At 65.3% G+C, this 115,343-nt stretch carries 93 protein-coding genes and 1 pseudogene (1 of these 94 running past the window's edge); 43 read left to right on the top strand and 51 right to left on the bottom strand.

Annotated elements, in window-relative coordinates:
- Positions 1–644: the 3' portion of an amidohydrolase family protein gene (locus tag XI08_RS04940; RefSeq protein ID WP_271573583.1), read on the top strand. The gene continues 319 nt to the left of window position 1, outside the view; the window shows 644 of its 963 coding nt (coding positions 320–963); its start codon lies beyond the left edge, outside the window; it ends in the stop codon at positions 642–644.
- Positions 645–664: 20 nt separating this feature from the next.
- Here XI08_RS04940 and XI08_RS04935 read toward each other — a convergent pair whose 3' ends face one another.
- The 3 genes from XI08_RS04935 to XI08_RS04925 form a co-directional block, all read right to left on the bottom strand.
- Positions 665–3,781, bottom strand: a complete 3,117-nt coding sequence (locus XI08_RS04935; protein ID WP_027544126.1) for an efflux RND transporter permease subunit — start codon at positions 3,779–3,781, stop codon at positions 665–667.
- A 38-nt stretch (positions 3,782–3,819) separates the two neighbouring features.
- Complete coding sequence (locus XI08_RS04930; protein WP_271573582.1) at positions 3,820–5,064, bottom strand: efflux RND transporter periplasmic adaptor subunit; 1,245 nt, start codon at positions 5,062–5,064, stop codon at positions 3,820–3,822.
- Between the two features lie 167 nt (positions 5,065–5,231).
- Entirely contained in the window at positions 5,232–6,632 is a 1,401-nt protein-coding gene (locus XI08_RS04925; RefSeq protein WP_271573581.1) for a CoA transferase, read from the bottom strand.
- A 121-nt stretch (positions 6,633–6,753) separates the two neighbouring features.
- Here XI08_RS04925 and XI08_RS04920 point away from each other — a divergent pair, with 121 nt between their 5' ends.
- Both XI08_RS04920 and XI08_RS04915 read left to right on the top strand, forming a co-directional pair.
- A complete protein-coding gene (locus XI08_RS04920) occupies positions 6,754–7,041 on the top strand; it encodes a hypothetical protein (RefSeq protein WP_028172312.1) in 288 nt (95 codons plus the stop codon).
- Positions 7,042–7,328: 287 nt separating this feature from the next.
- Positions 7,329–8,099, top strand: coding sequence for an SDR family NAD(P)-dependent oxidoreductase (locus tag XI08_RS04915; RefSeq protein WP_271573580.1), 771 nt, complete (start codon positions 7,329–7,331; stop codon positions 8,097–8,099).
- Positions 8,100–8,420: 321 nt separating this feature from the next.
- On the opposite strand, the gene XI08_RS04910 is transcribed toward XI08_RS04915, so the two are convergent.
- Genes XI08_RS04910 through XI08_RS04900 form a run of 3 tightly spaced genes read right to left on the bottom strand, consistent with a single transcriptional unit; the run spans position 8,421 to position 14,153 of the window.
- Positions 8,421–11,879 (bottom strand): error-prone DNA polymerase, encoded by a 3,459-nt coding sequence (locus XI08_RS04910; RefSeq protein ID WP_271573579.1) that lies wholly within the window; start codon positions 11,877–11,879, stop codon positions 8,421–8,423.
- Positions 11,876–13,468 carry a Y-family DNA polymerase gene (locus tag XI08_RS04905; protein ID WP_271573578.1) on the bottom strand — a complete coding sequence of 531 codons (1,593 nt, stop codon included), beginning with the start codon at positions 13,466–13,468 and terminating at the stop codon, positions 11,876–11,878. The genes XI08_RS04910 and XI08_RS04905 overlap by 4 nt, the downstream gene beginning before the upstream one ends.
- Positions 13,365–14,153: an ImuA family protein gene (locus tag XI08_RS04900; RefSeq protein ID WP_271573577.1), complete on the bottom strand. Its 789-nt coding sequence runs from the start codon at positions 14,151–14,153 to the stop codon at positions 13,365–13,367. Before XI08_RS04900 ends, XI08_RS04905 begins: the two co-directional genes overlap by 104 nt.
- Positions 14,154–14,316: 163 nt before the next feature.
- Between XI08_RS04900 and XI08_RS04895 the strand changes: the two genes are divergently transcribed.
- Together XI08_RS04895 and XI08_RS04890 are read left to right on the top strand one after the other, a co-directional pair.
- Positions 14,317–15,726, top strand: a complete 1,410-nt coding sequence (locus tag XI08_RS04895; protein ID WP_271573576.1) for a UdgX family uracil-DNA binding protein — start codon at positions 14,317–14,319, stop codon at positions 15,724–15,726.
- 98 nt (positions 15,727–15,824) lie between these two features.
- Positions 15,825–17,453 (top strand): inorganic phosphate transporter, encoded by a 1,629-nt coding sequence (locus XI08_RS04890; RefSeq protein WP_271573575.1) that lies wholly within the window; start codon positions 15,825–15,827, stop codon positions 17,451–17,453.
- A 72-nt stretch (positions 17,454–17,525) separates the two neighbouring features.
- Here XI08_RS04890 and XI08_RS04885 read toward each other — a convergent pair whose 3' ends face one another.
- Complete coding sequence (locus XI08_RS04885; protein ID WP_271573574.1) at positions 17,526–18,698, bottom strand: M20 aminoacylase family protein; 1,173 nt, start codon at positions 18,696–18,698, stop codon at positions 17,526–17,528.
- A gap of 201 nt (positions 18,699–18,899) precedes the next feature.
- Here XI08_RS04885 and XI08_RS04880 point away from each other — a divergent pair, with 201 nt between their 5' ends.
- The 6 genes from XI08_RS04880 (at position 18,900) to XI08_RS04855 (ending at position 24,322) form a co-directional block, all read left to right on the top strand.
- On the top strand, positions 18,900–20,519 hold the full coding sequence (locus tag XI08_RS04880) for a GMC family oxidoreductase (protein ID WP_271573573.1): 1,620 nt from the start codon (positions 18,900–18,902) through the stop codon (positions 20,517–20,519).
- 12 nt (positions 20,520–20,531) lie between these two features.
- On the top strand, positions 20,532–21,422 hold the full coding sequence (locus XI08_RS04875) for an alpha/beta fold hydrolase (protein WP_271573572.1): 891 nt from the start codon (positions 20,532–20,534) through the stop codon (positions 21,420–21,422).
- A gap of 178 nt (positions 21,423–21,600) precedes the next feature.
- A complete protein-coding gene (locus tag XI08_RS04870; RefSeq protein WP_271573571.1) occupies positions 21,601–22,545 on the top strand; it encodes a metallophosphoesterase family protein in 945 nt (314 codons plus the stop codon).
- 13 nt (positions 22,546–22,558) lie between these two features.
- Positions 22,559–22,882, top strand: a complete 324-nt coding sequence (locus XI08_RS04865; RefSeq protein ID WP_271573570.1) for a cupredoxin domain-containing protein — start codon at positions 22,559–22,561, stop codon at positions 22,880–22,882.
- Between the two features lie 127 nt (positions 22,883–23,009).
- Positions 23,010–23,558 carry a sigma-70 family RNA polymerase sigma factor gene (locus XI08_RS04860; RefSeq protein WP_271573569.1) on the top strand — a complete coding sequence of 183 codons (549 nt, stop codon included), beginning with the start codon at positions 23,010–23,012 and terminating at the stop codon, positions 23,556–23,558.
- Positions 23,555–24,322 carry an anti-sigma factor family protein gene (locus XI08_RS04855; RefSeq protein ID WP_271573568.1) on the top strand — a complete coding sequence of 256 codons (768 nt, stop codon included), beginning with the start codon at positions 23,555–23,557 and terminating at the stop codon, positions 24,320–24,322. Before XI08_RS04860 ends, XI08_RS04855 begins: the two co-directional genes overlap by 4 nt.
- Positions 24,323–24,431: 109 nt before the next feature.
- Here the strand turns inward: XI08_RS04855 and hpnO are convergent, their stop codons facing one another.
- Positions 24,432–25,823, bottom strand: a complete 1,392-nt coding sequence (hpnO, locus tag XI08_RS04850) for an aminobacteriohopanetriol synthase HpnO (RefSeq protein ID WP_271573567.1) — start codon at positions 25,821–25,823, stop codon at positions 24,432–24,434.
- A gap of 141 nt (positions 25,824–25,964) precedes the next feature.
- Here hpnO and XI08_RS04845 point away from each other — a divergent pair, with 141 nt between their 5' ends.
- Entirely contained in the window at positions 25,965–26,660 is a 696-nt protein-coding gene (locus tag XI08_RS04845; protein ID WP_271573566.1) for a DUF2147 domain-containing protein, read from the top strand.
- Here XI08_RS04845 and XI08_RS04840 read toward each other — a convergent pair.
- Complete coding sequence (locus XI08_RS04840) at positions 26,628–29,216, bottom strand: MMPL family transporter (RefSeq protein ID WP_271573565.1); 2,589 nt, start codon at positions 29,214–29,216, stop codon at positions 26,628–26,630. The genes XI08_RS04845 and XI08_RS04840 overlap by 33 nt on opposite strands.
- Before the next feature lie 461 nt (positions 29,217–29,677).
- Here XI08_RS04840 and ispH point away from each other — a divergent pair, with 461 nt between their 5' ends.
- The 3 genes from ispH to XI08_RS04825 all read left to right on the top strand — a co-directional run bounded on the left by ispH (position 29,678) and on the right by XI08_RS04825 (position 32,466).
- On the top strand, positions 29,678–30,604 hold the full coding sequence (gene ispH / locus XI08_RS04835) for a 4-hydroxy-3-methylbut-2-enyl diphosphate reductase (protein WP_271573564.1): 927 nt from the start codon (positions 29,678–29,680) through the stop codon (positions 30,602–30,604).
- 35 nt (positions 30,605–30,639) lie between these two features.
- Positions 30,640–31,800, top strand: a complete 1,161-nt coding sequence (gene hpnH, locus XI08_RS04830) for an adenosyl-hopene transferase HpnH (RefSeq protein WP_027544102.1) — start codon at positions 30,640–30,642, stop codon at positions 31,798–31,800.
- A gap of 210 nt (positions 31,801–32,010) precedes the next feature.
- Positions 32,011–32,466, top strand: coding sequence for a HAMP domain-containing protein (locus XI08_RS04825; protein WP_271573563.1), 456 nt, complete (start codon positions 32,011–32,013; stop codon positions 32,464–32,466).
- Positions 32,467–32,524: 58 nt separating this feature from the next.
- On the opposite strand, the gene XI08_RS04820 is transcribed toward XI08_RS04825, so the two are convergent.
- Positions 32,525–32,668, bottom strand: coding sequence for a hypothetical protein (locus tag XI08_RS04820; protein WP_271573562.1), 144 nt, complete (start codon positions 32,666–32,668; stop codon positions 32,525–32,527).
- Positions 32,669–33,179: 511 nt separating this feature from the next.
- On the opposite strand from XI08_RS04820, the gene XI08_RS04815 reads away from it, so the two are divergent.
- From XI08_RS04815 to pbfA, 6 genes are all read left to right on the top strand, one after another.
- Positions 33,180–34,217 carry a putative 2-aminoethylphosphonate ABC transporter substrate-binding protein gene (locus XI08_RS04815; RefSeq protein WP_271573561.1) on the top strand — a complete coding sequence of 346 codons (1,038 nt, stop codon included), beginning with the start codon at positions 33,180–33,182 and terminating at the stop codon, positions 34,215–34,217.
- Between the two features lie 128 nt (positions 34,218–34,345).
- Positions 34,346–35,449, top strand: a complete 1,104-nt coding sequence (locus tag XI08_RS04810) for a putative 2-aminoethylphosphonate ABC transporter ATP-binding protein (RefSeq protein WP_271573560.1) — start codon at positions 34,346–34,348, stop codon at positions 35,447–35,449.
- A 15-nt stretch (positions 35,450–35,464) separates the two neighbouring features.
- Complete coding sequence (locus XI08_RS04805; RefSeq protein WP_271573559.1) at positions 35,465–37,183, top strand: putative 2-aminoethylphosphonate ABC transporter permease subunit; 1,719 nt, start codon at positions 35,465–35,467, stop codon at positions 37,181–37,183.
- A gap of 2 nt (positions 37,184–37,185) precedes the next feature.
- Positions 37,186–38,331 carry a TIGR03364 family FAD-dependent oxidoreductase gene (locus tag XI08_RS04800; RefSeq protein ID WP_271573614.1) on the top strand — a complete coding sequence of 382 codons (1,146 nt, stop codon included), beginning with the start codon at positions 37,186–37,188 and terminating at the stop codon, positions 38,329–38,331.
- Positions 38,328–39,143 (top strand): phosphonoacetaldehyde hydrolase, encoded by an 816-nt coding sequence (gene phnX, locus XI08_RS04795; protein WP_271573558.1) that lies wholly within the window; start codon positions 38,328–38,330, stop codon positions 39,141–39,143. The genes XI08_RS04800 and phnX overlap by 4 nt, the downstream gene beginning before the upstream one ends.
- On the top strand, positions 39,140–40,468 hold the full coding sequence (gene pbfA, locus XI08_RS04790; protein ID WP_271573557.1) for a (R)-1-hydroxy-2-aminoethylphosphonate ammonia-lyase: 1,329 nt from the start codon (positions 39,140–39,142) through the stop codon (positions 40,466–40,468). Before phnX ends, pbfA begins: the two co-directional genes overlap by 4 nt.
- Before the next feature lie 117 nt (positions 40,469–40,585).
- On the opposite strand, the gene XI08_RS04785 is transcribed toward pbfA, so the two are convergent.
- On the bottom strand, positions 40,586–41,335 hold the full coding sequence (locus XI08_RS04785) for a phosphorylase (RefSeq protein ID WP_027544094.1): 750 nt from the start codon (positions 41,333–41,335) through the stop codon (positions 40,586–40,588).
- Entirely contained in the window at positions 41,332–43,266 is a 1,935-nt protein-coding gene (shc, locus tag XI08_RS04780; RefSeq protein WP_271573613.1) for a squalene--hopene cyclase, read from the bottom strand. Before shc ends, XI08_RS04785 begins: the two co-directional genes overlap by 4 nt.
- Here shc and XI08_RS04775 point away from each other — a divergent pair.
- Entirely contained in the window at positions 43,226–43,354 is a 129-nt protein-coding gene (locus tag XI08_RS04775; RefSeq protein ID WP_271573617.1) for a hypothetical protein, read from the top strand. The genes shc and XI08_RS04775 overlap by 41 nt on opposite strands.
- Before the next feature lie 26 nt (positions 43,355–43,380).
- Here XI08_RS04775 and hpnE read toward each other — a convergent pair whose 3' ends face one another.
- The 4 genes from hpnE to XI08_RS04755 all read right to left on the bottom strand — a co-directional run bounded on the left by hpnE (position 43,381) and on the right by XI08_RS04755 (position 46,776).
- Positions 43,381–44,637: a hydroxysqualene dehydroxylase HpnE gene (gene hpnE, locus XI08_RS04770; RefSeq protein WP_271573556.1), complete on the bottom strand. Its 1,257-nt coding sequence runs from the start codon at positions 44,635–44,637 to the stop codon at positions 43,381–43,383.
- Positions 44,637–45,476, bottom strand: a complete 840-nt coding sequence (gene hpnD / locus XI08_RS04765; RefSeq protein WP_027544091.1) for a presqualene diphosphate synthase HpnD — start codon at positions 45,474–45,476, stop codon at positions 44,637–44,639. The genes hpnE and hpnD overlap by 1 nt, the downstream gene beginning before the upstream one ends.
- Positions 45,466–46,350, bottom strand: a complete 885-nt coding sequence (hpnC, locus tag XI08_RS04760; RefSeq protein WP_271573555.1) for a squalene synthase HpnC — start codon at positions 46,348–46,350, stop codon at positions 45,466–45,468. The genes hpnD and hpnC overlap by 11 nt, the downstream gene beginning before the upstream one ends.
- Before the next feature lie 192 nt (positions 46,351–46,542).
- Entirely contained in the window at positions 46,543–46,776 is a 234-nt protein-coding gene (locus XI08_RS04755) for a hypothetical protein (RefSeq protein WP_008144014.1), read from the bottom strand.
- Between the two features lie 459 nt (positions 46,777–47,235).
- Between XI08_RS04755 and XI08_RS04750 the strand changes: the two genes are divergently transcribed.
- Together XI08_RS04750 and XI08_RS04745 are read left to right on the top strand one after the other, a co-directional pair.
- Positions 47,236–47,733, top strand: coding sequence for a hypothetical protein (locus tag XI08_RS04750; RefSeq protein WP_027544089.1), 498 nt, complete (start codon positions 47,236–47,238; stop codon positions 47,731–47,733).
- Between the two features lie 63 nt (positions 47,734–47,796).
- Entirely contained in the window at positions 47,797–48,642 is an 846-nt protein-coding gene (locus tag XI08_RS04745) for a hypothetical protein (RefSeq protein WP_271573554.1), read from the top strand.
- Positions 48,643–48,670: 28 nt separating this feature from the next.
- Here XI08_RS04745 and XI08_RS04740 read toward each other — a convergent pair whose 3' ends face one another.
- From XI08_RS04740 to XI08_RS04725, 4 genes are all read right to left on the bottom strand, one after another.
- Positions 48,671–51,037 carry an efflux RND transporter permease subunit gene (locus XI08_RS04740; protein ID WP_271573553.1) on the bottom strand — a complete coding sequence of 789 codons (2,367 nt, stop codon included), beginning with the start codon at positions 51,035–51,037 and terminating at the stop codon, positions 48,671–48,673.
- A gap of 205 nt (positions 51,038–51,242) precedes the next feature.
- Positions 51,243–52,028: an ethanolamine ammonia-lyase subunit EutC gene (eutC, locus tag XI08_RS04735; RefSeq protein ID WP_271573552.1), complete on the bottom strand. Its 786-nt coding sequence runs from the start codon at positions 52,026–52,028 to the stop codon at positions 51,243–51,245.
- Between the two features lie 6 nt (positions 52,029–52,034).
- Positions 52,035–53,621 carry a B12-binding domain-containing radical SAM protein gene (locus tag XI08_RS04730; protein WP_271573551.1) on the bottom strand — a complete coding sequence of 529 codons (1,587 nt, stop codon included), beginning with the start codon at positions 53,619–53,621 and terminating at the stop codon, positions 52,035–52,037.
- Positions 53,622–53,773: 152 nt separating this feature from the next.
- Entirely contained in the window at positions 53,774–55,156 is a 1,383-nt protein-coding gene (locus tag XI08_RS04725; RefSeq protein ID WP_271573550.1) for an ethanolamine ammonia-lyase subunit EutB, read from the bottom strand.
- A 314-nt stretch (positions 55,157–55,470) separates the two neighbouring features.
- On the opposite strand from XI08_RS04725, the gene XI08_RS04720 reads away from it, so the two are divergent.
- On the top strand, positions 55,471–57,201 hold the full coding sequence (locus XI08_RS04720; protein ID WP_271573549.1) for a methyl-accepting chemotaxis protein: 1,731 nt from the start codon (positions 55,471–55,473) through the stop codon (positions 57,199–57,201).
- Between the two features lie 270 nt (positions 57,202–57,471).
- Here the strand turns inward: XI08_RS04720 and XI08_RS04715 are convergent, their stop codons facing one another.
- Positions 57,472–57,933 carry a cupin domain-containing protein gene (locus XI08_RS04715; protein WP_271573548.1) on the bottom strand — a complete coding sequence of 154 codons (462 nt, stop codon included), beginning with the start codon at positions 57,931–57,933 and terminating at the stop codon, positions 57,472–57,474.
- Between the two features lie 108 nt (positions 57,934–58,041).
- On the opposite strand from XI08_RS04715, the gene XI08_RS04710 reads away from it, so the two are divergent.
- Positions 58,042–59,601, top strand: a complete 1,560-nt coding sequence (locus XI08_RS04710; protein WP_271573547.1) for a winged helix-turn-helix domain-containing tetratricopeptide repeat protein — start codon at positions 58,042–58,044, stop codon at positions 59,599–59,601.
- A gap of 105 nt (positions 59,602–59,706) precedes the next feature.
- Here XI08_RS04710 and XI08_RS04705 read toward each other — a convergent pair whose 3' ends face one another.
- Both XI08_RS04705 and XI08_RS04700 read right to left on the bottom strand, forming a co-directional pair.
- On the bottom strand, positions 59,707–60,933 hold the full coding sequence (locus XI08_RS04705) for an MFS transporter (protein WP_271573546.1): 1,227 nt from the start codon (positions 60,931–60,933) through the stop codon (positions 59,707–59,709).
- A 24-nt stretch (positions 60,934–60,957) separates the two neighbouring features.
- Positions 60,958–62,349, bottom strand: a complete 1,392-nt coding sequence (locus XI08_RS04700; RefSeq protein WP_271573545.1) for an FAD-binding oxidoreductase — start codon at positions 62,347–62,349, stop codon at positions 60,958–60,960.
- Positions 62,350–62,464: 115 nt separating this feature from the next.
- Here XI08_RS04700 and XI08_RS04695 point away from each other — a divergent pair, with 115 nt between their 5' ends.
- The gene (locus XI08_RS04695; RefSeq protein WP_271573544.1) at positions 62,465–64,063 is read left to right on the top strand and encodes a winged helix-turn-helix domain-containing tetratricopeptide repeat protein; all 1,599 of its coding nucleotides are present in this window, start codon (positions 62,465–62,467) and stop codon (positions 64,061–64,063) included.
- Here XI08_RS04695 and XI08_RS04690 read toward each other — a convergent pair.
- The 15 genes and pseudogenes from XI08_RS04690 to hpaR all read right to left on the bottom strand — a co-directional run bounded on the left by XI08_RS04690 (position 64,035) and on the right by hpaR (position 84,018).
- On the bottom strand, positions 64,035–65,252 hold the full coding sequence (locus XI08_RS04690; RefSeq protein WP_271573543.1) for an acyl-CoA dehydrogenase family protein: 1,218 nt from the start codon (positions 65,250–65,252) through the stop codon (positions 64,035–64,037). The genes XI08_RS04695 and XI08_RS04690 overlap by 29 nt on opposite strands.
- Before the next feature lie 229 nt (positions 65,253–65,481).
- On the bottom strand, positions 65,482–66,693 hold the full coding sequence (locus XI08_RS04685) for an ABC transporter substrate-binding protein (protein WP_271573542.1): 1,212 nt from the start codon (positions 66,691–66,693) through the stop codon (positions 65,482–65,484).
- Positions 66,694–66,889: 196 nt separating this feature from the next.
- Positions 66,890–67,465 carry an HdeD family acid-resistance protein gene (locus XI08_RS04680; protein ID WP_271573541.1) on the bottom strand — a complete coding sequence of 192 codons (576 nt, stop codon included), beginning with the start codon at positions 67,463–67,465 and terminating at the stop codon, positions 66,890–66,892.
- Between the two features lie 309 nt (positions 67,466–67,774).
- Positions 67,775–69,298: an FAD-dependent oxidoreductase gene (locus XI08_RS04675; protein WP_271573540.1), complete on the bottom strand. Its 1,524-nt coding sequence runs from the start codon at positions 69,296–69,298 to the stop codon at positions 67,775–67,777.
- Positions 69,299–69,376: 78 nt separating this feature from the next.
- The gene (locus XI08_RS04670; RefSeq protein WP_271573539.1) at positions 69,377–70,273 is read right to left on the bottom strand and encodes an alpha/beta fold hydrolase; all 897 of its coding nucleotides are present in this window, start codon (positions 70,271–70,273) and stop codon (positions 69,377–69,379) included.
- Between the two features lie 110 nt (positions 70,274–70,383).
- The gene (locus XI08_RS04665; protein ID WP_027544076.1) at positions 70,384–71,211 is read right to left on the bottom strand and encodes an HD domain-containing protein; all 828 of its coding nucleotides are present in this window, start codon (positions 71,209–71,211) and stop codon (positions 70,384–70,386) included.
- A gap of 328 nt (positions 71,212–71,539) precedes the next feature.
- Positions 71,540–72,418: a transglutaminase family protein gene (locus XI08_RS04660; RefSeq protein WP_271573538.1), complete on the bottom strand. Its 879-nt coding sequence runs from the start codon at positions 72,416–72,418 to the stop codon at positions 71,540–71,542.
- Complete coding sequence (locus tag XI08_RS04655) at positions 72,415–74,928, bottom strand: circularly permuted type 2 ATP-grasp protein (protein WP_271573537.1); 2,514 nt, start codon at positions 74,926–74,928, stop codon at positions 72,415–72,417. The genes XI08_RS04660 and XI08_RS04655 overlap by 4 nt, the downstream gene beginning before the upstream one ends.
- Positions 74,929–74,955: 27 nt before the next feature.
- Positions 74,956–78,225: a transglutaminase family protein gene (locus tag XI08_RS04650; RefSeq protein ID WP_271573536.1), complete on the bottom strand. Its 3,270-nt coding sequence runs from the start codon at positions 78,223–78,225 to the stop codon at positions 74,956–74,958.
- Between the two features lie 257 nt (positions 78,226–78,482).
- Entirely contained in the window at positions 78,483–79,787 is a 1,305-nt protein-coding gene (locus XI08_RS04645; protein ID WP_271573535.1) for a methyl-accepting chemotaxis protein, read from the bottom strand.
- Positions 79,765–80,286 (bottom strand): PAS domain-containing protein, encoded by a 522-nt coding sequence (locus XI08_RS04640; RefSeq protein WP_027544071.1) that lies wholly within the window; start codon positions 80,284–80,286, stop codon positions 79,765–79,767. The genes XI08_RS04645 and XI08_RS04640 overlap by 23 nt, the downstream gene beginning before the upstream one ends.
- Positions 80,287–80,470: 184 nt before the next feature.
- Positions 80,471–81,994: a UxaA family hydrolase gene (locus XI08_RS04635; protein ID WP_271573534.1), complete on the bottom strand. Its 1,524-nt coding sequence runs from the start codon at positions 81,992–81,994 to the stop codon at positions 80,471–80,473.
- A gap of 201 nt (positions 81,995–82,195) precedes the next feature.
- On the bottom strand, positions 82,196–82,972 hold the full coding sequence (locus tag XI08_RS04630; protein WP_027544069.1) for an HpcH/HpaI aldolase family protein: 777 nt from the start codon (positions 82,970–82,972) through the stop codon (positions 82,196–82,198).
- Positions 82,973–83,087: 115 nt separating this feature from the next.
- A pseudogene (locus XI08_RS04625) lies at positions 83,088–83,408 on the bottom strand (Ldh family oxidoreductase); the annotation flags it as partial.
- Positions 83,409–83,499: 91 nt separating this feature from the next.
- Complete coding sequence (gene hpaR, locus XI08_RS04620) at positions 83,500–84,018, bottom strand: homoprotocatechuate degradation operon regulator HpaR (RefSeq protein WP_027544067.1); 519 nt, start codon at positions 84,016–84,018, stop codon at positions 83,500–83,502.
- A 111-nt stretch (positions 84,019–84,129) separates the two neighbouring features.
- Between hpaR and hpaH the strand changes: the two genes are divergently transcribed.
- From hpaH to XI08_RS04590, 6 genes are all read left to right on the top strand, one after another.
- A complete protein-coding gene (gene hpaH / locus XI08_RS04615; RefSeq protein ID WP_271573533.1) occupies positions 84,130–84,936 on the top strand; it encodes a 2-oxo-hept-4-ene-1,7-dioate hydratase in 807 nt (268 codons plus the stop codon).
- Positions 84,937–84,968: 32 nt separating this feature from the next.
- Positions 84,969–85,367 carry a 5-carboxymethyl-2-hydroxymuconate Delta-isomerase gene (locus XI08_RS04610; protein ID WP_271573532.1) on the top strand — a complete coding sequence of 133 codons (399 nt, stop codon included), beginning with the start codon at positions 84,969–84,971 and terminating at the stop codon, positions 85,365–85,367.
- On the top strand, positions 85,360–86,898 hold the full coding sequence (hpaE, locus tag XI08_RS04605; RefSeq protein ID WP_271573531.1) for a 5-carboxymethyl-2-hydroxymuconate semialdehyde dehydrogenase: 1,539 nt from the start codon (positions 85,360–85,362) through the stop codon (positions 86,896–86,898). The genes XI08_RS04610 and hpaE overlap by 8 nt, the downstream gene beginning before the upstream one ends.
- Before the next feature lie 126 nt (positions 86,899–87,024).
- Positions 87,025–88,008 carry a 3,4-dihydroxyphenylacetate 2,3-dioxygenase gene (gene hpaD, locus XI08_RS04600; RefSeq protein ID WP_271573530.1) on the top strand — a complete coding sequence of 328 codons (984 nt, stop codon included), beginning with the start codon at positions 87,025–87,027 and terminating at the stop codon, positions 88,006–88,008.
- Between the two features lie 175 nt (positions 88,009–88,183).
- Complete coding sequence (locus tag XI08_RS04595; RefSeq protein ID WP_271573529.1) at positions 88,184–89,053, top strand: fumarylacetoacetate hydrolase family protein; 870 nt, start codon at positions 88,184–88,186, stop codon at positions 89,051–89,053.
- Between the two features lie 25 nt (positions 89,054–89,078).
- Positions 89,079–90,704, top strand: coding sequence for a thiamine pyrophosphate-dependent enzyme (locus tag XI08_RS04590; protein WP_271573528.1), 1,626 nt, complete (start codon positions 89,079–89,081; stop codon positions 90,702–90,704).
- 86 nt (positions 90,705–90,790) lie between these two features.
- Here XI08_RS04590 and alkB read toward each other — a convergent pair whose 3' ends face one another.
- The 4 genes from alkB to XI08_RS04570 form a co-directional block, all read right to left on the bottom strand.
- A complete protein-coding gene (gene alkB, locus XI08_RS04585) occupies positions 90,791–91,444 on the bottom strand; it encodes a DNA oxidative demethylase AlkB (RefSeq protein WP_271573527.1) in 654 nt (217 codons plus the stop codon).
- 9 nt (positions 91,445–91,453) lie between these two features.
- Positions 91,454–92,200, bottom strand: a complete 747-nt coding sequence (locus XI08_RS04580) for a 2OG-Fe(II) oxygenase (protein WP_271573526.1) — start codon at positions 92,198–92,200, stop codon at positions 91,454–91,456.
- Between the two features lie 307 nt (positions 92,201–92,507).
- A complete protein-coding gene (locus XI08_RS04575) occupies positions 92,508–93,194 on the bottom strand; it encodes a DUF2848 domain-containing protein (protein ID WP_271573525.1) in 687 nt (228 codons plus the stop codon).
- Positions 93,187–94,536, bottom strand: coding sequence for an amidase (locus tag XI08_RS04570; RefSeq protein ID WP_271573524.1), 1,350 nt, complete (start codon positions 94,534–94,536; stop codon positions 93,187–93,189). Before XI08_RS04570 ends, XI08_RS04575 begins: the two co-directional genes overlap by 8 nt.
- 179 nt (positions 94,537–94,715) lie before the next feature.
- Between XI08_RS04570 and XI08_RS04565 the strand changes: the two genes are divergently transcribed.
- The 4 genes from XI08_RS04565 to XI08_RS04550 all read left to right on the top strand — a co-directional run bounded on the left by XI08_RS04565 (position 94,716) and on the right by XI08_RS04550 (position 98,576).
- A complete protein-coding gene (locus tag XI08_RS04565; RefSeq protein ID WP_028172362.1) occupies positions 94,716–95,129 on the top strand; it encodes a Zn-ribbon domain-containing OB-fold protein in 414 nt (137 codons plus the stop codon).
- Between the two features lie 3 nt (positions 95,130–95,132).
- Positions 95,133–96,272: a thiolase C-terminal domain-containing protein gene (locus XI08_RS04560; protein ID WP_271573523.1), complete on the top strand. Its 1,140-nt coding sequence runs from the start codon at positions 95,133–95,135 to the stop codon at positions 96,270–96,272.
- A 108-nt stretch (positions 96,273–96,380) separates the two neighbouring features.
- Positions 96,381–97,295: an SDR family oxidoreductase gene (locus tag XI08_RS04555; RefSeq protein WP_028172363.1), complete on the top strand. Its 915-nt coding sequence runs from the start codon at positions 96,381–96,383 to the stop codon at positions 97,293–97,295.
- A gap of 114 nt (positions 97,296–97,409) precedes the next feature.
- On the top strand, positions 97,410–98,576 hold the full coding sequence (locus XI08_RS04550) for an SMP-30/gluconolactonase/LRE family protein (protein ID WP_271573612.1): 1,167 nt from the start codon (positions 97,410–97,412) through the stop codon (positions 98,574–98,576).
- Positions 98,577–98,639: 63 nt separating this feature from the next.
- Here XI08_RS04550 and ppc read toward each other — a convergent pair whose 3' ends face one another.
- The 5 genes from ppc to XI08_RS04525 all read right to left on the bottom strand — a co-directional run bounded on the left by ppc (position 98,640) and on the right by XI08_RS04525 (position 105,580).
- Positions 98,640–101,438 (bottom strand): phosphoenolpyruvate carboxylase, encoded by a 2,799-nt coding sequence (gene ppc, locus XI08_RS04545; protein ID WP_271573522.1) that lies wholly within the window; start codon positions 101,436–101,438, stop codon positions 98,640–98,642.
- Positions 101,439–101,616: 178 nt separating this feature from the next.
- Positions 101,617–102,021 carry a YccF domain-containing protein gene (locus XI08_RS04540; RefSeq protein WP_271573521.1) on the bottom strand — a complete coding sequence of 135 codons (405 nt, stop codon included), beginning with the start codon at positions 102,019–102,021 and terminating at the stop codon, positions 101,617–101,619.
- 154 nt (positions 102,022–102,175) lie between these two features.
- Positions 102,176–102,985 carry an enoyl-CoA hydratase/isomerase family protein gene (locus XI08_RS04535; protein WP_271573520.1) on the bottom strand — a complete coding sequence of 270 codons (810 nt, stop codon included), beginning with the start codon at positions 102,983–102,985 and terminating at the stop codon, positions 102,176–102,178.
- 92 nt (positions 102,986–103,077) lie between these two features.
- A complete protein-coding gene (locus XI08_RS04530; protein ID WP_271573519.1) occupies positions 103,078–104,622 on the bottom strand; it encodes an acyl-CoA synthetase in 1,545 nt (514 codons plus the stop codon).
- 148 nt (positions 104,623–104,770) lie between these two features.
- Entirely contained in the window at positions 104,771–105,580 is an 810-nt protein-coding gene (locus XI08_RS04525) for a crotonase/enoyl-CoA hydratase family protein (protein WP_271573518.1), read from the bottom strand.
- A 105-nt stretch (positions 105,581–105,685) separates the two neighbouring features.
- Here XI08_RS04525 and XI08_RS04520 point away from each other — a divergent pair, with 105 nt between their 5' ends.
- Complete coding sequence (locus XI08_RS04520; RefSeq protein WP_271573517.1) at positions 105,686–106,558, top strand: SDR family oxidoreductase; 873 nt, start codon at positions 105,686–105,688, stop codon at positions 106,556–106,558.
- Positions 106,559–106,707: 149 nt separating this feature from the next.
- Entirely contained in the window at positions 106,708–108,285 is a 1,578-nt protein-coding gene (locus XI08_RS04515; RefSeq protein ID WP_271573516.1) for a fatty acid--CoA ligase, read from the top strand.
- 317 nt (positions 108,286–108,602) lie between these two features.
- Here the strand turns inward: XI08_RS04515 and XI08_RS04510 are convergent, their stop codons facing one another.
- Positions 108,603–109,877: an acyl-CoA dehydrogenase family protein gene (locus tag XI08_RS04510; protein ID WP_271573515.1), complete on the bottom strand. Its 1,275-nt coding sequence runs from the start codon at positions 109,875–109,877 to the stop codon at positions 108,603–108,605.
- 211 nt (positions 109,878–110,088) lie between these two features.
- On the opposite strand from XI08_RS04510, the gene XI08_RS04505 reads away from it, so the two are divergent.
- Positions 110,089–110,868, top strand: a complete 780-nt coding sequence (locus XI08_RS04505) for an enoyl-CoA hydratase-related protein (protein ID WP_271573514.1) — start codon at positions 110,089–110,091, stop codon at positions 110,866–110,868.
- 306 nt (positions 110,869–111,174) lie between these two features.
- On the opposite strand, the gene XI08_RS04500 is transcribed toward XI08_RS04505, so the two are convergent.
- The 3 genes from XI08_RS04500 to XI08_RS04490 are packed head-to-tail and all read right to left on the bottom strand — an operon-like array spanning position 111,175 to position 113,327.
- Positions 111,175–111,552, bottom strand: a complete 378-nt coding sequence (locus XI08_RS04500; protein ID WP_271573513.1) for a DUF6285 domain-containing protein — start codon at positions 111,550–111,552, stop codon at positions 111,175–111,177.
- Positions 111,553–111,555: 3 nt separating this feature from the next.
- Positions 111,556–112,542, bottom strand: coding sequence for a phosphotransferase family protein (locus tag XI08_RS04495; protein WP_271573512.1), 987 nt, complete (start codon positions 112,540–112,542; stop codon positions 111,556–111,558).
- Positions 112,539–113,327: an enoyl-CoA hydratase/isomerase gene (locus XI08_RS04490; protein WP_271573511.1), complete on the bottom strand. Its 789-nt coding sequence runs from the start codon at positions 113,325–113,327 to the stop codon at positions 112,539–112,541. The genes XI08_RS04495 and XI08_RS04490 overlap by 4 nt, the downstream gene beginning before the upstream one ends.
- 179 nt (positions 113,328–113,506) lie before the next feature.
- Between XI08_RS04490 and XI08_RS04485 the strand changes: the two genes are divergently transcribed.
- The 3 genes from XI08_RS04485 to XI08_RS04475 all read left to right on the top strand — a co-directional run.
- Positions 113,507–114,286, top strand: coding sequence for an SDR family NAD(P)-dependent oxidoreductase (locus XI08_RS04485; RefSeq protein WP_271573510.1), 780 nt, complete (start codon positions 113,507–113,509; stop codon positions 114,284–114,286).
- A gap of 116 nt (positions 114,287–114,402) precedes the next feature.
- Positions 114,403–114,783 carry a VOC family protein gene (locus XI08_RS04480; RefSeq protein ID WP_271573509.1) on the top strand — a complete coding sequence of 127 codons (381 nt, stop codon included), beginning with the start codon at positions 114,403–114,405 and terminating at the stop codon, positions 114,781–114,783.
- A gap of 257 nt (positions 114,784–115,040) precedes the next feature.
- Positions 115,041–115,343 (top strand): helix-turn-helix domain-containing protein (locus XI08_RS04475; protein WP_271573508.1); only part of this gene is annotated, 303 nt, incomplete at its 3' end.

Raw genomic sequence — 115,343 nt, 5'->3', positions numbered from 1 at the left:
GTGGCGGAACCGCGCGCGGGGTCGCCGTGATCGACGACGAGACGACGGAAGCCCAGCTCGACGCGATGCAGCAGGACGGCTTCCGCGGCATTCGCATCAACCTTGCGACCGGCGGCGTCAGCGATCCCAATGTCGGCCGGGCCCGCTTCACAGCGGCCGTGGAGCGCATGAAGGCGCGCGGCTGGCACGTGCAGCTCTACACCACGCTGCCGATGATCTCGGCAATCAAGGACCTGGTGCTGGCCGCGCCCGTGCCCGCGGTGTTCGATCATTTCGGCGGCCTCGAGGCTTCGCTCGGGCTGGAGCAGCCGGGATTTGCGGACCTGGTCGCGCTCGTCAAATCCGGCAAGGCCTATGTGAAGATCTCCGGCGCCTATCGCTCGTCAAAGCTCGCGCCTGATTATCAGGACATGGCGCCCTATGCGCGCGCGCTGATCGCGGCCAATCCGGATCGCATCGTCTGGGGCACCGACTGGCCGCATCCGGATTCGAGCCGCGTCGAGGGACGGAAAGCCATCGACATCGCGCCGCTCTACCAGATCGACGACGGTCGTTTGCTCAACCAGCTCCCGGTGTGGGCACCGGATGCGGATGTGCGCAAGAAGATCCTGGTCGACAATCCGGCGCGGCTCTACGGATTCTGAGTCGCGACGGCCGCCCGCGATCAGCGCGCGCGGCGGGAGAAGAAGGAGATCAGCACCGGCAGCGTCACCAGGATCACGACCGGTGCCAGCATCATGCCGGTGACGACGACGACCGCGAGCGGCTTCTGCACCTGCGAGCCGATGCCCTCCGACAGCGCAGCTGGCAAGAGGCCGACGCCGGCGACGACGCAGGTCATCAGCACGGGCCGAAGCTGAAGCTCGCCGGTGCGGATCACCGCGCTCACGCGGTCCATGCCTTCCTCGATGAGCTGATTGAACTGCGACAGGATGATGATGCCGTCCATCACCGCGATGCCGAACAGCGCGATGAAGCCGATCGCCGCGGAGACGCTGAACGCGGTGCCGGTGATCAACAGCCCGAGCACGCCGCCGAAGATCGCCATCGGGATCACGCTCATCGCGAGCAGCGTGTCGGTCATCGAGCCGAAATTGAACCAGAGCAGGACGCCGATCAGCGCCAGCGAGATCGGCACCACGATCGACAGGCGCCGGATCGCGTCCTGGAGATTGCCGAATTCGCCGACCCAGTCCATGTGCGAGCCGGGCGGCAGCTGCACCTGGTCGGCAATCTTCTGCTGCGCCTCGCGGATCGCGCTGCCGAGATCGCGCTCGCGCACCGAGAACTTGATCGGCAGGTAGCGCTCCTGCTGCTCGCGATAGATGTAGGCCGCACCGGAGACGAGGCTGATGCTGGCGACCTCGCTCAACGGGATCTGCGTGACGGTGCCGTTGGGGCCGGGCGCCCCGATGCGCAAATTCTGGATCGCCTCCGCGCTCCGGCGGTATTCCGGTGCAAGCCGAACGATGATCGGGAAATGGCGGTCGCTTCCGGGCTCGTAGAGATCGCCCGCGGTGTCGCCGCCGATCGCGACCTTGATGGTGGCGTTGATGTCGCCCGGTGCGAGGCCGTAGCGCGCGGCCTTGGCGCGGTCGATGTCGATCTGGATGGTCGGCTGGCCGAGCGAGGTGAACACCGCAAGGTCGGTGACACCCTGCACGGTCGACAGCACCTGCTTAATCTTGTTGGCGGTGTCGGTGAGCGCCTGCAGATCGCTGCCGAACAGCTTGATCGAGTTCTCGCCCTTCACTCCGGAGACGGCTTCGGAGACGTTGTCCTGGAGGTATTGCGAGAAGTTGAATTCGACGCCGGGGAAGCGGTCGTCGAGCTGCTTCAACAGCTGCGCGGTCAGCTCTTCCTTGTCGCGTGTGCCGGGCCATTGGCTCACGGGCTTGAGCGGCGCGAAGAACTCGGCGTTGAAGAAGCCGGCCGCGTCGGTGCCGTCGTCGGGACGGCCGTGCTGCGACACCACGGATTCCACCTCGGGCCGGGCGCGGATCACCTTGCGCATCTCGTTGACGTAGGTGTTGCCTTCCTGGAGCGAGATGGTCGGCGGCAGCGTGGCGCGGATCCAGAGATTGCCCTCTTCCAGCTTGGGCAGGAATTCGAGGCCGAGCAGCCGGCTGAGCGCCACCGTCATCAGCACGAGACCGACCGCACCGCCGAGCATGATGCCGCGATTGGCGACAGCCCAATGCAGCACCGGCATGTAGATCCGGTGCAGGATCAGCATGACCCTGGTCTCGGTTTCCTCGACATGCGCGGGCAGGATGATCGCGGACAGCGCAGGCGTCACCGTGAAGGTGGCCAGCAGCCCGCCGGCAAGCGCATAGGCGTAGGTGCGCGCCATCGGCCCGAAGATGTTGCCTTCGACGCCGGAGAGCGTGAACAGCGGCAGGAAGGCCGCGATGATGATGGCGGCGGCGAAGAAGATCGAGCGCGACACGTCGGCCGCGGCGCTGAGGATGGCGTGGCTCTTCATGCCGAACAGCGTCTCGGACGACATATGCTCGGATTCGGACACCGGCGTCGTCTGCGTCAGGCGGCGGTAGATCGCTTCCACCATGATGACGGTGGCATCGACGATCAGGCCGAAGTCGATCGCACCGACCGACAGCAGGTTCGCCGATTCGCCGCGCAGCACCAGGATGATCACCGCGAAGAACAGCGCGAACGGAATGGTGGCGCCGACGATCAGCGCGCTGCGCAGGTCACCGAGGAAGATCCACTGCAACAGCACGATCAGGAGGATGCCGACCACCATGTTGTGCAGCACGGTGTGGGTGGTGAGCTCGATCAGGTCGCCGCGGTCGTAGATGCGCTCGATGCGCACGCCGGGCGGCAGGATGCTTGAGTCGTTGATGGTTTGAACGAGCTGGTGGACGCGCTTGATGGTTGGCGAGCTCTGCTCGCCGCGGCGCATCAGGACGATGCCCTGCACGATGTCGTCGGCATCGTCGATGCCGGCAATGCCGAGGCGAGGCTTCTGATCGACGGTGACGGTGGCGACGTCCTTGACCAGCACCGGGTTGCCGTTGGTCTGCGAGACCATGGTATTGGCAAGGTCGTCGATCGAACGTATCAGGCCGACGCCGCGCACCACGGCCGATTGCTGGCCGATATTGACGGTGTTGCCGCCGACATTGACGTTCGCATTGCCGACCGCCTGGAGCAATTGCGGCAGCGTCAGGCCGTTGGCGACGAGCTTGTTGAAGTCGACCTGTAGCTCGTAGGTCTTGCTCTTGCCGCCCCAGCCGGTGACGTCGATGACACCAGGCACGGCGCGGAAGCGGCGCTGGAGGATCCAGTCCTGGATGGTCTTGAGGTCGAGCACGCTGTAGTTCGGCGGGCCGACCAGGCGGTAGCGGAAGATCTCGCCGATCGGGCTGAGCGGCGAGATCTGCGGCTGCACATTGCCCGGCAGCGGCGCGAGCTGCGCCAGGCGGTTCAAGACCTGCTGCAACGCTTCGTCATAGGTGTAGGCGAAGGAGAACTGGAGCTTGATGTCGGAGAGGCCGTAGAGCGAGATGGTGCGGATGGTCGTGAGGTTCTTCAGACCCGCGACCTGGGTCTCGATCGGGATCGTGATGTAACGCTCGATTTCCTCGGCCGACAGGCCCGGGCTCTGCGTCACGATGTCGACCATCGGCGGGGTCGGGTCGGGATAGGCCTCGATGTTGAGCTGGTTGAACGCGATCAGGCCGCCGATCAGCACGGCAACGAACATGCCGACCATCAGGAAGCGCCGGTTGACGGCAAGGGCGACGAGACGATCCATTCAGCTCTTCAGTTTGTTGTCAGTTTTTGGGTCGTCGATCAGCTGCCGGACGCCGCGCGGTCGATGAACAAGCTGCCCTTGGTGACGATCTGCTCGCCGGGCTTCAGGTTGCTCGTGACTTCGACGAGGTTGCCGTTGATGAGGCCGATCTTGATCTGGCGCAGCTCGACCGACTTGTCCTCGCGCGCCACCCAGATGCGAACCTTGTCGGCTTCATAGATCAGCGCCTGTTTCGGCACCGCCGGTGCCGCACGGTCGCCAGCCGAGTAGATCGTGACGTTGGCGAACATTTCCGGCTTGAGCAGGCCGTCCTTGTTGTCGATGGTGGCGCGAACCAGCAGACGGCGGGTGCTGGGATCGATCGCGGCGGCGACGTAGTTGATCTTGGCGGTCAGCGGCCGCCCCGGCAGCGCCATCACGTTGACGGTGATGTCCTGCCCGATGCACACCGCGGCCGCATCGCTCTCGCGCACGAAGGCGGTGAGCCAGACCGTGGAGAGGTCGCCGATCACGAAGACCGGATCGCTGGCGCCGGAATTGACGTACTGGCCCGGGCCGATCTTGCGCTGCACGACCGTGCCGGAGATCGGCGAGTAGATCGTGATCTCCCGATCGATGACGCCCTTGTCCTGGAATACCTTGATGGTCTCGTCGGTGAAGCCGAGAATCCGCAGCTTGTTGCGTGCGGCCTCCAGCGCTGTCGCCGAGGAGCGCATGTCGTTCTGCGCCTGAACCTGGGTGGCTTCCGCCTGCTGATAGTCCTTCAGCGGAATGGCGTGGCCCTCATAGAGATCCTTGGCCCGCTTGAACTGGATGTCGGCAAGATCGATCGCCGACTTCGCCTTGTTCTGCGAGGTCATCGCCGCGATGAAATCGTTCTGGGCCTGCACGGTGTCGGCGGCCTCGATCGTGAACAGCGGTTGACCTTGCTTCAGCATTTCGCCCGGCTTGGCGAGCAGCTTGGTGACCCTGCCCGCATAGGGCGAGAACACCGGCGTCGAGCGATCCTCGTCGACCGCGACCTTGCCTTCGGTGACATATTCGGCGCGGAAGGTCTTGGCCTTGACCGGCTCGATCGTCAGCGTCGCCCATTCGGACGGCGTCGGCGTGAAGTTCTGCGCGTTCCTGCGCGACTGGCTGGAGACCTCGGAATGATTTTTTTCTTTGGTCCCCGCATAGAGGAAGCCATAGGCACCGGCGCCGGCGAGTGCCAGTAAAACTACGGATGTGATCACCCGTTGTTTTGTAAGCACCTGCAATCGCTTGGTATTTTCAACTACCATGGGGCCCGGTCATGTCTGCGACGATCTCGGCAAATGACTGCCTCATCGGTCGCGCTAATAGTGCCGAATTCAGATTTCAAACAACCTAAAAAACGCCCCGCACCTTTCCGTTTGTTAAAATTTTGCGACGCGTCAGCTCCAAGTAAGCTATCCAAGTAAGCTAATTGTCAGCTTCTCAGCGGCCACTGTGCCGGATGACTGCCGAGCGGCATCGCCGGATGGCTCCATTGCGCCGGCGTTCTCGACAGCAGCGCCGAATGGCGCACCGCTTTCAACGTGCCGAAGCCAGATGGCATGCTCTCGATGAACGCTGCATGTACGGCCTCGCCCGTAAGATCCGGGGTGTCCAGTCCGCCGTCGAGCCGGCCGAGATTCCACAGCCAGCGGCCGGTCTGCGCCAGCGACACGCGCACGTGCCAGCTGCCGCCTTCGCGGGCCTGACGCACCCTGGCCATCATCGCGCCGAACGCCATGAGATAGCCGGTAGCGTGATCGAGTATCTGTGCCGGCAGTTCCTTGGGAGCGTCGATGCCGGCGGCCTGCCCCTCGGCATGGTTGAAGCCGGTAGTGGTTTGCACCAGAGAGTCGAAGCCGCGCCGCTCGGCCCAGGGGCCGGCATGGCCGTAGGCTGACAGCGTCACGTAGACGATGCCGGGATTGGTCTTCGCGGCCTCCTCGGGCCCGAAGTCTAGGGCGGCAAGCGCACGCGGGCGATAGCCCTGCGAGACGATGTCGGCGTCCTTTAGCAACTCGCGCAACTGCGCCCTGCCCGCTTCGCTCTTCAGCGCGACGAACGTGGTGAGCTTGCCGCGGCCGGTGTCGATGGTGAGCCAGGGAATGGCGGGTAGCTCCGGCCCCGACACCAGCAGCACATCCGCACCATGCGCGGCGAGCGTGCGGCCGGCGACTGGCCCTGCGATGACGCGGGAGAGATCGAGTACGCGGAGACCGGACAGCGGGTGATCGCCTTCAGGCCACGGCCTTGGCGGGGCCTCGCCGATCTTCTCGATCGAGATCAGCGGCAGTTCGGCGAGCGCACGCGCCTGCGGCAGTGCGGACCACTCGTCGTAGCTGCGCATCAGCGCAACGACGCCGCCGGCGGCATAGGCCGCGGTCTCGAAATCCTCGCCCTTCCACTGCATCAACGCGGCCTGCACCTTCTCGCGCTCCGCCTCGCAGGCGAGCACCTTGCAGACCGCGTCGCGGTGATGCGGAAAGTTGGTGTGACAGCGGACGAAGCGGCCATCGCCGGTCCTGTAGACGCCGGCGATGGCGTCCCAGGCCGGCGGCGGCGGCTTGTCGTCGAGGCGCAAATAGCGCTCCGAACGGCATTCGGCCACGGCATGGCGCATGTCGACATCGACGTCCTGCGCCTCACCGCTGCGCAGTCGCCAGATTTCGGCGGCGGCGAGGCCTGCGGCAGCGATTGTGGTTTGGCCGGCGACAGCGACACGAAACGAGGACGGGATCTGCGGCTCCTCCCCGGTCAGCCGTACACGTTCGAGCGCGCCAGGATCGCCGCCAACGGAGGTCCAGATACCCTTGAGAACATCGGCGGGGCTTTGCATGGCCGCTTCTCTCCCTTTCGGGTTGTTGTTTTAAGTACGATCCTTCCGGATAACCGCTGCGCATTTTTCCGGATCATGCTGTACTTTTCGCGACCATGTCATGATCGCAGAAAGGAATGCAATGGCCGCCATCGATCCCCTTACCGCCGGCGCCGTGTTCATCGCAACGGCGGCCACCGACGCGGTCTATGTCATGTTCACCTCCGCCGTTATCGCGCGCAAGCGCGTGCCGGCGGCGAACTGGAGCGCGGTCTGGTACCTGCTCTCCTCCTACGCGGTGATCAGCTACACCGAAAACGCCTTCTATGTCGCTTTCGCGGCGCTCGGCTCCTGGGCCGGCGCCTACGTCTCGCTGACCTACCTGCACCGCCCGCCCGGTGGCCCGCCGGTGGGGGCGGCGCCGGAGTGAGGTCGTCGCGGTCTTGGCCATCCAGGACGGTGTCATCATCCGCCTTGTGCGCACTTGCGCACTGGGGCGGATGATCCAGTATTCCAGAGACGCCGGAGATAGAACCGAGACGCCGCGGCGTACTGGATACCCCGCTTGCCGCCTACGCTAAAGCTTCGGCGCCCCTGGACCTCAACCCCGGCGAAGCCTTGGCGTAGCCGGGTCGCGGGGTATGACGCGGAGACCGTATTCAACGCCGTAGCGTAAACCGCTAAAGTCGAACGACCAACAACAAGGAAAACAAAACAATGGATCTCGGTCTCAAGGGAAGGAACGCCATCGTCCTCGGCGGCACGCGCGGCATCGGGCGGGCGATTGCGGCGACGTTGGCCGGCGAAGGCGCCAATGTCGCGGTGTGCGCGCGCAACGCGGATCAGGTTGCGGCCACCGTCGCTGAGTTGAAGGCGAGCGGTATCAGCGCCACCGGCAGCCCGGTCGACGTCACCGACGGCGCGGCGCTGAAATCCTGGGTCGAGGGCGCTGCAAAAGAACTCGGCGGCATCGACCTGCTGTTCTCCAATGCCGGCGCGATGGCGCAAGGTCAGGATGCGGCGTCCTGGGAGCAGAATTTCCGGCTCGACGTGCTCGGCGCCGTGCATGCATTCGATGCCGCGCGACCGTTCCTCGAAGCGAGCGGCGAGACAAGCGGTGACGCCGCCTTCGTCATCATCTCCTCGATCTCGGCCGCACAGGCCGATCTCGCCAGCTCCTACGGCCCGATCAAGGCGGCGCTGATCCACATGGCCAAGGGGCTGGCGCGGCAATACGCGAAGAAAAAGATCCGCGTCAACGTGGTCTCGCCCGGCACCGTCTATTTCAAGGGCGGCGTCTGGGAGATGATCGAGCAGAACATGCCCGAGCGCTACAAGGATGCGATGAAGCGCAACCCTACCGGCCGCATGGCAACGCCGCAGGAGATCGCAAGCGCCGCGGTGTTTCTGGCAAGCCCGGTGTCGGGGTTCACGACCGGCTCCAATCTCGTCGTGGACGGGGCGATCTCGAACCGGGTGAATTTTTAGAGGGGGCACTCTGTCATCGCCCGACTTGATCGGGCGATCCAGTATTCCAGAGACAGCGCGGCTAGAACCGAGAAGCCGCAGCGTACTGGATACCCCGCTTGCCGCCTACGCTAAAGCTTCGGCGCCCCTGGACCTCAACCCCAGCGAAGCCTTGGCGTAGCCGGGTCGCGGGGTATGACGACCGAGAATAAGGCGCGCGATCGCTTCAACAATCTCGTCATTGCGAGCGTAGCGAAGCAATCCAGACTGCGTCCGCGGAAAGACTCTGGATTGCTTCGCTACGCTCGCAATGACGGCGTGGCGGCATCCCGCGCGACATCCTCAATGAAAATCCCGCGACGGTGGCAGGATGCGGACGTTGCGGGGGTGGCGCATTTTCTGCGCCGGCGCGTCCGCGTGATCGCGGCGGTCGTCGTTGAGAGGCTCGATCAGCGCGGCGCCTGATGGCACAGGATGCTTGCGGGTCAACGCGTCGTTGGCAAGGCCGATCAGATCGTGCGAGCGGTCGACCATGCGCTGGGCGATGAGATGCGTCACCTTCTCGGGGCTGCTCTGGATATAGCCTTCGACCAGGATGAGGCGCGCGCCCATCACTTCCTTGCGGTACTGCTCCATGATCTTGGGCCACACCACGACATTGGCGATGCCGGTTTCGTCCTCCAGCGTCATGAACACGACGCCACTGGCGCTGCCCGGCCGCTGCCGGACCAGCACCACGCCGGCGCAGCGGACGCGGCGCCGCTCGTTCTGATGATTGACGTCCTTGCAGGCGACGACGCGCTCCCGCGAAAACATCTCGCGCAGGAATTCCATCGGGTGGCCCTTCAGCGACAGCCGGATGGTCTGGTAGTCCGCGACCACCTGCTCGGGGCGCGGCATCACGGGCAATGGCTTTGCGTGCTCGTCGGGCTGCTCACGGGCGGTGGCGGCCTCGAACAGCGGCAACGGCACGCCGTCGGGCAGCCGCCGCACCTGCCACAGCGCCTCACGGCGATCGAGCCCGAGCGAGCGGAACGCGTCGGCATCGGCGAGCAGGATCAGCGCGCGCTTGGGCAGGCCGGTGTCGCGGGCGAAGTCTTCCAGCGAGGTGAAGGGACGGCGGTTGCGGGCGGCGACGATGCGGTCGGCCCAGTCCAACTCTCCGCCGTCATTCCGGGGCGACGCGCCAGCGTCGAGCCCGGCATCCATTCCGCCAGGCGTATGCGGTCCGATGGATTCCGGGTTCGCGCCAAGTGGCGCGCCCCGGAATGACAGCTGGGAGTGTTTCAGGCGCTCCTCATCCTCGTCCAGCCAATGGAAGCCGTCGATCTGGCGGAAGCCCAGGCGTACCGCGCAATATTTGCCGCTCCCCTGCTCGAGCGTGTTCTGCGCAAAGCTGTAGGACACGTCGATGTCACGCACCTCGACGCCGTTCTTGCGGGCATCGCCGACGATCTGCGCCGGCGCGTAGAAACCCATCGGCTGCGAGTTCAAAAGGCCGCAGCAGAACGCATCAGGGTGATAATATTTCAGCCATGACGAAATGTAGACGAGCTGCGCAAAGCTCGCCGCGTGACTCTCAGGAAAGCCGTAACTGCCAAAGCCCTTGATCTGGTCGAAGCAGCTTTTGGCGAAGTTGGGATCGTAGCCGCGCGCGACCATGTTGCCGATCAGCTTGTCCTCGTATGTGCCGATGGTGCCGACATTGCGGAAGGTCGCCATCGAACGGCGCAGGCCGTTGGCCTCCTCGGGGGTGAATTTGGCCGCCTCGATCGCGATGCGCATCGCCTGCTCCTGGAACAGCGGCACGCCCTTCGTCTTGTGCAGCACCCTGTAGAGCTCGTCCGCGGGACCATGCTCGGGCGATGGCGAGGGATAGCACACCTTCTCCTGGCCGTTCCGCCGCCGCAAATACGGATGCACCATGTCGCCCTGGATCGGCCCCGGCCGCACGATCGCGACCTCGATCACGAGGTCGTAGAACGTCCGCGGCTTCAGGCGCGGCAGCATGTTCATCTGGGCGCGGCTCTCGACCTGGAACACGCCGAGCGACTCCCCGTCACACAGCATGTCGTAGACTTTGGGATCGTCCTGCGGAACGCTCGCCAGAACCCAGTGCTCGCCCTTGTGGTCCGCGATCAGATCAAAACATTTGCGGATGCAGGTCAGCATGCCCAGCGCGAGCACGTCGACCTTCATCATGTTGAGCGCGTCGACGTCGTCCTTGTCCCATTCGATGAAGGTGCGGTCGTCCATCGCGGCGTTGCCGATCGGCACATAGGTGTCGAGCCGGTCCTGGGTGAGCACATAGCCGCCAACATGCTGGGAGAGATGACGCGGGAATTCGATCAACTCGGTCGCAAGCTCGACCGCGAGGTTGATCATGGGGTTTTGCGGATCGAGCCCGGCCTGCTTGACCTGCATGTCGTTGAGGCCACTACCCCAGCTCCCCCAGACGGTGTCGGCGAGCGCGGCGGTGACGTCCTCGGTCAGACCCAGCGCCTTGCCGACGTCGCGGATGGCGCTGCGCGGACGATAATGGATGATCGTGGCGATGATCGCGGCGCGGTGACGGCCATAGCGGCGATAGACATATTGCATCACCTCCTCGCGCCGCGAATGCTCGAAATCGACGTCGATGTCGGGCGGCTCCAGCCGCTCCTTGGAGATGAAGCGCTCGAACAAGAGATCGACCTTGGTCGGGTCGACCGAGGTGATGCCGAGCACGTAGCACACGGCCGAATTCGCCGCCGAGCCGCGGCCCTGGCACAGGATGTTCTGGCTGCGCGCATAATGGACGATGTCGTGCACAGTGAGGAAGTAGTGCGCGTATTTCAGCTCGGCGATCAGCGCGAGCTCTTTCTTGAGTGTGGCACGCAGCTTGTCATCGATTTCGCCGGCGAAATATTTATCGACGCCCGCCCAGGTCAGATCCTCCAGATGCCCTTGCGCGGTCTTGCCCGGCGGCACCGGCTCGTCCGGATATTGATATTTGAGCTGGTCGAGCGAGAAGTCGATCTTGTTCGCAAAGCGCATGGTCTCCGCGATCGCCTCGGGGAAGTCACGGAACAGCCGTGACATTTCGCGTGGAGTTTTGAGAAAGCGCTCGGCATTGGCCTCGAGCTTCCGTCCGACCGCCTCGATCGTGGTCTTTTCACGGATGCAAGTCAGCACGTCCTGGAGGGGACTGCGGCCGGGATCGTGATAGAGCACCTCGTTGGTCGCGAGCAGCGGCACCTTTGCTTTTCCCGCGAGATCATCGAGCCGCGCCAGGCGACGCCGGTCGTCGCCGCGATAGACCAGGCTCGCCGCCAGCCACACGCCATCGGCGCGGGTCGCTTTGAGCTTTGCAAGAACATCCAGCGCCCGCGCCGGCTCGAAGCGATGCGGCAGGGTCAGGACCAGAAGCTGGCCTTCCGAAAACGCGAGGAGATCGGGGAAGGTGAGACGACACTCGCCCTTCTCGATCCGCGTGATGTCGTCGCCGCGCTTGCCCCTGGTGAGAAGCTGGCAGAGCCGGCCATAGGCTGCGCGGTCGCGCGGATAGACAAAAATGTCGGGCGTGCCGTCGATGAAGACGATGCGCGCGCCGATCAGCAGCTTTGGCTTGTGCAGCACCTTGTCATTGTCGAGCTCCTTGTAGGCCCGCACCACGCCGGCAAGCGTGTTGTGATCGGCGATGCCGATCGCGGAGATGCCGAGGATACTTGCCTGATGCACATAGGCGCGCGGATCCGAACCGCCGCGCAGGAAGGAGAAATTGGTGGTGATGCCGATCTCGGCATAAGCGGACGCGGTCATGCGAAGAGACCGTGCACATACCAGCCGGGAGGAACCGGCTTGCCGTCGGCGTCGAACACCTCCCCTTCGTAAAGACCGTCGCGAAAAATCCAGAAGCGCAGGCCTTCGGCATCCTCGATGCGGAAATAATCCCGCGTCAGCTGCTTGCCGTCCTGACGCCACCATTCCATCGCAATGCGCTCGGGCCCCTCCACCCGCACCACCGCGTGTTTCGCGCGCCGCCAGGTGAATTGATGCGGCGGACCATCCGGCACGGTCGCGAACGGCACTGTGACCGGCTCCGGCTTGTCGAACAGCCTTAAGGGACGCAGCGGCGGCTCGCCCTCGGCGCGCGCCGGCCATTCGGCCTGCATGGCGGCGGCGAGGTGATGCTGCGCCGGCGCGGCCAGCACCGCACATTCAGGAATATGCGTGTCCTGCGGCAGGTGCACGACGACGCGCTTTCCACCGATCCGCGCGGCGATGCGGTCGATCAGCGCGGCGAGCTCGTCATTGTCGTGGACATGGGCGTCGAGATCGCGCTGCTCCTGCACCACGATCTCGGTGCGGCTCGCCGACAGCCGCACCATGTCGAAGCCGAAGCCGGGATCGAGGGGATCGGCGAGCGCATCGAGCCGCTCGCGGAACAGGCGGTCGATGACCGCGCTTCGCGTCACCGGACGTCCGGTCTCGACCATGATCGCGCGCACCACGCCGTCGGTGCGGAAGAAGGCAGCCTCCAGCCGCCGCGCGCCCTTGCCCTGCTTCTCCATGGACGCGATCAACGTGTCGGCGAGCCGCGACAATGTCATCGCGATCATGGTGTCGGTCGCGATCGGCTCGGCAAAACGTTTCTCCACGATGTAATCAGGCAGCGGCTTTCGCGGATTGATCGGCGCATCGCCCTGCCCTAGCGCGTGCGCGAGCAGCGTGGAGAACCGCGCGCCGAACCGCGCCGTGATCTCGTGGGCGCTGCGCGATGCGACATCGCCGATGGTCTTCAGGCCGGCGCGGCGCAGGCCGGTGGTGATGGCCTCGCCCGCGCCGAGCGCAGACACCGGCAGCCGGCTGATCGCCTCCGCTTCCCCGCCATCGGCGACGATGGTGCCTGTGACTTGCCGCGTCAGAGTCCGCGCGCAGACCGAGGTGCCGGCAATCGCCGCGCTGACGGCAAAGCCTTGTCGGCCGAGCGCGCGAACCAGCGTCTGCAACAGCGCGGCTTCCCCGCCGAACAGATGCGCGCAGCCGGTGATATCAAGAAACAGCCCGTGCGGCGGATCGAGCGCAACCAGCGGCGTGAAACGGTCGCACCAGTCGGCGATGTCGCTCAGCGTCTTCGCATCGGCGACGACATCGGCATCGAACACCCGCAAGTCCGGGCACATCGCCCGCGCATTGGCCAGGGGCTGGCCGATATGCAGGCCGAGGCGCTCGGCGGCCTCATCCAGCGCATGGATCACCAGCGCATTGGTCTCCTTGACGACGACGATGCTGGGTTCAGGATTATTACCCAGTCCGGCGCTGCCAAGGAACCGCTGGATCCGCACGATGGGCAGGTGCGGCAGCCACAGGCTGAGGATACGCCGACGATTCACTGAACTGGCACTCATCACATTTCCATTCCATGATCCACCGGCCGCATGGGCCATGACGATTGCGCAACAGCTCGGCATCGAAGCGCGGCGCGCCCCAGGCGCTCCACATCGAGCCAGGCGGCGAATGCGTCGCACGCAGCATCCATCGTGTCTCCGCGGTCGAGGGCAGCGGCTGCGCGGCCATCCGCAGCAGCAGGCCGGTGACGCCGGAGCCTTGCGCGGCCAGCGTCAGCTTGCGGCTCGCCACGAGATCGAACTGCCGCGTCTCGCCCCAGAGCTCGAGCACGACCGCGCCGAGCGCATCGCAGGCCAGTGCATCGGCCGAAGTGCGCAGCGCACTCTCCACATCGGCCGCGCGCACCATCACCACGCGGCGCGGGTCGAGGCCGAGTTCGGCGAGCCCGCTCATCGACAGCGCGCCGGCTTCCAGTTCCGAAAAATCCTGCCGCACCCACAGCAGCGGCCGGCGCGCGGTCACGCGTCCCGCAACGCCCATGACAAACCCGGTCGCGGCGGCGCCCTGGCGCCCCTCGCAAAACACCTCGTGGATCGCCGCACGCGCAAGTCCGCCCTTCAGCGCGCTGTCGACCTCGCCATGGCCAAGCGCGACGCGATCGCGCTGATGCACGACCTCCGCCGTCTCGATGCGCTCGATCTGGCCGCGCAGGGTCGCAAGCGCGCTCATGCGTGCGCCGCTCATGCTCGCCGCTCCTTTGAGATAGGTGCCGTGGCTCAAAAATAAGAACCCGCGGCTGGCTCATTTGTTCATGATATGTTCTATTATAAAGCTAACGGCGCCCTGGGAGTCAATCGAATTGGCGCGCCTTCGGATTCATGAGCGGAATCAAGAGGATTCGAGTGCCATGTACCTCGTCACCCTGAACAGCGAGACCGATTTCGACGGCTGGCGCAAAGCCGCTCGCGCATTCGCCCTGCATCACGTCGCCCCGGCGGACGTGGTGTGGCACGTGCAAGGCCAGACGGAAGACCAGATGCCGCCCGGCCTGTCCGAAGCGCCGAGCCTTCCGCCGATCGAGACCGAGAGCACGTTCACCGTGCCGGCCAATTTCATCGAGCTTGCCCGCGTCGCGATCCTGCATCGCGAGGGCGAGCGTTTTGCGCTGCTCTATCGCCTGCTCTGGCGGTTGAAGGTCGATCACGACCTGCTCGCAACGATGAGCGATCCCGACGTGGCGCAGGCAATCACGATGGCAGGCACGGTGCAGCGCGATGCGCAGCGGATGCGCGATCTCGTCCGCTTCCGCGAGATCGGGCGCGAGCAGAAGGCGCATTACGCCGCCTGGTTCGAGCCGGAGCATCACATCGTCGCATTCGCCGCGCCGTTCTTCGCACGTCGTTTTGCCGACATGCCCTGGTCGATCCTCACGCCTGACGTTTGTGCCCATTGGAACGGTCACGCGATCTCCTTCACGCCTGGGATCAGCCGGGCGGAGTGGCCGGCCCCAGGGCGCCTGGAGGAAACCTGGCGGCGCCATTTCCAGCCCGACCGGCTGACCACAACCGACGCGCCGGTGAAGCGCCGGAGGAACCTCCAGGACGCATCGGTACTTGGATCGATACTTGGACCCCTGCTCGCCGATGCCGAACGCTGGACCGGCGGACGGATTTCCCCACGTCCGGAAGCCATCATGGGACACAAGGCAACCGCCAACGATCTCGAAGCGCTCCGCGAGGAGGCCGCGCATTGCCGTGCCTGCCCGCTCTACAAGGACGCGACGCAAACCGTGTTCGGCGAAGGCCCGAAAGACGCCACCATCATGCTGGTCGGCGAGCAGCCCGGCGACAAGGAAGACCTCGCCGGCCATCCCTTCGTCGGCCCCGCCGGCCAGATGCTCGACCGCGCGCTGGAGGAAGCCGGCGTCGATCGCAAGAAGGTCTATGTCACCAACGCGGTCAAACACTTCAAATTCGTGCCGCGCGGAAAAATCCGCCTGCATCAGAAGCCGAATACACAGGAGATCCGGGCATGCCGGCAATGGTATGAGCGGGAGCTGGCGGCCGTTCAACCCGATCTCGTCGTGGCGATGGGCGCCACCGCCGCGCAAAGCGTGTTCGGCAAGATCACCCCGATCGGCAAGACCCGCGGCCGGCTGATCGACCTTCCCGACGGCCGCAAGGCGCTGGTGACGGTGCACCCGTCCTATCTGCTGCGGCTGCCCGACCCGGAAGCCAAAGTGCTGGAATATCAGCGCTTCGTCGAAGATCTGAAGATCGCGGCCAACTTGCAGAAGAAATCCGCGCGCGCCGCCTAAATAACGGCGGGAAAACGCCTTTCAACCACCGCTTGTCATCCAGCCTTCAAATCCATCGCGGACAATACCCTTACCTGAAAGTTAAGGGGCGTCCTGACATGACCGATGTAGCATTCGACCGCGCGGTAGCCGATCCCGCGCCGATCCAGCCGGCCTCGCGGCCAAATCTCGACAAGGGCTTCAATCCGCTGACGATGATCCTGTTCTTCGGCATCCTCGCCGCGGGCCTGCTGTTCGTCGCCTACAGCATCTATGCCGACGTCAACGCGACCGGCACACGGGTGACGACCTTCCTGCCCTACATCCTGCTGTTCGTCGCGCTGCTGATCGCGCTCGGCTTCGAATTCGTCAACGGCTTCCACGACACCGCCAACGCGGTGGCGACCGTGATCTACACCCATTCGCTGCCGGCCGAAGTCGCCGTGATGTGGTCGGGCTTCTTCAACTTCCTCGGCGTGCTGCTGTCCTCCGGCGCGGTCGCCTTCGGCATCGTCTCGCTGCTGCCGGTCGAGCTGATCCTCCAGGTCGGCTCCAGCGCCGGCTTCGCGATGGTGTTCGCGCTGCTGATCGCCGCGATCCTCTGGAACCTCGGTACCTGGTATTTCGGCCTGCCCGCCTCCTCCTCGCACACGCTGATCGGCTCGATCATCGGCGTCGGCATCGCCAACGCCGTGATGCGCGGCCGCGACGGCACCTCGGGCGTCGACTGGAGCAAGGCCACCGAGATCGGCTACGCGCTGCTGCTGTCGCCGCTGTTCGGCTTCATCTGCGCCGCAGTGCTGCTGCTGCTGCTCAAGTTCATCGTGCGCAACCCTGCGCTCTATGCCGCGCCCGAAGGCAACAAGGCGCCGCCGCTCTGGATCCGCGGCCTGCTGATCGCGACCTGCACAGGCGTCAGCTTCGCCCACGGCTCGAACGACGGCCAGAAGGGCATGGGCCTGATCATGCTGATCCTGATCGGCACCGTGCCGACCGCCTACGCGCTCAACCGCGCGCTGCCGGAATCCCAGGTCGCCCAGTTCCAGAAGGTCTCGGAGGCCGCCTCCAAGGTGATCGCGGCCAAGGGCGCCGGTCACTCGATCATAGGCGATCCCCGTCCTGCGGTGACGCAGTACATCACCTCGCACCACATCAGCGAAGGCACCTACCCCTCGCTGTCGGTGCTGGTGAAGGATGTCGGCGACCAGGTCGTGAAGTACGGCTCGCTCAACAAGGTACCGGCGGAAGTGGTCGGCAACACCCGTAACGACATGTACCTGACCTCGGAAGCCATCCGCTTCCTGATGAAGGACAAAGAAAACGACCTCAACAAGGAAGAGGTCGCGACCTTGAACGCCTACAAGGGCGGGCTCGATAGCGCCACGAAGTTCATCCCGAACTGGGTGAAGATCGCGGTCGCCATCGCGCTCGGTCTCGGCACCATGATCGGCTGGAAGCGCATCGTGATCACGGTCGGCGAGAAGATCGGCAAGACCCATCTCACCTATGCGCAAGGCGCCTCCGCCGAGCTCGTCGCCGCGGCCACGATCGGCGCCGCCGACGTGTTCGGCCTGCCGGTCTCGACCACCCACGTGCTGTCGTCTGGCGTCGCCGGCACCATGGCCGCGAACGGCTCGGGCCTGCAGATGGCGACCATCCGCAACCTGCTGATGGCCTGGGTGCTGACGCTGCCCTGCGCGATCATGCTGTCGGCCACGCTCTACGTGATCTTCTCGCGGATCTTCTGAGCCGATCAGATCCTCAAAACAAAGGGCCCGTGCGATGCACGAGCCCTTTTCATATGTGCTTCTGGTTAGGCTTTAAGACGCCGCGAGCGATTCCTCGACCAGCTTGACCCAGTAGGACGTGCCGAACACGATCGCCTCGTCGTTGAAATTGTAGGCGGGGTGGTGCAGGCCGGCGCTGTCGCCGTTGCCGCAGAAGATGAAGGCGCCGGGGCGCGCTTCCAGCATATAGGCAAAATCCTCGCCGCCCATCAGCGGGGGCATCTCGTGCACGTTGGCATCGCCCGCGACCTGCCTCGCGATACGCCGCGCCACCTCGGTCTCCGCGGCGTGGTTGTTCACGACGGGATAGTTGCGCTTGTAGTGCAGGTCGATCTTGGCGCCGGTGATCTGCGCCACGCCCGCCACCACTTCGTGCACGCGCTTCTCGACCAGCTTGCGCACGTCCGGCGACAGCGTGCGGATGGTGCCCCTCAGCGTCGCGGTCTGCGGAATGACATTGCGGGCATTGCCGGCGTGGAATTCGCAGATCGAGATCACGGCGGATTCCAGCGGATCGACGCTGCGCGCCACGATCGACTGCAAGGCCGTGATCACCTGCGCGCCGACCAGAACGGAGTCGATGCATTTGTGCGGACGCGCGGCATGGCCGCCGAGGCCCTCGATCATGATGTCGACTTCGTCGGTCGCCGCCATGATCGGACCCGGCCGGATCGCGAACGAGCCGATCGGGATGCCCGGGCCGTTATGCATGCCGTAGACCTGCTCGATGCCGAAGCGCTCCATCAGGCCGTCCTTGACCATGGCCGCGCCGCCGGCGCCGCCCTCCTCGGCCGGCTGGAAGATCACGACAGCATCGCCGGCGAAGTTGCGGGTCTCGGCGAGGTAGCGAGCCGCACCGAGCAGCATCGCGGTGTGGCCGTCATGGCCACAGGCGTGCATCTTGCCCGGAGTCTTGGAGGCGTAAGGCAGGTTGGTCTGCTCATCGACCGGCAGGGCATCCATATCGGCACGCATGCCGATCACCTTGAGCCCGTCGCCGGCCGGCTTGCTGCCCTTGATCACGCCGACCACGCCGGTCTGGCCGAGGCCGGTCACGACCGCATCGCAGCCGAACTCGCGCAGGCGGTCCGCAACGAATGCTGCGGTGCGGTGAACGTCATAAAGCAATTCGGGATGCTGGTGGATGTCCCGGCGCCAGGCCTGAATATCGGGTTGAAGGTCGGCGACACGGTTCACGATGGGCATGGATGGTCTCAAGCTTTGTTGGGAATACAGGACTGTCTACCATGCAAGCCGCAGTCCACCTAACCGCTACGGATCGGGGGGAGCCCTGTCCTCCCGTCATGGCCGGGCTTGTCCCGATCCGCTGCGTCTGCCTATTAGGACAGAAAGCGCGTGGATGTCTGGGACGAGCCCGGGCATGACGCCTGTTTGGGTGGAAGCAGAATGCCAGGGCGGCTTGAAGGTGAGTTTGACTACATTGTCGTCGGAGCGGGCACGGCGGGCTGCATTCTCGCCAACCGCCTGTCGGCCGATCCGAAAAACCGCGTCCTCATTCTCGAAGCCGGCGGTGACGACAACTGGATCTGGTTCCACATTCCGGTCGGCTATCTCTTCGCGATCGGCAATCCGCGCTCGGACTGGATGTTCAAGACCGAGGCGGAGCCGGGCCTGAACGGCCGTGCGCTGGCCTATCCCCGCGGCAAGGTGATCGGCGGCTGCTCGGCGATCAACGCCATGATCTCGATGCGCGGACAGGCCGCCGATTACGACCACTGGCGCCAGCTCGGCATGACCGGCTGGGGCTATGACGACGTGCTGCCGCTGTTCAAGCGGATCGAGGATCACTTCCTGGGCGCGAGCGAGCATCACGGTGTCGGCGGCGGCTGGCGCATCGAGCCGCCGCGGATATCGTGGGACGTTCTCGACGCCGTCGGCGATGCCGCGGAAGAAATGGGGGTCAAGCGCATCCCGGATTTCAACACCGGCGACAACGAAGGCACCAGTTATTTCCACGTCAACCAGAAGCGCGGCCGACGCTGGTCCTCGGCGCGCGGCTTCCTCAAGCCCGCGCTGAACCGGCCCAACCTGCGGCTCGAGAAGCACGTGCTGGTCGACCGCCTCATCATCGAGCAGGGCCGCGCCGTCGGCGTGCGCTTCATCCAGAACGGCGAGGTCATCGAGGCGCGCGCGAAGCGCGAGGTGGTCCTGTCGGCAGGCTCGATCGGCTCGGTGCAGGTGCTGCATCGCTCCGGCATCGGGCCTGCCGACTGGCTGTCGCCGCTCGGCATCGACGTGGTGATGGACAAGCCCGGCGTCGGCCGCAATCTTCAGGATCATCTCCAACAGCGCGCGATCTACAAGGTCGAGGGCGTGCGCACGCTGAACGAGACCTATTACAACCTGTTCCGCCGCGGCCTGATGGGGCTCGACTACGCCTTCCGCCGCCGCGGTCCGCTGACCATGGCGCCGTCGCAGCTCGGCATCTTCACGCGCTCCGATGCAACACGCGCACGCGCCAACATCCAGTTTCACGTGCAGCCGCTGTCGCTCGACAAGTTCGGCGATCCCCTGCACCGCTTCCCCGCCATCACGGTGAGCGCCTGCAATCTCCAGCCGACCTCGCGCGGCACCGTGCGGCTGCGCGCGGCGAGCCCGGACGAGAAGCCGATCATCGCACCGAACTATCTGTCGACCGACGACGACCGCCAGGTCGGCGCCGACGCCATCCGCACCACCCGGCGGCTGATGCAGCAGAAGGCACTCGCAAAATATCGCCCGAGCGAATATCTGCCCGGCCCTTCCGTCGGTGACGACGATGCCTCGCTCGCCAAAGCCGCGGGCGATATCGGCACCACCATCTTCCATCCCGTCGGCACCGCGAAGATGGGCGCGGCGAGCGATCCGATGGCGGTGGTCGACGAACGGCTGCGTTTCTACGGCCTTTCCGGCCTTCGCATCGTCGATGCCTCGATCATGCCGACGATCACGTCGGGCAACACCAACACGCCGACCGCGATGATCGCCGAGAAGGGCGCGAGCATGATCCTGGAGGATGCGAAGTAGCATCCTGTCCCCATGATCAATCCACATCGCTTCTCCATCGGCCCCACTGATGCGCAGATCGCGATGCTGCGATGGGGCGAGAGCGGCAAGCTGCCCGCCCTGCTCGTGCACGGCACCGGTTTCGTCGCCGACGTCTGGGACGAGGTCGCGCGCGAGCTCGCATCGACCTACACCGTCTACGCGCTCGACCGTCGCGGCCACGGCGCGAGCCACAAGCCCGGCACCTATCATTTCCTTGACTATGCCGAGGATGTCTGCCGGGTGATCGATGCGCTCGCGCTGCGCGACATCTACGGTATCGGCCACAGCGCGGGCGCCACCGATCTTCTGCTCGCGGCAAAACTTCGCCCCGGAGGTTTTACGCGCCTGTTCGTGATGGAGCCGACCGTGATGGACCCGCGCGCGACACGCTCCGGAGGATTGAACGAAGAGTCCCTCGCGCGCGTCCAGGGCACGCTGCGCCGGCGGGCCGAGTTCGACAGTGCCGACACCGTGTTCGAGCGCTACCGCACCGCGCCGGCATTTGCCGATTGGACCGAGACCTCGCTCCGGGCCTATGTGAGGCATGGCTTCGTGCCGCTCGACGATGGCAGGGTGCGGCTCTGCTGCACGCCCGAGATCGAGTCCGCGATCCTGCATCCGATCTACGAGGCAATGGAGCAGGTCTACGTTGGCGATACCCGCGGCAATCCGTTTGCAGCGCTCGCCGAGATCGAATGCCCTGTCCGCGTCGCGACCGCCGCGAAGTCGGGACCGATCTACAAGGAGATGGCGCGACGCGCGGTGTCGCTGATTCCGCGTGTCAGCACGATGGTCTTTGAGGGCGCCGGGCACTGTGTGGCGCAGGAAGTGCCGGAACGCGTGGTTGAGGCCGTGCGGGAGTTCGCGAAATCCGGTCCGTAGCCTGGATGGAGCGAAGCGTAATCCGGGGACAGCTACGCACTGGCCCCCGCATTCCGCTGCGCTCCATGCGGGCTACAGATCTCGCCATCTCACGAAATCGTCATCGCATCCGGGAATAAGCCCCGCCCTCCCCCGATCACCTCCCCGAAGCCCAATTCCGGGCGAGAGGAGACGTGCGATGAGCGGACACGATCACGGGGACGACGGCGTCAGCCGACGCAAGGTGCTGGAATGCATGACCTGGGCCGGCACCGGGGTGCTCTGGACCGTCACGGGCGGCGTGCCGCGCTCGCTCGGCATCATCGATTCCGCGCAGGCCGCGACGGCGGCAGCGCCCGGCATGAGCTTCCTTCAGATCAGCGACAGCCATGTCGGCTTCGACAAGCCGGCCAATCCCAATGCACTCGGCACGCTCGAGGAAGCGGTGGGCAAGATCAACGCGATGCCGGCCAAGCCATCGTTCATGATCCACACCGGCGACATCACCCATCTGTCGAAAGCCGCCGAGTTCGACAATGCCGATCGCATCATCTCGCAGGCCAAGCTGGACGTGCACTACGTCCCCGGCGAACATGATTTCCTCGACGAGGAGGTGAAGTTCTATCGCGAGCGCTACGGCCGCGGCACCAAGGGCCAGGGCTGGTATTCGTTCGACGCCGGCGGCGTGCACTTCGTCGGCCTCGTCAACGTCGTCGACCTCAAGGCCGGCGGCCTCGGCAATCTCGGCGCCGAGCAGCTCGCCTGGCTGGAGGACGATCTGCGCGGCAAGTCGAAATCGACGCCGATCGTGCTGTTCGCCCACATCCCGCTCTGGACCGTCTATCCGGAATGGGGCTGGGGCACCGAGGATGGCGGCCGCGCGCTCGAACAGGTCAAGGGTTTCGGCTCGGTCACCGTGCTGAACGGCCACATCCACCAGGTGATGCAGAAGGTCGAGGGCAACGTCACCTTCCACACCGCGCGCTCGACCGCCTTCCCGCAGCCGGCGCCGGGGGCCGCACCGTCGCCCGGTCCGATGAAGGTCGAGGACGCAAGGCTCCGCTCCATGCTTGGCGTTGCCAGCATCAACTTCAAGCAGAACGAGCAGCGGCTCGCGATCATCGACACGCCGCTGCAAGGCTGAACGGAAGCTGACAATGAAGACACTCAATCGCCGCGACTTCGGCGTCGCTTTGGCCGCGGCCGTCCTGTTGCCCGCAACGACTGCCCGAGCCGACGACATGGACGTGCACATCGACAATTTCGTTTTCCAGCCGGCCGAGCTCAAGATCAAGGTTGGCACCACCGTGACCTGGACCAACCGGGACGACATCCCGCACACGATCGTCTCGGCCGGCAAGTTCAGGTCCAAGACCCTGGACACCGACGACAAGTTCTCGTTCACCTTCACCAATCCGGGCGACTACAAGTATTTTTGTTCGCTGCACCCGCACATGACGGGGATGGTCAAGGTTGAGTAACGTCTCCAACCAAGGCATCAACGTCTTGCCCGGCCGGTGGTCCCACGCCGGCCGGGCTCGTGTGCCTCCGGTCGCACACGGGGACGAAACGAAGCCGCAAGCGGAACAAGAGGCAAAGCGAGGAGCGATGCCCGCCACCGACGATCTGCAGAAGGCGCAGCGCTTCCGCGAAGCGGCGCTGCCCCATCTCGACGACGTCTACACGCTCGCGCGCTATCTCTTGCGCGACGCCGCCGATGCCGAGGACGCGGTGCAGGAATGCTATCTGCGCGCGCTGAAGCACTTCGACAGCTATCGCGGGCCGACGATGAAGCCCTGGCTGTTCGCGATCCTGCGCAACGTCTGCAACGCCGAATATGCGCGGCGCGCGCACAGGCCCAGCGCGATCGAGGATACGCCCGGCGCCGCTGAGCAGACGCCGATCTGGCAGGAGACCGAGGCGAGCCCCGAGACCGAAATGCTGCGCAGCCGCGATGCCGGCGCCATTCGCAAGCTGATCGACGCGCTCGCCGAACCGTTCAGGGAAACCTTCGTGCTGCGGGAGATCAACCACCTGTCCTATCGTGAAATCGCCGACGCCGTCGGCGCCCCCGTCGGCACCGTGATGTCCCGCCTCGCCCGCGCCCGCGCGATGCTGCGCGCGGCCTGGACGGCGGAAGAGGAGCAAGCGAGATGACCTGCGACGAAGCGAGGATCCTGCTTCACGCGCTGCTCGACAACGAGCTCGATGCCGGGCACGCGCGCGAGGTCGAAGCTCATATCGCAAGCTGCCCGGCCTGCGCTGCCGAGTTCGCAGCCCAGCGCGAGATGCAGCGCGTGCTGGCCGACACCGATCTGCGCTACGCAGCGCCGGCAAGCCTGCGCACGCGGATCGAAGCCTCGCTGCCTGGGCCGCAGCGCCAGCAACCCACCCGCCGCTCCGTGCTGCGCGGTTTTGCGATGGGCTCGGCGGTCTCCGCGCTCGCCGCAACCGGCGTCGTTGCCGTGGTGCTGCGCCAGGACGACCAGCAGCGCATCCTGTCGGAGGTCGTCTCCGCCCATCTGCGCTCGCTCCAGGCCGGCCATCTCACCGACGTGATCTCGACCGACCAGCACACCGTCAAACCCTGGTTCAACGGCAAGCTCGACGTCGCCCCGCCCGTGATCGACCTCACCGCGCAGGGCTTTACGTTGGTCGGCGGCCGGCTCGACTATATCGACGCCCGCGCCATCGGCGCGGTCGTCTACAAGCGTCGGCAGCACGTGATCAACCTGTTCGTGTCGCAGACTTCGAGCACCGAACACCGGCCGCCGAAGACCCAGACCATGCAGGGCTTCAACTGCCGCCGCTGGGGCAATCGCGGCCTGAACTTCTGGGCGGTCAGCGATCTCGGCGCCGACGAGCTCGCCGAGTTCGTCGACAAGTTCGATGCGGCGATGAAGGCGAATGTGGAGGGGTAGCTGGCACCACCGTCATTGCGAGCGGAGCGAAGCAATCCAGCCCGCATCCGCAGAGGGATACTGGATTGCTTCGCTTCGCTCGCAATGACGATTGCTGAGATAGATCGGCTTACGCCGACCGCCGCACCGCGTTGTCCACCAGCGTCTTGCCGAGCGACCAGATCGCGCCGGGGACCTTGTGACTGCCTGCGATGACGTCGTCGAAGGCGCGCTCGATCCAACCGCAGTCTTCCTCGGTGATGGTGAGCGGCGGCAGTAGCTTGATGGTGTGGCTGCCGTGGCCGGCCACTTGCGTCAGGATCTTGTGGTCCTTGAACAGCGGCACGGTGATGAGCTGGCAGAACAGGCCCTTGTTGGCGGCTTCCAGCACGTTCCAGGACGCCCGCAGGCGCAGCGACTTCGGCGGGCCGAACTCCACGCCGATCATCAGGCCCTTGCCGCGCACTTCCTTCATCAGCTCGTAGCCGGGCACCATGCGCGTCAGCGCAAGGCGCAGCTCGGCGCCGCGCTTGGCGGCGGACTCGATCAGCTTCTCGGACTCCATGACATCGAGCGTGGCGATGCCCGCGGCCATCGCCAGGTCGTTCTTGGAGAAGGTGGAGCCGTGCACCACCGCACGGTCCATCTGGTTGAAGATCTTGTCGAAGATGGCCTTGCGCGTCAGTACCGCGCCGACCGGCACGTGGCCGCCCGACAGCGACTTCGACAGCAGCACCATGTCCGGCTCGACGTTCCAGTGCTCGACCGCGAGGAAGCGGCCGGTGCGGCCCATGCCGGTCTGGATCTCGTCGGCGACGAACAGCGTGCCGTATTTCTTGCAGAGCGCGGCCGCGCCGGGCAGGAACTCGTCCGTGGGCATGTTGACGCCCTTGCCCTGGATCGGCTCGACGACGAAGGCCGCAACCTCGCGCGAGGCCAGCGCCTTTTCGAGCGCGGCGAGATCGTTGAAGGGGACCGGCGTGCAGCCGGGCAGCAGCGGCTCGAAACCGGCGCGGAAGTTCGAATCCCCCGTCAGCGACAGCGCGCCATAGGTCAGGCCGTGATAGCCGTGGGCGCAATAGACGATGCCGGGGCGGCCGGTGGCCCCTCGCGCGAACTTGATCGCGGCCTCGACGCATTCCGCCCCGGAATTAGCGAAGAACACCTTGTCGAGATAGGGAACGTATTTCAGCAGGCGCTCGGCGAGCACGCCGGCGAGCGTCGAGACGTCGAACTGGACGAGGTTGGGCAGGTCGGCATCGAGCACGCTCTTGAGCGCATCGCGCATGACCGGATGATTGCGCCCGATCGCAAACACGCCAAAGCCGGACAACAGGTCGAGATAGCGCGCCCCGTCGCGGTCGTAGAGGTACTGCCCCTGCCCCTTCTGGAAGCCGACATCGTAGCCGATGGTCTTGAGAACCCGAACGAACTGCTCGTTCAGATACCGATTATGCAGGGCACTGCGCTGGGCCTGACGGTCCGCGAACAGTTGAGACATGTCTGGATTTGGGCTGTGCATCCGCTACATACTTCGGTTGAGGGCCGTCTCGTCAACTGAAAACGGACCGTTACTCAAAACGGTCTGTGCGGCCTTTTGCCCTTTTTCGGACCATCTTCGCAAGCACAGCTTTAAACCATGTTGCACTGCCAAGGAACACTCATGCGTTTGGCCCTTTACACCGGAATTATACTGGCTAGCGGTTACACCTGCCTGACTCCTGCTCTCGCCGCCGATCCCACCGGCGACTGGCGGGTCGCCGACGGCGTCGCCAACATTCGTGTTGCCCAATGCAATGGCAGCATGTGGGGCGCGGTTTCCTGGGAAAAGCAGCCCGGCGGCCGCGACGAGAACAATCCGGATGTCTCGAAAAAGAACAGGCCGACGCTGGCCATGGCGACCCTGATCGACATGAAGAAGAAGCCCGGCGTCGATCAGTGGGAAGGACAGGTCTACAACGCTAAGGACGGCCAGCTCTACAGCGCCACCATCACGCCGGCCGGGACCGACCAGCTCGAGATCAAGGGCTGCGTGATGGGCTTCCTCTGCGGTGGCGAGACCTGGACCCGGGTTAGCCCGCCGATCCCCCTGAGCCCCGCCAACGCCATGGCCAAGGGCGCGCCGAAGCCCACCGGCGCTGCGCCGAAAGCCCAAGGGGCATCACAAGGCACGGCACCACAAGGCACGGCACAAGCCGCAGCGCCCCAAGGTACGTCCCAAGGCACGACCGGCGCCACAGCGCCTGCGCCTGCCGCGGCCCCGAAGACCGCCACCACGGCCAAGCCCGGTCAGAAGGGCGCCGCCGACACCGTCGGCGACATCTGCCTACTCCCTGAGATTGCGGGGTTTGCCCATTAGGGCCGGCTGGAACAGCAGCACGGCGGCGAGCGTCGTCACCAGCGAGAGCGCCAGCAGCTTGCCCATGCTGGACGTGCCGGGATGGCTCGACAGCCACAAGCTGCCGAACGCGGTCGCCGTCGTCAGCGCGCTGAAAAAGATCGCGCGTGTCAGGCTGGTCTGAAGCAGGTTTGTTCTGCCCGAGCGCCAGGCCACGACATAATAGATCTTGAAGGCGACGCCGACGCCGAGCAGCAGCGGGAACGCGACGATGTTGGCGAAGTTGAGCGGCAGGCCGATCAGCACGCAGATCTCGAGCGTCACGGCACCTGCAACCAGGAGCGGCACCAGCGTCATCAGCACGTCCACGAACCGGCGGAGCGTGATCCACAGCAGAAGGCCGATCACCAGCAGCGCGTAGATGCCGGCATGGATGAACGCCTTCACCACGGTGTCGCCGGATTTCAGGATCGAGACCGGCCCGCCAATCGCGGTCGGCTCGGCGACGAGCACCGCCGCCGCAAATCTGCGCAGCGTGTCGTTGTCGTTGGGATCGCCCTTGGGCAGCGCCTCGACGCGGATGATGCCATCCTTGCTCTTCCAGGCGCTGACGAGATCGGGCGGCAGCGACTTCAGGGTGACCGGCTCGGCCTGCAGCGCGTTCCTGAGCTGGTCGAACACGATCTTCATCGGCGTGACGAACACGTCCTGCGCCCTGTTCCGCGTGGCCTCGTCGGCATTGGCGAGCTTATCGAGCGCGTCCGCAAGGCGGCGCGAGGCGACCGCGCCCTGCCCCTTCGCATCACCGGCGGTCCGGCGCAGATTGTCGACCGAGGACTTCAGCGCATCGACGTTCTCCTTGTCCGTCGGCGCGGCATCGATCTGGTCGGGATTGAGCGCGGGGTTCAGCACCTTGGCGCCCTGTGCGATCAGCTTCAGCTTCGGCTGCTGGTCTTGCGGCACGAAGCTGTCGAGCGACATCACGCGCAGCACCTCCGGCACCTTCTCCAGCTTCGCCTCGACCTGCCTCGCCTGCTCCTCGGACGTCGTCATCACGTTGATGGCGTTGGCGCCGGTGTTCGGATCCTTGCGCAGGTCGAGGAAGGTCGCGATCGATTCGGCCCTCGGGTTGCGCAGGTTCATCGGATTGAAGTCGAATTTCAGGAAGTAGAGCAGCGGCAGGCCGGCGAGCGCGAGCAGCAGCGTGCCGCCCACGACCAGCACACGGTGCTTCTCCAGGAAGTGATCGAGCGGCGCCAGGAACGCGTAGCCGACCGGCTCCTTCTCGCCGGGCGGGTTCAGCAGCTTGAGCAACGCCGGCAGAATCGTGATGCTGGAGAGAAACGCCACCAGCATGCCGACGCCGGCGATCTGGCCGAGCTCGGAGATGCCCTTGTAGTCGGTCGGCATGAAGCAGAGGAAGCCCGCCGCGGTCGCCATTGCCGCCAGCGACAGCGGCACGGCCGATCGTTTCGCGGCCAGCACCAGCGCCCCCGAAAGATCGTTGTGCTTGTAGCGCTCGGAACGGTAGCGGACGCTGTACTGGATGCCGAAATCGACGCCGAGGCCGACGAACAGCACCGCGAACGCGATCGACAGCAAATTGAGCGAGCCGACCATCATCAGGCCGGCGGCGGTCGTGATCGCGAGCCCGACGAAGAGATTGATGAACACCGCAAAGATGATCTTCGCCGAATGCAGCGCCAGCCACAGGATCAGCAGCACGACGAGGACGGTGCCGACGCCGTTGACGACGGCGCCTTCCTGGACGGTGGCATATTCCTCATTGGCGATCGGCACCGGGCCGGTCAGTCGCACTCGCGCCTGGTATTTGGTCGCGAAATCGAGCTCCACCGCGGCCTTGCGGATCGCGTCGGTGGCGCCCTTGCCGGGCTCCAGCGCGTTGTAGTCGAGGATCGGCTTGAACTCGATGAAGGCGCGCTTGTCGGAAGCCGACAGCGGCTCGTCGCTGACGAGTTCGCGCCACGAGAAGCTCGCATTGCCCTTGTTGAGCACGGTCTCGACCGTCTGCGCGATCAGGTTGAACGGCCGCGCGGTGTTGTCGAGCTTGACCTGGCCGCGCTTGACGCCGGCAAGTCCCGTCTCCAGCGCGCCGGTCAGGCCGCGGATCGAGGGATCGCCTGCCATGATCTCGATCAGGGGCGCCGCAGCTTCGAACTGGCCGGTGGCCTTGGCGACCTCTTCGGTCGGCAGGAACAGCAGGCCGTTCCTCTCGAAGAACTCACCGGTGCCGAGCTGCTGCATCGACTGGAAATTGGTCTTGTCGTCCTTCAGCTTGGCAAAGAGCGCGTCCGACGCCGCGGTCGCCATCTCCGGCGTCCTGGCCTCGACCACTGCCGTGATCGTCGCGTCGCGGTCGAAGGCGCGGTCGAACTGCTGGTCGCGCTGGCGCCAGTCCAGATTCTGGGCAATCAGCGAATTGATGTCGGTGTTGATGGCGAAGTGCCGGGACGTGTAATAGCCGGCCCCCACCGAAAGCAGGAGCCCGAGAACGACGACGAGGGAGGCAAACCGGGTGCAGGCCCTGACGATGGCAACGACGACGCTTTGCAGCACTTCTTTTCTTTCTGCTGTTAACAGCTTGCCGGAAACGCCCGCTCTTTATCGGAGTTCCCGGGCGAAACCTATTGCTGTTTTGAGTGGTTCTCGCCGCCGGAAGGTTCGAGGTAAACGGCGCAGACCATGGCAAAATCATGCGGGACGGTCGGTATAGCCGGGGAGTTGAGGCGGGAAAGTGACGAAGGGGTGAGCACAAATGTCGCCATCTTGCTCACGGCACTTTCTGTACTATATTACCCCTCGATTGGGTCGGCGGGGAACAATAGGCCCATCCGACCTTTCCTTTCTGCCGATTTTTTGACACAAAGTATTGCGCCTCCATGCGCCGGAGCCCCGACGGGGGTGGGTGGCTACCGCGTGCGCGAAACCAATGGTGCGGATATTGCAACTCATTGGTCAGTACGGTGCCCCCGGGGAACTTTGAAGCGGATTGGTGCAACTTGCGTGATGGGCGTCCTATGGAAGTTTATCTAGCGCAGCCGCGCGGTTTCTGCGCGGGCGTGGTGCGTGCGATCGAGATCGTGGAACGGGCCCTGGAGAAGTACGGCCCGCCCGTCTACGTGCGCCACGAGATCGTGCACAACAAATACGTGGTCGAGAGCCTGAAGAACAAAGGCGCCATCTTCGTCGAGGAGCTGTCCGAGGTTCCGCCGAAGGCGGTGACCGTTTTCAGCGCCCATGGCGTCGCCCGCAGCGTCGAGGAAGAGGCCGCCGCGCGCGACCTTCCGGTACTCAACGCCACCTGCCCCCTGGTCACGAAAGTTCACAATCAGGGGAAGCGCTATATCACCAAGGGCCGCACGCTGATCCTGATCGGCCATGCCGGCCACCCCGAGGTCGAGGGCACGATGGGCCAGGTTCCGGGGCCGGTGCTGCTTGTTCAATGCGTTGAAGAGGTTAAGGCCCTTGTCCTGCCGGCAGATACGCCAGTGGCCTACATCACCCAGACCACCCTGTCGGTCGACGACACCCGGGACATCATTTCGGCCCTTCAGGCCCGCTTTACAGATATTCAAGGCCCGGATATCCGGGATATCTGCTATGCGACACAGAACCGCCAATCTGCGGTAAGGGACTTGAGCAAGCTGGTCGACGTGATCTTGGTGGTGGGCGCTGCCAACAGCTCGAACTCGAACCGGCTCCGCGAAATCGGCACTGAGGCCGGCGTCGCGAGTTATTTGATTGCCGACGGCAGCGCGCTCAATCCGGAGTGGTTGAAAGATGCCAAGACCGTCGGCGTCACGGCCGGCGCTTCGGCGCCTGAGGTACTCGTGGATGACGTGATCGAGGCGATGCGGCGGATCGGACCAGTCAAGGTCTCGGTGCTGCCGGGCCGCGAGGAGAACATCGAATTCCGGCTTCCGGCCGAACTGGCTGCGAGCTGACCCACCCGAATTTCAAGCCCAGAAAGAAACGTGTAATGGCTATCCCCTTCTTCAAGGAAATGCGTATCGGCGGTTATTTGCTCAAGCAGAAACTGCTTGGCCGCAAGCGCTATCCGCTCGTGCTGATGCTGGAGCCGCTGTTTCGCTGCAACCTCGCCTGCGTCGGCTGCGGCAAGATCGACTATCCCGACGCGATCCTCAACCGTCGCATGACGGCGCAGGAGTGCTGGGACGCCGCCGACGAGTGCGGCGCGCCGATGGTGGCCATTCCCGGCGGCGAGCCGCTGATCCACAAGGAGATCGGCGAGATCGTGCGCGGCCTTGTCGCGCGCAAGAAGTTCGTCTCGCTCTGCACCAACGCGCTGCTGCTCGAGAAGAAGCTCGATCTGTTCGAGCCCTCGCCGTACCTGTTCTTCTCGGTGCATCTCGACGGCCTGAAGGACCATCACGACAAGGCCGTGTCGCAGAAGGGCGTGTTCGACCGCGCCGTCTCCGCGATCAAGGCGGCGAAGGCGCGCGGCTTCACCGTCAACGTCAACGCCACCATCTTCGACGGCCATCCGGCCGAAGAGATCGCCAAATTCCTCGACCTCACCGTCGAGCTCGGTGTCGGCGTCTCGATGTCGCCGGGCTACGCCTATGAGCGCGCGCCGGACCAGGAGCACTTCCTCAACCGCACCAAGACCAAAAAGCTGTTCCGCGACGTCTTCGCGATGGGCAAGGGCAAGAAGTGGAACTTCATGCATTCCGGCCTGTTCCTCGACTTCCTCGCCGGCAACCAGGAATACGAGTGCACGCCGTGGGGCATGCCCGCGCGCAACATCTTCGGCTGGCAGAAGCCCTGCTATCTGCTCGGTGAAGGCTACGCCAAGACCTTCAAGGAGCTGATGGACACCACCGACTGGGAGACCTACGGCACCGGCAAGTACGAGAAGTGCGCCGACTGTATGGCCCATTGCGGCTACGAGCCGACCGCGGCGACCGCAGCCTTCAACAATCCGCTGAAGGCGATGTGGGTGTCGCTGCGCGGCGTCAAGACCACGGGCCCGATGGCGCCCGAGATCGACATGAGCAAGCAGCGTCCGGCGCAATACATCTTCTCGGAGCAGGTCCAGAAGAAGCTGTCGGAGATCCGCAAGGACGAGGCCGCCGCCGCCGAGCAGAAGGCCGCGCGGAAGGCTTCGACGGCCGCGTAAGCGCGCAAGCGTCCAGAAACGAGAAAGGCCCGGTCGCCATCGCGATCGGGCCTTTTCGTTTGTTTAGTTCAAGTGCAATCAGGCGGTCTTGATCGCTGCCAAAAAGGTTGCGACTTGCGACTGTAGGGCTTTGGACCGAACCGAGAGATCTGACGCCGCCTGCAACACCTGAGCGGAAGCAGTGCCGGATTCGCCGGCAGCACGGGTCACGTGGACCATGGTCGGGCGCGCCTCGGCGTCATTGTCGCCCTGGTCGTCGCGACCTGCATCGCGCTCGCCGCCGGCATGGTTACGGTCCTGACCACGGCATCGCCGATCCGGCGGTTGACCGGCGTGATGGCGCAGTTAAGCGGCAACGATTTGCACGTCACGATTCCGGATGCGGACCGGCGCGACGAGATCGGCGCGATGGCGCGCACCGTCCAGATTTTCAAGAGCGGTCTCGTCGAAGCCGACAGGCTGGCCGCGGTTCAAAAGGCGGACGAAGCGGAAAAGACCCGCAGGGTCGGCATGATCGATGCCCTGGTGTCCGACTTCGACGCACGGTCGTCCGACGCGCTGGCGAGCTTCGGAGCGGCGGCGACGGAGCTCGACTCGACGGCCCAGAGCATGTCGGCACTCGCAAAGGACGCTTGGCCGCCTCGGGCCCCTTCTGCAAACAAATGAAAAACAACCCCATGCACAGTAGAACCGCGGCTGCTGGCCGGCACAGGGGCCCGTGCCGTCAAGCCATTGCCGCGTCAAGCAAATCAGCGGCAAACGGCAAGCAACGCGGCATCTGCGGCCCGGGTTCGTTTTCGCAGCCAGACACGCCGTCGGCCGGGCGCGATTCAAGGCTCGCATGAATTTCGTATTTCACGAACAACATTTGACGCGCCGGACAAAACAGTGGCACTATGCCATCCTGGCCCTTTCGGAAAGCGCGACCGGCCGGTCGCCATACGCGACGCGCGAACTCCCCGCTTTCCGAAATCCAATGGACGCGCGATCCTCATTCCATGTTTGGTTCGTCAAACATCAGCGAAATCGTCCAGCACGCTTGATCGCCTTCAATTTGCAACCCGTCGGAAACTGACGGTTCTTTGCTCGTGCTGCCAGGCTCCACCGGGAGACGGAGCAATGTCCATTCGGCTAAGCCACGACGACCGCAACACAATCAGCGGCAAACGCGCATCATTGCTCACGCCAAGCGGAGACGCTGAAGAAGGCTCGGAGCAGACGCTTGCATTGGCAACATTGCACTCAAGATGTGCAGAAACACCGCGATCGAGGCGCGCCGTGCACAAAATCCGACATGTACGTGACGGAAATGTCATCTAACAATATCGGTTCCCTGCCCGGACGGTGCCAGCCCGTGGCCAACATCGATGGAGCCCGACATGAACCTGTGCACGAAAAGCGGTCTGCGATGCGCTGTTGTGTCGATCACCGCCGCTATGTTCTGCCTCAGCACTGCAGCTCGCGCGGCGGACCTCACCGTTTACACGGCGCTGGAGGCCGACCAGATCAAGCCCTACAAGGCCGCGTTCGAGAAGGCCAATCCGGGCATCAACATCCTCTGGGTCCGCGACTCCACCGGCATCATCACCGCGAAGCTCCTCGCGGAAAAGGCAAACCCCAAGGCCGATGTGGTCATGGGTCTTGCCGCAACTTCGCTGATGCTGCTGCAGAAGGAAGGCATGCTGATGCCTTACGCGCCGGCGGGTCTCGACAAGGTCGACGCCAAGATGCGCGATCCCGCTGCCTCGCCGGAGTGGGTGGGCATGGACGTCTGGGCATCGGCCTTTTGCGTCAACACCGTGGAATCCGGCAAGAAGAACCTGCCTGAGCCCGCCTCCTGGGCCGATCTGACCAAGCCGGTCTATCAGGGACAAATCGCCATGCCGAACCCGGCCTCCTCGGGGACCGGTTTTCTGATGGTCTCCGCCTGGCTCCAGATGTTCGGCTGGGACGAGGGCTGGAAGTACATGGACGAGCTTCACAAGAACATCGCGGCCTATACGCATTCCGGCTCGAAGCCGTGCCGACAGGCCGCCGCCGGCGAGTACACGATAGGCCTCTCGTTCGAATATCGCGCCAACAAGACCAAGAAGGGTGGAGCGCCCATCAGCATTGTCCTGCCCAAGGAAGGCCTCGGCTGGGATATGGAAGCTATCGGGATCTTGAAGACCACCAAGGAGTCCGAGGCGGCGAAGAAGCTTGCCGACTGGGCCGCGACAGCGGAGGCCAACAAGCTCTACGCCGAGAACTTCGCCATCGTCGCGTTGCCCGGCATCGCAAGCTCCATGGAGTTCATCCAGGGTGACATCAACAAGATGCTGATCAAGAACGACTTTGCCTGGGCCGCGGAGAATCGCGACAAGATCCTGGCAGAGTGGAGCAAGCGCTACGACGGCAAGTCCGAGCCCAAGAACTGAAAAACTGAACTGAAGAACTGAACTGAAGAACCTGAACTGAGGGACTTGAACCGGGGATCCTGCCGGGGATCCCAGGAGCGACCAAGCCGGCGGTGCATGGGCGCCGCCGGTCAATGCGGGACAGTACAATGGACAGCACGCCGACGACGGTGCCCTATCTCCGCATCCGCAACCTCTCGAAAAAGTTCGGTGCGTTCACCGCGCTCGACACTATCGACCTCGACATCATGCCCGGGGAGTTCGTCTCGTTCCTCGGGCCATCCGGCTGCGGCAAGACCACGCTGTTGCGCGCCATCTCCGGACTGGACGTGCAGACCGCCGGGTCGATCCATCAAGGCGGGCGGGACATCTCGACGTTGCCGGTCGCCAAGCGCGACTTCGGCATCGTGTTCCAGTCCTATGCGTTGTTCCCGAACCTGACGATCAAGGACAATGTGGCCTACGGCCTGGTGTCGGCCGGCACGCCTCGCATCGAGATCGACAGACGGGTCAAGGAGCTTCTCGAACTTGTCGGCCTGCCCGAGCAAGCCGGCAAATATCCGGCCCAGCTCTCAGGAGGGCAGCAGCAGCGTGTCGCGCTCGCCCGGGCGCTGGCGCTATCGCCCGGCCTTCTACTGCTGGACGAACCGCTATCCGCTCTCGACGCGCGCGTCCGGGCGCGTCTGCGCGGCGAGATCCGCGACCTGCAGCAACGTCTCAAGCTGACCACGATCATGGTGACCCACGACCAGGAGGAGGCTCTCACCATGTCCGACCGGATCGTGGTGATGAGCAATGGCAGGATCGAGCAGGTGGGCACGCCCGACGAGATCTACGGCCGACCCGCGACCGCTTTCGTCGCCGACTTCGTCGGCAAGATGAACTTTCTGGAGGGACGCCTCGTCACCAGCAAGCGCGCGATTGTCAGGGGTGCCGTGCTCGACTTCAGCGAGGAGGTGCCGCTCGGCGAGGGCGCGGCCGTCACGGTCTGCCTTCGGCCGGAGGACGTGGCGGTGCGCGACATCGGCGAGCATTCGGACAATCGCCTGTCGGTCCAGGTCGGCGTCATGGAATTCATCGGCAATCATTTCGCGACGACCCTGCATGCGAGCGGCACGGGACTGAACTTCTCGGCCGACTTTTCGATCAACGCCGTGCGCGACCTCGGCATTTCCTCGGGCGCGACCATCGAGGTCGCGCTGCCGCCGAAGCGGTTACGCGTATTTGCCCAGCCGCGCTCTGCGACTGCCTGACACGGGAAACCAGCGATGGCGACCGAGACGCTGATTCTGCCGGACCGCACCGCCGCAGTGGCGCCCCTGCGGCAGAAGCTGGGGCACGACGACTGGATCATGCGCGGCGCGGTCGTGGCGCTCGGCCTCTGGTTGATCGTCACCGTGTTGCTGCCGCTCTGGGCGCTGCTGTCCAAGAGCTTCCAGGCGGCTGATGGCAGCTTCGTCGGCTTGGCCAATTTCCAGGCCTATTTCGCCAACCCGGCGTTGGCCAATTCGATCTGGCACTCGGTCTGGGTCTCGCTGCTGAGCACGGTCATCTGCGTTCTGCTCGCCTTCGTCTACGCCTACGGACTCACTCGCACCTGCATGCCAGGACGGGGACTGTTCCGCATCATCGCGCAGATCCCGATTCTTGCACCCTCGCTGCTGCCAGCGATCAGCCTCGTCTATCTGTTCGGCAACCAGGGCCTCGTCAAATGGATGCTGTTCGGCGCGTCGATCTACGGTCCGATCGGCATCGTGATGGGCGAGGTGTTCTGGACCTTCCCGCACGCGCTCATCATCATCACCACGGCGCTGGCGATTTCGGACGTGCGTCTGTATGAGGCGGCGGAAGCGCTGCGGGCAAGCCCGCGCCGCACCTTCTGGACCGTGACCATTCCCGGAGCACGTTATGGCCTGATCAGCGCGGTCTTCGTCGTCTTTACCCTGGTGATCACCGATTTCGGCGTGCCGAAGGTCATCGGGGGCAAGTTCAACGTGCTCGCGACCGACATCTACAAACAGGTCGTCGGGCAGCAGAATTTCCAGATGGGCGCGGTGGTCGGCTTGATCCTGCTGTTGCCCGCCGGGGTGGCCTTCGTCGTCGATCAGCTCATGCAGCGACGCCAGTTGGCGCTGCTCTCCGCGCGCGCCGTACCGTATGCGCCCAGGCCCGACGCCACGATCGATCGCGCGATGCTGGCGATCTGCTCGCTGATCGCGTTCGCGATCCTGGTCTTTCTCGGCGTGTCCTTCTTCGCCTCGATCGCGACGTTCTGGCCCTACAATCTGACACCCAGCTTCAAGAACTTTGACTTCGACATGATGGATGGCGGCGGCTGGCGCAGCTATTTCAACTCGCTCGTCATGGCCGGCCTCACCGCGCTGTTCGGGACTGCGGTGATCTTTGCCGGCGCCTATCTCGTCGAGAAGACCCCGCGCTTTCGCACCATTCGCGGTTTCGTGCAGTTTCTCGCGCTGCTTCCCTTGGCCGTTCCCGGACTGGTGCTCGGCCTCGGCTACATCTTCTTCTTCAACAACCCGGCCAATCCGCTGAACTTCATCTACGGCACCATGGCCATCCTCGTCATCTGCACCATCTCGCATTTCTACTCCGTCTCGCACCTGACCGCGGTGACGGCGCTCAAGCAGATCGACCAGGAATTCGAGACCGTTTCGGCATCGCTCAGGGTGCCGTTCTGGCGTACCTTCATGCGAGTGACCTTGCCGGTCTGCCTGCCGGCCGTGCTGGATATCGCCATGTATCTGTTCGTGAACGCGATGACGACAGTCTCCGCGGTGGTCTTCATCTACGCGCCGCATACGACGCTGGCGGCGATCGCCGTGCTCAACATGGATGATGCGGGCGACGTGGCGCCTGCGGCCGCCATGGCGATCGTCATCTTCGCCACCTCAGCCGTGACGCGCGCTATCTACATGGTGCTTACACGGGGGTATCTTGCGCGCGCGCAATTGTGGAGAAAGCGGTGAGCATGTCGACAGGCGAATTCGATCTGGCGGTGATCGGGGGCGGCATCTGCGGCCTCGCCCATGCGCTCGCGGGCGTGCGCCGGGGCTTGCGGGTCGTGGTCATCGAGCGCGATGCGAGGGCGAACGGCGCCTCGATCCGCAATTTCGGCTTCGTCACCGTCACCGGGCAGCAGCGCGGCCAGTGCTGGCAGCGGGCGATGCGGTCGCGGCAGGTCTGGGCCGAAGTGGCCCCGGCCGCGGGCATCAGGATCGAGCATGCCGGACTGGCGGTCGCGGTGCGACGACCGGAAGCCGTGGCCGTGCTCGAGGCGTTCCGCACCACCGAGATGGGCGAGGGTTGCGAGCTTCTGAGCCCGGCTGAGGCGGGCCGTCGTTTCCCGATGCTGCGGACCGACGATCTGCAAGCCGTGCTGGCGAGCCCGCACGATTTGCGGGTGGAGTCGCGCATCGCTGTGCCGGCCCTGGCGCGGTGGCTCGCCGAGGTGCACGGGGTCACCTTCCTCTATCAGACGCTGGCCAAGGAGGTCGCACCGCCGGTCATCGACACCACGCGAGGGCCGGTCAGGGCCCGGCTCTGCGTGGTCTGCCCCGGCGACGATTTCCTGAGCCTCTATCCGGAACGCCTGGCGAGCTACGGCCTCGTCCGATGCAAGCTGCACATGCTGCGGGTCGCATCGGCGAGCGCGATGCCGCGCTTCAACGCGGCCGTGATGTCGGACCTCGGCCTCGTGCGTTATCTCGGCTACGCCGAACTGCCGGAGACCGCCGCACTGAAGCAGCGACTCGAATCCGAGCAGGGCCAGCATCTGGCCAACGGTGTGCATCTGATCGCCGTGCAGAGCGAGGATGGCTCGCTCGTCGTCGGCGATTCCCATCACTACGACGCGACGCCGGACCCGTTCGGTCCTGAAACGGTGGACGAGTTGATCATGGACGAATTCCGGCAGGTTATGGTCTGGCCAACGCCTGTCATCCGCGAGCGCTGGATCGGCACCTACGCCTCGGCGTCCGACCGGCTGATGCTGGTCGATCGTCCACAGGACAACGTGCGCCTCGTCATGATCACCAGCGGCACTGGCGCCAGCACCTCGTTTGCGATCGCCGAGGAAGTGATTGACGAATTGACGTCCGGGAGCCGAACGACATGACCGATAAATTCCAGCACGTCCGGGCCGTCGTGTTCGACTGGGCCGGCACGACGGTGGACCACGGCTCGCTGGCGCCGATGGGCGTGTTCGTGGAGGCATTCGCGCGCTTCGGAGTGACGATCACGGTCGACGAGGCGCGCGGGCCGATGGGCATGGCCAAGCGCCCGCACATCGCCGCCCTCCTGCGCTTGCCCCGGATCGCCGCCGCATGGCGCGACAAGCATGGGCGCGAGCCTACCGAAGCCGACATCGATGCGCTCTACGCCGTGTTCGTGCCGATGAATGTCGAGGTCGCCGCCCGCTATGCCGACGTGATCCCGGGCGTGGCCGAAGCTGTCGCCGGCCTGCGGCGCCGCGGCCTGAAGATCGGCTCGAGCACGGGCTACACGCGCGAGATCATGGCCGAGGTCATTCCGGTCGCGGCCGCGCAAGGCTACGCGCCTGACAGCATCGTTTGCACCGGGGACACGCCCGACGGCCGACCCACGCCCTTCATGCTCTACAAGGCCTTTCTGGAGCTCGCCGTCTGGCCGGCCTGTAGCTGCGTCAAGGTCGACGACACCGAGGTCGGTATCAAGGAAGGTCGCAACGGCGGCTGCTGGACCGTCGGCGTTGCCGTCACCGGCAACGTGTTCGGGTTGTCGCTCGCCGACACGGCGGCGTTGCCGCCGAAAGCCTTCGCCGAGCGGCGCGCGGCAGCGGCCGGCCGGCTGGAGGCCGCGGGCGCCCACTACGTCATCGACGGAGTCGCCGATATCATCCCCGTGATCGCGGCGATCGAGGGCCGGCTGGCCCGCGGAGAGCGGCCATGAGTGCCGCCGAGGGCGACGTCAATCTGTCGGCGGCGCGGCGTTCGTTTGCGGAACGCCACCTCGACGCGGAAACGAAAAAATGGCTCGACGAGGACGAGCGCTGGTTCCTGCGACAGTCGCTGTCAACGCCGTGCCTGAACGTGGCCACCGCCGCCGAAGGCAGCCACATCGTCGATCTCCAAGGGCGGCGCATCCTTGATTTCCACGGCAACAGTGTGCATCAGGTCGGCTACGGTCATCCTCGCGTGGTGGCGGCCATCAAGTCGCAACTCGATACCCTGCCCTTCTGCCCGCGCCGCTACACCAACAAGTCCGCCATCGACCTCGCTCGGCGCCTCGCCGAACTCGCGCCGGCGCCCCTGGAGAAGGTGCTGCTGGCACCCAGCGGGTCAGCCGCAATCGGCATGGCACTGAAACTCGCCCGCTACGCAACGGGGCGACACAAGACGCTGTCCATGTGGGATGCTTTCCACGGCGCCAATCTCGACGCGGTCTCGGTCGGCGGCGAAGCGCTGTTTCGGCGCGGCGCCGGCCCGCTGCTGCCGGGCACGGAGCATGTGCCGCCGCCGGGACTGGCCGCGCGCTTCTTCGGACAGGACGGCCGCGCGCATGAGCGCCTCGCCGACTACATCGATTATGTCCTCGAGGTGCAGGGCGACGTCGCGGCCGTGATCGCCGAACCGATGCGGTGGACCACGGTCGAATTGCCGCCGCCCGGCTTCTGGCCCCGCGTGCGCGCGAGCTGCGATCGGCACGGGGCGCTCCTGATCTTCGACGAGGTGCCGAGCTGCCTCGGCCGCACCGGGACCATGTTCGTCTGCGAGCAGGCCGAAACTGCGCCCGACATTCTCGTGCTGGGCAAGGGACTGGGCGGCGGCATCATGCCGATGGCGGCCATCGTGGCGCGGGCCGATCTCGACGTGGTGCCCGAGGGAGCGCTCGGCCACTACACCCACGAGAAGAGCCCGGTCGGCTGCGCTGCAGCCCTTGCCACGCTCGATGTGATCGCGGAGGAAGGGCTGCTTGCGGCAGCGCGCGTCCTCGGCGCGCACGCCCTCGAACGGCTGCGATCGATGGCAGACCGGTACCCCCTGATCTTCGAGGTGCGCGGCGCAGGTCTCTATCTCGGCGTCGAGATCGGCCGCCGCGACGAGGCCGAAGCCAACGCGCTCGCGGAGCGCCTTTTGTATCGCTGCCTGGAGGCAGGCCTGAGCTTCAAGCTCGGCGGCGGCAACGTGGTCACGCTATGCCCGCCGCTGACGATTTCGCGCGATGAACTCGACCGGGCGCTCGATATCCTCGAAGAGGCGATGTCAGCCTTGTGAGCAGATCGCAATGCGCACGCTTCGCGACGCCACGCCCCCATCCGGGCTACGAACATCAAAACGAAAAAGGCCCGGTCGCGCGACCGGGCCTTTTCTTGATTGGATCGAAGACGCCGCTCAGGCCGCCTTGGAGACCAGGGCCTCGCTGTCGACGAGCTCCGTGCCGATCAGATAGTCGCGGCAGCCGCGCAAGGAGCGTAGCGCGCGGTTGAAGTCGATGCCGGTCGAGACCAGCGCATGCAGCGTCGTCGGGTTGCGCACGATGCCGCGCAGCACGGCGGCCAGATCGATCTGGCCGTTCGGCTTGATGGCGGCGCGGGCGAGCGCCGGCAGCGCGCGATGGGCGGGATCGCTGATGACGCGGACCGCGGCAAAGGGCAGCCCGGCCTCGGCGGCGTAGGCGGCCGCGATGTGGCTCTCCATGTCGACGGCGGAGGCGCCGGTCTCCGAGTGCAGCGCCGCCTTGCAGGACCGCCCGGTGACCACTTCCTCGGCACCGGCAAGGCTGCCGCGCACCACGCGGCGGCGCCCGGACGTCAGGCGGTCGATCAGGTCGTCGCCGAGCGACAGCCCGGCGGCCCAGCGGGTATCGCCTGACAGCACCTCGGTCGCCAGCACGACGTCGCCGGAGCGCAGCGTCGGGTCGAGCCCGCCGGCCACGCCGAACGAGATCACGCCGCGAATCGTTTCAGGGTCCACCACGGTCAGAAGCGCCCGCAACTGGGTCGGGCTGCTGGACGAGCAGATGACCGCCATTCCGGGCCCGGCCGCGATGCGGGCCTCCTGAACCAGACCGGTCACAATGAGTATTGGCCGCGGATCAATGGCATTGCCCGCGGTAAGATAGTCCCCCGTCCCCAAAGTCACATTCCGACCCCTACCACCCTGCTGTTGGTGTTCCGCAAGTTCCGATACCGCGCCAGCGCCCACAGCGGGAAGAACTTTGGGTAACCATGATACCGTAGATAGAATACACGGGGAAAGCCTGTGGCGGTGTACCGCTGCTCATCCCACAGTCCTTTTTCGTTCTGTGTTGCAATCAGGTACTCCACCCCGCGGGCGACGGCCGGGTGATCAACCTCGCCTGCCGCCATCAGGGCAAGCAAGGCCCATGCCGTTTGCGAGGCGGTCGAGGGAGCGGGTTCCCAGCCCTTGTAGTCCAGGCGGTAGCTGACGGCGTCCTCGCCCCAGCCGCCGTCCTTGTTCTGGATCGAGGCCAGCCAGGCGGCGGCCTTCCGGATCATCGGGTCGTCGTGGCTGACACCGGCCATGTTCAGGGCGCAGAGCACGGACCAGGTTCCATAGACAAAGTTCATGCCCCAGCGGCCGTACCAGGACCCTTCCGGGTGCTGGGTCTTCCGGAGGTAGGCAACGCCATCGGCCACATGCTTGCTGGTCTTAGCGGTCTCGCCGAGCTGGGCCAGCATCGAGATGCAGCGCGCGGTGACGTCCTCGGTCGGCGGATCGAGCAGCGCGCCGTGGTCCGAGAACGGGATGTTGTTCAGGTAATATTCGAGATTGTTGACGTCGAAGGCGGCCCAGCCGCCGTCGTCGCTCTGCATGCCCTCGATCCACTCCCGGCCGCGATCGATCGCCGCGTCATAACCGGTGACGCCGTGCTCCCGGCGCATCCGGTCCATCGACATCACCACCACCGCGGTGTCGTCGAGATCAGGGTAATAGGCGTTGTTGTACTGGAAGGCCCAGCCGCCCGGGCGCACGTCGGGCCGCTTCACCGCCCAGTCGCCCTTCACGGCGAGCTCCTGCTTCGGGATCAGCCAGTCGAGGCCCTGTTTGGCCGCAGGCACGGCCTTGTCGCCGCCGGCCTCCAGCAGTGCGTGGGCGGTCAGCGTCGTATCCCACACCGGCGAGACGCAGGGCTGGCAGTACGCCTCGTCGTCGCCAATCACGAGCAGCTTGTCGATGCCCCGGCGCGTCACCGCGCGCGGCGGAAAGCTCTCGTCCTTGCCGAGCGCGTCGTACATCATGACGATGTTGGCCATGGGCGGATAGATCGCGCCCATGCCGTCCTCGCCGTTGAGCCGCTCCTCGGTGAAGGCGAGCGCGGTATCGATGGCGCGCTTGCGCAGGCTCTTCGGAAACAGCGGCTCGATGACGCGCAAGATCGCATCGAGCGAACGAAACAGCAGGAACCAGGCCATGCTCTGGTGCGGCGCCTTCGCGGTCATGCCGATCGAGCGCGGATCCTGGAGAAACAGCTCGTCGATGCCGACGCCCTTCGGATTCCTCGCGCGCGGCTTGAGCGCGGCGATGACCATCAGCGGCACCATGGTGGTGCGCGCCCAGTAGGAGATCTTGTTGATGTGGAACGGCGACCAGAACGGCAGCAGCACGATCTCGATCGGCAGCACCGGCACCGCGCGCCAGGTCACGACACCGAACATCGCGAGCATGAAGCGCGTGAAGACGTTGCTGTGAATGGCGCCGCCGCGGGCGTGGATCGCCTCGCGCGCGCGCACCATGTGCGGCGCGTCGATGGAATCCCCGATCATCTTCAGCGCGAAGTACGCCTTCACGCTGGCGCTCATGTCGAACTCGCCGTCGTGAACCAGCGGCCAGCCGCCATGGGCGCCCTGCACGCGGCGGAGATAGTTGCCGATCTTGGCTTCGAGCACGGTGTCGACCGGCTCGGCGAGATAATGGCGCAAGAGAATGTATTCGGCCGGAATCGTGCAGTCGGCCTCGAGCTCGAACACCCAATGGCCGTCGGATTGCTGCAAGCCGAGGACGCCTTGCGTGGCTGACGCAATGCTCGATTCCAGGATCTTCGATTCCAAGATCCTCGATTCCGAGATCTTCGATTCCTGGGCTTCGCGGGCGGTCGCGTTCACGGAATCCATCTGGCTCGATTACTCCGATAGTTGATTTGAATTGACCGGGACAAATTCCCGTCAGCGCCGCTGCGCGGCCAGCACCAGATCGGCGGCGCGATCACCGGACCGGACCGATCCCTCGATGGTTGCAGGCAATCCCGTAGCAGTCCAGTCACCGGCGAGGAACAGGTTTTTCAGCGCGGTGACCGGCCCCGGACGCAGGGCATTCTGCGCCGGCGTGGCGGCAAAGGTGGCGCGCCGCTCGCGCACGATCTGCCAGGGAGGCAGCTCGCCGGAGACGCCGCCTGCCTCGCAGACGTCGTTCCAGATCGCCTGCGCGAGTTCCTCGCGCGGCATGTCGACGAGACGGTCGCCATTGCTGATGGTCACCGAGAGCCGGTTCGGGAACGCGAACAGCCATTCCACAACGCCGCCGATCACGCCCAGGATCGGCGGCGAGCCCGGCGGCGGCTCAATTCGGAAATGCGCATTCACGATGGCGCGGAATTCGGTCGGCGTCTTCAGGCCCGGCAGCAGGCTCGAGGCGGAACGCGGCGGCACCGCCATCACGACGACATCGCCGTCGGCAAGCTTGATCACGTCCTCGCCGCCGAAATTCAGCGCACCGGCCCTGCCGTCACTGGTCACGAACGAGCGCAGCTCATGGCCGAGTTGAACCGAGTGGCCATGCTCCTGCAGGAACTTCACGGCGGGTTCGATCAGCACGGCGCTGAGGCCGTCGCGCGCGATCAGGGGACGGCAGGCCTGTCCGCCGGCGAGCAGCGTCTCGCGCACGATCGCGCCGGCGAGCCCGGCCGAACCCTCGGGCGGATCGACGTTGAGGGCGGCGAGCAGCAGCGGCTGCACCAGGCGCTGATAGAGCACGCCTTCGGTAGGAATGGACTTGCCGACCAGCGTCGCCTCAGACGCCCAGATCAGCGGCGCCAGCTTGAGATAGTCGGTGAGGCCCGTGTCAGGAACGCGGCGGCTCTCGTCGAGCACCCAGGTCGGCAGCCGGCCGGCGCCGAGATCGATCTGCCAGCGCTGCCCGGTCTTGATGTCGACGAAGGGAAACTGCGCGCTGTCAGGGCCGACCAGGCCCGCCTCGGATCCGATCGCGCGCGCATAGGCGCGCGCATGGCTGTTGCCCGACAGCAGCAGATGATTGCCGTTGTCGATGGTGAGGTTGGTGGCGCCGTCGAAATAGGAACGGCAGCGGCCGCCGGCCTGGTGCGTCGCCTCGTGCACGGCGACCTTGAAGCCGGCATTGGCGAGCCGCACGGCGGCGGAGAGGCCGGAAATTCCAGCGCCGATGATATGAGCTGTGTTTTGCATCAGATGAAAGCGTAACGGAGCAGGATCAGGATGCGTGTGACCTTCGACACACGCACCGGCTCGCGCGGCGCGTTGAAACCGCGCGCGATCAGGAGGTCCAGAATGGAATGATAGTATTTCGACATGATCCGCGGCGCACGCACGGCGCGGCGCTTGTTGCGGTTCATGATCTCGTCCGACTTCTCGAAATGCACCTTCGCACGCTGCGTCAGCGGCAGGCAGACCTTCGGCAGCGCCCGCTCGGCGATGACGCGGTTCGGATCGTCGGAGGTGATGCCGGCATGCAGCAGCGCTTCGCGCGGCAGATAGAGCCGGCCGAGGCCCGCGTCCTCGTCGATGTCACGCAGGATGTTGGTGAGCTGGAGCGCGCGGCCGAGATGATGGGCGAGCAGGATGCCGTCCTCTTCCGGCATGCCGAACACCCGCACCGACAGCCGCCCCACCGCGCTGGCGACCCGATCGCAATACAGATCGAGCGTCGCCATGTCGGGCGCGCGGATGTCCTGCGGCACGTCCATCTCCATGCCGTCGACGATGGCCAGGAAATCCTCGCGCTTGAGCCCGAAGGTCTTCACCGAGGCGACGTAGTCCTTCAGCCGCGGCGGCGGATTGCCCTGATAGAGCGCGTCGATGTCGTTGCGCCACGCCTGAAGCGCGGCGAGCCGCTCCTCGCGCGGACCGTCGGAATCGGCGATGTCGTCGACCTGCCGGCAGAAGCTGTAGATCTGGAACATCGCTTCGCGCTGGTCATGCGGCAGGATGCGCATCGCGGCGTAGAACGAGCTGCCGGATGCGGTCGAGCCATAACTGGCGCCGGGCGAGGTCGCCTCAAGCGTCATGTGCAGTCCCCGGTCTGGAAATGGCCTTGCGACCGATCGCGCGGCGGCCGACTTCGCCGATCATGCCGGCGAGGCTGAAGGTGAGGAGCTCGAACTTGTTGAGATGCACGCGCTCGCGCAGGGGGTCGCGCACCTTGAGCAGGCGCACGATGCGGTCGGCATAGGCCTGGATCACCGAGACGTCGACGCCGAGGCGGAAATCCCGGATCTCCGCGCTCAGCGACCTGCCCTCGTCGAGCAGCGCTTCGTTGCGCACGGCGAGCCCCTGCAGGCAGGCCAGCATCGCCGGCGGCGACTGGGCAAGGCCGAGCTGCTCGACGGAGGCGCCGCTCGCGGCCAGCGCATCGCGCGGCAGGTAGACGCGATTGAGCTCGCGAAAATCCTTGCCGCAATCCTGGAGGTGATTGTTGATCTGGAGCGCTGCGCAAAGCGCGTCCGATGCGGCCCAGGTCGAGGTGCTCTCGCCATGGACGTCGAGCATGAAACGGCCGACCGGCATCGCCGAGTAGCGGCAATAGTGGATCACCTCGTCCCAGTTCTCGTAGCGCAGCTTGGTCACGTCCATGCGGAAGGCGATGAGCACGTCGAGCGCATGGCGCGGCGCCATGCCGCGCTCGGCCAGCGCGCGCCGCAGGCTGACAGCCTCGGCCTGGGTGTCGCCCTTGCCGAGCAGTTCCGCCTCGAGCAGGTCGAGATAGGCGAGCTTCTGGTCGGGTGGCAGCGTCGCGTGGTCGGCGATGTCGTCGGCGGTGCGGACGAAATTGTAATACGCCAGGATCAGCGCGCGATGACGCGGATGAATGATCCAGGACGCGACGGGAAAATTCTCGTCGCGGTCACCCTTGCCGGATCGCAATTCGCTCGCAGAGGTCATCGAGGGCTGGTTTACAATCGTTTGGACAGGAAGGGCTTTTCGCTCGCGCGGGCTCATGCCGGCGATGCCGCCGCGGCCCCCATATAGGGGAATACGGCCGCAAAACCAATCCTGTCTCGCGATGGCTGCCCTTCGCGGATCGGCCCCGAAAAAGCGGCCCCGGGGGCCGCTCTTGTGGGCCAATGGCCGAGCTTACTGGTTGTGGTTCTTCAGGACCTGGTCGCAGGCCTGCGAGATCTTGGCCCGGTTCTCCTTCAGGCAGGCCAGGATGGTGAAATCGCCCTGGTCGATGACCGGACGGCAGAACTTCTGCACATCGCGCGTGCAGGCCTTCTGCTCGCTGTCCGTGCCGCGCCCCGCCTGGGCAAATGCCGCCGTGGAAAGGGATGCCGACAGCAGGGTGAGAGCGACGAGAAGCTTACGCATTGTATTCCTTCATTCTGACGGCAGAATCGCACCGATCCCGGACAGCACAGGGCGGACGACCGGAACGGATTGTTCTGATGGCTAGTCGCCGCGGAACATGCGGCCTCGGAGAAGGCACAAGCACTGGAAAATGCGGCCAAATTGGCGCCACACCTCCAAATCAGGTCTTCCCTGCACCTTCATTGGCAGATGTAAGAGGTTGATACTACGTCATAATTCAGGTAGCCCGCATTTTACTGCACGCCTGTTGCAGAGCTGCATCTCTCTGCCCCTCCGTTTCGGCCAGAAACACGCCGAAACACGGGAAATCGCGGCCGCCGGGCATGGCGCAGGGACTTCGTGAACCACCGTCCCTGGCGGCCAGGCTTTGAACCTGACACAGGCTCGGAACACTAAACCTTCGATGTGGCGAGACGTTCTGATCTTGAGCGGACGTCGTTCCAAAACGGGATATTTGTGATGAAATTCTTCGGGCGATCTGGACTGGCAATCAAGGCGGCCGGCATTGGGGCGGCGCTGCTCTTCTCGGTTTCGGCAAGCCACGCACAGTCGTCCGGACCGTTTGCCGGTTTCGACGGCGCGTGGACCGGAACCGGCACGGTGTCGCTGTCCGACGGCTCCACCGAGCGCATCCGCTGCAAGGCGGACTACAAGGTCGCCGGCAGCGGTCTCAACCTGAAGCAGGCGCTGCACTGCGCGTCCGACAGCTACAAGTTCGACCTCACCAGCGACGTGACGAGCCAGGGCGACCGCATTTCCGGCAACTGGAGCGAGGCCAGCCGCAACATCTTCGGCAATCTCCAGGGCACCGCCGGCGGCGGCCAGATCGAGGTGTTCGTCGAGGCCAACGGCTTCGCCGCCAACCTGTCGCTGCGCACCAACGGCACCAAGCAGACGGTGCAGATCAGCTCCAAGGGCGAGATCCGCGGCGTCAACATCACGATGACGAAGGGCTGACGCCCGTCCTGCGCCGAGAGGAACACGCCCCCGGTTCTCGCGAGCCGGGGGCTTTTTGCTGACATGGACCACATACGCAGAAACCTGCTCAAGGCCGCCGGACTGTTCGCAACCAGTCGCGCATGGGCCAATGATCAACCGTCAATCCAGCGAGGGGCGGGCATGCAGCCTTCGTCGGTCAAACCGCGTCACGTGCTCTGCTTCCTCGGCAAGGACGAAAGCCTGCTGCACCCGCCGGAGGCCGTGGCCAGGACGATCGCGGATTTCGGCTTCGAGATCGATCGCACCTATTCGCAGGCCCGACCCGATCCGCAGATGGAGCGCTCGTTTGGCGTGTGCTGGGACCGCGTCTTCCCGAAAGCCTGGTCCGCCACCGACGAAGCCGCCGTGGCCAACCACAAATCAGTGCTCTATGTGCTGAGCCCGCCGATGGAGCAGCAGAAGGCCGTCGCCTATTCGGCGGCGGCCTTGCGCATCGTCGAGGAGATGATCGAGGCCGGTGCCACCGCCGTGAAGGGCGAAAGCGCAGGCGTTGCCCACGGCCTCGATCGATGGCGGCAACTGGCCGGTCAGGCGCGCAAGGGCGCGAGCACCGGTCAGGGTCTTGCCGTGACTGTCGCTGTAGCCAAAGCATGTCGTCTTGCTTTCGCCAAGCGCCCACTCGGCGGTGATCGCTACAACGAAACCGTCGGCTATCACCTCGTCGGCCTGCCGGAGATCTATGTTGCGAAATCGCGCGGCAACGAATGGGCCGCGGTCATGCTGATGGAGGAGCTCGCCAACGCGATGGCCGAGCGCGGTATCGAAGCGACGCTCCGCGACCGCAAGCTCACGCTAACGCGGGAGCAGGACTACGCCGAGGACGACTTCAAGTTCAATCCGTACGGGATCATTCGCGTCGAAGCGTGAGCGTGGCGTGGCGTTCGCCGCCCCACGCTCAGATCGCGCGCTTGTCCGCGCCCTGAAGCTTGGCGTGCAGGTTGATCAGCCACATCGCCGTCGGCCGCAGGATGAAGAGGTCTGCGACGAGGGCCATGACCATCGAGAAGGCGCTGAGCCAGCCGAACAGCCGCAGCGACGGCAGGTCGGAGAACACGGTGACGACGAGGCCGCAGGCCAGCACCACCGTGGTCAGGATCAGCGCCGGTCCGACCAGAACGGTCGCCCGCTCCACCGCGAGCGCCGAGCCGACGCCCGGCTTGCTCTCCAGCCTGAGGCGGTTGAGGAAGTGGATGGTCGCACTCAGCCCCAGGCCGAACGAGACGGTGAGCGCGACGACGCTGGCGAATTGCAGCCCCTCGCCCATCGCCCACAGCACCGTTCCCGACATCACGACGGGGAAGATGCCCGGCAGGACGCAGGCGAACATCACCACCCAGGAGCGGAAGGCGAGGCCGATGAAGATCGCGACCAGCGCGAATTCCACCGTGAGCCCGCGATTCAGCTTCTCGATCATGCTGGCCGAGTTGCGCGCCGCGATGGCGGCAAGGCCCGTCACCGCGACCTCGTAGCCGGGATGTTTCTTGCGGACGGCGTCGAGCTCGGTGTCGAGCTTGTCAACGATCGGCAGGAGCTGGCTGGAATCCTTGTCCGGCACGCGGCCTGCGACCACGACCGCATCCTGCTCGGCGTCGATGAACCGCCGCACCAGATGCTCGGGAATCACGCTGACATATTCCTTCAGCGTCGCGACGTCGGCGCTGCCGGCCTTTTCCGTGAGCCAGCGGCGCAGGGTCTCGACCGACCAGACGTTGCCGACACCGGCCGCCTTCTCCACGGTCGCATGCACGTCGGCGATCGTCTGCAGCGTCTCCGGCGAATAGAGCGATTCACCCTTGGGGAACTGGATCAGCACGTTGACCGGGTTGGCGCCGGTGAGCTTGGCATCGAGCCGGTCGCTGGCGGCGACCGCCTGGCGCTTGTCCGGCACCTGGTCGGCAAGCCGGTAGCGCGGCTCCAGATTGGCGTAGATGACGCCGAGGCCGCCGACGAACAGCACCGCGATCAGGCTGAACAGGCCGGGCCGGCCCACCATGCGCACCGCGATCCAGTAGCAGAAATTGCGCAGCGCCTGGACGCCGGCATCCGCGCTCTGGAACTTGACCGCAAAGACCTTCTCGTTGCGCACGAACAGCACGCCGAACACCGGCACCAGCGACAGCACCGCGACCAGCGCGATGATGGTGGCGGCGAGCCCTGCCTCTCCGAATTTGCGGATCAGGTCGGAGCTGGAGAACTGGAGCGCGATGAAGGAAATGCCGGCGGTGCCGTGCGTCAGCACGCAGGCCGGCCCCACCACCAGCACCGCGTTCTTGAACGCGGTGAACTTGTCCTGGCCCGCGATCAACCGGTCGCGCGCGGCGAAGGTGAGCTGCATCGAGTCCGAGAAGCTGATGACCATGATGAGCGGCGTCATCACGTTCAGGAACATGTTGAGATTGAAGTTCGCCCAGCCGAGCGCGCCGAGCGCCAGCAGGATCGCGATCATCGGCGGGAACGCGGCCGCGATCATGAACGAGATCTTGCGGAAGAAGATGATGGCGATGACGCAGCCAGCGAGAATGCCGAGAATGTTGTAGGTCAGCCCGTCGCGCTCCACCGCATTGCGGATCTCGAGCTGCATCACCGGCACACCGGAGAGCTGCACGTTGAGCCCGGTGTCGCCGAGATCCTCCTTCATCAGCGCGCGGATGTCGGCGACGGTCTTGGTCAGCTTGCTGGAGGCGACCACCTCCGGATCGAGCGACAGCACGACCAGGGCCAGAGTGCCGTCCTCCGACAACAGCTTGCCGCGGATGATCTCGTTGTTCTTGACGGTCTCGATGAACTTGTCATAGGCCGCGCCCTCGGGCAGCTCGGGCGGGAACAGCGCCGCCGGCAGCTTGCCCGGCGCCGGCGCCTGGCGCGCCGAGAACAGCGAGACCAGCCCGCGCGTGCCTTCGACCAGCTGCATGTCGGTGATGAAGTCGCGCAGCTTCTCGAGGTTTTTCCGGGCCAGCAGGTCCTTGCCTTCGACCACGACGAGGACGTCGAATTCCTCGGCCGGAAACTTCTTTGTCACCTCTTCGTACTGGTGGAATTCGCGGGTGTCGGAGCGGAACAGCTGCGACAGCGAATCGTCGATCTTGATCCGGTGTATGCCGAAAACGGCGCCGACGATCAGGATGAGGAGGACGACGCAGGAGACGATCGGCGCCCGGACGGCGATCAGCCCGATGCGCTCCAGCCCGAAGGCGATGGAGGACGCAGGTCCCTGCTCGACCTTGTCGACATGAACCTCACTCTCGCTGTGCTTTTCGAGCATGCCTTATCCAGTTCCTAAATCGGCTCTAGCTGTGAGCTTATTGCGCTCCGCGAACGGCTTGAAAACGCCATACCAATGGGAGGCTTGCCCTTTGAAAATGCGCGGAAAATCGCCGCGAGGGGTTTAGCAGGTCCATAGCCTCCCTCGCAAGCAGGCGAAGTGTGGCCAAATCGATCAAGATGTGGCGATTTTGCCGGAATGCCCGTTATTCGGGCAAGGCCGTGCCAATTCGACGCGGTGCCCGGTCCGCGCTCTCGTCTTTCAGGGCTACGCCGGTGACCTCCCTTGCCAGCCCCTCGCGGACGAGCCAGGCGATCTTGAAGGCGGCCTCGTCATAGCTCAACCCAGCGTAGTGGATGTTCGACACGCAGTTCCGCTCGGCATCGGTGCGGCCCGGCTTCGGCGCGAAGGTCAGATAGGCACCGAGACTGTCGGGCGCGGACAGGCCGGGCCGCTCGCCGATCAGCGTCACGACCATGCGCGCGCCGAGAATGGCGCCGATCTCGTCGCCGAGCGCGACGCGCGCGCCTGATGCGACGACGACATGGCCGAGCGCGACACCATCGTCGGCTGCGAGCAGCGGCAGCAGGCGCGTCACCAGCGCCACCGCATGGGCGTGGACCGCCGCCGCCGACAGGCCGTCGCCGATCACGACCGCAAGCTGGCATGGCCCTGAGGCGATTCGCGCCAGAGCCCCGACCGAGCCGGCATCAAGCTGCCGTCCCAGATCCGGCCGCCGCAGATAGTCCCTGCGGTCGAGCGCCTGGCTCCTCGCCTCGGTGACGGCGAGTCCGAGCGCGTCGAGATCTGCGACCAGATGCGGCACATCGAGGACCGCGTGCACAGCATCGCGGGCGCGGGCGTGGTCCAGTGTGAAATCGAGCAACGCCCGCGTCGGAACGCTCGCGCCGCTGCGGCCCAGCGCAACGCGCGCGGGCGTGAACGACCGTAGATCGAGGGTCGGACGGCGCGGGACGGCCGGATCAGGCATGTTGCGTCATTCGGCGGGAACGGAAGCCTCGCGCAGCCGGATCGAGTAGTTCGAGGCGTTCTGCTTGCCGCTGGAGGCCGCGCGCGCAAAGGTGATGAGATGGTGCGCGATCAGGGTGCAGCCGATCAGACCCTCGAGGTCGCCGAGCTTGATGCGACCCAGCGCGAACTTCCAGAACACGCGCTTGTAGTCGCCGAGCACGCCGACCTTCCAGAAGATATTGCGCAGCATGACGAGACCGCGCCGGATGTTGGGCCAGGTCTTCATCTCGTCCGGCGTCGGCATCTTGAGGCGGTGCACATAAACGTGGTCGCATTGATACTGGAAGCGCGCGTAGACCTTCTCGGGCTCGTAGGCGACGCCCATCGCGTGCTTCCAGGACGCGACGACGTCGTCATAGGGCAGCAGGAAGTCGACATTGGAATCGCGGCCGTCGTCCTCGATCAGGCGCCCTTCCCGTTCCAGCCGGTCCCACAACGGCGTCTTCGGCAGCGCCTGGAGCAGGTTGATCGTGAGCAGCGGAATCCGGGACTCCTCGACAAAGGCGAGCAGCGCCTCAGAGGTGTTCGGCTTGTCGGTGTCGAGTCCCATGATGATGCCGGACACCACCTCCATGCCGTAGGAGTTGATCGTCTGCACGCCCTCGAGGATCGGGACCATCATGTTGTGGTCCTTGTGCATCGCCTTCAGCGCATCGGGATCGGGCGTCTCGATGCCGCAGAAGATGGTGATGAAGTAAGCCTCGCGCATCTTCTCGAGGATCTCTGGCCGCTTGGCGATGTTGAGCGTCGCCTCGCAGGCGAGCCGCACCACATAGCCGGTCCGCTTCTGCCATTCGATCAGATGCGGCAGCAGGTCCATCGCCGCCTTGCGGTTGCCGATGAAATTGTCGTCGACGAAATAGACCGTGTCGGTCATGCCGCATTCGCGCAGGCGGTCGAGTTCCGCGATGATCTGCTCGGGCGACTTGAGGCGCGGATTGCGACCGTAGAGACCGGGGATATCGCAGAACTCGCACTGATAGGGGCAGCCGCTGGAATATTGGATGCTGCCGAGGAAGTATTTCTTCACGTCGGCGAGCTCGTAGGCCGGGATCGGAAACTCCGTCATCGGCACGCGGTCCTTGGTGGTGAGCACCACCTGCTCCCCGGGACGCGACGTGTCGCGCGCCAAAATCTCGATCAGCTGGTTGGTGGCGTCACCGAGCTCGCCGACATGCAGATAGTCGAACGACGGGTAGTAGTCCGGGCAGGCGCTGACGGAGGGACCGCCGAGCGCGACCGGCAGGTCGAATTCATGGGCGCGGCGGCAGATGTCGTTCATCTGCTGGCGCTGGATGTGCATGCCGCTGACGAAGACCGCCTCTGCCCACGCGAACTCTTCCTTGGTCGCGCGACGGAGATTCTCATCGACGAATTTGACCTGCCACTCCTCGGGCAGATAGGCCGCGAGCAGCAAAAGCCCCTGGGGCGGCATGAAGGCGCGGACGCCGTCTGTTAGCGGGTAGGAGTGTTCGAACGTTCCGAACGACGAGGTGTACCGTGGAAACACGCACAGAATCCGCCGGGCCGTACCGTTACTTTCAGCTCGCATCAAAGCTCCCCCGCCACGCTCGACATAGCTGCGGAAATTGCCAGCCAGACACACACCGTAATGCTGTCGCCGGAATTTCTCAATATTGTGGCATGAGCTTAATTCCGAGAGGGACCAATTGTTTCCTCAAGCCGCCGGGTGCTCCCGCCGCGTCACGCGATCAGCCGCGAGGCAAAATCGGGCAGCAGGCCTGCGTCGCCGGCAAGACGGAAATCGGCGCCAGCGATCCCCGACTGCACCAGCCAATCGTCGAATTCCGGAGCGCGGCGCAGGCCAAAGACGTCGCGGACGTAGAGCGCATCGTGAAAAGACGTCGACTGGTAGTTCAGCATGACGTCGTCGGCCCCGGGGACACCCATGATGAAGGTGACGCCGGCGGCCGCCAGCAGCGTCAGCAGGTTGTCCATGTCGTCCTGGTCCGCCTCGGCGTGGTTGGTGTAGCAGATATCGATCCCGAGCGGCAGGCCGAGCAGCTTGCCGCAAAAGTGATCCTCCAGCCCCGCCCGGATGATTTCCTTGCCGTCGAAGAGATATTCCGGGCCGATGAAGCCGACCACGCTGTTGACCAGGAGCGGGGCATAGGCGCGCGCGACCGCATAGGCGCGCGCCTCGCAGGTCTGCTGGTCGACGCCGTGATGGGCATTGGCGGACAGCGCGGAGCCCTGGCCGGTCTCGAAATACATCACGTTCTGCCCAACCGTGCCGCGCCGCTGCGCCAGCCCGGCCTCCTGCGCTTCCCGGAGCAAGGCGAGGTCGATGCCGAAGCTGCGGTTGGCGGCCTCGGTGCCGGCGACCGACTGAAAGACGAGGTCGACCGGCACGCCCTGCCCGATCAGCGACAGCGTCGTCGTGACATGGGTCAGCACGCAGCCTTGCGTCGGGATCTTCAGCCGCGCGATGATCTCGTCGAGCAGCCGCAGCAATTGTGCGATGACGGCCGGATCGTCGCTCGCCGGATTGATGCCGATGCAGGCATCGCCGGCACCGAGCAGGATGCCGTCGAGGATCGAGGCGGTGATGCCCCTGGCATCGTCGAACGGATGGTTGGGCTGGAGCCGCGTGCTCATCCGCCCCTTCAGCCCGATGGTGTTACGGAAGGCGGTGGTGACCTCGCATTTCCGCGCCGCCAGGATCAAATCCTGGTTGCGCATCAATTTCGAGACCGCGGCCGCCATTTCCGGCGTGATGCCGGGGGCGAGCTTGCGCAGGATCTCGGGCGACGCTGCGTCCGACAGCAGCCAGTCCCGGAAGGCGCCAACCGTGAGCGCAGCCACCGGCGCAAAGGCCCTTGCGTCATGGCTGTCGATGACGAGGCGGGTGACCTCGTCGGTCTCGTAGGGGATGAGGGCTTCCTGCAGGAACTGTCCGAGCGGGACATCCGCGAGCGCCATCCGCGCCGCGATCATCTGCTCGGCGCTGGCAGCGGCAATTCCGGCCAGCCGGTCGCCGGAGCGCGGCGGCGTCGCCTTGGCGAGCAGGTCGCGCAGATCCGGGAAGGCATAGGTCGTGGCGTCGAATGTATGGCGGTAGACCAAGGTCCCCTCCGGGGTTCGTCGGCCAACGGCCGACTCCAGACCGATCTCAAGGGCGGCCCGGCGTCAGGAATACGCGCCTGGCGGCCGGCGCGCACGCCGATGTTTCGGGCATGCCGAGCGATCCCCGGGCCGATCTGCCGGAAACCGACAAGGCCGCTCCAAATCACTGAGATATCTCACATTCCTTCAAGCCGGGGCAAGCGCTCCCGAGCCGGGCGTTAACGCCGCGTCCATCTTCGTTCCGCATAGTTTTGCATAGATTCTACACAACCGCGCTCACCGGCCGCTTCAGGCCATTCGGGCCCCTGAAAACCATGACCATCGACCAATCTGGGAATGCCGCCGGCTTCGCCGGCCGCTTCACGCTTGCGACCAAGCTCTATGCGATCTTCGCGCTGTTCGCGCTGCTCACGGCGGCGATCGCGATTCTGTCCGACTACAACAGCCGCCGCAGCGCCGACCTGACCAGCGCGATCGAGACGGCGAATGCGGCTGCGCTGAACGTCGAGCGCGTCAACTCGCTGGTCTACGCGGTGGTGATGGAATCGCGCGGCGTCTACATGTCGACGGAGCCTGCCGTCGTGAAGAAATACGGCGAGGGCTTGCTCAAGTTCAACGCGCAGATCCTCGACGTCGTGAAGCGCTGGGAAACCATCGTCAGGGACGACGATGCCGAGCAGTTCGCCACCTTCAGGAAGCGCATCGAGCAGTTCGTCGAGTTCCGCAAGGAGCTGGTCCGCCGCGGCATCGAGATCAATGCGGCCGCCGGCCGCGAATGGGGCGACAACGACGCCAACCGCGCCGTGCGTTCGGCGCTGAACAAGGATCTCGAGGCGCTGTCCAAGGTCTATGCCGAGCGCGCCAAGCAGATCGCCCAGCAGACCGAGACCAACCGCACCCTGTCCTTCCTCCTGACCTGCCTTGCCGGCGTGGCGCTGGCGCTCGTCGTGATCGGCATCGTCATCATCGCCCGCTCGATCGCCCGGCCGCTCGCCTCGATCACCGCCACCATCAAGCAGGTCGCCGATGGCGCCGAGAACGTCGTGGTGCCGTACGGCCACCGCGCCGACGAGATCGGCGGGCTGGCCCGCGCAATCCAGATCTTCCAGGACGCGATGGGGCGCAACCGCAAACTCGCATCGCAGGTCTCGCAGGATTCCGCCGCGCGCGAGCAGCGCGCCCGCCATATCGAGCAATCCGTCGAGGAGTTTCGCGACGCCATCGGCGCGATCATGCGCGGCCTCAGCGACAACGCCTCGGTCATGCGCGAGACCGCGCAGACCATCACGCGCGTCACCGCGGATGCAAGCAACCGCGCCGGGATGGCGGCAAACGCCAGCGAGCAGGCCTCGCACAACGTCACGGCGGTCGCAGGCGCCGCCGAGGAGCTGTCGGCCTCCGTCGAAGAGATCGGCCGGCAAGTCCGGCAGAGCGCCGGCGCGGTCGAGCAGACCGGCCAGCGCACCGAGAAATCGATCTCCGAGATCGAGAGCCTTGCGGCCGCCACCCAGCGCATCGACGGCGTGCTCAACCTGATCCAGGCGATCGCCGAGCAGACCAACCTGCTCGCGCTCAACGCCACCATCGAGGCCGCGCGCGCCGGCGATGCCGGCCGCGGCTTTGCCGTCGTCGCGCATGAAGTGAAAGCGCTCGCAGGCCAGACCGCCAAGGCCACCGCCGAGATCGGCGAGAATGTCTCCATGATCCAGGCCTCCACCCGCAACGCGGTCGACGCCGTGCGCGAGATCGGCGGCGCGGTGCGCGAGATCAACGAGGTCACCTCGGCGATTGCCGGCGCCGTCGGCCAGCAGGACCAGGCCACGCGCGAGATCTCCTCCAACGCGCAATCGGCTGCCCAGGGCAACGAGACGCTTGTCGCCAACATCACCTCACTGCGCGACGCCATCGGCGAGACCGACACGGCGGCATCCTCCGTGCTGACCGCGGCGAGCAGCCTGACTGCGACCGCGGAGACGCTGTCCCGCGAGGTGGAGAAGTTCTTCCAGAATTTGCGGTCGGATGCCCGCACCGCCAAGGCGGGATAGCAGCGCGCCTGTCGACGCGAGGCCGGCGACGAGCACGCCCCGACAAGAAACGCGAAAACAACCCCATGCACAGTAGCCGGGGATAGCGATATCAACGGCTTAGCCGCTGGCGCAAAGTCCTGCTGATTTTACGAAATGCATTTGACGCGTCGGGCAAAACGCTGACATGATGTCATCATGGCGATGGCGCGCTGCTCGGGACCCGGTCGTCTTACCGAAGGGGTGTGCGTCTCGACTTTAGCGGCAAACGAACCCTGCCGGGACGAGGGCTTACGCTCGCGTCGTCAAAGTCGTCAGCTGATCCGTGTCGTAGCGATTTCGCAGATCGGCGAGCGCCTTTGGATCCGGCGCACCTTGCGCCGCGAGTTTCGCGAGCTCTTCGAAATAATGCTCGTGGCCAGGCGGAGAAACGGTCATCAGCACGCGAGCCGGCTTCGCACTGACATTCGTGATGTTGTGCGGCACCCCCGGCGGGATGAACAGATAGGTGCCGGGCGTTGCACGGATCGTCCTGTCGCCGACATGCCACTCACACTCGCCCTCGAGCAAGTAGAAGGTCTCCTCCTGCACCCGGTGAACATGCCGCCCGGTGGCGAACCCCGCCGGGATCGTCCAGTCGAACATGCTGGTGTGCCTGGTATTTTCGCCGGTGACGAGGAACACCATGGGATGACCACGCAGAATGACCCCCTTCGTCTTATCGGGCATGCGAATGACGGCATCGGCGCTCATGTGATCCTCCATTGAGCAAATGCTAATTTCTGCAAGCACTTGTGCAACATCGGCCGTCCGTGCCGGGATGTCGTGAATCCGTTCCCAAAAATCTGCTAAAAGCGTCGCATGACAGTCGGGGGCGACCTCTACCAGTTCGGCCCGTTCCGCCTCGACCCCGAGGCGGGCATTCTGTACCGAGGGGCCGAGCCGACCATGCTTGGGCAGCGCGCAGTCGCGCTGCTGCGCCGGCTGCTCGAAAACGCGGGCGTACCGGTGTCCAAGGACGCCCTGGTCGAGGCCGCCTGGGGCGGATTGGCGGTGGCCGATAACAATCTCACGGTTCAGATCGCAGCCTTGCGCCGGGTGCTGGCGGAGGCGGATGCCGAGAGCTGGATCGAAACGCTGCCGCGGCGCGGCTATCGGTATGTGGGACCGGCCGTTGTCACCAATGCTCCCGATGCATCGGCTGCCGCCCGCGCCACATCGGCACCGGCCTTGCCCGACAAACCGTCCGTCGCCGTTCTGCCGTTCTCGAACCTGAGCGGCGACCCGGAGCAGGAGTACTTCGCCGATGGGATGGTCGACGACATCATCACCGGTCTCGCACGCATCAACTGGCTTTTCGTCATCGCGCGAAACTCGACCTTCACCTACAAGGGCCGTGCCGTGGACGTGAAGCAGGTCGGCCGCGAGCTTGGCGTGCGCTATGTGCTCGAAGGCAGCGTGCGCAAGGCCGGCGGTAGCGTGCGCGTGACCGGTCAAATGATCGACGCCTCGACCGGCACCCACGTCTGGGCCGAGCGCTACGACCGCAGCTCCGACAATATTTTCGCAATCCAGGACGAGATCGCGCTGTCGGCGGTGGGCGCGATTGCGCCGAGCGTGCGGAAAGCCGAAATCGAACGTGTCAGGCGGAAGCGACCTGACAGTCTCGATGCCTACGATCTCGTGCTGCGGGCGCAGCCCGACGTCGATTCAGGCATGCCGGAGCAAGTGACGAGAGCGCTTGCGCTTCTCGAGCGTGCGATCGCACTCGAGCCGGCCTATGCGCTGGCGCACGGCAATGCCGCGATGTGTCACCATTGCCTATTCCTTCGCGCAGGCCTGCAGGAGGTCAACCGTGCCGCTTCGATCCGCCACGCCCGATCGGCCATTGTCCATGGACAGGACGATGCGCTCGCTTTGACATGGGCCGGATTTTCCATCGGCATGGATGCGCACGATCGCGCCGCCGCATTTGCCGCATTGGAAGCTGCCCTCGCCATCAGCCCGTCATCGGCGCTGACCTACATTCTCGGCAGCGTTATCCTGGGATGGGGCGGCGAAGCGGAGCGCGCGATCGAATGGAGCGAGCAGGGCATACGGCTGAGCCCGTTTGATTCGTGGGCCTGGGCCGCGTTTGACGCGCAAGCAATGAGCCATTTGCTGCGCGGACGTTACGACGAAGCCTGTCGTGCGGCCTACAAATCCGTCCAAGCCAATCCGGCCCACAGCATCACTTATGTGCAATTGGCCGCCGCGCTGGCCAAACTTGGCCGGCTGGACGAAGCAAGGGCGGCCGCCGCGCGTGTGCTCGAGCTTCAGCCGGCCTTTCGCTACAGCCGTCAGTTTGCCGGCGTAAACTGTGCGCCGGAGCTCGCGGAGGCTCTCGGCGGCGCGCTGCGGGATGCCGGATTGCCGGAATAGCCCGGGGTTCGACCAGCTTGCATCTCTCTGATCGGCGGGCGACCTGCAAAGACCGCGCGAACTGAAGGGACCTGTTTGGTTTTGCCCGGATGCGCCGTTGTCTGCTTAAGAACGACCCGCCTCATTTGTGAGGAGGTCATCTTCCCGTTTTTTGTCGGACATCGGTGAGACGGCCGGCCGATACCTGCGGGGAACGATACGGCGGAACAGCCAGAGGATAACCGGACAAGCCAGGAGAACGACGGCGCCGAAGTCGAGCGCGGCGCGCGCGGAGCCGGCCGACGTGGAGAGCTTTCCTCCGATCGCCGGCCCGGCCAGCATGCCGGCGTAGTAGACGGTGTAGAACAGTCCCATTCCGATCGGCCGCATCTTCTGGTCGAGCACACGCGCAGGCAAGCTCATGATCGCACCGGCGGGCAGGCCACAGACGATTCCAAGAGCGACGACGATGGGAAGCACCGTGACGCTTCGCGACAGGAGAAGTGTCAGGAGGGCGAAAGAGATGCAGCCCGTCACGAGTATGGCATCGCCGCGCTTGGTCCGATCGGCGAGGAAGCCGCCGAGCGGGACCGAAAGGGCAGCGAGCCAGAGCACGATACTGATGGTTGATCCGGCTGCTGCACCCGACCAGCCTTGCTCGAAGAGCATCGACGGGCCGAAACTGAAGATCATCGCAAAACCGATGTTGTAGAGACACCAGATCAGACCGGCGGCAATCACGGCGCAGCTCGTGTCGGCGGTCAGGCTGCCGCGCTCGCCTTCAACGGCGGCGGTCGCATCCGGCGCGCGATAGACCGAAGCGATGAGGCAGAGGTCGATCAGGATCACCCCTGCGACGGCGAGATTGACGGCATGGAGCCCGAACGTGGCTCCGACTGCCGGCAACAGCATGAGAGCGACGGCGATACCAGCCGGCCATGAGTTGATGAAGATGGCCATCGCGGTGGCGATCTCCCGACCGGCAAACCAGTCCGCGACCATCTTGGTCATCAGAACGTTCAGCAGAACGCCGCCGATGCCGGCCGTCAGCCGGCCCGCGATCTGCGTGCTCCATGACGTTGACGCGGTCATCAGGAGTTCGCCTGCCAGCATCAGCAGGAGCCCGGCGAGGACCGTCGCCTTGTCGCCATAGCGGCGGCCGATCGCACCGCCGGGCAGCGCGAGCGCAGCGCCCGGCGCAAAATAGAGCCCGATCAGAACGCCGATATCGGCCAGATTCGCGCCCAGGCTCTGGCTGAGCTGTGGCGCGACCGCCGCAATGCTCTGAAACTGGAAAGCGATGGCGGCACGCGCGATGAACAGGGCGGCAAGAATGGTCCAGCGACTTCGCATTTGGATTTTCCCCGATGCCGCGAACTATGTCGCCGGCCGGATATTCTGATTCAGACGAAAGAGATTGGTCGGATCATATCTGGTTTTGAGCGCGGCCAACCGCGCATAGTTCTCGCCATAGGCGTCCCGGACACGATCCTCGCCCTCCTCGCCGAGATTGTTGGCGTAGACGCCGCCGGTCGAATAGGGCCTGACGGCGCTCCACAGTTCGCGCGCCCAACGCATGTTGGCGTCGTCGTCGGCCGGATCGTCCCAGATCGCGACCGGAAAGCAGTCGAACGCCGCATCGCGGTTTGCGTAAGGCGAGTCGGGCGTTGGAACCCGCGCGATTGCGCCGCCGACGTGCTGGAAAACCAGCAGCGACGAGGTGTTGGGCGCTCTCGCATAGGCGTCGAGCAGCGCGTCGATCGCACCCGCACCGATCTCGCGCAGGAACTGCGCCTTCCAGTAATAGCGCCGTCCGCGCGGAAACAGGGCATCGCCTCCCGACTGAATCTCGAGATAAGGGACGGTTGCGAGGCGGGTCTCGACGGGCGAGCCGAACCTGACGATCGGTGAAAGGGCTCGCTCACCGTCATGATGCGAGCCGACATAGCATCCGGTGATGCTGAAGAAGCGTTCGCCGGACGGCAGCGTGACCAGGGCTGCATCGACGTCCGCCTCGTCAGGAGCGCGGCGGGCGAATTCATCATAGAAGCGCATGGCCTCGCGCGCCCCGTCATATCGATGCAGTGCTGACGCGACGAGCAGCGAGGTGCCGATGGCATGAAGCCGATATTCGAATGCGGTCACGATGCCAAAATTGCCGCCGCCACCCCGAAGGCCCCAGAAGAGATCAGGGTGTTCGGTCGCGCTGGCCCTCAGGATCGTTCCCTCGGCTGTCACCACTTCGGCGGCAATCAGGTTGTCGCAGGTCAGCCCGTATTTGCGTCCGAGCTTGCCAAAGCCGCCGCCAAGCGTGAGCCCGGCGATACCGGTATCGCTGTTGACGCCCATGGTGGTCGCCAGGCCGTGCTCCTGCGTCGCCCTGTCGAACTCGCCGAGATTGAGGCCGGCCTCCGCGCGGGCGATCCGGCGGACCGGATCGACCTCGATCTGCTTCATGTGCGACAGGTCGATGACCATGCCGCCGTCGCAGACCGACAGGCCGGCGACATTGTGGCCGCCGCTGCGGACCGCGATGCAGATGCGATGAGATATTGCGAACACGACAGCGCGGGCGACGTCTTCGGCACCGGCACAATAGGCGATCATGGCCGGCCGCTTGTCGATGGCGCCATTCCAGACCTTGCGCGCCTCGTCGTAACCGGCACTCCCCGCGAGGACCACATTGCCCTTGAGCCGTAGCTGTGGGGCGGACCGCGGTTCAGCGTTCGATTTGCCCGTCGGGTCGTCGTATGGCTGCCGCTGCTCCATCCGATTTGCTCCTCGCCACGAATGCCCCGGGCCATCTTCTCACGGAGCGCCGGATCGCTTCCTGAATCCGATCCGAAAAAGTTGCAAATTTCGCCAAAAATGGTGTCTCTAGGCAATGGCGACGATCTACGAGTTTGGTCCGTTTCGTCTCGAGACAGACGCTGACACGCTGTTTCGCGGAGCCGAGCCGGTCGCTCTCGGAGGGCGGGCGGTCGCCCTGCTTCGGCTGCTTCTGGAAAAGGCGGGCAAGCCGGTTGCCAAGGACGCCTTGATGGAGGCGGCCTGGCCGGGGCTGGCGATCGAGGAAAGCAATCTGACCGTACAGATAGCCGCTCTGCGGCGGACGTTTGCCGCCGTCGAAGGCGGCAGCACCTGGATCGAGACGCTGCCGCGCCGCGGTTACCGCTATGTCGGCCCGCCGGCCGCCACCTTGCCCGATGGCAGCCGGCAAACGTGGCTCCCGTCCGCAAGCTCCGACAAGCCGTCGATCGCCGTGCTGCCGTTTTCCAACTTGAGCGGCGATCCCGCGCAGGACTACTTCTCCGACGGGATCACGGAAGACGTCATTGCGGAATTGTCGCGTTTCCGGTCGCTCTTCGTCGTGGCCCGCCATTCCAGCTTCGCTTACCGGGCCAGCTCGTCCGACATCAGAGAGGTCGGCCGCCAGCTCGGCGTGCGATATGTGGTGGAAGGGAGTGCACGCCGGATTGGGAAACGCGTACGGGTGACCGTCAAGCTTCTGGATGCCGCGAGCGGCTTCACACTCTGGACGGAGCGCTACGACCGCGAGATCGAAGACATCTTCGCCATCCAGGACGAAATCGTAGGCAAGATCGTCGCGGCGCTGCCCGGCCGGCTCGAGGACGCGGGCCGCGAGATCGCGAGAGGCAAGCAGACCTCGAACATCACGGCCTACGATCTCGTCCTGTTGGGAAACGAGAAATGGCGTCAATTGACCGTCAGGAGCATGGACGAGGCGGAAGGCTACTTCAGGAAGGCTGCGGGGCTCGATCCAGCCTATGCGCGCGCCCACGCCAATATAGCCTGGACGGTCGTCTGCGCTGCGTTTCTGGAATCACCCGCCGCCGCTCCACTGGAGGATGGTCGCCGCGAGATCGAGATCGCCCTCGATCTTGACGAGAACGACGCCTGGTCGCACGGCGTCTTCGCACAACTTCTTTTCCTGCAAAACCGCGATCAAGAGGCCGAAACTCAATTCAAACGCGCTCTGGCGCTCAATCCGAACGACGCCGATGTCGCCGCCGCTTTTGCAAATATTCTGGTCTACTGGGGGCGCTGGCAGGACGCGCTTGCCTGGATCAAATCGGCCAAACGGCTAAATCCATTTCCACCCAATATATACCATTGGTACCACGCGCTGGCGCTCTATTCCGCGCGCGAATACGAACAGGCGATCCAAGTTCTCAGGGAAGCGCGATCGAGCGACCGCTGGTCGCACGCGCTGCTTGCGGCGTGCTACGCGCAAACCGATCGACTGACGGAAGCGAATTTCGAGTCGCGCGCATTCATTCGAGAAAGATGTCTCGAATTCAGTGAGAACGGCGAAGCTCCGCCCCGCAACACGCTCGACCTCGCCCGGACGCGCGCCAACAGATACAGAGACCCCGCCGACCGGGATCATTTCCTCGACGGACTTCGCAAAGCTGGCCTCGGGGACAACACCCCTACCCCGCCATCACCCCGCCCCGCCTGATCAGCTCCTTGCCGACCGCCGCCAGATGCACCTGGTCCGGGCCGTCGCCGATGCGGATGAAGCGGGCGTAGACGTAGGCGCGGGCGAGGAAGGTGTCCTGCGAGACGCCGGCGGCGCCGTGGATCTGGATGGCGCGGTCGATGACGCGGGCGGCCATGCTGGGCACTACGATCTTGGCCGCGGCGATCAGGTCGCGCGCGGCCTTGTTGCCTTCGCGGTCCATCCTGTCGGCGGCTTGCAGCGTCAAGAGCCGCGCCTGCGCGATCTCGCAGAAGGAGTTTGCAATGTCATCGCGCACCGAGCCCTGCTCGGCGAGCGGCTTGCCGAAGGCCGTGCGCGACACCGAGCGCTGGCACATCAATTCCAGCGCGCGCTGGGCGCAGCCGATCAGCCGCATGCAATGGTGGATGCGGCCGGGCCCGAGCCGCCCTTGCGCGATCTCGAAGCCGCGGCCCTCGCCGAGCAGGATGTTCTCTGCTGGCACACGGACATTCTCGTAGACGATCTCGGGGTGGCCGACCGGTGCGTCGTCATAGCCGTAAGTGAGCATGTCGCGCACGATGCGCACGCCGGGCGTCGCCTTCGGCACCAGGATCATGGATTGCTGGCGATGGCGGTCGGGATCGTCGGGCGCGGTCTTGCCCATCACGATCAGGATCTCGCAATCCTCATTCATCGCGCCTGACGTGAACCATTTGCGGCCGTTGATGACGTAGCTGTCGCCGTCGCGCTTGATCTCGCACTGGATGTTGGTGGCGTCGCTGGAGGCGACCTGCGGCTCCGTCATCGAGAAGCCGGAGCGGATGCGCCCCTCCAGCAGCGGCTTCAGCCAGCGCTCCTGCTGCGCCGGCGTGCCGTAATTCGCCAGCACCTCCATGTTGCCGACATCGGGCGCCGAGCAGTTGAAGATTTCGGGCGCCCAGAGGATGCGGCCCATGATCTCCTTCACGGGGGCATATTCAAGGTTGGTGAGGCCCGGTCCGTGCTCGCCTGACAGAAACAGGTTCCAGAGCCCCTGCTCGCGCGCCAGCCGCTTCAGGTCCTGGAGGACCTGCGGCGTCTTGTAGCGCACGGCCTCGGGCTTGACCTGGTCGTAATAGAGCTCCTCGACCGGCTCGACATGCGTCCGCATGAACTGGCGGACGCGCTCCTGGAGCTCCAGCGAACGTGCGGAGTGTTGAAAGTCCATTGGTGGTCTCCTGTTCGCTGAGCGTGATCGGCCCTGGCCTTCCGCGATAGGTGGAGCGCACGCCTCGCCCTTCGAGACGACCGCTGTGCGGTCTCCTCAGGGTGAGGCTAAGCGGCATTCGCGCCTGTCGAACCTGCCGCCGCGCACTCCGCCCTCATCCTGAGGAGCCCGCCGCAGGCGGGCGTCTCGAAGGATGCGCCGTCATCAACCGCGATAGCCACCCACTGCCTCACGTCCCGCGCAGCAGCTCGCTCGCAACCACCCAGTCGTTGCCGTCGAACTGGAGCATATAGCCGTCCTTGATGGGGCGGAAATCCTGCGGCGTGGTGTTGAGCGTGATGCCGGGCATCAAGAGCGACAGCGGCACGTTCTTCAAGTTGGCCGCCTGCGCCATGATGTTCTCGCGCGTCAGATTGTCCTTGCACTGCTTGAGCAGGACAACCAGTGCCTCAGCGACGGTGTAGCCGTAGAGACCCGCGACATTGTTGATGTCGGCATTGGGCAGGCGCTTCTTCATGAAGTCGATATAGGCCGTCATCGCCGGATCGTCCTTGGGCTGTTCGACGAACGGCTTGAGCGCACCGAGCGACAGCACGCCCTTGCCGGCATCGAGGCCGGCCGGCACCATCACGGTGGCCTTGTTGGCGCAACCGCTGGCGATGAAGCGCTGCGGCTGCCAGCCGACCTCATGCGCCTTCCGGACCGCCTGCGCGCAGGCGCGCGGCGTCACCGAATAGATCAGGAAGACGTCGGCCTTGGTGTTGGCGAGCGTCAGCACCTGGGAATCGACGGTTGGATCGGCAACCTCGAAGCTCGAGGCCATCGCGATCGCCTTGTCGGCATCGGCGCCGAGCGCTTCCTTGACGCCGCGCAGATATTCCTTGCCGGCGTCGTCGTTCTGATAGAGCACCGCAAAGCGCGCATTGGGGTTCTTGGCGCGGGCATAGGCGACGTCGATCGCGGCCTCGCTGGTGTAGTTCGGCGCCCAGGGCAGCGCCATCGACCACGGCATGTTGACGGGATCGTTCCACTTCGAGGCCGAGCTGATCAAAAAGAGCTGCGGCACCTTGTTGCTGTTGAGATATTTTGCGATCGCCGAGCTCGGCGCGGTGCCCATGGTGGCGAAGATGAAGGCGACGCCGTCGCTCTCGACCAGCCGCCGCGCCGCCTCCATGGTCTTGGGCGGCGAGAACGCATCGTCCAGCGAGATCAGATTGAGCTTGCGGCCGTTGACGCCGCCCTTGTCGTTGACCTCGTCGAAATAGGCCGCGATGACCTTGCCGGTGATGCTGAGCGGCGACGCAGGGCCGCTATAGGGCATCGTGTTGCCGATCTTGATCTCGGTGTCGCTGACACCAGGGCCGTAGGACTTTTGTGCGCAGACGGGCGTGGACAGGCAGGCGGCAGCCAATGCTGCGGCCAGGGCCAAAGCGGCTTTCATGGTTTCTCCCGGATGATTATCGCCGCGTGGCGCCATCAGGCGAACGCGCGGCGCGCTGCTTTTTATCAGCGCGTCAGATCACCGGAGTTCCGCAACACGGTCTTGCGTCGAGTTGCTGATACGCTCACGCATGAGTCCGCGCTTCATCTCTCCCCATCGGGGAGAGGTGGTCCGAGGTCTGCGCGCCCGGTTCGCTTTAGCCCCGCCGCCGCAGGCTGAAGCCCAGGCTGACCCAGCCGGCACCTGCCATGATCAGGTCGATGCCGAGAAACAGGCCCAGGATATAGACGCTGTTCACCGGCCAGCGCGCCAGGATCAACAATCCGAGCAGCAGCGTAATCACGGCCGAGAGCGCGACCCAGACCCACGGGCTTTCACGCTTCATGCTGAAGGCGAGAAACAGCCTGACGGCGCCGGAGGCGAGCAGCGAGGCGCCGAGGAACAGGGTCAGCAACGCTGCAGCAAACAGCGGATTCTCGAAGGTCAGGAAGCCCGCGACGACGTAGAGCACGCCGAGCAGAGCCCAGATCAGGAACTTGCCCCAGCTCTTCATCTGGAACGCCCCGATGATTTCGGTGACCCCGGCGACGATCATCATCGCGCCGACCACGATCACGCTCGCCACCGTCGCCATCACCATGCTGCCGAGCGCGACGAAGCCGGCGATGAGATAGACGACACCGAGCGCGACGATCCATCCCCATTTGGCATGCAGCGCGGCGATGCCCGAGCCGAGGCTGGGATGGTGAGACGTATCCGAAGCACTTGTCATGGCGGTCACTCCTGCATGCGAAGCCCGCGGGCACACGCCAGAATAGCACGCACCGCACCCGGACGACAGCCAGCAAAGCAGCCCTCACCGGCAGCAACATTGACGCAAATCAAGATCGAATGTGACGCTTCAGTCCGGAATGCTGAAATAGAACGCCGCGCCCTTGCCCACCTCGGCACTGGCCCAGATGCGTCCGCCGTGGCGTACGTGCGAAAAATGCGAGGGCCGCCCGGTCGTCCCGGCTCCTCGCCTGCGACAATCCGGCGGGTGAATTGGCTCGCCGGGGTACGGCCAAGCGACGGCAGGGGCTCACGCGCCCCGCCGCTCCATGTCGAGCTCGGCTTTGAGACTGTCGAGATCGCGGTAAATCGAGGCGACCGCAAGCACGCGTCCGCCCTTGCGGTACTTCAGCAGACAGTCCTTGCCTGCAATGCTGCCCTCGATCGCGATGTCGTCAAAACTCTCGGCGTGGCCGACATAGTTGATCGGCACATCGTAATGCTGGCTCCAGAAGAACGGCACGGCATCGAAGCGTTCACGCCGGCCCAGCATGTTGCGCGCCGCGGTCTGGCCCTGCCGCTCCGCCACCACCCAGTGCTCGACGCGGATGGTTTGCCGCGAATGCGGATCGGGCCAGCGCGCGATGTCGCCAGCCGCAAAGATGCCGGCGATGCTGGTTTCGAGATATTCGCTCACGCTGACACCGCGATCCGCCGCAAGCCCCGCCTTCTCGGCCAGCGCAAGGCGCGGCTTGACGCCGATGCCGACCACGACGAGGTCGGCCTCGATGACGCCGCCGCTCTTCAGCGTCGCGCGCGTACCGTCGAGCCTCTCCACAGTGTCCCCGAGGTGGAAGTTGACGCCATTCTCTTCATGGAGCGCGCGAACGAAATCGCCCATCTCCGGTCCGAGCACGCGCTGCATCGGCCGCTCCTCTGGAGCGACCACATGGACCTCCAGCTTGCGTGCCCGCAACGAGGCGGCGACTTCGAGGCCAATGAAGCTGGCGCCGATCACCAGCACGCGCCTCGCGCTGCCCGTGGCCTTGATGATGGCGCGGCTGTCGGCGACAGACCGCAAGGTGTGGACATGGGGCTGGTCGGCACCCGGAATCTGCAATTTGACCGGCTCGGCGCCGGTCGCGAGCAGCAGCCGGTCGAACGGCAGTCTGTCGCCATTGCCCAGCGTGACGCTGCGCGTCTTCGCATCGATCGCGGAGACATTCGTGTTCAGCCTGAGATCGATGCCGGCGTCCTGATAATAGTCCTCGCCCCGCAGCGGCAGCCAATCCTCCGGTGCGTTGCCGGCGAGGTAGTCCTTGGAGAGGTTCGGCCGGTCGACCGGCATGGCGCCATCATTGCTGAGCATGGTGATGGCGCCGGCAAAGCCCTCGCGCCGGAGCATCTCGGCCGCCGCAAAGCCGGCCGCGCCGCCGCCGACGATGACGAATTTCTCGGGCGCCGGCGCGCTACGGTGCGGCGCCGGGCGCTTCGGTGCCTCACGCTTGCGCTGAACGATGATCCTGTCCTGGTCCCGCGTCACCTCCCATACCGCCAGCGCGCTCAAGGCCGGCGGGCGCGTCGCCTCGCCTGATCGCAAGGAGAAGCAGGCGTGATGCCAGGGGCAGCGGATGGTGTCGTCCACCACCAGGCCTTCGGCGAGAGGGCCGTGATAATGGCTGCAGGCGGGCTCGATCGCGAAGACCTCGCCGCCCGCCTGGACCAGCAGCACATCTTCCTCGCCGACATGGCCGAGCAGCTTGCCGTCCTTGAACGCGGTGAGCGCCACGCCTTTGGTCAGATCCGGTCCGCTCGGCTTGCTTTGCTCGCTCATGGTCATCTCCCTCGCGGCTCAACGTGCGGCTCGGGATTGGACGGCGGGACCGGCGAAAAGTTCCTGCGATCGCGAAATTCAGGACCGGGCAGCAGCCTTGCGAACATCGGCTACGGCCTGCGCCCATTCGGCCGGCCGCTCCTGCGGCAGGTTATGACCGGCGCCCGCGAACACGCGCCGCTCGAAGAAGCCCTCGAACTTGCGCGCGTGATGGGCGGTGCCGGAATCGACGCCGTCGCTGTCGCCGTCGATTGCGATCGTCGGGACACGGATCGGCGGCTGTGCCGCAAGCCTTTCCTCGATCCCGGCATAGGCGGGATCGCCCGCGACCAGCGCGTAACGGTGGCGGTAGGAGTGAATCACGACATCGACGAAGTCAGGGTTGTCGAACGAGATCGCGCTCCGCTCGAACGTCGCATCGTCAAAGGCCCATGTCGGCGACCACATCGACCAGAGCTGGCGGGCGAAGCCGCGCCGGTTGCGCTCCAGCGCGCGGCGGCCGCGCTCGTTGTGGAAGAGATATTGATACCAGAGCGCCGCCTCATGCGCCGGGGCGCCCGGCTCCATGGAGCGGGCGATGTCCTGGATGTTGTAGGAATTGCCGGAGACGAGCCCGACAACGCGCGCTGGGTACAGCGCCGCAACCACGCAGGCCGCGCGGCCGCCCCAGTCATAGCCGCCGACGACCGCACGTTCGATGCGAAGCGCGTCCATGAAGGCGAGCAGGTCGGCGCCCAGCGCCGCCTGCTCGCCGGAGCGCAGCGTTTCCGGGAAACGAAACCGCGTCGGCCCGTAGCCGCGCAGCCAGGGCACCAGCACCCGCGCGCCGGCCGCTGCGATGATCGGCGCAGTCTCGGCATAGGCGTTCACGTCGTAGGGGAAGCCGTGGCCCATGATGCAGGGCCAGCCATCAGGCGTGCCGTATTCGAGATAGGCGATGTCGAGGGCATCCGTGGTGATGGTTTTTTGTTGCATGATTTTCTCACGGATTTGCGCGGTCGTAGCCCGGATGAGCGAAGCGACATCCGGGGTTTGGCGACACCGGACCCGGATATCGCTTCGCTCATCCGGGCTACAAGAGTCCCCTACTTCTGCGGGCCCGACAGCGATATCTCGCGCTCGGCGCGGAACACGTTGCTGTAGAGGTTGGCTATCCACTGCCGGCCGATCTCGGTCTTGTTGAGGTAGCCGATCTCGGTCTGAATATGCGGTGCGACGCTGTTCCAGTAGAATTGTGGATAGCGGTTCACGATGTCGGCGGGCGAATCGTAGCCGAGTTGGCGGTTGATGCCGACCTCCTCGAATTCGTAATAGAGCGCATTGGCCTTGCGCAGATAGTTGGGATCGCCGAGCTGGCCGATGAAGTCGGCGGCGCGCAGGATCGAGGCCTCGTCGTCATACTCCTGCCCTTCGCGGGCCGGGAAGCGTGTTCCCTCGATGGCGCGGGCGACGCGCTCGCTGTCGATACCGCGGATCGGCGGCAGCCGCCGCCGCACAAAAAGTTTCGAGCGATCAACGTGATACATCATCAAACTGGCGTCCGAGGCGCCGCGCGGCAGCGATACCTTGGTCCCGGCCTCGTCGATGATGAAACCGTCTTCGTCATCCTCCGGAAACAGGCCGCGAACATAGCCGATGTCGTGCGCAAGGCAGGCGATGAGGATGTGGAGGTAGTCCTCCGCCGCAAGATGCGCATGAAGATTGCGTCCCGTGAGGATGGCCTGGGCGGCGAGCGTCACCAGCATCGTATGCTCGATGTTGTGGTAGAGCGCGTCGCTGTTGCCGATGCATTCCATCGCGGTCCGCGTCGAGCCCTCCAGCACCCTGGCAGAGGGCTCGTCGTACCGGCGACGCATGAATGTCCCCAGCAACTTCTCCAGGGATTCGGCCGCCAGTCTCGGCAACGTCATCATGGATGCAGCCCCGCTTGTCGGTGATGTCCCACGTCAACTCCCGACGTCTCATTCCTGTCCTCGACGCAAGGGCCAGCATAGCCCATCTTGGGCCGGGTGACCAAATCCCGGACCAAAAATACGGAAATTTGCTGCAGTTGCGCGCTGCGACATCGCGGCTGCTGTCGCGGCGCGATGCATCCAGGGCGGGCCATGCAGGACTGCGGCCGCCGGACACACATCAAAATTCGCTTTATCGGACGTCGGCGAGAGGGCACCGGAATGGACCGCCGGCTGGCGGATGCGCCTGCATCGTCCAGGACGACGCCGGGACGGTGGAGGCCCGCGATCATTCCACCAGCAGCACGTCGACGGCGACGCCGAGCTTCTGCTTCGGCGAACCGACGATGATACCATCGACCGGCGAGACGTCGGAGAAGTCGCGCGCGACCGCGAGCACGATATGGTCATTGGCGACCAGAAGATCGTTGGTCGGATCGAAATCGACCCAGCCGAGCTCCGACCCGCACCACAGCGACACCCAGGCGTGGGTGGCGTCGGCGCCTTGCAGCCGCGGCTGGCCCGGCGGCGGAATGGTGCGCAGATAGCCGCTGACATAGGCCGCCGGAAGACCGAGCCCGCGCAGTCCTGCGATCATCACATGGGCAAAGTCCTGGCAGACGCCGTGGCGCTTGTCGAAGACCTCGTTGAGCGGCGTCGAAATCACCGTCGCCTTGGGATCGTAGCGAAACTCGGTGCGGATGCGGTGCATGAGGTCGACCGCGCCGGCGAGGATGCCCGCGCCGGGCGCAAAGCTCAAAGCCGCATAGGCGCTGACCGGACGTAGCACCGGCACCAGCGGGCTCGCAAAGACGTAGCCGACCGGCGAGGACGGCCCGAGGCTGGTCGCCTCGAACGCGATGTCGCGAATGCTCTCCCAGGCCGGGCTGCCAGCATCGCGTGCCGGCGGCTGGCGCGAGACCGAGACGCGCGATCGCGAGTCGATGCGCAAATTGCGATGCGCGGCCTCGATCACGACGCTCTCGGTCAGCGTGCCGAAGAAATCGCGGCGAACATTGCGCTCGGAGGGGCGCGGACGAATCTCGACATGGTGCGAGATCAGCTCCTGCCCGACGCCGCTCCTCGGCTCCAGCCGCAGCGTGCAGCGGGCGAAGCTGACCGGACTCTCGTACTCGTAGGTGGTGACGTGACGGATGTCGTAGATCACGCCAGCCCCGTCAGCTTTTCCGGCCGGCTGGCGTTCGGGCCATGCGGGAAGTAATGCAGCCCGATCGCCTCGGCGAGGCTGAGCAAATCCTGCTCCAGCGAGAACAGAGTCTTGACCTCGAGCTTCTCGGCCTCGGCCGTCGCCAGCATCGCCTGCACCGCGACCGCGAGCCGTTGCGGCTGCTCGATCAGGCCGTGCTCCTTGAGGCTCGGCAGCGCGGCGATGTGCTCGTTCAGCATCGCCACCTGGAACGCCACCGAACGCGGATTGTAGCTGTCGAGCACCGCGAGGTCGCGCACCGGCGCCAGGATGGGCGCCAGCAGATAGCGCGAGCGATAGGTAATCTGGGAATCCACCAGCGTCAGCAGGATGTCGAGATCCTCGTCGCCGGCCTCGTCATAGGCGAACTGGCGGGCGAAGCGCGTGGTGTTGATGGCGCGCTCGGTGCGGCGGCCGATGTCGAGGAAGCGCCAGCCGGCGGCGCGGTTCATGTTCTCCTGCGCAAGGCCGGCAAAGCTCGCCAGCTCCTGCAAGGTCAGCTCGGCCGCGCTCAGCACGCTGTCGTCGTCCTCGACCTCGTAGGCGAGGCGCTCGGCCATCTCGGTGATGACCTGCCAGGCATCGGGCGACAGCCGCTCGCGCAGGGAGGTCGCGGTGCGCTGCGCCGCGCGCACCAGCGACAAGGCCGAGCCGAAACGCTCCGCGCTCTGCAACGCCTCGGCGGCGATGCGCCCCGGCGCTGCGCGCGAGGTCTGCGAGATCGCGCCCCAGGCCACCAGCAGGCGCTGGATGCGTTCGGCCGATTGCAGCGAGGCCGCGGTGCCCTTGTTGGGCCCGCTGGGCGAGCCCAGTGCGCGCACCAGCCGCAGCGTCGCCTCGGCGCGTTCGAGATAGCGGCCGAGCCAGAACAGATTGTCGGCGGCGCGGCTCGGCAGCACGCCGGCGATGCGGCGGATCCGCACCTTGTCGGTCGCGGGCAGCAGCGTCGCGGTCGAGACCTGCTTGCCCGAGACGACCCAGACGTCGGCAGCGCGCGCGCCGTCGCCCATCGAGACCGCGCGCGCATCGGCCTGTTCGGCGATACGGCAGAAGCCGCCGGGCATGATGGCCCAGCCGTCGGGCGTGGCGGCGGCGAACACGCGCAGCACGAACGGGCGCGGCGTGATCTGGCCCTGCTCCCACACCGGCATGGTCGAGAGCCGCACTACCTCCTGGCCGACATAGTCCATGCCGCGCGCGCCGATAGCGTCGATCAGGCGCTGGCGCCCGCCGGCGTCGAGCTCGCTCGCGAGCACCGGACCGTTGCTGTCGAAACCGGGAACGCCGCGCCGGTAGGCGCCCTCGATCGCGACCTCGTCGAGCCGCGACAACACCTCGTCGCGCGCGATGCGCTGGCCGCACCACCAGGTCGCGATGTGCGGCATCTTCAGCTCTTCGCCGAGCAGGCGGCGGCTCAGCGCCGGCAGGAAGCCGAGCATCGCCCGCGCCTCCAGCACGCCGGAGCCCGGCATGTTGGCAACGACGACGCCGTCCTTGCGCAGCACGTCGATCAGGCCGGGCACCCCCAGCCGCGAAGACGCATCGAGCTCGAGCGGATCGAGCGAGTTGGAATCGACGCGGCGGAGCAGCACGTCGAGCCGCTTGAGGCCCGCGACGGTGCGGATGTGGACGCGGTTGTCGCTGACGGCGAGATCGTCGCCCTCGACCAGGAGGAAGCCGAGATAGCGCGCCAGCGTCGCGTGCTCGAAATAGGTCTCGCTGAAGCTGCCGGGGGTGAGCACGCCGATCCGCGGCTCGTCGCGATCGGCTCGCGCGCGCAGGCTGTCGCGAAACGCCTCGAAGAACGGCGCGACGCGCGGCACGTTCATCGACTTGTAGAGATCGGAGAAGGCGCGCGAGAGCACCAGGCGGTTCTCCAGCGCGTAGCCCGCGCCCGATGGCGCCTGCGTGCGGTCGCCGAGCACCCACCAGCGGCCGTCGGGCCCGCGGCCGACGTCGGCGGCATAGAGCGAGAGGTAGCGTCCGCCCGGCGGCGGCACGCCGCAGACGGGACGGAGATATTCGGGACTGCCGGCGATCGCGGCCGCCGGCAGCGCGCCTTCCGCGACCAGCCGGCCCTCGCCATAGATGTCGCGCAGCACGAGTTCGAGCAGTTCAGCGCGCTGGGTGATGCCGTCGCAGAGCTGCTTCCAGTCGGCCTCGTCGATCAGCAGCGGCAGATGGCTGAGCGACCACGGCCGGTCGGCACTGTCGCCGGGGGCGCGGTAGGTGACGCCGGCCTCGCGGAGGTGACGGTCGGCCATGCCGAACCGCCGCTCGATCTCGTCGGGCGCAAGCGCCCCGAAGGCATCGAAGAAGCGGCTCCAGACCGCGCGCGGGGCGCCATCGGGCCCCAGGAACTCGTCGGGAATGCCAGGCAGGCGGCTATAGTCGCGGACCCATTGCGCGAGCCGGCGCTGGCTTTGCGCCCTACCCGCCTTGTCGTCCCCTTCGGCTGCGCCCTCGCCCATGCGCCTCTCCCTGCCCCACCCTCATACTCATTGCAGGAGCGGGGTTCGCAAGTCGAGGGTCAGCGGAAACTCATTTGTGCGTTCCTCGGGCGGCGGCTGCATCGGACCCGGCGTATGGCCGTGGTCCTGGAAGCGCGCCAGCCGCCGCGCCTCGGCCTCGTAGGTGTTGACGGGCTTGGTGTCGTAGCTGCGGCCGCCGGGATGGGCGACGTGATAGACGCAGCCGCCGAGCGAGCGGCCGTTCCAGGTGTCGATCAGGTCGAAGGTCAGGGGCGCGTGAACCGGAATGGTCGGGTGCAGGCCGGAGGCCGGCTGCCAGGCCTTGAAACGGACACCGGCCACGGCCTCCGAGGAACGGCCGGTCGAGGTCATCGGCAGGCGGCGGCCGTTGCAGGTGATGATGTGGCGGCCCTCGACAAAACCCTCCGCCTTGACCTGGAGGCGTTCGACCGACGAGTCGACATAGCGCACGGTGCCGCCGGCCGAGCCCTCCTCGCCCAGCACGTGCCAGGGCTCCAGCGCCTGACGCAGCTCCAGCGTCACGCCGCCATGATGGACGCGGCCGAAGGCGGGGAAGCGGAATTCGAGCTGGGCCAGATACCATTCCGGCTCGAAGGGATAGCCGAACTGCTTCAGCTCGGAGAGCACGTCCAGAAAATCTTCCCAGATGAAATGCGGCAGCATGTAGCGGTCATGCAGCGCGGTGCCCCAGCGCACGAACTTGCCTTGTTGCGGCTCGCGCCAGAACCTTGCGATCAGCGCGCGGATCAGCAGCTGCTGCGCCAGCGACATGCGCGGATCCGGCGGCATTTCGAGCGCGCGGAATTCGACAAGGCCGAGCCGCCCCGTCGGACCATCGGGCGAATAGAGCTTGTCGATGCAGATCTCGGCGCGGTGGGTGTTGCCGGTGATGTCGACGAGCAGATGCCGGAACAGCCGGTCCACCAGCCACAACGGCGTCTGGTAGCCCGGCGGCGGCACGTGCGAGAGCGCGATCTCGAGCTCGTAGATGCTGTCGTGCCGCGCTTCGTCGATGCGCGGCGCCTGGCTGGTCGGGCCGATGAAGAGGCCGGAGAAGAAGTAGGACAGCGACGGATGCCGCTGCCAGTACAAGACCAGACTCTTGAGCAGATCGGGCCGGCGCAGGAACGGCGAGTCCTGCGGTGAGGAGCCGCCGACGACGACGTGATTGCCGCCGCCGGTGCCGGTGTGGCGGCCGTCGACCAGGAAGCGGTTGGCGCCGAGGCGCACCTTCGCCGCGTCCTCATAGAGGCCGGAGGTGATGTCGACCGCATCGCGCCAGCTCTTGGCCGGCTGGATGTTGATCTCGATGACGCCGGGATCGGGCGTCACCTTGATGACCTCGATGCGCGGGTCGAACGGCGGCGGATAACCCTCGACATGGACCTGGAGCTGCATCTCCTCGGCGGTCGCTTCGAGCGCTGCGACCAGTTCGAGATAATCCTCGATGCGCTCGACCGGCGGCATGAAGGCGCAGAGCACGCCGTCGCGGACCTCGACCGACATCGCGGTGCGCACCGGAACCGACGTGTTGAGATGCTCGGACGCGACCCGCGGCGGCGCTTCCGGGCGCGCGGCGAGCGTGAACACCGGCAGCTTGCCGCGCGCCTCCATCGGGTCGCGCTCGATGATGTAGGGATACTGGTTCGGCGGAACGTAGCCGAGCGAGCCGATCGGCAGGCGCAGGCCGAGCGGGGAATCGCCCGGCGTCAGGAACAGATGATTGCGCCGCAGCGTCCAGCGCTCGCTGCGCCAGCGCGGCGGCGCGTTCCAGCGCTGCACCGGCAGCACGAAGCCGCGCGGGGTGTTGAGGCCCTGCTCGAACACCCGCGCGATGCGCGCACGTGCCTCCGGATCGGACAATTTGGAGTCGGTCGGATCGACATTGACGGGAAGCTCGGCTTCCTTCTGAAGCCAGAGTGCGGTGTCTTCATAGGCCGGCATGATGTAGCCGGGATCGAGCCCAAGCCGCAGCGCCGCGCCCTCGATAAAGGCCTCGGCGTCCTTCGTCCCGGCCGGCCGCGGATTCTCGATCTTGGCGATCAGGTCGACATTCTTCCAGATCGGCACGCCGTCCTTGCGCCAATAGAGGCCGAAGGCCCAGCGCGGCAGGCTCTCGCCGGGATACCATTTGCCCTGGCCGTAATGCAGCAGACCGCCCGGCGCGAAGCGCGCGCGCAACCGGCGGATCAGATCGTCGCCGAGCGCGCGCTTGGTCGGGCCGACGGCCTCCGTGTTCCACTCCCCCGCCTCGAGATCGTCGACCGAGACGAAGGTCGGCTCGCCGCCCATGGTGAGCCGCACGTCCGCGCTCGCGAGATCGCCGTCGACCTGCTCGCCGAGATCGTCGAGCCGCGCCCAGGATTCGTCGGAGAACGGCTTGGTGATGCGCGGCGCCTCGCGGATGCGCTTGACGCTCATGTCGAAGGCGAACTCGACTTCGGCAAAGCCGGCACCCCCGGAGATCGGCGCGGCCGAGCGATAATGCGGCGTGGCGGCCACCGGGATATGCCCCTCGCCCGCCAGCATGCCGGAGGTGGCGTCGAACCCGATCCAGCCCGCGCCCGGCAGGTAGACCTCGGCCCAGGCGTGCAGATCGGTGAAGTCGTTCTCGACCTCGGGCGGTCCCTCGATCGGATCGATGTCGGGGCGGATCTGGATCAGGTAGCCGGAGACGAAACGGGCAGCGAGCCCGAGATGGCGCAGCGTCTGAATCAGGAGCCAGGCGGAGTCGCGGCACGAGCCGGCGCCAGAGGAAAGCGTCTCCTCCGGCGTCTGCACGCCCGGCTCCATCCGGATGATGTACCGGACGTGCTTCTGAAGCTCGCGATTGAGATCGACCAGGAAGTTGACGGTGTTCGGGGCTTCGTGCGGGATCGTGTCGAGAAATTTCGCGAACAGGCGATCCGGCTTGACGGTCTCGAGATAGGGCGCCAGCTCCGTCTTCAGATCCTTGGGATATTCGAACGGGAAGCTGTCGGCATAGGGCTCGACGAAGAAGTCGAACGGGTTGACCACGGTCATCTGCGCCGTGAAATCGACCTCGAATTTCAGCTCGGTCGTCTTCTCCGGAAAAACGTAGCGCGCCAGCCAGTTGCCCTGCGGGTCCTGCTGCCAGTTCACGAAATGGTTGGCCGGCGTGACCTTGAGCGAATAGCTCAGGATCGGCGTGCGCGTGTGCGGCGCCGGCCGCAGACGGATGGTCTGCGGGCCGAGATCGATCGGGCGGTCGTATTTGTAGTGCGTGACGTGGTGTAACGCGACGTAGATCGACACGGGGTACGGTGCTCCAGCAGCTTTTTTGAGCAGAACACCTGACGTCAGTGCGATCAAGCACTAACAACGGGCAGACCGTGCCTAGGAAGTATCCCGGTCGTCCGGGGGCAATCGCACAAGACTTGAGAGTTGGCGCTCTACAGCCCCCACAGCGTCATGGCCGGGCTCGTCCCGGCCATCCACGACCTTCTCTTGCCATCCCAAGAACGTGGATGCCCGGGACAAGCCCGGGCATGACGACCTCTTGTAGGATGACGCTACGCCGCGGACGTCAGCCGTTGCAGGAACTGGGTGACCTCGCGCTTGAGCGTCTCGACCTCGCCATGGACGCGCTCGGAGGCGCTGTTGACGCGGCTCGCGACGCGGCCGGTGTCGGCGGCGGCTTCGCTGATGCCTGTGACGTTGGAGGAGACCTGGGAGGTGCCGGCCGACGCCTCCTGGACGTTGCGGGCGATCTCGCGGGTCGCAAGACCCTGCTGCTCGATCGCGGTCGCGATCGAAGCGGTGATGCCGTCGATCTCGGCGATGGTCTGCGCGATCGCCTCGACCGCTGCGACCGAATTGGTGGTCGATTGCTGCATCTCGCCGACCTTGGCGCTGATCTCCTCGGTCGCCTTCGCGGTCTGGTTGGCGAGGCTCTTGACCTCGGAGGCCACCACCGCGAAGCCGCGACCGGCCTCGCCCGCACGCGCCGCCTCGATCGTGGCGTTGAGCGCCAGGAGGTTGGTCTGCTCGGCGATCTCGCTGATCAGCTTGACCACGTCGCCGATCCGCATCGCCGCATCCGCAAGCGTGCGGATCTCGCTGCCGGCGCGATTGGCCTCGTTCACGGCGCGTCCGGTGCTCGCGGTCGAGCCGGTGACCTGACGGCCGATCTCGGCAATCGAGGACGCAAGCTGTTCCGCGGCGCTGGCGACGGTGGCGACATTGCGCGAGGCATGGTCGGACGCGCTGAGCACGCCGGAGGTCTGCCGGCTGGTCTTCTCGGCCGCCGCCGCCATCTGGCCGGCGTCGGATTCGAGATCGGTCGCGGCCCCCATGAGGGTGCCGGCCACCTGGTCGAGATGCGTGCCGAACTGCTGTGCGAGGTCCGCAATCTCGACGACCCTGCGGCCGAGACTGTCGGTGCCAGAATTGATGACGGCGGCCGAACGGCGGAACGAGCCGGGCAATCCGCGCGCCAGGATCTTGCGGAAATACTTGCCGCGGCTGGCGTAGTCCATCGACGCCGAGGCTTCGCGCAGATAGGCGTCGGTGATGTCGAGCATGTCGTTGACCGACTTCTGAATGGCGCCGATCCGCCCGGCCTGACGATCGCTCAGGATGCGTGCCTCGAGATCGCCGCGCGCCGCCTTGCGGCACACATCCGCGACCTCATCGACGGCCACCGCCGTGCGACGCTGGCACCAGACGGCATAGCCGAGCAGCACGACCGTCGCGCCAGGCAGCGCCGCACCGATGATTCCGGTCACACCGAGAAGCGAGAGTCCGAACGCAACGACGGCGAGTACACACGCGAGCGCGGTCGCTCCCTGCGCCTTAGAGAGAGAGCACAAATTCATCGTAACCGACACCCTGTTGCTTGAGCAGGCCGACCATCGCATCGAAGCTCGCATGCATGCCGTCCTTGGCATTGGCATGCCGCGCCTCTTCCGCGCACAGCGTCTTGTAGATCGGCTTGATGCGTTCGACCTGCGCCGGATCGGGCTTGCGGCGGTTGGAGTGATAGCCGACGATATTGCCACGCTCGTCGAACGTCGGCGTGACGTGGGCGAACACCCAGTAATGACTGCCGTCCTTCGCCAGATTGACGACGTAGGCGAAGATCTCCTGCCTGGACTGAAGCGTGTCCCAGAGCAGCTTGAAGACGCAGCGCGGCATGTCGGGGTGGCGGATCAGGCTATGGGGGGCGCCCATCAGCTCGGCGTAGCTGTATTTCGCCATGCGGAGGAAAATGTCGTTGGCGTAGGTGATGCGGCCCTTGAGGTCGGTCTTCGATACGATCAGCTCCTCCTCGCCGAGGAGATTTTCCACGCCAGTCGGCCGTATCGCACGCGTCATCGTTGACGAATCCTCACGAAGGGCAGCGCCCCCGAAGAGTCGCCCACATCGCCTCACGATTACGGTGCGAAATCTTAATCCCGAGTGACCGCAGGAACTCCTGCGGTCATATGGCACCTACGTATGATTACGTAGATGTCCGCTGTTCGTGCTGCCGGTCCGGCAGCGAGGTGCATCAGCACCGCTACATCGTCGCGCCCAGCACCCAGGGTGCGAACTCGGCGCCGCCGAAATCAAAACTCTCGCTCTTGGTCGGCTGGCCCGAGGCGGTCTTGAGGATGAGCTCGAAGATGCGCTGGCCGCATTGCTCGACGCTCTCCTCGCCTTCGAGGATGGTGCCGCAATTGACGTCCATGTCCTCTTCCATGCGCTTGTACATGGGCGTGTTGGTGGCGAGCTTGATCGAAGGCGCCGGCTTGCAGCCGAACACGCTGCCGCGGCCGGTGGTGAAGCAGACCAGATTGGCGCCGCCGGCGACCTGCCCGGTCGCGGCCACGGGATCGTAGCCGGGCGTGTCCATGAACACGAAGCCCTTCTTGGTGATGGGCTCGGCGTAGCGCAGCACCTCGACGAGGTTGGTGGTGCCGGCCTTGGCCATCGCGCCGAGCGACTTTTCCAGGATGGTGGTGAGGCCGCCGGCCTTGTTGCCGGGGCTCGGATTGGCGTTCATCTCGGCGCCTTCGCGCTCGGTGTACGCGTCCCACCAGCGCATGAGGTCGACCAGCTTCTCGCCGACCTCGCGGCTGACGGCGCGGCGGGTGAGCAGGTGCTCGGCGCCGTAGGTCTCCGGCGTTTCCGACAGGATCACGGTGCCGCCGTGGCGGACGATGAGGTCGCTGGCGGCGCCCAGCGCCGGATTGGCGGACACGCCGGAATAGCCGTCGGAGCCGCCGCATTGCAGGGCCACGGTGAGCTCGCTTGCCGGCACCGTTTCGCGCTTCACCTTGTTGGCGTCGGCCAGCGCCTCGCGCACGAAGGCAATGCCCGCTTCCACCGTCTTGCGGGTGCCGCCGACCTCCTGGATGTCCATCGCGCGGAGGCGGCCGGCGAGCTTCTGCTCTTCCATCAGGCCGCCGATCTGGTTCACCTCGCAGCCGAGGCCGAGCACGATGACATGGGAGAAATTGACGTGGCGCGCGTAGCCGCCGAGCGTGCGGCGAAGCAGCGCCAAGGGCTCGTTCTGCGTCATGCCGCAGCCGGTCTTGTGCGTCAGCGCGACCACGCCGTCGACGTTGGGAAAATCGGCCAGCGGATTGTCGCCGTTGAAGGGGTTCTTCTTGAAGACGTCGGCGACGAGGCTCGCGACATGCGCGCTGCAATTCACCGAGGTGAGGATGCCGATATAGTTGCGCGTGGCGACGCGGCCGTCCGGGCGGCGGATGCCTTCGAAGGTCGCCGGCAGGTCGAAATTCGGCGTCGGCTTGACGTCGGCGCAATAGGCATAGTCCTTGGCGAAATCGCCCATGCCGCAGTTCTGCGTGTGCACGTGCTGGCCCGGCGCGATCGGCACCGTGGCAAAGCCGATGATCTGGCCGTAGCGCCTGATCGGCTCGCCCACGGCGATCGGCTTGATCGCGACCTTGTGGCCGGAGGGAATGCGCTCGACCGTGGTCACGCCGTCGGCCACCGATGTTCCCGGCGGCAGGCTCGCGCGCGCGATCAGCACGCCATCATCGGGATGCAGGCGGATGACAGGGCTGATGGTCATGGAAGGTCTCCTTGGGTCTTCTAGGTATCGTGCCCCGGACGCTGCGCAGCGCGAAAGCGGTGCGCTGCTGATCCGGGGCCCAGTGTCACATCATGTGTTGGGCTGGCAACCGGGTCCCGGCTCTGCGGAGCGGCACCATAGCGCGTCAAAGACGCGCGTAAACGCGCTTATGGTGCCGCACCGCGTCCGGGACACGGAAGCTTACGCCTTGCCGCCGGAATCCTTGCGGGTCGCGTTGACTTGCATCTTGGCGTAGGTCGTCATCATACCGACCTCGTTCGACAGCGTCACCAGCTTGAAGCCCATGTTGATGGCGCGCGCCGCGCCTTCGGCGCCGCTGCAATGGATGCCCGGGTTGAGGCCGCGCTTGCCGCACTCCTTGATGATCTTGTCATAGATCGCAAGGATCTCAGGCTCGGTGCGATCGAGCTTGGGCTCGAGGCCGTAGGAGAAGCCGAGGTCGGACGGGCCGATATAGACGCCGTCGATGCCCTCGACGTCGAGGATCGCTTCCATGTTCTCGACCGCGGTCTTGGTCTCCATCATCGGCAGCAGAATGGTGTCGGCGTTCGCCGTCTTCTGGTAGGAGCCCGCGGTGCCGTACATGCCGGCGCGGATCGGGCCGTTGGAGCGCACGCCCTGCGGCGGATATTTCGAATAGGAAACGAGGTTCCTGGCTTCCTGGGGCGTATTGACCATCGGGCAGATCACGCCATAGGCGCCACCATCGAGCACCTTGCCGATGATGCCGGGCTCGTTCCAGGGCACGCGGACCATCGGGGTCACCGGATGCTTGTCCATCGCCTGGAAGCACTGCACCATCGACAGATAATCCTGCACGCCGTGCTGCATGTCGACCGTGACGCTGTCGAAGCCGCATTGTGCGATCATCTCGGCCGAGAAGCCTGAGGGAATCGCGAGCCACGCGTTGACCACGGCCTTGCCCGACTTCCAGATTTCCTTGACCTTGTTCGCCACGTTGCCTTCCTTCTTTATTGTTTGGACCGTCGTCACCATGACGAGCGCCGCGACAGCGCGACGTCGCTGTTAGCGCGAACCGGAGCGCCGCGCTACGCTTGCAATGACGCAAGACCTATGCGGTCGCCCTCTGGATGCTGATTTCGCTGACGCCGACCTCGCGGGCGGTATTCACTATCGCCGCCCAGGTGTCATCCGGCAAGGGGATGCCGTTCTGGGTACGCTCGGCCCTGGTTTTCCGTTCGGGATCGCCGGGAATCAGCACCTGATCGCCCCCGGCCACCGGCCCGGTGGCGCGGATGAAGTCGACATGGCGCGAGACCTCTGCATCGAACACATGGGAGGTATCGACCACCTCGGGACCGACATGGAACGCCAGCATGCCGTTGGCGAAGCGGCGGCCGCCCGAGGTGGCCCCGGTTCCGGTCAGCGCGCCCTTCGGCAGCTTCTGCCGCCGCGGCTAGCCACCAGCACTTGCCTTCGGCGACGACCAGGTCGCGAAGTCCGGCACGATCGGGGCCTGGCCCTCACTCCTCGGCACTTGCCTCGTTGCCGGCGCCGAGCCCCGCAAGACTCTGTTCGAGCTCGCCGAGCATCTCCTGCAATTCGGCGAGCTTGCGGGCCCCGAAGCGGCTGGTGATCTCCGCGTAGATCGCCTCCGACGTCGGCGCGACGGAGGCCATCAGCTTCACCCCCTCCTTCGAGATCGAGACCATGCTGCGACGCTGGTCCGCCTTCGCGGTCTTGCGCTCGATCAGATTGCGCGCCTCGAGATCGCGCAGAATGCGCGACAGGCTCGGGCCGAGCAGGAACGCCGTGCGCGCGAGTTCCGTCACCTCGGCGGCCTCGATGGCCGCCAGCGCGCGCAGGATGCGCCATTGCTGCTCGGTCAGGCCGTGCTCGCGCAGCGAGGGACGAAACTGCCGCATCACCGCCTCGCGCGCCCTGAGCAGCGACATCGGCAGCGAGCGCGAGAAGTCGCGCATCGGAACCTGCCGTGCGGCAGGCGCGCTTGCGTTGGCGGGATCAGCCGGTCTCTTCGTCATGACGCCCTTTCAAACCGCAAAATGTTTGCAGTGCAGCAAGGTCAGATTCTGTTTGACGCATTCACTTAACATGTTAAGTATCTCCCGGCACCACGATTTGTAAGATCCCAGATGACGCTTTCCAACGACGATATCCAAGCTTGCGCGAGGCGTCTGCACCAGGCGGAGAAGACCCGCACGCAGATCCGGCAGCTCTCGCAGGATTTCCCTGACATCACCATCACTGACGCCTACGCGATTCAAAAGGCCTGGGTCGACGTCAAGATCGCCGAGGGGCGCCTCGTCAAGGGCCACAAGATCGGCCTCACCTCGAAGGCGATGCAGAGCGCGCTCAACATCGACGAGCCGGATTCCGGCGTGCTGCTCGACGACATGTTCTTCGCCGACGGCGGGATCATCCCAACCGAGCGCTTCATCGCGACGCGCGTCGAGGCCGAGCTCGCCTTCGTCATGAGCAAGCGCCTCGCCGGGCCCGACTGCACGATGTTCGACGTGCTCAACGCCACCGACTTCGTGGTGCCGGCGCTGGAAATCCTGGACACGCGGATCGAGCGCGTCGATCCCAAGACCAAGGCCACGCGAAAAATCTTCGACACCATCGCCGACAATGCGGCGAATGCCGGCATCGTGCTCGGGGGGCGGCCGATCCGCCCGCTGGACGCCGATTTGCGCTGGATCGGCGCGCTTTGCTTCAGGAACGGCCAGCTGGAAGAGACCGGCCTTGCCGCCGGTGTGCTCAATCATCCCGCCACCGCCGTTGCCTGGCTTGCCAACAAGATCGCGCCGCTCGGCCTTGCGCTGGAGCCCGGCCAGGTCGTGCTGGCCGGCTCCTTCATCCGTCCGATCGAGACCCGCAAGGGCGACACAATTCAGGCCGATTATGACGCCTACGGCTCGGTGAGCTGCTACTTCGCCTAGGCGAACAAAAAAAGACAGGGAGTGAAACCGCCATGCCGCATTTCACGATCGAGTATTCGGCCAATCTCGATGGCCGCCTCGACATCGCCGCGGTCTGCGAAGTGGTGCGCAAGGCAGCGGTGGAGACCGGCATCTTCCCGCTCGGCGGCATCCGCGTCCGCGCTGTCAGATGCGAGCATTACGCGATTGCGGATAACAGGCAGGATTACGGCTTTCTCGACATGGTGCTGCGCATCGGCGAGGGCCGTGACCTCCCCACCCGCACGACAGCGGGCGAGCACGTCTTCCAGGCGCTTTCAAAGCATCTAGATCCCGTCTTCGCCGCCGGCAAGTTCGCTTTGTCGTTCGACATGCAGATCAACGACAAGGACACCAGCTGGAAGCGCAACAACATCCACGACGCCCTGAAAGTGGAGGCCGCCCATGGATAAGCCCACCCCGAAAGCCGATGTGTTCCAGGCCAACCGCGACCGCGTCGCGCCGCTGCTCAAGAAGCTGCGCGCGGAGGGGATCGGCCACATGATCGACGGCAAGATCGTCCCGTCGATTTCAGGCGAGACCTTCGAGACCAAGTCACCCGTCGACGGCGCTGTGCTCGCGAGCGTCGCGCGCGGCAATGCCGAGGATATCGATCGGGCAGCGACCGCCGCTGCGCTTGCCTTCAAGTCCTGGCGCGACATGGGGCCCGCGATGCGGAAGAAGCTGCTGCATCGCGTGGCTGATGCCATCGAGGACAATGCCGATGACATCGCCGTTCTGGAATGCATCGACACCGGACAGGCCTATCGTTTCATGGCGAAGGCCGCGATCCGCGCCGCCGAAAATTTTCGCTTCTTCGCCGACAAATGCGCGGAGGCGCGCGACGGCCTCAACACGCCGAGCGACGAGCACTGGAATATCTCGACGCGCGTGCCGATCGGCCCGGTCGGCGTGATCACGCCGTGGAACACGCCGTTCATGCTCTCGACCTGGAAGATCGCACCGGCCCTGGCCGCCGGCTGCACGGTCGTGCACAAGCCGGCCGAATGGTCACCGGTGACGGCGGCTATTCTGGCGAAGCTCGTCAAGGAAGCCGGCGTCCCCGACGGCGTGCTCAACACCGTGCACGGCTTCGGCGAGGAAGCCGGCAAGGCGCTGACCGAGCATCCCGCCATCAAGGCGATCGGCTTCGTCGGCGAGAGCGCGACAGGCTCTGCGATCATGATTCAGGGCGCGCCGACCTTGAAGCGCGTGCATTTCGAGCTCGGCGGCAAGAACCCGGTGATCGTGTTCGACGATGCCGATCTCGACCGCGCGCTCGATGCCGTCGTGTTCATGATCTACTCGCTCAATGGCGAGCGCTGCACCTCTTCCAGCCGTCTCCTGATCCAGGCCAGCATCGCGGAGAAATTCGTGGAGAAGCTGACCGCGCGCGTGAAGGCGTTGAAGGTCGGCCATCCCCTCGATCCCGCGACTGAAATCGGTCCGCTGATCCACGAGCGGCATCTCGCCAAGGTCTGCTCCTATTTCGACGTCGCGCGGAAGGACGGCGCGACGATCGCGGCCGGCGGCAAGGCCTATGACGGACCCGGCGGCGGACATTATGTCGAGCCGACGCTGGTGACTGGCGCGAACGGCAAGATGCGCGTCGCGCAGGAAGAAGTGTTTGGGCCGTTCCTCACCGTCCTGCCTTTCCGCGACGAGAAAGACGCCGTCGAGATCGCCAACGACATCCGCTATGGCCTCACCGGCTATGTCTGGACCAACGACATGGGCCGCGCATTGCGCGTCGCTGACGCGCTCGAGGCCGGCATGATCTGGCTGAACTCGGAAAACGTCCGCCATCTGCCGACGCCGTTCGGCGGCATGAAGGCCTCCGGCATCGGCCGCGACGGCGGCGACTATTCGTTCGACTTCTACATGGAAACCAAGCACGTCTCGCTGGCGCGGGGCACGCACAAGATTCAGAAACTGGGAATTTAGGGAAACAGTCGTTCCGGGGCAACGGGACCGCGCAAGCGCGGCCCGGAGAACCCGGAACCTCGAGATTCCGGGCTCGGTCCTGACGGACCGCCCCGGAATGACGGGGCCTAACGAGGGGAAACGCCAATGCCGGTACCGCAACACGTCTTCGAGCCGCCCTTCAACATCATCCGTTCGAGCCACGTCGTGCTCGACGTGACCGATCTGAAGCTCAGCCGAGCGTTCTACGAAACCACCGTCGGCCTGCATGTCGAGGATGCCGACGACAAGGTCGTGTATTTGCGCGCGGCCGAGGAGCATCAGCATCACTCGCTGGTGCTGCGCAAGGCGGCTGCTCCCGCCTGCGCCCGGCTCGGCTTCAAGGTCGGCAACGACGGGGATCTCGACAAGGCCGCCGCCTTCCTCTCCGAGAACGGCCTCGCCTACGCCTTCGTCGATCAACCCTTCCAGGGCCGCACGCTGCAATTCACCGATCCCTTCGGCTTCCAGATCGAGCTCTATGCGTCGATGGACCGCCGGCCGCATCTGCTTCGCCGCTACGACCTCTACCGGGGCTGCCACCCGCAGCGGCTCGATCATTTCAACGTCTTCGCCGCCGAGGTTCAGGACACCGTCGAGTTCTACGCGCGGCTCGGCTTCCGCCTCACCGAATACGCCGAGGAAGATGGGCCGAACGGGCGCATTGCAGCCGCCTGGATGCATCGCAAGGGCAACGTCCACGATTTTGCGATCACCAATGGCAAGGGCCCTCGCCTGCACCACTTCGCCTACTGGACGCCGACGGCGATGAACATCATCCATCTCTGCGACGTGATGGCCTCCCAAGGGTTCGTGAAGAACATCGAACGCGGCCCCGGACGCCACGGCATCTCGAATGCGTTCTTCCTCTACGTGCGCGACCCTGATGGACACCGCCTCGAGCTCTACACCAGCGACTATTTCACCGGGGATCACGACCACAAGCCGCTGCGCTGGTCGCTGCGCGATCCGCGCCGCCAGACGCTGTGGGGCGCACCCGCCCCACGCTCCTGGTTCGAGCAGGGCACATCCTTCACGGGCCAGGCCGTGCGCGAGCCGAAATTCGTGGCCGACGTGCTGGTGGCGGATTGATGTTGGTGGTCAATAAAGACTCTTTCCCCGTCGTCCCGGCGAAAGCCGGGACCCATAACCACAGGGAATGGTTTGGCGAAGACTGGTCGTTCGGGATTGTCATCGCGCCTTATCGAGAGATCACGCGGTATGGGTCCCGGCTTTCGCCGGGACGACGCATAATAGTGGGCTACCAATGACACTCCCCCGCCTCGCTACCTATTCCGTCAAGGGTGACACCCGTTACGGCGCTGTCGTGGACGGCGGCGTCGTCGATCTCTCCGCGCGCTACACCAAGGACTATCCGACGCTGCGCGAAGTGATCGCGGCCGGCAAGCTCGTGAACCTCGCCGAGGAAGCAGCCGGCCGCGCGCCGGATCATGCGATCGGTGACATCACCTTTCTGCCGCCGGTGCCGGCGCCGGAAAAGATCATCTGCATCGGCGTCAACTATCCCGACCGCAACGCCGAGTACAAGGACGGCCAGGACGCGCCAAAATATCCGAGCATGTTCATGCGCTCGCCCCGCTCGTTCGTCGGCCACGACACGCCGCTGGTGCGGCCGCTCGCCTCCGCGCAGCTCGATTATGAAGGCGAAATCGTGCTGGTCATCGGCAAGGCCGGCCGGCACATTCCGGAAAGCACGGCGCTCGACCACATCGCCGCCCTCACGCTCTGCAACGAAGGCTCGGTGCGCGACTGGCTGCGCCACGCCAAGTTCAACGTCACGCAGGGCAAGAATTTCGATTCCAGCGGCAGCCTCGGTCCGTGGCTCGTGCCTTACACGCAGGAATCCCAGATCGCCGACATCAGGCTCACCACGCATGTCAACGGCGAGCTCCGGCAGGACGACCGTACCAGCCGGCTGATGTTTCCGTTCCGCTACCTCATCAGCTACATCTCGACCTTCGCAACGCTCGTCCCCGGCGATATCATCGTCACGGGCACGCCGACCGGCGCCGGCGCGCGGTTCGATCCACCGCGCTATCTGAAGCCGGGCGATGTCGTCGAGGTCGAAGCCGAAGGCATCGGCCGCTTGCGGAACGGCGTCGTCGACGAAGCCTGACCAACGATTGAAATGGAATAGCAGAATGACCACCCTCACCGGCGGCGAAGCGATCGTAAGCGGTCTTGTCGCCCATGGCGTCGACACCGTGTTCGGCCTGCCCGGCGCGCAAATCTACGGCCTGTTCGACGCCTTCCATCAGGCGCAGCTCAAGGTGATCGGCGCGCGGCACGAGCAGGCCTGCGGCTACATGGCGTTCGGCTATGCGCGCGCCAGCGGCAGAGCCGGCGTGTTCAGCGTGGTGCCCGGCCCGGGCGTGCTCAACGCCAGCGCGGCGCTGCTCACCGCCTACGGCTGCAACGAGCCGGTGCTCTGCGTCACCGGCCAGGTGCCGACGCAGTTTTTGGGCAAAGGCCGCGGCCATCTGCACGAGATGCCGGACCAGCTCGCGACCCTGCGCACTTATGTGAAATGGGCGGACCGGATCGAAACGCCGGGCAACGCGCCGACCACCGTGGCGCGCGCCTTCCAGGAGATGACCTCCGGGCGGCGCGGCCCTGTCTCGGTCGAGATGCCCTGGGATATCTTCACCCAGCGCGCCGACACCGCGGCCGCGCAGGTGTTGGAGCCGCTGCCCGCGCCGCTGCCTGATCCCGATCTGATCAGGCAGGCGGCCGCGTTGATCAAGACCAGCAAGGCGCCGATGATCTTCGTCGGGAGCGGCGCGATCGAGGCGGGCGCCGAGATCCTCGAGCTTGCGGAGATGATCGATGCGCCCGTGGTTGCCTTCCGCAGCGGGCGCGGCATCGTCTCCAATGCGCACGAGCTCGGCCTGACCATGGCTGCCGCCTACAAGCTGTGGCCGAACACCGACCTCATGATCGGCATCGGCTCGCGGCTGGAATTGCCGACAATGTCGCGCTGGCCCTATCGCCCCGACGGGTTGAAGAGCATCCGCATCGACATCGATCCGGTCGAGATGCGGCGCTTCATCTCGGACACCGCTATCGTCGCCGATGCCAAGGCCGCGACCGCCGATCTCGCCGCCGCCGTCAGCAGGGCCGGCTACAGCAAGACCGCCGGCCGCCGCGCCGCGATCCGCGAGGCCACCGCGACCGCGCAAGCCGAAATCCAGCGCATCCAGCCGCAGATGGCGTATCTGAACATCCTGCGCGAGGTGCTGCCGGCGAACGCGATCGTGACAGATGAATTGTCGCAGGTCGGCTTCGCCTCGTGGTACGGCTTTCCGATCTACGAGCCGCGCACCTTCATCACGTCAGGCTATCAGGGCACGCTCGGCTCGGGCTTCCCTACCGCGCTCGGCGCCAAGGTCGCCAATCCCGACAAGCCGGTGGTGGCGATCACCGGCGACGGCGGCTTCATGTTCGGCGTGCAGGAGCTTGCCACCGCCGTGCAGTTCAACATCGGCGTGGTGACGCTGGTGTTCAACAACAACGCCTATGGCAATGTCCGCCGCGACCAGCGCGAACGCTTCGACGGCCGCGTGGTGGCGTCCGACCTCGTCAACCCGGATTTCGTCAAGCTCGCCGAATCCTTCGGCGTCGCGGCCGCGCGCGTCACCGCGCCGGATCAGTTCAGGGCGGCGATGGAGAAGGCGCTCGCCCATGGCGGGCCGTATCTGATCTCGGTCGAGGTGACGCGGGACTCCGAAATCAGCCCGTGGGCGTTCATCCACCCGCCGAAGCCTTGATGTCGTTCCGGGGCGATGCGTAGCATCGAACCCGGAACCTCGAGATTCCGGGTTCGCGCTAACGCGCGCCCCGGAATGACAGGCGCCTACTGCGTCCTGCGAAACGTCAGATTGATGCGCTGCTGCCCGAGCAGCGGATGCTCGCCGCCGGCGAGCGGCGCCACGCCGTGATAGGCGAGCCGGTTAGGGCCGCCCCAGACCACGACGTCACCATGGACGAGCCGGAAGCGGCGCGGCTTGTCGCTGCGCGCCATGCCGCCAAACAGGAAGGTCGCGGGCAGGCCGAGCGAAACCGAGACGATCGGCGCTGAATAGTCCAGCTCGTCTTTGTCCTGATGCAGCGACAGCCGCGTGCCGGGTGTGTAGCGATTGACGAGGCACGCATCGGGCGCAAAGCCCGTGAACCCGCCCTGCTCCGCAGCCCGGCGCGCCAGATCGCAAAACACCGGCGGCATCGCCGGCCACGGCGCGCCGGTTCGCGGATCGATCGGGTCGTAGCGATAGCCGGTGTGGTCGGTGATCCAGCCGCGCGCGCCGCAATTGGTCATCGCCACCGACATCTGATAGCCGCCGGGCGTGGTCATCCGCCGGAACGGCGACTGTGCAACGATCGCACGCACCGCGGCAATCAGCTCGCTCTCGATCGGCCTGACGAATGCGCGCAGCAGCACGGCACCATCGGCGATCTCTTCACGCGAGGGCTGCGCCTCCGCGACGCTATCAAACAGATCCGCCGTCAATTCCTGTGCTCATTTGGCATCATGAAAGATCACACCCAGCGTATGGCGTTGGCCGGACCGGATGCGGCTGACGCCATGGCGGAGGTTAACCCGGTAGGAGCCGCGCGTCCCCTGCACCGGGCGGTGATGCACAGCAAAGGCGACCGCGTCGCCCTGCGCCAGCGGCACCACCTCGGCGCGGGACTGCATGCGCGGGCGCTGCTCGGTCAGCACGAACTCGCCGCCGGTGAAGTCACGTCCGGGCTCGGACAAGAGGATCGCGACCTGGATCGGGAACACGTGCTCGCCATAGAGGTCCTGGTGCAGGCAATTGTAGTCGCCGTTCCCGTATTGCAGCAGCAGCGGCGTCGGGCGCGCCTGTCCCGCCTCGTGGCAGCGCTTGAGGAACGCCGCATGCGCGGCGGGGTAGCGGATGTCGATCCCCATCGCCTCGTTCCAGCGATTGGCGACACCTTGCAGATGCGCGTAGAGCGCCGGGCGCAGCTGCGCGATCAGATCGGGCAGCGGGTAGGAGAAATATTTGTACTCGCCGCGGCCAAAGCCGTGGCGGCCCATGACGATGCGGCTGCGGAAGTGGGTGTCGTCGGGATAGAGCGCGGCCACGGCGCGGCATTGATCGGCCGTGAGCAGGCCCTTCAGGACGGCGCTGCCCTGGGTATCGAGCTCGGCGGTGATTTGGGACCAGTCGAGGGCATCGACGTGGGCAGCAATGTCAGTTCCGGAATCTAGTGCGGCAATACGTTTGGCGACAGCCATGGCGATCATCCTATCCACATCCGTCATTCCGGGGCGCGCCCTCTTGGGCGCGAGCTACGATGCGCAATTGCGCATCTGAGAATCCATCGGGCCGCAGAGACGGCGGATGAATGGATTCCGGGCTCGCGACTTCGTCGCGCCCCGGAATGACGGAGGTTGGTGTCGCAGATCGCTGCCGCTACAACCACCCGATTTCCGACGACCGGTCCCCGTCATTGCGAGGAGCCCTTGCGACGAAGCAATCCAGACTGGTTCCGCGGAGAGACTCTGGATTGCTTCGCTTCGCTCGCAATGACGGTGGAGAGAGCTAACCCAGCACCGGCAACATCACCACGTCATACCCGTGCCTGATGGTCCGCTTCAGCACGGGGTCCTCCAGCTCGAACTCGAACCGGTCGGCCGGGCGGATGCCGCCCTTGGCGGCGAAGGTGCCGCCGAACATGGCGCAACCGTCGGGGAGCTTCTTGCCGTCGAAGCCCCGCGCGACGAGGTCGGCGACCGGCAGCATCGCGTCCAGCGTGCCCTCCTGGTAGAGCACGCGCTCGCCCTTGATCCAGGCGTAGGAGCGCAGGATCATCCTGTCCCAGTGGCCGATGACGTCCTCGAGCTCCCACAGCGTCGAGGCGATCGGCTTGTCGCACATCTGCTTGGACACCGTGACGTTGTAGGCTTCGACCTTGCGGTCGGTGTGGTCGGAGCCGCAGCCGACGAAGACGCGGCCCTGCCAGCCGATCAGCACGAACTCGACCTCGCCACTGGAATCGCCGCCGCAGCACTCGATGCGGTCTTCCAGGGTCAGCCGCCGTGCCGAGGCGCGATAGTAGATCGGGGTCGAGGCCGGCGGGGCGATGCCCATCTCTTGCAGCTCGGCGATGTGCTTGTCGCGCGCGACGGGATCGCGGCCAGTCCAGCCGGCGATGACCATCTGGTCGATCGCCAGCGTCAGCGGCGTGGTGGTGTCCTGGGCGTCGACGGTGAAAGTCAGGTCAAACACGAATTAGGGCCTCCATGCCGGCAGCAAGCTCGAAGATACGGCGGTCCGATCCGCCCGCACCCGCCAGCATCAGGCCGACGGGAACGTCGCCCTCGCGATGCGCAGGCAGAGAGATGGCGCAGCCGTCGATCATGTTGATCAGGGTGCAATTGCGCAGCGCGCGCAGGTTCTGGGTGGTGAATGCCTTGTCGTCGGCGAGATCGGCGATCTTCGGCGGCGTGTTGGCGGTGGTCGGCAGCACCAAGGCGTCATAGGGCGCGATGCGAGCATTGACGCGGGCGATCAGCGAGCGGCGCTCGTTGAGGAGATCGATGTAGTCGGCGGCGCTCTGTGCCTCGCCGCGCATGATGCGCACGTAGACCCTGGGATCGTAAACGTCGCCCTTGGACGTGATGAGATAGCGGTGCCAGGCGTAGCTCTCGGACGCGGCAAAGCCGCCCTTGGCGTTCATCGGGCCGATGTCGTGGAATTCTGCCATCTCGATGCGCTCGATGCTGGCGCCATGATCAGAAAGTGTCTTCAGCGCGCGCTCGAACGTCTCGGCCACTGCCGCATCGAGATCGTCGAGCGCGATGGTGGTGGGCACCGCCAGCCGCATGCCCTGGATCCGCCGCGGCTTCAGCGCGACGATCGGCTCGTTGGCGAGCACCGCATCGAGTATGGCACAGCAACTGACCGATCGCGCCAGAGGCCCGATGCTGTCGAGCGAGAACGACAGCGGCACCGCGCCGTCGAGCGGCACACGGCGTTGCGTCGGCTTGTAGCCGACGATGCCGTTGAAGGCGGCGGGAATCCGGCAGGAGCCGCCGGTGTCGGTGCCGAGCGCGCCGTGCGCCATGCCGTCGAGCACGGACACCGCCGCGCCCGAGGACGAGCCGCCGGGCACGTGCCCCTCGGCCCGGTTCCAGGCGCCCTTCGGCGTGCCGTAATGCGGGTTGATGCCGATGCCGGAATAGGCGAATTCGGTCATGTTGGTCCGCCCGATCAGGACGAAGCCGGCCTTGCGCAGCCGCTCGACCGTCGCGGCGTCGTGCTCCGCCGGATCGGAATCGTCGAGCGCACGCGAGCCGGCGCGCGTCGTCTGTCCCCTGATATCGAAGAGATCCTTGATCGAGATCGGGATACCGGCATAGCGCGACGGCGCGGCCTTGACCTTGCGCAAGGCGTCCATCGCATCCGCCGCCGCGAGCGCGGCGTCCTTGTCGACGTGGATGAAGGTGCGCTGGCCCTCGCCGGCGGGGTCGGCGATCCTGGCAATGCAGGCCTCGACCAGCTTGCGGGAGGTGGTGCGGCCGCTTTCGAGGTCGTCGGCGAGCTTCGCAAGTGTCGGAAAATCGGGCATGTCTGTCTCACGGAATATCTGCGCGCGCAATCTATAGCGCTGCCTCAGTTCGACACAAGCATTGTGCGCATGATGGCATGCATGCGCATTGCTGGACCGTTGACGCGCCATGGTCGATTGTCGCATCAAGATCGAAACAGGCAGGCACAAAGGCCTGCTGCCCGGGAGGACCCGCCGACATGGCCGAACCGCAGCGCGCGCGACCAAAACCGACGCCGGAAACCCAGCATTTCTGGGACGGCACGAAAGCGGGCGAACTGCGCCTGCAACGCTGCGACGCCTGCGCGCATGTCTACTTTCCGCCGCGCCCGTTCTGCCCGTCCTGCGCCTCGCGCAAGGTCAGCATCTTCAAGGCGAGCGGCAAGGGTTTCCTCTACAGCTACGTGATCAACCACCGTCCCGCCGCGCCCGGCTTCACGCCGCCTTATGCGATCGCCGTCGTCGAGCTTGCCGAGGGACCGCGGATGATGAGCAACATCATCGACTGCCCGCAGACCCCGGAGGCGCTCGAGCTCGACATGAAGCTCGAGGTCGCCTTCCAGGAGCTCGACGACAAGATCACCCTTCCCGTGTTCCGTCCGGCGAAGGGGTAAGCCATGCGCAGCAACCAGGTTGCAGTCGTCGGCGCGGCCGAGACCACCGAACTCGGCGTCGTACCCAACATGTCGCAGCTCCAGCTTCACGCGGACGCGGCGCTCAACGCCATTGCGGACGCCGGGCTGAAGCTGTCCGACATCGACGGCTTTGCCACCGCGGTCGAAACGCCGCAGCAGGTCTGCCACTATCTCGGCATCAAGCCGACCTGGGTGGACGGCACCTCGGTCGGCGGCTGCTCCTTCATGCTGCATGTTCGTCATGCCGCCGCGGCGATCGAGGCCGGCCTGTGCAAGACCGTGCTGATCACCCATGCCGAGAGCGGCAAGTCGATGATCGGCAAGCTGCCGCGCTCGACGCCGGCGGACAGCCTCAACGGCCAGTTCGAGGCGCCCTATGGCGTCTACGGCCCGCCCAGCATGTTCCCGATCCCCGTGCTGCGCTTCATGAAGTCCTACGGCATCACCCATGAGCAGCTTGCTTCGGTCGCCGTGGTGCAGCGGGAATGGGCAGCAAAAAATCCGCGCGCGATGATGAAGGATCCGATCACGGTCGCCGATGTCCTCAATTCGCGCATGATCGCCTATCCGTTCCGGCTCTTGCAGTGCTGCCTCGTCACCGACGGCGGCGGCGCCCTGATCCTGACCTCGGCCGACCGCGCCAGGGATTTTCCGCGCAAGCCCGTCTACATCATGGGCACCGGCGAGAGCGTGGAAACGCCGATGGTCAGCCAGATGGAGACCTTCAACTCCTCGCGCGCGTTCAAGACCGCAGGACCGCTGGCGTTCAAGGAGGCCGGCATCGCGCACAAGGACGTCGACCATCTCATGATCTACGACGCCTTTGCGCATCTGCCGCTGTTCGGCCTCGGCGACCTCGGCTTCATGCCGCATGAGGAGACCGGAAAGTTCATCGCCGACGGCAATACGCGCCCCGGGGCTAAGCTGCCGCTCAACACCAATGGCGGCGGTCTCTCCTACATGCACTCGGGCATGTACGGCATGTACGCGCTCCAGGAAAGCGTGCGGCAGATGCGCGGCATCGCGCCGGCGCAGGTGCCGAACGCGAAGATTTCGGTGTGCCATGGTGTCGGCGGCATGTTCGCGGCATCAGGCACGATCGTGTTTACGAACGAACGCTAACCACCTTCGTCATTCCGGGATGGTGCGAAGCACCAGACCCGGAATCTCGAGATTCCGGGGTTCGCGCTTTGCGCGCCCCGGAATGACGAGGGGCAACAGGAGAGTCCAATGACAAAATCACTGCAAGACAAGGTCATCATCGTCACCGGCGCAGGCCGCGGCATCGGGCGGGAGATCGCGCTGCTGTGCGCGGCGGAAGGCGCCAAGGTCGTCGTCAACGATCCCGGCGTCGCCGCCGACGGCGCCGGCTCGAGCGCTTCTCCCGCCGAGGAGGTGGTCGAGGAGATCAAGAAGCGCGGCGGCGCCGCGGTCGCCAATTTCGAGTCGGTGGCGGAAGCGATCCCCGCCAGCAAGATCGTGAAGACCGCGACCGATCATTTCGGCCGGCTCGACGGCGTCGTCAACAACGCCGGCATCCTGCGCGACATGATCTTCCACAAGATGAGCGTTGAAGCCTTCGAGGCCGTCATCAAGGTGCATTTGATGGGCTCGTTCTACGTCTCGCACGCCGCGGCGCGGATCTTCCGCGAGCAGGAGTCCGGCTCCTTCGTGCACTTCACCTCGACCTCGGGCCTGATCGGCAACTTTGGCCAGGCCAACTACGCCGCCGCCAAGCTCGGCATCGTCGGCCTGTCGAAGTCGATCGCGCTCGACATGGGACGCTTCAACGTCCGCTCCAACTGCGTCTCGCCGTTCGCCTGGACCCGCATGATCGGCACCATCCCGACCGAAACCGAAGCCGAGAAGGCGCGCGTCGAGAAGATCAAGCAGATGGGACCGGAGAAGATCGCGCCGGTCTGCGCCTATCTGCTCTCCGATGCCGCCAAGGACGTCACCGGGCAAATCTTCGGCGCGCGCATGAACGAGCTGTTCCTGTTCAGCCAGAACCGCCCGCTGCGCTCGGTGCACCGGAGCGAAGGCTGGACGCCGCAATCGATCGCCGAACACGGCATGCCGGCGCTGAAGGGCTCTTTCTACAAGCTCGACCGCTCCGCCGACATCTTCCCCTGGGATCCCGTCTAGCCGTTTTCGCAGCAATTGTTGCATTGCGATCTCCGGTTGTCCGGCCGGAGATCGCCCGCATTACGCCCGATTGCGGGCGAATGGTTTCCTTCCAACAAAAAACGGGAGGCGACTATGACAAAACCACTTACCATTTCTGCCGGTACCAATGAGCCCTGCCTCGGGCGCCGCACCCTCTTGAAGGGCGCGGCGGCTGCAGTAGCCGCGACGGGCGTCACCATGAACGCAGCCCTGGCGGCCTCCGTCACGCCGTTCGGCCAGACCGCCACTCCGACCAGGTCGACGGCGCCATTGCCCTTGGGACCGCTGCCCGGCAGCCGCTACCCGGACTCCCATCTGGAATCCGCCAAGAAGGGACCGCCAACGTTCGGGCCTGCGGACTTCCCGGCCTTCGCCGGCACGATGGCCGTTGAGCGCGTTGCAACCGGCTTCCGCTGGGCCGAGGGACCGGTGTATTTCGCGGCCGGGCGATACCTGCTGTTCAGCGACATTCCCAACAACCGCATCATGCGCTTCTCGGAGGATGACGGTCACGTCAGCGTCTACCGTCAGCCCTCGATGAACTCGAACGGCAACACCATCGATCGCGAAGGACGCCTGATCACATGCGAGCATAGCGGTCGGCGCGTGACGCGGACCGAACTCGACGGCTCGATCACCATCATTGCCGACAAATTCAACGGCAAGCGACTGAACTCGCCGAACGACGCGGTCGTCACCGCCGATGGCGCGATCTGGTTCACCGACCCCGCCTACGGCATCGGCGGCTTCTATGAAGGGATCAAGGCCGACCCCGAGCAGACGAAGAAGAACGTTTATCGGGTCGACCCGAAATCCGGGGACGTCAAGGTCGTCGTCGACGATTTTGTGGAGCCCAATGGGATCACCATCTCGCCCGACGAGAAGAAGCTCTACATCTGCGAAACCGGATTCACGGACGGACCGGACAACCCATCGCATATCCGCGCGTTTGACCTCGACGTGGCAGCGGGGAAGGTGTCGAACAGCAAGGTCTTCGCCGAAATGCCAAAGCCGAGCATCACCGACGGCGTCCGCTGTGACACCGAAGGACGGGTCTGGTGTTCGGTGGGCTGGGGCGATCCCAACGAAGACGGCGTGCGCTGTTATACGCCATCGGGCGATTTGGTCGGCAAGATTCATATTCCGGAAACAGTGGCGAATCTGAGCTTCGGCGGTCAGCAGCGAAACAGGCTTTATATTTGCGGCTCGACATCGCTTTATGCCGTCTACACCAGTGTGCAGGGCGCACTAAAGCCGTAAACGGCAGCGCATAGGGAATGGCGAGTAGGGTTCTATTCGCTACTCGCCACTTCGCTATTCGCCTCAACCCGTATTCCGCAACCCCGCCGAGATGCCGTTGATGGTGAGCTGGATCCCGCGCAGCACCTGCTCGTCCGGATTCTGCGCGCGATGCTCCTTGAGCAGCTTGACCTGCACGTGGTTGAGCGGGTCGAGATAGGGAAAGCGGTGGCGCACGGAGCGTTCGAGCAGCGGGTTGCCTTGCAGCAGCCGGTCCTGGCCCATGATGTCCAGCAGCGTCTCGATGCAGGAATGCCATTCGCGGCGGATGCGGCCGAAGATCTTTTCGCGCAACGCCTCGTCCGGTACGAGCTCGGCATAGCGCGAGGCGATCGCGATCGAGCTTTTCGCGAGCACCATGTCCATGTTCGACAAGAGCATGCGGAAGAACGGCCATTCCTTGTAGAGCTCCTTGAGGAACGGCATGCCCTTGTCGGGATGCTCGGCGATCCATTGCTCGACCGCGCTGCCAAAGCCGTACCAGCCCGGCAGCATCAGGCGGCATTGCGCCCAGGAGAACACCCAGGGAATGGCGCGAAGGTCCTCGATCGCGCGGGTCTTCTTGCGCGAGGCCGGACGGCTGCCGATGTTCAGCGTCGCGATCTCGTTGATGACGGTCGAGGCCCAGAAGTAATCGACGAAACCGTCGGTCTCGTAGACGAGGCCGCGATAGGCCTTGAAGGCGAGACTTGAGAGCTCGTCCATCGCGGTCAGGTATTCGCGGCGCGGCGCGCTCTGGCGTGGATGCAAGAGGCTAGCCTCCAGCGTCGCGGCGGCCAGGATCTCCAGATTGTTGCGCCCGACTTCGGCGTTGGAATATTTCGACGAGATGATCTCGCCCTGCTCGGTGATGCGGATCTGGCCGTTCACCGCGCCGCCGGGCTGCGCGATGATGGCGTCGTAGCTCGGCCCGCCGCCGCGGCCGACCGAGCCGCCGCGGCCGTGGAACAGGCGCAGGCGCACGTGATGGCGCTCGAACACGTCGACGAGGTTGATCTCGGCCTTGTAGAGCTCCCAGCCCGAGGTGACGAAGCCGCCGTCCTTGTTGCTGTCGGAATAGCCGAGCATGACCTCCTGCACGCTGCCGCGGCTGTCGACCAGGCGGCGGTAATCGTGCAGCGACAGCATGCGATCCATGATGCCGCTTGACGCCTGCAAATCCTCGATGGTCTCGAACAGCGGCACGACGTTGATCGCGCTGCGCCCGGAGGGATGGACGAGGCCCACCTCCTTGAGCAGAACGGCGACCTCGAGCATGTCGGACATGCCCTTGCACATCGAGATGATGCATTGGGGGATGGCGTCCGAGCCGAACTTCGCATGCGCTTCCGCGGCGGCATGGAAGACGTTGAGCTCGCCCATGGTCTCGTCGCTGTACTTGACGAACGGGGACACCAGCGCACGCGTGCTGCGGAGTTCGTTGGTGAGCAGCGAGATGCGCGCGTCCTCGCCGAGCGCGAGATAGGACATGCCGGGGTTGGCGGCGTCCATCAGCTCCGCGATGGTCCGCTCGTGCACCGCCGAGTTCTGGCGGATGTCGAGCCGCGCCAGATGGAAGCCGAAGCAGTCCACCGCGCGGCGCAACAGCCGCAGCCGGCCGCGGGCGATGACGCGGGCGTTGTTGGAGATCAGCGAGCGGTGCAGCACGTCGAGATCGGCCTGCAACTCCTTGACGCTCTCGTAAGGCCTGCCCTTGCCGACCGGCCGGCGCGTGATCTCGACCTCGAGCGCTTCAGCCGTCGCCGTCAGCCGGGCATAGATGCCGGAGACCGCGAGGCGATACGGCTCGCCGCTCCGGTGCGGCGAGGTGTCCGGCGAGCGCTCCGCCAGCGTGCGCAGCTCCTCGGAGACGTCGGCGAGATGGGCCGCGATCGACAGCTCGGCGCCGAGCACGTGCAGCTCGTTCAGATAGAACTGCATCACCCGGCTCGACTGCAGCCGCAGCGTGCCGCGCATCACGTCGGCGGTGACGAAGGGATTGCCGTCGCGGTCACCGCCGATCCAGCTGCCCATGCGCAGGAACGAGGCGAGCTCGCCGGCCGCCTGCTCGCCGCCCTCCTCCAGCCGGTCCTCCAGCACGTTGACCAGCCGCGGCACCTCGCGCAGGAAGGTGTAGTCGTAGAAGGACAGGCCGTTGGCGACCTCGTCGAGCACGGTGAGCTTGGTCCGGCGCAAGAGATTGGTCTGCCACAGCGTCAGCACCTCGCGGCGGAGCTGCTCGTCGCTGGCGGCGGCCTCGTCTTCAGTCAGCGCGACGCGCTCGCGGCGGTCGAGCAAGGCCGCGACCTCCATCTCGCGATCCATGGTGCTCTTGCGGCGGACCTCGGTCGGATGCGCGGTCAGGACCGGGCTGACGAGCGCGGTCTTGAAGAAGTTGCGCAAGGCATCGGGGCCGATGCCCGCGGCCTTGGCATGGGCCAGCGTGTCCGCCAGTACGCCAGAGCCGCCGTTCTTGGCCGCGGTACGGGCGCGCATCTGGCGGATGTTGTTCTGGTCCTCGGCGATGTTGGCGAGGTGAGAGAAATAGCTGAAGGCGCGAACGATCCGCACCGTCTCGGAGGTCGACATGCTGTCGAGGATCTGCTCGAGCTCGCGGCGGGCGAGCCGGTCCTCGTCGCGGTGGAACCGGATCGAGGTCTGGCGGATGCGCTCGACCAGGTCGAACAAGTCGGCGCCCTCCTGGTCGCGCACCGTGTCGCCCAGGATGCGTCCGAGCAGGCGAATGTCGTCCCGCAGCCGGGCGTCCGCCTCCAGCGCCTGGACGTCCTCCGGGCGATTGGGGCGCTGATCGGCGGCGTCGGATGGTAATGTCTGGAGGGACATGGCTCGCTCCCCTGGTTCGAGCTCGCTTGACTGCCCGGCTCAGCCGAGTGTGCGATATTTTTCTGCCGCAGTGCAAGGTGAAGTTGGGGGCGGCGCACACTTGGTGCGCCGCCTGGGCGCGAACCAAGCCTTCGGCCGTTGTCCCGGTGAACGCGGGACTTATTGCCTATGTTCGGCGCTAGGCCGGCACGATCACCTTGCCGATCGGCCAGAGCGCGATGCCCGCGAGCTTGAGATGGGCCCAGGCGAACGGGATGCCGATGATGGTGATCGCGAGGACCAGCGCGGTCACGAGGTGGCCGAGCGCCAGCCACCAGCCGGCCAGCACGAACCAGATGATGTTGCCGATCACCCCGAGCGGCCCGGTGCCGATATCCTCGACACCCGTGACGTCGTAGCGGTTGACCGCCCGCGAGCCGAACGGCAGCAGCGTGTAGACGGCGATGTTGAACGCCGCCCGTGCCCAGGGCAGGCCGATGATGGTGACGGCCATGATGACGGCCGCGACCAGCCAGCCGAACGCCATCCAGGCGCCGCCGATGAGGATCCAGAGGATGTTGAGCAGGATGGAAACGGGAGCCATGGGATGATCCGGAAGTCAGTGACCCCGCTCATATAGGCACGAAATCTGTCGCTGCTAAGACGGTAGGGGAGCCCGGATGGATGGGAGCGCAATCCGGGGCTCAAGCACAAGCCCCCCGGATTACGCTACTCTCCATCCGGGCTACAGGCCAAGACTACCGCCCCTCGAATTTCGGCTCGCGCTTCTCCATGAAGGCCTTCATGCCTTCGGCCATGTCCTGCGTCTTGAACAGCGGCAGGAGCTGAAGATAGACGTGGTGGACGTGGTCGGAGAAGTTTTCGTTGAGGCCAATCCGCATCATGCGCTTGGAGGCCTGCACCGCGAGCGGCGCATTGGCGGCGATTTCGTGGGCAATCGCATAGGCGCGGCTCATCAAGTCGGCGTCCGGCACGACCTCGTTGGCAAGGCCCCATTCCAGGCACTCGCGTGCGCTCAGCGTGCGGCCGGTGAAAATCAGCTCGGAGGCCTTGGCCCAGCCGAGCATGCGCGGCAACAGCCAGGTGCCGCCGGACTCCGGCACAACGCCGCGCTTGACGAAGGCGGCCGCAAGCTTTGCGGATTCCGCCATGATGCGGATGTCGCAGCCGAGCGCGGTGTCCATGCCGTAGCCGGCGGCGCCGCCGTTGACGGCGCAGATGGTCGGCTTGTCCATCGCCTGCAAGACCGTCGGCGGCGTGTTGCGCAGGTTGATCGTGGTCGGGGAGGACGCCGCGCTGAGGCCATTGCCGTCGCGCTCCTTGCGCAGGTCGAGACCCGCGCAGAATGCCCGCCCCTTGCCGGTGAGGATCACGACGCGGACGTTCTTGTCCTCATTGGCCTCGGTTAGCAGCCGCGCCAGATCCTTCAGCATCGGCCCGGAGATCGTGTTCATGCGCTCCGGCGCATTCAACGTGATGGTCGCGATATGGTCGGCGACCTCGTAGAGGACTTCTTGCGTCTTGTCTGCGCCTGCTGCGTCGCTCATGAAAGTCCCCACTTTTGTAGCCCGGATGAGCGAAGCGACATCCGGGACTTTACTCTCACCATCCCGGGTTCGCTCACCCGGGCTACGAACTGTCAGATCTTCCGGCCCGCCTGTTCCCAATAGGGATCGCGCAGGCGGCGCTTGAAGATCTTGCCGGAATCTTCGCGCGGCAGCCCTGAGCGGATCTCGATGTGCTTGGGCACCTTGTAGTCGGCGAGCGAGGTCTTCAGCCGCGCGCGGACATCGGCGGCCTCGAGCGTGATGCCGGCCTGCGGCTCGACCACGGCCATCAGCGCCTCGCCGAACTCGGCGTCGGGGATGCCGAACACGGCGCAATCATGCACGCCGGGCACGGCGTGCAGCACGGATTCGATCTCGGCCGGATAGATGTTGACGCCGCCTGATATCACCATGTCGCGCTTGCGGTCGCAGATGAAGACGTAGCCGTCTTCGTCGATATAGCCGACATCGCCGGAGGTGATAAAGCCGTCGCGGTCGATCTCGGCGCGCTTCTCCGGCTTGTTGTGGTAGGTGAAGTCGGCCACCTCCGCCATGCGGGAATAGATCTCGCCGATCTCGCCCACGCCCAGCACGCGGCCGTCCTCGCCGATGAAGCGCAGCTCGGCACCGGGCGAAATCCTGCCGACGGTGCCGGGCTTTTTGAGCGCGTCCTCGGAGGTCGCGAAGGTGACGGCGCTGGATTCGGTCGAGCCGTAGAACTCGTAGATCACCGGCCCCCACCACTCGATCATGGCGCGCTTGACGTCGGCCGGGCAAGGCGCCGCGGCATGAATGATATGGCGCAGCGAGGAGACGTCGTACTTCTTGCGGACCGCCTCCGGCAGCTTCATCAGGCGGATGAACATGGTCGGCACCATGAAGATGGTGTCGATCCTGTATCGTTCGATCAGCTCCAGAAACTCTTCCGCCTCGAAGCGCGGCATCAGCACCAGCGCGCCGCCGAGCTTGCCGGCGCGGATGCCGAACGAGTTCGGCGCGGAGTGATAAAGCGGGCCCGGCAGGATCGCGCGGGCGCCGGGCTTCAGACCGTAGATCATCGCGCGCATGCGCTCGCCGGCAGCCGCTTGCTCCGGCGTCGGCGCATTGCGCCGTACGCCCTTGGGGTGGCCGGTCGTGCCCGACGTGTAAATCATGTTCATCGGCTGCGGCACGATTGGGCCGTCATAAGGCTGATGCTGCGCGAGCCATGTCTCGAATTCGATCGCGAAATTCGGGGGCGCCAAATGATCCGGATCGATCTTGTAACTGGACAGGATCTCCGGCGGCGTCGGCACGCTGAGCACGGTGACGCCCTTGGGAATCGCATCGCGCAGGGCGTGCAGCATGTCGGCATGACCGATCAGGACGGACGTGCCGGTATCGCCAAGGATGTAGTTGATCTCCTCCGGCTTGAAGTGCCAGTTGATCGGCACGCCATAGGCCCCGAGCCGCATCGCGGCGTAAGCGGCCTCCAGGAAGGCTATGTCGTTGCGCATCAGCATGCAGACGCAATCGCCTTGGCGGACGCCGATCTTGCTGAGGCCACTCGCGATGCGGTCGGCACGGTCAGCGACTTCGGCGTGGGCACGGCGGCGCTCGCCGGAGACGATGCCGAGGAACTTTGACGTTTCGCTCATTGTTATTGTCCGATCTTTCGTCGGGTTGAGAAACTTGGACACCACTCAGCTCGTCATTCCGGGGCGATGCGAAGCATCGAACCCGGAATCCATTTCACCGCAGACAATGCGGCTCTGCGCCTACGGCGCATCCCGGAATGACAAGTCGCTAATCCGCAAACTTCGGCGTGCGCTTTTCGAGATTGGCGCGCACCGCCTCGGTCTGGTTCGCGCTGCCGATCAGCTTCTGCTGCTCGACCGACTCGGCGAGCAGCGCCGGGCCCGGATCGACCGAGAGATTGTTGAGCAGACGCTTGGCGGCACGGATCGCATCGGGGCTCTTGCCGGCGATCTCGCGCGCGACGTCGAGCGCTGCGGCGCGAGGATCGTCGCAGATGCGCGTGGCGAGGCCGAAAGCCATCGCCTCCTGCGCGGAGAAGATGCGGCCGGTGTAGGTGAGATCGCGCAGGATGTCGTCGCGCACGAGACTGGCCAGGATCGGCGTGCCCGCCATATCAGGCACGAGGCCCCATTTGATCTCCATCACCGACATCCGTGCATCGGGGGAGAGGAAGCGCATGTCGGCACCGAGCGAGAGCTGGAACCCGCCACCGAAGGCAACGCCATGCACGGCCGCAATCACCGGCACCGGAAGCTGGCGCCAGCCCCACACCGCCTGTTGCGGAAAATTCGCCTGGCCGTGGGTGCGCTTGGTGAGGTCGCGATTTTCGCCACCCGGAATTCCGTTGCCGCCCTTCTCCTTCATGGCGGCAAAACGCCCCATATCGAGACCGGCGCAGAAGGCGCGGCCCTCGCCCGACAGCACGACGACACGCACGCCTTTTTCCTTCGAAAGCCGGTCGGTTGCGGCAACAAGGGCCTCGAACATGGCCTGATCGAGCGCATTCATCTTGTCGGCGCGCACCAGGCGCACGTCGGCGACGCCTTCCGAGATCGAGATCGAGACGCGCTCTTCCATGGATGAATTCTCCCCTGTTCTTGTTCAGTGCCGCTTTACAGGAAGCCAGCGGCCGGATTTAGTCAATCGACCAATTAACTGACAATCCGTACGGGAGAAACAGCCATGTTCAAGGAAAATCTTCTGGCCGGCAGGAACATCCTTGTCACCGGTGGTGGCACCGGACTCGGCAAGTCGATGGCGGCGCGCTTCCTCCAGCTCGGCGCCGAAGTGCACATCTGCGGCCGGCGCAAGATCGTGTGCGACGAGACCGCGACCGAGCTGATGGATCAGTATGGCGGACGCGTCACCAGCCACGGCGTCGACATCCGCAACGCGCTCGCGGTCGAGGAGATGATCGAAAACATCTTTCGCGAAGCGCCCCTCACCGACCTCATCAACAACGCCGCCGGCAACTTCATCTCGCGCACCGAAGAGCTGTCGCCGCGCGGCTTCGACGCCGTCGCCAACATCGTCATGCACGGCACGTTCTACGTGACGCATGCGGTCGGCAAGCGCTGGATCGCCTTGAAGCAGCCGGGCAACGTCGTCTCGATCACCACGACCTGGGTGCGCAACGGCTCGCCCTATGTGGTTCCGTCGGCGATGAGCAAGTCGGCGATCCACGCCATGACGATGTCGCTTGCGACCGAATGGGGCCGCTACGGCATCCGCCTCAACACCATCGCGCCCGGCGAGATCCCGACCGAGGGCATGAGCAAGCGGATCAAGCCGGGCGACGAAGCCGGCGCGCGCACCAAGGCGATGAACCCGATGGGCCGTGTCGGCACCATGGAGGAATTGCAGAACGTCGCCGTGTTCCTGATCTCCGGCGGCTGCGACTGGATCTCCGGCGAGACCATCGCCATGGACGGCGCCCAGGCGCTCGCCATGGGCGGCAATTTCTACCAGCTCCGCGACTGGAGCGACGACGACTGGAAGACCGCGCGCGAGAGCATCATGGCGCAGAACGAGAAGGACCGGGCCAAGCGGGGGTGATCTCTTTGTAACGAGAGGCTTGAAGACGCCGCTCCACATTCCGTCGTCGTCCCGGCGAAAGCCGGGACGACAGCGTGGCTCCCATCTTGTCTTCACCCGCGGATGACGCCACACTCCCAGGCATAAAAACAAGACGTCACGGGAGAAACATGTCCACACAGCCATTGGCGAATCTCGCCGACATGGTGCGCGAGCGCGCGGCGAGCCGCGGCAACGCCACCGCCTACGAGTTCGAGGGCCGCGTCACCAGCTTTGCCGAATTCGACGTGAAGACCAATCAGGTCGCCAACGCGCTTCTAGCGATGGGCGTGAAGAAGGGCGAGCGCATCGCCTATCTCGGCAAGAACAGCGATCTCTATTTCGAGCTGCTGATGGGCGCGATGAAGGCCGGTGTGGTGATGGCGCCGGTGAACTGGCGGCTAGCCGGGCCCGAAGTCGCCTTCATCGTTGGCGACTGCAGGGCGCCGGTGCTGTTCGTGGGACCGGAGTTCATCACACTGGTCTCGCAGATCAAGGACCAGCTGCCCGGCGTGCGCACCATCATCACCACCGAAGGCGGCGCGCCGGAATGGCAGGATTTTACGGCCTGGCGGGATGCGCAAAGCGGCGACGATCCAAAGGTACCGATCGACACGAAGGACATCGCGATCCAGCTCTACACCTCAGGCACAACGGGCAAGCCGAAGGGTGCGATGCTGTCGCATGCGAACTTCCTCAACCTCGTACAGACCGGTAATGCCGAAGACAAGCCGGAGTGGAACCGGTGGTCGACCGACGACGTGTCGCTGGTCGCGATGCCGATCTTCCACATCGGCGGCTCCGGCTGGGGCGTGATGGGACTCTATCACGGCGCCCGCGGCGTGATCGCGCGCGAGTTCGATCCGACCAAGGTGCTGGATTTCTTCGAGCAGTCCGGAATCACGAAGCTGTTCATGGTCCCGGCGGCGATGCAGTTCGTGGTGCGGCAGCCTCGCGCCAGGACGGTCGATTTCTCGCGGCTAAAATACATGCTGTATGGCGCCTCGCCGATTCCGGCAGCGCTGCTGAAGGAGTGCATCGAGGTCTTCAAATGCGGCTTCGTGCAGATGTACGGCATGACCGAGACGACAGGCACCATCGTCGCGCTGCCGCCGGAGGATCACGTCGAGGGGCTGGAGCGGATGCGCTCGGCCGGCAAGGCGTTGCCGGGTGTCGAGATCGCGATCCTCGATGTCGACGGCAAGCCGCTGCCACCGCGCCAGGTCGGCGAGATCGCGACGCGCTCGGGCTCCAACATGGCCGGCTACTGGAACCTGCCGGAAGCAACCGCATCGACGCTGCGCGGCGACGGCTGGCTGCGTACCGGCGATGCCGGCTACATGGACGAGGACGGCTACCTCTACATCCACGACCGCATCAAGGACATGATCATCTCCGGCGGCGAGAACATCTATCCGGCCGAAGTGGAGAGCGCGCTGTGCGATCACCCTGACGTCGCGGAAGCTGCCGTGATCGGCGTGCCCGACGACAAATGGGGCGAGGCGGTGAAGGCAGTGGTGGTCATGAAGCCCGGCAAGCAGGCGAGCGCCACCGACATCATCAACTTTACCCGCGAACGCATCGCCGGGTTCAAGACGCCGAAAAGCGTGGAGTTCCTGCCGGCGCTGCCGCGCAATCCGAGCGGCAAGATCCTGCGGCGGCAGCTGCGCGAGCCGTATTGGGCGGGGAAGGATCGAAGGGTGAATTAGGCCTGCCCTATCCACATCGTCGTCCCGGCGAAGGCCGGGACCCATACCCACCGAATTCGGTTTGGCGAAGATCGGCAATGACCTGTCTTCGCCAAATTGCGTTTCGTGGTTATGGGTCCCGGCCTTCGCCGGGACGACATTGGGGGTCTCACGTCGTCCTGGACAAGCATAGCGAAGCGGAGCGCTGATCCAGGACCCATTACCAAGAAGGAGTTTGGCGAAGACTCGCGGTTGCCATCCCGCGCTACAACCCCTCCCTGGGGTTATGGGTCCCGGCCTTCGCCGGGACGACTCGGAGAGAGAATGCCGCGTAACAGCTAATGCTTCCCCGGCCCCATATACCCGAACAGGAACCCGGCCACTTTGCGCATCTGGATCTCCTCGCTGCCTTCCGTAATGCGGTAGCGTCGATGGTGGCGGTAGATGTGCTCGAACGGCTTGTGGCGTGAGTAGCCCATGCCGCCGTGGACCTGCATGGCGCGGTCGGCGGATTCGCAGCAGAGGCGGTTTGCCCAGTAGTTGCACATCGAGACGCGGTCGGAGAGGGTGCGCTCGATCTGCTCCTCGGTGAGCTGGTCCATCTCCCAGGCGGTCTTGCGGATCAACAGGCGCAGCATCTCGGCTTGCGTGGCAAGCTCGACCAGCGGGAACTGGATCGCCTGGTTCTCGGCGAGCGCCTTGCCGAACGGCCTGCGCTCGCGCGCATATTTGACGCTTTCGTTGATGCAGTAGACGGCGGCGCCGAGCGAGCTCGCGGCCTGGCGGATGCGGTTCTGGTGCACGAAGCATTGCGCCAGCGACAGGCCGCGGCCGACTTCGCCGAACAACGCATCCTCGGGCACGAACACGTCGGTGAAGCTGACGCGGGGATGATCGGTTGGCATGTTGAAGGTCCACATGTACTCCTCGATCCTGACGCCGTGGCTCTTGGCCGGCACCAGGAAGCAGGTGATGCCGCGCGCATCGCCGTCATTGCCCGAGGTGCGCGCGAACAGCGCGCAGTGGGTGGCGACATGCATGCCGGTCGTCCACATCTTCTCGCCGTTGATGATCCAGCCCTTGACGTTGTCGCGGGTCGCCGGCACCGCCCGCGTCTCCATGTGGGTCGCGTCGGAGCCATGATGCGGCTCGGTGAGGCCAAAGGTGATGCGGTACTTGCCCTTGATCGAGCCGTCGATCATCGCCTTCTGGTCATCGCGGCCGTAGCGGTCGAGCATGGTGACAACAGGGAAATTGCCGACGATGGAATGCTCGTTCTGAAGGTCGTTGTGCAGCCCGAGACCTTTGGCGGCAAAATGCTCGCGGATCACCGCCATCCAGAGGTTGGAGCCGTCCTTGCCGCCATACTGCTTCGGCACCGGAAAGCGCAGGTGACCGGCGGCGTCCGCGAGATCCTTGGCCTTGCGCAGCAAGGCCTCCCACTCGTGGCGCGGCAGGCCACCATTCTCGAAATCGGTGCGCGCCCATTCCCGGCGATGATCGAAGAAGCGGATGTTGTCGTCGGCCTCTTCCAGCGGCTTGATCTCGCGTTCAATGAAACGATCGAGCTCTCCGAGATAGGCGACGAGATCTGTTGGCAATGAGAAATCCACGGTTCTCTCCCGGATGTTTTTTCGTTTTGCGTTAAGGCGCTAACCGCGCTTTTGCTTCGCACGATTAAGGTGAGAAGAGCACGCGCGTGTCAAGCAAACCGAGACGTGCCAGCCACGCAAGGCGTGCCCGCGCAATTCGATGGTGCTCCGGCGCTCGCGCGCGCTAGTATGACGGCAATATTCCTTCAGGAGAAAACGCGGGGAGCGAGCGATGGAGCTGAAATTTTCCAAGGTGGAGCGCAGGGGACCGATCACGATCGTCACGCTGTCGCGGCCCGAGGTCTACAATGCGCTGCACACCGATGCGCATTTCGAGCTCCAGAAGGTGTTCGACGATTTCTCGGCCGATGCCGAGCAATGGGTCGCGATCGTCACCGGCGCCGGCGACAAGGCGTTCTGCGCCGGCAACGACCTGAAGTGGCAGGCGGCCGGGGGAAAACGCGGCTGGGACAAGGGCGGTTTTGCCGGCCTCACCGCGCGATTCGACTGCGACAAGCCGATCATCGCCGCGGTGAATGGTGTCGCGATGGGCGGCGGCTTCGAGATCGCGCTCGCCTGCGACCTGATCATCGCCTCGGAAAACGCCACGTTCGCCCTGCCCGAGCCGCGCGTCGGGCTCGCCGCGCTCGCCGGCGGCCTGCACCGGCTGCCGCGGCAGATCGGGCTGAAGCGCGCCATGGGCATGATCCTCACCGCGCATCATGTCAGCGCCAAGGAAGGGCTCGAGCTCGGCTTCGTCAACGAAGTGGTGCCGCAGGGCGAGGCGCTGACGGCCGCGCTGCGCTGGGCGGAGATGATCACCAAGAACTCGCCGATGTCGATCCGAGCCTCGAAGCAGGCGATCCAGAAGGGGCTTGCCGTCTCGCTGGAGCAGGCGATCGAGGAGCAACGGGAATATCCGGCGGTGAAGGCGATGGTGGCCTCGCAGGACTACATCGAGGGCCCGAAGGCGTTTTCGGAGAAGCGCCCGCCGAAATGGGTGGGGAAGTAGGGGCTTTCTCGCCGCCGTCATTCCGGGGCGCGCCCGCTTGGGCGCGAACTACGATGCGCAATTGCGCATCCGAGAATCCATCGGGCGGCAGAGACCGCGGATAAGTGGATTCCGGGCTCGTCGCTTCGCGACGCCCCGGAATGACGGCGGATAGAGAAGCGCAGATGCCAAAACACCACCGGTGTCATGCCCCGGCTTGACCGGGGCATCCAGTACGCGGCGGCTTCTCGGTCAATCACAAACGTCTCGGAGCACTGGATCGCCCGCTGTCGCGGGCGATGACAGCGAATGTGAAGTGCGACTTCACTACTTTTCGCGTCCCAGCTCGCGCTTGTAGGACGCATAATTCGGCTGGTCGACCGCAAGCTTGTCCATCGTGGTCGCCCACAGATGCTCGGCGAGGCCCGGCGTTGCGAGGTCGAGCTCGCCCCTGGCGATGCGATCGGCGAGCGCGCGGTTGAGGTCCGTCACCGAGCCGTCAATGCCAAGCAGTGCACGCAGCCGCTCCACCTCTTTCGCGTCGCTCCCCTGCTCCTGCGTCAGCTGCCGCGTGACGAGGTCGAGGATGTTGATGGCGACGCGCAGCTTGAAGGCCTGATGGCCCGAGATCAGCGGCGTGATGTCGCTGCGGAGGAAATCGGCGACTGACTTGGTCAGCTCGACCGGGGTCGGTTCGTCCTGCATGCGTCAGCTCCCGCGCGGCGCCAAGAGCCGCAACAGATCGATCTCGGTCTCGGAGGCGCGGCGCCCGATCATGGCGCGCTCCATGGAATGGTCCGGGCCCTCGCGAAACCGCTGCATCATCCCGCCGCACATGATGCCCCAGCGCAGCGTGCCCATCACTTCCCAGAATTTTACGCGCGTCGGATCGACTTTTCGGCCCGCCGCCTCATAGCCTGCGAACAGCTCCTCGCGCGAGCCAAAGCCGCCGACCGGCTTGTCGATCTCGCCAAAGCGCCATGAGTTGACGCAGACCCAGCCGAGATCCTCCATGGGATCGCCGAGATGCGCAAGCTCCCAGTCGAGCACGGCGCGGACGCCGTCGGCACCGATGATGAGATTGCCGTTCCGGAAATCGCCATGCACCAGCGTCTTCTCGGCGGAGGGGCCGGGATCGTTGTCGCGCAGCCAGCGCAATGCCAGCTCGAACACGGGCTTGGGCCAGTTCAGGCTACGATAGTCGCGCTCGAACTCGCCGATCTCCTGGGTCGCGCCGCGACTGCGCAGCTCCGGCAGCTTGTCCAAAGGCAGCCTGTGCAAGCCCGCGAGAATGCCGCCGATTTGCCGCGCGAGAAGCGGCCGCGCGGCCGCATACTCTTCATCGCGAAGAATCTTGCGCGCGATGGTCTCGCCCTCGACCCGCTGCATGATGAAGCCGGTGCCGAGATCGTCCGCAGCCGTCAAGACATGCATCACGCGCGGCGACGGCACGCCGGCCTCATAGGCAAGCTGCATCAATTGCGCTTCGGCGCCGAGCCCCGCCGCGCGCGTTGGAGCTGCGCCATAACCCTTCGGTGAGCGGCGCAGGATCGCGCCGATCGGTCCATCGGGATGCACGATGTCGAAGCGCCAGGTCTCCTGGCTGGCGCCGCCGGACAGCTTGGCCGCACCGGTGACGCCGGTCGCCCCCTCGCACCAGCGCGCGACGCTGCGGGAGAGTTGCGCTTCGATCATTTGCCCTTGAACTGCGCCGGCCGCTTGTCCAGGAACGCGCCGACGCCTTCACGGAAGTCCTGGGTGTCGCCGGCGCGAAGCTGGCATTGGAATTCAAGATTGAGCTGATCCTCGAAGGAATTCTCCGGACTATCCCAGTAGAGCTTGCGGATCAGCGACAGCGCAACCGTGGGGCCGCTGGCAAGCTCGCGCGCGAGCTTCATCGCCTCCTCCATCAGCACACCGTCATCGTAGACGCGGTTGACGAGGCCCCATTCCAGCGCCTTCTCGGCCGGGAGCCGCTCGCCCATCAGAGACAGCTCGATCGAGCGCGCCCGACCAATGAGCCGCGGCAGCAGCCAGGTCGAGCCGCAATCCGGCACGAGGCCGATGCGGCGGAAGGCCTGCAGGAAGTAGGACGAGCGCGCGCACAGGATCATGTCGCCGAGCAGTGCGAAGCTCATGCCGGCGCCGGCGGCCGGGCCGTTCACCGCGGTAACGATCGGGCAGTGCAGATTGCGGATGCGGCGCAGGAACGGGTGAAAGCCGGTCTCCAGCGTGAGGCCGGCCTTGGTCTTCTTCGACTGGTTGTTGCGGCCTTGAAGATTAGCGCCGGTGCAGAACGCCCGCCCCGCGCCGGTCAGCACGACGCAGCGCACCTCGTCCTTCTTCTCTTCGATCGCATCGAGCGCGTCGGCGAGGCCGCCCAGCATGTCCATGGAGACCGCGTTCATCACCTCCTGATGGTCGAGCTTGAGGATCGCAACCGAACCATCGAAATCGAGCGTGACGTGTTTGAACTGCATGGTTTCCTCGTCAGTTGCGGCCTGCGTCAGTTTCGCAGACCGGAATTAGTTTTTCCGGGTCGCATATTTGATTTTTGGCGCGCTCTTGTCCATGGTGATCAGAGCATGGCAAGCAATCTTGCGCGCAGCGGCTGATGCGCATCATGCCAGGAAGTCTTGCCAAAAACGGGAAACGCGCCATGAACCTTTTCGACCTCTCCGGCCGCGTCGCCGTGATCACCGGCGGCAATGGCGGCATCGGGCTCGGCATCGCGCAGGCACTGGCCGGACAGGGCTGCAACGTGTCGATCTGGGGCCGCAATCCTGACAAGAACAACAGCGCTGCCGCGCGCCTGGCGGGCCTTGCCGGCAAGGTGGATACCCGCGTGTGCGACGTCACCGATCCGGCCTCGGTCGATGCCGCGATGAAGGCCACGCTCGACACCTTCGGCCGGGTCGACGGCTGCTTCGCCAATGCCGGCATCGGCGGCGGCGGCCGACGCTCCTTCATCGAGCGCACTGAGGAGGAATGGCGCACGATGTTTGCGACCAATCTCGACGGCGTGTTCCACGCGTTCCAGGCGGCCGCCAGACACATGACCGACCGCGCCAATGCCGGCGATCCCTTTGGCCGGCTAGTGGCGACCTCGAGCCTCGCCTCGATCTTCGGCACCGCGCGCAACGAGCACTATGCCGCGACCAAGGCTGCCATCAACGCACTGGTGCGCGCGCTCGGCGTGGAGCTGGCGCGCCACGGCGTCACCGCAAACGCCATCCTGCCCGGCTGGATCAAGAGCGACATGACCGCAGGGCTCATGGCCAACGAGAAGTTCGTCGCCAATGTGATGCCGCGCATTCCGCAGCGCCGCTTCGGCGAGCCCGGCGATTTCGGCGGCATCGCCGTGTATCTGATGAGCAAGGCCTCGTCCTATCACACCGCGGACACGTTCGTGATCGACGGCGGCTATACGGCGTTTTGATCTTTTACGTTCGTAGCCCGGATGGAGCGCAGCGCAATCCGGGATGACCAGAAGCAACAGACCGGATCTCGCTGCGCTCCATTCGGGCTACAAATCGTAACGAGGGGACAGGGCAAATGTTTTCCCACATCATGATCGGCACCAACGACCTCGACAAGGCCAAGGCATTCTACGACAGCCTGCTGAGCACGCTCGAGGTGCGGCCTGCACGGGTCGACGGCCACCGCATCTTCTACATCACCAAGACCGGCGTGTTCTCGGTGACGAAGCCGATCAACGGCGAGCCGGCGACCTGTGCGAACGGCGGCACCATCGGCTTTGCCGCCAACTCGCCTGAGCAGGTCGACAAGTGGCACGCCGCCGGCATCGCCGTCGGCGGAAAGCCGATCGAGAATCCGCCCGGCATCCGCGAGGGCGCGGGCAACAAGCTTTATCTCGCGTACTTGCGCGACCTCGACGGCAACAAGATCTGCGCGATGCATCGGATGCCGAGCTGATCGCTCAGGATGCTGTCATTCCCCGCGACCCGGCTACGCCAAGGCTTCGCCGAGGTTGCGGTCCAGGGACGCCGAAGCTTTAGCGTAGGCGGCAGGCGGGGAATCCAGTACGACGCAGCTTCTCCGTGAGTCGCTGACGTCACGGAGTACTGGATCGCCCGGTCAAGTGTTCAGCCCGGGGACATGACCGACGGGTGTTCGGGGACATAGCCGACACATCATAGTGCACGGATTTGGCAGCGTGGGAGGCCAAGTCCATGCCCTGGCGAGAGGTGTCGGTGATGGATCAGCGGCGGGAGTTCGTTCGGCTTGCGATGCAGGAGGGAGCGAACCGACGGGAGCTCTGTCGACGGTTCAATATCCATCCCGACACAGGCTACAAATGGCTTGCACGATGGCAGGCCGACCAGAACATTGAGGACCGCTCACGGCGGCCGCATGCGAGCCCGGGACAGACCGATTGCAAGCTGGAGGCCCGCATTATCGCGGTACGCGATGCGCATCCGGCATGGGGAGCTCTAGCTCGTTGTCTCGAGCGAGAAGGCCGTCACTCGCCAGCC

This window comes from Bradyrhizobium sp. CCBAU 11361 (assembly GCF_028128935.1).
Classification (GTDB): Bacteria; Pseudomonadota; Alphaproteobacteria; order Rhizobiales; family Xanthobacteraceae; genus Bradyrhizobium; species Bradyrhizobium niftali.
The sequence above is the reverse complement of the archived record's forward strand: the minus strand, read 5'-3'. Positions and strand labels throughout refer to the sequence as shown.

Bases quoted from the DNA above. Each gene is read 5' to 3' on its own strand.
- XI08_RS04900 (WP_271573577.1), bottom strand. From the start codon at position 14,153: ATGAGCGGCGCACGCATGAGCGCGCTTGCGACCCTGCGCGGCCAGATC.
- XI08_RS04885 (WP_271573574.1), bottom strand. From the start codon at position 18,698: ATGCCCATCGTGAACCGTGTCGCCGACCTTCAACCCGATATTCAGGCC.
- XI08_RS04635 (WP_271573534.1), bottom strand. From the start codon at position 81,994: ATGACCATCAGCCCTGTCATCCGCCTGCATCCCGATGATGGCGTGCTG.
- ppc (WP_271573522.1), bottom strand. From the start codon at position 101,438: ATGTCCCTCCAGACATTACCATCCGACGCCGCCGATCAGCGCCCCAAT.
- hpaR (WP_027544067.1), bottom strand. From the start codon at position 84,018: ATGACGAAGAGACCGGCTGATCCCGCCAACGCAAGCGCGCCTGCCGCA.
- XI08_RS04920 (WP_028172312.1), top strand. From the start codon at position 6,754: ATGGCCGCCATCGATCCCCTTACCGCCGGCGCCGTGTTCATCGCAACG.
- XI08_RS04520 (WP_271573517.1), top strand. From the start codon at position 105,686: ATGTTCAAGGAAAATCTTCTGGCCGGCAGGAACATCCTTGTCACCGGT.
- XI08_RS04895 (WP_271573576.1), top strand. From the start codon at position 14,317: ATGTACCTCGTCACCCTGAACAGCGAGACCGATTTCGACGGCTGGCGC.
- XI08_RS04865 (WP_271573570.1), top strand. From the start codon at position 22,559: ATGAAGACACTCAATCGCCGCGACTTCGGCGTCGCTTTGGCCGCGGCC.
- XI08_RS04740 (WP_271573553.1), bottom strand. From the start codon at position 51,037: ATGCTCGAAAAGCACAGCGAGAGTGAGGTTCATGTCGACAAGGTCGAG.
- XI08_RS04685 (WP_271573542.1), bottom strand. From the start codon at position 66,693: ATGAAAGCCGCTTTGGCCCTGGCCGCAGCATTGGCTGCCGCCTGCCTG.
- XI08_RS04495 (WP_271573512.1), bottom strand. From the start codon at position 112,542: ATGATCGAAGCGCAACTCTCCCGCAGCGTCGCGCGCTGGTGCGAGGGG.
- XI08_RS04595 (WP_271573529.1), top strand. From the start codon at position 88,184: ATGACACTCCCCCGCCTCGCTACCTATTCCGTCAAGGGTGACACCCGT.
- ispH (WP_271573564.1), top strand. From the start codon at position 29,678: ATGGAAGTTTATCTAGCGCAGCCGCGCGGTTTCTGCGCGGGCGTGGTG.
- XI08_RS04645 (WP_271573535.1), bottom strand. From the start codon at position 79,787: ATGAATTTGTGCTCTCTCTCTAAGGCGCAGGGAGCGACCGCGCTCGCG.
- XI08_RS04500 (WP_271573513.1), bottom strand. From the start codon at position 111,552: ATGCAGGACGAACCGACCCCGGTCGAGCTGACCAAGTCAGTCGCCGAT.
- XI08_RS04610 (WP_271573532.1), top strand. From the start codon at position 84,969: ATGCCGCATTTCACGATCGAGTATTCGGCCAATCTCGATGGCCGCCTC.
- hpaH (WP_271573533.1), top strand. From the start codon at position 84,130: ATGACGCTTTCCAACGACGATATCCAAGCTTGCGCGAGGCGTCTGCAC.
- XI08_RS04860 (WP_271573569.1), top strand. From the start codon at position 23,010: ATGCCCGCCACCGACGATCTGCAGAAGGCGCAGCGCTTCCGCGAAGCG.
- XI08_RS04680 (WP_271573541.1), bottom strand. From the start codon at position 67,465: ATGACAAGTGCTTCGGATACGTCTCACCATCCCAGCCTCGGCTCGGGC.
- eutC (WP_271573552.1), bottom strand. From the start codon at position 52,028: ATGCCTGATCCGGCCGTCCCGCGCCGTCCGACCCTCGATCTACGGTCG.
- XI08_RS04690 (WP_271573543.1), bottom strand. From the start codon at position 65,252: ATGGACTTTCAACACTCCGCACGTTCGCTGGAGCTCCAGGAGCGCGTC.
- XI08_RS04730 (WP_271573551.1), bottom strand. From the start codon at position 53,621: ATGCGAGCTGAAAGTAACGGTACGGCCCGGCGGATTCTGTGCGTGTTT.
- XI08_RS04805 (WP_271573559.1), top strand. From the start codon at position 35,465: ATGGCGACCGAGACGCTGATTCTGCCGGACCGCACCGCCGCAGTGGCG.
- XI08_RS04815 (WP_271573561.1), top strand. From the start codon at position 33,180: ATGAACCTGTGCACGAAAAGCGGTCTGCGATGCGCTGTTGTGTCGATC.
- XI08_RS04745 (WP_271573554.1), top strand. From the start codon at position 47,797: ATGGACCACATACGCAGAAACCTGCTCAAGGCCGCCGGACTGTTCGCA.
- XI08_RS04555 (WP_028172363.1), top strand. From the start codon at position 96,381: ATGACAAAATCACTGCAAGACAAGGTCATCATCGTCACCGGCGCAGGC.
- XI08_RS04505 (WP_271573514.1), top strand. From the start codon at position 110,089: ATGGAGCTGAAATTTTCCAAGGTGGAGCGCAGGGGACCGATCACGATC.
- XI08_RS04870 (WP_271573571.1), top strand. From the start codon at position 21,601: ATGAGCGGACACGATCACGGGGACGACGGCGTCAGCCGACGCAAGGTG.
- XI08_RS04565 (WP_028172362.1), top strand. From the start codon at position 94,716: ATGGCCGAACCGCAGCGCGCGCGACCAAAACCGACGCCGGAAACCCAG.
- hpaD (WP_271573530.1), top strand. From the start codon at position 87,025: ATGCCGGTACCGCAACACGTCTTCGAGCCGCCCTTCAACATCATCCGT.
- XI08_RS04910 (WP_271573579.1), bottom strand. From the start codon at position 11,879: ATGACCGCGTCCGCTTATGCCGAGATCGGCATCACCACCAATTTCTCC.
- hpnC (WP_271573555.1), bottom strand. From the start codon at position 46,350: ATGACCTCTGCGAGCGAATTGCGATCCGGCAAGGGTGACCGCGACGAG.
- XI08_RS04705 (WP_271573546.1), bottom strand. From the start codon at position 60,933: ATGCGAAGTCGCTGGACCATTCTTGCCGCCCTGTTCATCGCGCGTGCC.
- XI08_RS04535 (WP_271573520.1), bottom strand. From the start codon at position 102,985: ATGAGCGACGCAGCAGGCGCAGACAAGACGCAAGAAGTCCTCTACGAG.
- XI08_RS04710 (WP_271573547.1), top strand. From the start codon at position 58,042: ATGACAGTCGGGGGCGACCTCTACCAGTTCGGCCCGTTCCGCCTCGAC.
- XI08_RS04515 (WP_271573516.1), top strand. From the start codon at position 106,708: ATGTCCACACAGCCATTGGCGAATCTCGCCGACATGGTGCGCGAGCGC.
- hpnO (WP_271573567.1), bottom strand. From the start codon at position 25,823: ATGCACAGCCCAAATCCAGACATGTCTCAACTGTTCGCGGACCGTCAG.
- XI08_RS04570 (WP_271573524.1), bottom strand. From the start codon at position 94,536: ATGCCCGATTTTCCGACACTTGCGAAGCTCGCCGACGACCTCGAAAGC.
- XI08_RS04490 (WP_271573511.1), bottom strand. From the start codon at position 113,327: ATGCAGTTCAAACACGTCACGCTCGATTTCGATGGTTCGGTTGCGATC.
- XI08_RS04550 (WP_271573612.1), top strand. From the start codon at position 97,410: ATGACAAAACCACTTACCATTTCTGCCGGTACCAATGAGCCCTGCCTC.
- XI08_RS04890 (WP_271573575.1), top strand. From the start codon at position 15,825: ATGACCGATGTAGCATTCGACCGCGCGGTAGCCGATCCCGCGCCGATC.
- XI08_RS04560 (WP_271573523.1), top strand. From the start codon at position 95,133: ATGCGCAGCAACCAGGTTGCAGTCGTCGGCGCGGCCGAGACCACCGAA.
- XI08_RS04750 (WP_027544089.1), top strand. From the start codon at position 47,236: ATGAAATTCTTCGGGCGATCTGGACTGGCAATCAAGGCGGCCGGCATT.
- hpaE (WP_271573531.1), top strand. From the start codon at position 85,360: ATGGATAAGCCCACCCCGAAAGCCGATGTGTTCCAGGCCAACCGCGAC.
- XI08_RS04880 (WP_271573573.1), top strand. From the start codon at position 18,900: ATGCCAGGGCGGCTTGAAGGTGAGTTTGACTACATTGTCGTCGGAGCG.
- hpnE (WP_271573556.1), bottom strand. From the start codon at position 44,637: ATGCAAAACACAGCTCATATCATCGGCGCTGGAATTTCCGGCCTCTCC.
- XI08_RS04640 (WP_027544071.1), bottom strand. From the start codon at position 80,286: ATGACGCGTGCGATACGGCCGACTGGCGTGGAAAATCTCCTCGGCGAG.
- XI08_RS04875 (WP_271573572.1), top strand. From the start codon at position 20,532: ATGATCAATCCACATCGCTTCTCCATCGGCCCCACTGATGCGCAGATC.
- XI08_RS04820 (WP_271573562.1), bottom strand. From the start codon at position 32,668: ATGTTGTTCGTGAAATACGAAATTCATGCGAGCCTTGAATCGCGCCCG.
- hpnD (WP_027544091.1), bottom strand. From the start codon at position 45,476: ATGACGCTTGAGGCGACCTCGCCCGGCGCCAGTTATGGCTCGACCGCA.
- XI08_RS04810 (WP_271573560.1), top strand. From the start codon at position 34,346: ATGGACAGCACGCCGACGACGGTGCCCTATCTCCGCATCCGCAACCTC.
- XI08_RS04855 (WP_271573568.1), top strand. From the start codon at position 23,555: ATGACCTGCGACGAAGCGAGGATCCTGCTTCACGCGCTGCTCGACAAC.
- XI08_RS04670 (WP_271573539.1), bottom strand. From the start codon at position 70,273: ATGCAACAAAAAACCATCACCACGGATGCCCTCGACATCGCCTATCTC.
- XI08_RS04540 (WP_271573521.1), bottom strand. From the start codon at position 102,021: ATGGCTCCCGTTTCCATCCTGCTCAACATCCTCTGGATCCTCATCGGC.
- XI08_RS04755 (WP_008144014.1), bottom strand. From the start codon at position 46,776: ATGCGTAAGCTTCTCGTCGCTCTCACCCTGCTGTCGGCATCCCTTTCC.
- pbfA (WP_271573557.1), top strand. From the start codon at position 39,140: ATGAGTGCCGCCGAGGGCGACGTCAATCTGTCGGCGGCGCGGCGTTCG.
- phnX (WP_271573558.1), top strand. From the start codon at position 38,328: ATGACCGATAAATTCCAGCACGTCCGGGCCGTCGTGTTCGACTGGGCC.
- XI08_RS04675 (WP_271573540.1), bottom strand. From the start codon at position 69,298: ATGAGCGAGCAAAGCAAGCCGAGCGGACCGGATCTGACCAAAGGCGTG.
- XI08_RS04930 (WP_271573582.1), bottom strand. From the start codon at position 5,064: ATGGTAGTTGAAAATACCAAGCGATTGCAGGTGCTTACAAAACAACGG.
- XI08_RS04695 (WP_271573544.1), top strand. From the start codon at position 62,465: ATGGCGACGATCTACGAGTTTGGTCCGTTTCGTCTCGAGACAGACGCT.
- XI08_RS04715 (WP_271573548.1), bottom strand. From the start codon at position 57,933: ATGAGCGCCGATGCCGTCATTCGCATGCCCGATAAGACGAAGGGGGTC.
- XI08_RS04580 (WP_271573526.1), bottom strand. From the start codon at position 92,200: ATGGCTGTCGCCAAACGTATTGCCGCACTAGATTCCGGAACTGACATT.
- hpnH (WP_027544102.1), top strand. From the start codon at position 30,640: ATGGCTATCCCCTTCTTCAAGGAAATGCGTATCGGCGGTTATTTGCTC.
- XI08_RS04915 (WP_271573580.1), top strand. From the start codon at position 7,329: ATGGATCTCGGTCTCAAGGGAAGGAACGCCATCGTCCTCGGCGGCACG.
- XI08_RS04480 (WP_271573509.1), top strand. From the start codon at position 114,403: ATGTTTTCCCACATCATGATCGGCACCAACGACCTCGACAAGGCCAAG.
- XI08_RS04485 (WP_271573510.1), top strand. From the start codon at position 113,507: ATGAACCTTTTCGACCTCTCCGGCCGCGTCGCCGTGATCACCGGCGGC.
- XI08_RS04905 (WP_271573578.1), bottom strand. From the start codon at position 13,468: ATGAGTGCCAGTTCAGTGAATCGTCGGCGTATCCTCAGCCTGTGGCTG.
- XI08_RS04525 (WP_271573518.1), bottom strand. From the start codon at position 105,580: ATGGAAGAGCGCGTCTCGATCTCGATCTCGGAAGGCGTCGCCGACGTG.
- XI08_RS04925 (WP_271573581.1), bottom strand. From the start codon at position 6,632: ATGCAAAGCCCCGCCGATGTTCTCAAGGGTATCTGGACCTCCGTTGGC.
- XI08_RS04800 (WP_271573614.1), top strand. From the start codon at position 37,186: ATGTCGACAGGCGAATTCGATCTGGCGGTGATCGGGGGCGGCATCTGC.
- XI08_RS04720 (WP_271573549.1), top strand. From the start codon at position 55,471: ATGACCATCGACCAATCTGGGAATGCCGCCGGCTTCGCCGGCCGCTTC.
- XI08_RS04845 (WP_271573566.1), top strand. From the start codon at position 25,965: ATGCGTTTGGCCCTTTACACCGGAATTATACTGGCTAGCGGTTACACC.
- XI08_RS04935 (WP_027544126.1), bottom strand. From the start codon at position 3,781: ATGGATCGTCTCGTCGCCCTTGCCGTCAACCGGCGCTTCCTGATGGTC.
- XI08_RS04590 (WP_271573528.1), top strand. From the start codon at position 89,079: ATGACCACCCTCACCGGCGGCGAAGCGATCGTAAGCGGTCTTGTCGCC.
- XI08_RS04655 (WP_271573537.1), bottom strand. From the start codon at position 74,928: ATGGGCGAGGGCGCAGCCGAAGGGGACGACAAGGCGGGTAGGGCGCAA.
- XI08_RS04700 (WP_271573545.1), bottom strand. From the start codon at position 62,349: ATGGAGCAGCGGCAGCCATACGACGACCCGACGGGCAAATCGAACGCT.
- XI08_RS04665 (WP_027544076.1), bottom strand. From the start codon at position 71,211: ATGATGACGTTGCCGAGACTGGCGGCCGAATCCCTGGAGAAGTTGCTG.
- XI08_RS04530 (WP_271573519.1), bottom strand. From the start codon at position 104,622: ATGAGCGAAACGTCAAAGTTCCTCGGCATCGTCTCCGGCGAGCGCCGC.